This window comes from Lentzea sp. NPDC005914 (assembly GCF_040629405.1).
GTDB lineage: Bacteria > Actinomycetota > Actinomycetes > Mycobacteriales > Pseudonocardiaceae > Lentzea.
Map to the genome: position 1 here is coordinate 1 of NZ_JBEXVQ010000033.1, position 110742 is coordinate 110742.

Genomic DNA, 110742 nt, shown 5'->3' on the forward strand with positions numbered 1-110742 from the left:
CGAACGCACCAGGCGTGCCATCAACCCGCAAGCGGCGCTGGCTGGTCTTTGATCAGATTGGCGGGGTCCGGGGCAGAGCCCCGCGCCCTAAACAGGACACGCCCAACCCAAGGCGACCACCCACAAAGCCGCGGATCGCACGCAACGCGACACGCCCAAAGCAAGGCGACCACCCACCCAACCCGCGTCAGGAACCCGACCCGCCCACCCCCTGACAAACCGGACCCCCCACCCCCACTGACCAGCAACTTCACCCCAACCAGATAAATCTCAAGAAAATCCCAAGAACCAGCGCAACGAACCCCAACTTCGTACGTCTATGTGGGTGTCGCAAGCAGCACAGCCGCGGGCCGTTCGGGGCGATCCGCAGCAAGAGGACGCAGCCTGCAGACGAAGGGGAGCGAAGTGAAGGCGGGGGCCAGAACTTCGCGGCGAGTGCGGCCGGACCGAACGGGAGAGCGGTCCGGCCGTACGACTCCAGCCCAGCCCAGGGCACACATCCCCCGGCAACAGCCGGCGATCCAAAATTGTCAGACCCCAGGAGCATCATCAACCGCTGAGGACCCCAACCCCCGCGGGAGCGCTCCCAATGGATCACGTACTGGCCCAGCTGCTGCACGAACGAGTGTTCGCAATCCTCAACCAGCTGGAATCCCCGGCCACCGCCACACTCACAGCGTCCTGGCGCACCCTCCTGGGCCTCCACGAGTCAACGGACTCAGGCGCCTGCAAGGCATGCGGCCCACGATGGCGAAAACACATGTGCTCGGTCTGGCGAGTGGCAACGGCCTACTTCATCAGCCCGGAACACGACTCGAGCCCGGCGTGAGCCCCGCTCAACGTCCGGCAGAAGCGCGCATGAGTCCGGCAAGAGCCCGACAAAAGTGCCACGAGTCCGGAAAGAGCCCGGCAGAAGCCCCACGAGTCCGGCAAGGACCCGGTAGAAGCGGCCACGAGTCTGACATGAGCCCGACATGAATCCGGCTCAACTCCCACACGAGCCCGCGGAATACCCGCGACACAAGCGCTGTTAGTGGCTCATGAGGCCCACGAGGCGACCGAACCACCCATCCCCACACCTGCGGGTGGGTAAACACGAAAACCCGCGCGAGAAAGCCGCTCAGCCGTAGTTCAGCAATCCCCGAATCAGACGGTCACGCCGCGAGCGTTCAACCAGGTAAGAGGGTTGATCTTCTGCCCGCCGGGGTTCCACACCTCGAAGTGCAGGTGAGGCCCGGTGGAGAACCCGCGGTTACCCATGTGCGCGATCATCTGACCGGCCTTGACCGGCTGCCCCTCGCGGACGATGAAGTCGTTGACGTGGCCGTAGACCGTGATGGTGCCGTCCTCGTGCTGCACGCGGACCCAGAGACCGAAACCGGAAGCGGGCCCGGCCTCGAGGATCACACCGTCGGCGGCGGCCAGGATCGGCGTGCCGATCGGGCCGGCGATGTCGATGCCGAGGTGCATGGTGCCCCAGCGGCCGCCGTAGCCGGAGGTGAAGTCGCCGGCGGCGGGGCGGACGAACTTCGGGCGCTTCTTCTCGGCGTCGGCGGCCTCGCGCTCGGTGGTGAGCTGCTGGCTGCGCAGGAGCTTGGCTGCCTCGGCGGAGCCCTCGGACGTGGTCTTGGAGACCGCGAGGATCTGCGGGGCGGAGGCGGTGTCGCCACCCTGGCCGGTGAACGCCGCGGAACCGTCCGCGTGGTTCGCGAGAGCGACGTCCTTGCTGTCCTTGGCTGCGGCTTGCCCGATCTGGCCTGCGCCTGCTGCGGCGAAAGCGCCTACTGCGACGGCGGCGACGACGATGCGTCCGCGAAGCGCCGACGGTGGTGGGGGGAGCCGGTGGGAGCTGACGGTACGCGTGGAGGCACGGTCGACTGCCTCATCAAGCGCAGCACTGCGTTCATGGCCGCCGGGGGAGCGGTGGTGACTCAAAGCTTGCCCTTCCGCCTTCGGGGAGCCTGATCGGTGGACCTGCCGGGCGGGGGATTCCCGGTGAGTCAGAATTCGGGGTTCTGACTCGGTGTCCTTCTGTGATCAGACCGTGACAACGGACCGGGGGACAGTAACGGCGGGGAGCCTCGGAGGGCAAACCCCAGTTCGTTATGTCCTCTGAACGGGCGGCAATCAGCTGGTTTCAACTGTCAACTGTGACCGTCGGTCACTTCGGGCGGGCGACACGCCTCGCCGCCAGCGGCGATGGGGTGACCTAGAGAGTCGTCCGATCGGGTGATGGCGGTCACAACTACGTGAAGAGTCCTCGTGTCAACCGGCAAAGAAAGGTGACCTGAATCACGTATCTGGTGTTCCTCGACGAGCAACGACGTGTGCTCCAGTCGGGCGTTGCGCTGCGGCACGATGATCTGATCCATCTCCGACCAGACCACGACGAAGCGCGTGCGGCACGGCCGGCAGGGCTCGGCGAGCTCCGAGAGCAGCTCCGAACCTGGGCGCAGCTGCTTGGTAAGAGGAGTCGGCATCAAATAGGCGAGCAAAGTCCCGTTGTGCGGCGTTCCGAGTGTTACGAGAGTGCGAACGCGTGAGTCGCCGTGCAGCCGTTGTACGTAATACCTGGCGATGAGCCCGCCAAGTGAATGGCCGACCACATGCACCTGATCCGCGCCGGTTTGCTCGCAGATCCGCTCGATGTGCGCGCCGAGCAGGGCGGCCGAGCGGCGGACGTCCCCGGTCAACGCCGTCAGCACGCTGTAGTTGATGGCGTGCACCACCCCGAAGCCCCGCCTCCGCAGCGCCCCCGACAGCACCGCGAAGGCGGAGCGGTTGTCCCCGATGCCGTGCACCAGCACGATCGGGGTGCCCGCCGCGTCCATCGCCGAAACCATCAGCCCTCGCTGGCGGGGTGGCAGGCCGTCGGTGCGGTAGTGCCGGAACTGGCCGTCCGGGCGCAGCTGCTCGGTGATCGCTCCCCACGGGTAGAGCACCGCGTGGGCCGTCAGCCAGGCCGCTTCCATCGCGACCCCGCGCATTCCGCCGGGCGTGGCCATGGCGCGCAACGCGACCTTCACTTCTTCCGCCACATCGCGCGCTGTGTGTACACCCCAGCCGGCACGATCGAGAACGGCGTCAGTCAGACGCGTCATCCACGACCGGCCGGTGTCGCTCATATGAGCGACGGTAAGTGATGAAGTCACCGGCTAGGAGTACCCGGCGCATCTTTTCCACATGCGAACGAATTTCGTCTCAGTTGGGCGCAGCACGGTGACGCGGAACCCACCCGCTCTCTTGCTAGGTTCGCCCGCGATGACTCGAACCGAGCTCGAGAACCAGACCCCGGCCGCCGCTCGGCTGCGCACCTCGTGGGCGCTCGCCGCGGCAGGCGGTCTCCTCCTCTCCGTCGGCCCGCTGCTCGGCGTGGTCGATGGTGCGGAACCGGCCTACACCTCGTGGCCGCTGCTGGCCCTGCTGGCGCTGTTGCCCCCGGTCGTCGCGGGTGTGCTGCTGTTCCGCGGCAGGCCGTTCGTCGCGGCCGGACTGATCGCCGCGGTCGGCGTGTTCGCCTTCGGGCGCCTGCTGAGCGACCTGCAGATCGTGTTCGCCCCGATGGCGGTCGCGCGCCCGGAGCTGTTCCGGCCCGCCACGCTCGTCGCGGTCACCCCGTCGGCGGGGGTGTGGCTGCTGGTCGCCGGGCACGTACTGGTGATCGCGGGTGGTCTGCTGGCCGCCGGTCGCGCCGGCATGCCCGCGGACGAGTCGGAGCCGCCGGGCCTCGTGGCGGGGCACGTGATCATCGCTTTCTGGGCCACCGTCGGGTTGCTGGGCAAGCCGTTCTCCTCGGCGGACCCGTTCCAGCTCGACCGCGGGCCGTGGGACCTGCCGGTGCTCGGACTGATGGGCGGGCTGCTGCTGGCCCTCGCCGCACCGCTCGCCACCGCGCTCGCGGCCAGCTCTCCGGATCCCGACACCCGTCAGGGCGGAGTGCTCGGTGTGTCGTGCGCACTGGGTGGCGTCGTGCTGCCGTGGTTGGTGGCGGGCACCGTGACGACAGGTCTCGGCATCACCGCCGGTCCGGTGATCGTGTTGCTCGCCGCGCTGATGCTGCCCGTCCTTCCTCTGCTGGTCAGGGTGGTTCGGTTCCTGCGAGGCAAGGTGGTTCGGCTGCTGCGGGGCAGGCGCGCCGAGACCGAGGACGTGGCGCTGCTGTCGATGCGCCGCATGGACGTGGCGGCGGGTGTATTCACCGTTCTCGCCGCCGTCGCGATGCTCGCCGGCGCGGTGGCGCCGCAGATCGTGCTCTCGACGGGCGGGGAAGCACCCGGCCTGGCCTCCGCGAACCTCCTCTGGCCCGCCGGTCTCGCGTTCGGCGTGCTGGGCCTGGCGTTGTTCGCATCCGCCACCGCCGCGACGGTGCGCCCGGCGTTGCTTCTCGGCCTCTTCGCGATGCAGCTCGCGGCCGCGGGTGCGACCGGGCCGGTGCTGGCGGCGAGCAAGGCCGGCATCGCGCAGCCGGGCGCCGGCTTCTGGCTGATGATCGCCGAGATTCCGCTCGGCCTGCTGGCGCTGGCCTGCGCGGGCCTGGCCGGAGCCGTCGAGCGGGAGAACATCGAGATCGGCAAGCGGGCGGAGGTGCCGGTCGCCGAACTGGGCGCGGTGCTGCTGGCCGGGCTCTTCGCGGCGGGAGCCTTCGCGTTGCCGACCGTGCGCGGCGACAACTACACAGCGGCGACGCTGGTGCCGGGCACAGATCCGGTCGTCTCGGCTGCCCTGATCTCCTCTCTTGTGGTCCTGATCATCAGCCTGGTGGTCGCACTTCGGTCGAGGCCCGCTCGTGGAGCCGCGGTTCTCGCCGGTGGTGTCCTGTTGATGGGCGTGCGCGCTCTGGAGCTGCCGCTGACGGGCGCGAAGGTCGTGGGCGCGGCCGCGGGCCCCGGGACGTGGCTCGCGCTGGCGTCCGCGACGGCACTGCTGGTGGCGGCCGGTCTGATGGGTGCTCGCGCGACCCGCTGAAACGCGAGTTTCGCCGTTGCGCACGCGTGTGCGTGATCGACCTCACCGCTGTTGAGACCGACCTCACCGGTGGTGGCGTGCGAGCAGTACCTGCAGCTCGATAGTGTCTGGGCCCAGCCGCGTCAAGTGGGTTCGCTTGGCCCCTTGAGGACCACCCAGGCGCGGTGTTCCGACACCGACGTCGCAGGAGACCCGAGTGGACCTGTACGAGTACCAGGCGAAGGACCTCTTCGCCGCCCACGGCGTCCCGGTACTGCCGGGCGATGTGGCCACCAACCCCGCCGACGCCAAGGCCATCGCCGCGAAGTTCGGCCAGCCGGTCGTCGTCAAGGCCCAGGTCAAGACCGGCGGCCGCGGCAAGGCCGGTGGTGTGAAGCTCGCTTCCACCGCCGAGGAGACCGAGGAGAAGGCGACCGCCATCCTCGGCCTGGACATCAAGGGGCACATCGTTCACCGCGTGTTGGTGACGCCTGCCTCGGACATCGCGGAGGAGTACTACTTCTCCTTCCTCCTCGACCGTGCGAACCGCACCTTCCTCGCCATGGCGAGTGTTGAGGGCGGTATGGACATCGAAGAGGTCGCGGCCACCAAGCCCGAGGCCCTCGCGAAGATCCACATCGACGCCATCAAGGGTGTCGACGCGGCCAAGGCCGAGGAGATCGCCGACGCGGCGAACTTCCCGGCCGAGGTCAAGGACCAGGTCGTCGACACCATCGTGAAGCTCTGGGAGACCTTCGTCTCCGAGGACGCCACGCTGGTGGAGGTCAACCCGCTGGTCCGCGACCCGCAGGACAAGATCGTCGCGCTCGACGGCAAGGTCACGCTGGACGAGAACGCGGGCTTCCGCCACCCGGCCCACGCCGAGCTGGTCGACAAGCAGGCGGAGAACCCTCTCGAGGCCAAGGCCAAGGAGAAGGGCCTCAACTACGTCAAGCTCGACGGCGAGGTCGGCATCATCGGCAACGGCGCCGGTCTCGTGATGTCCACGCTGGACGTCGTGGCGTACGCCGGTGAGCAGTACGGCGTGAAGCCCGCGAACTTCCTCGACATCGGTGGCGGCGCGTCCGCCGAGGTCATGGCGAACGGCCTGGACGTCATCCTCGGCGACGAGGCAGTGCGTTCGGTGTTCGTCAACGTCTTCGGTGGCATCACCGCGTGCGACGCCGTCGCCAACGGCATCGTGAAGGCGCTGGAGATCCTCGGCGACTCGGCCACCAAGCCGCTCGTCGTCCGCCTCGACGGCAACAACGTGGAGGAGGGCCGCGCGATTCTCGCCGAGGCCAACCACCCGCTGGTGACCGTTGTCGACACGATGGACAACGCGGCCGCCAAGGCCGCCGAGCTCGCGGCTGCGGGGGTCTGAGTCAGATGGCTATCTTCCTCAACGAGAACAGCAAGGTCATCGTCCAGGGCATGACCGGTGCCGAGGGCACCAAGCACACCAAGCGCATGCTCGCGTCCGGCACGAACATCGTCGGTGGCGTGAACCCGCGCAAGGCGGGCGAGAAGGTCGACTTCGACGGCACCGTCCTCCCGGTCTTCGGCACCGTCAAGGAGGCCATCGAGGCCACCGGCGCGAACGTGACCGTGATCTTCGTCCCGCCGGCCTTCTCGAAGGCCGCCGTGGTCGAGGCGATCGACGCCGAGATCGAGCTGGCCGTCGTCATCACCGAGGGCATCCCGGTGCACGACACCGCCTACTTCTGGGCGCACGCCGTCGCGACGGGCAACAAGACCCGCATCATCGGCCCGAACTGCCCCGGCATCATCAGCCCCGGCAAGTCGAACGCCGGCATCATCCCCGCGAACATCGCGGGCAGCGGCAAGATCGGCCTCGTGTCGAAGTCGGGCACGCTGACCTACCAGATGATGCACGAGCTGCGGGACTTCGGTTTCTCCACCGCGATCGGCATCGGTGGCGACCCGATCATCGGCACCACGCACATCGACGCCCTCGAGGCGTTCGAGGCGGACCCCGAGACCACCGCGATCGTGATGATCGGTGAGATCGGTGGCGACGCCGAAGAGCGTGCGGCCGCGTACATCAAGGAGAACGTGACCAAGCCGGTCGTCGGCTACGTCGCGGGCTTCACGGCTCCCGAGGGCAAGACCATGGGCCACGCCGGCGCCATCGTCTCGGGCTCGGCGGGCACCGCGCAGGCGAAGAAGGAGGCCCTCGAGGCCGCGGGCGTCAAGGTCGGCAAGACGCCGTCCGAGACGGCCGACCTGATGCGCGAGATCATGAACGCGCTCTGACGAGAGCACGTAGATACGTAGAGCAGCACACGAGGGTCGGGCACCGGAGTACTTTCGGAGTCCGGCCCTCGCTCGTATGGCGGAACCGGCATGATCCGGTCATCGTCTGAGCAACACGTCGGCTAGCGTCACCGGACGCAAGCCTGGTTTGAGGAGGAGACCTCGACATGTCCGTGCCTTACGGCGCACCCCAACAGCAGCCGCCGGGTCCGGCACACCACCAGGCACCGCCTCAGGCCCACGGCGCACCTGGCGCGCCGGCCGCCAACAACATCAATCTGAGCCTGATCCTGCCGCTGGTCGGAGCGGGTCTCGGTCTCGTCGCGTACCTGATCGCCTTCGCGGACGACGTCAGCAGCGGCAACGTGGTCTACCTGCTCGCCGCGGGCGCGCTCGCGGGGCTCTCGGTGCTGCCGAGCATCCCCAAGGGCTTCGTCCCGGTCGGCGCGGTCCTGGCGGCCGTGCAGACGCTGCTGCAGCTGCAGGTCATCATCAAGTCGTCGTCGGTGCAGGGGCTCGACATCGTCCTGCTCATCGTCGCGCTGCTCGAGACCGCGGCGATCGTGCTCACCTTCCTGCTCGCCGAGGGCATCGTGAAGTTCGAGCCGAAGCCCGCGAACCCGTACGCGGGCCAGCAGCAGGGGCAGCCCGGCGGCTGGAACCCGCAGTCCGGGGCCTTCCCGCAGCAGGGACAGCACCCGCAGCACGGCGCGCCCCAGCAGCAGGCACCGCAGCAGCAGCCGTCGTTCGGCCAGCAGCAGTTCGGTCAGCAGCCGCAGCAGCCCGCGCAGCCGGGTCAGCCGCCGCAGCAGACCAGCTTCATGCCGCAGCCCGGCCAGTTCGGCTCGCCGGGCACGCCGCCCGGTGGCTTCGGCGGACCGCAGCAGTAAGGTCCGCAACACCGTTCGACCTCAGGGGTGGTGCCGGGTGTCTCCGGCACCACCCCTGTCGTATGCCCCGGCGTGCCTCACCCGAACGGCTCAGCCCGCCTGACACAGTGGAGAAGTGCCCGTGCTGCAACGCGATGTGACTCGCGAGGTGACCACCGTGCGCCCGCCGGAGTTCTCGCGCTCCGAACGCATGCGGGTGCTCGTCGCGGCCGCGGTCGGGTCGGTGGTCGTCGGGTACGCGGCGGTGGCCGCGCTGCTCGCGCTGATCTCCGCCACGGCCACGTACGCCGCCTTCTCCACCGCCGGCGTGCTCAGTGCCGCCGCACCCGCGTGGCTGGCCGCGCACCACGTGCCGTTGCGCTTCGACGCAGGTCAGCTCGGGGTTCTGCCGCTGCTGCCCACCGCGTTGCTGATGCTGCTCATCGCCCGCACCGCCGCGGGCACGGCCGACCGGCTCGGCCTCTACGAACCGCTCCAGGCGCGAGGCGTCGTGCTGAGCATCGCCGGCGCGCACGCGGTCGTCGGCGGCACGATCGCGCTGATCATGGGTGAGGGCGTCGTGCGCGCCACGCCCGCCGTCGCGTTCTTCGGCTGCGCCGCCGTGTCCGGTCTGGCCGCCACACTCGGCGTCGCCCGTCGCTGCGGCCTGGTCGAGATCGTCTTCGACAAGCTCGACCCCGTGGCGCTGCACGGCCTGCGCTCCGGGTTCATGGCACTGTTCGCGCTGGTGAGCGCGGGTGCGCTGGTGGTGGCGGCAGGGCTTGCGGCCTCGTGGCCCAGGACCAGCGAGCTCTTCGCGGGTGCCGGTCCGTCGGTCGGTGTCGGCCTCGGCGTGTTCCTGCTGTGCCTCGGCTACCTGCCGAACGCGATCATCGCGGGCCTCTCGTACGTCGCGGGTGCCGGGTTCTCGCTGGGCGGGGTCGAGATCTCGCCGATGCGCTTCGTCGGTGGTCCGGTGCCGTCGGTGCCGTTGCTCGCGGCGATGCCCGAGGAGCACCAGGTGTGGAACCCCGCCGTGCTGGTGCTCCCGGCGCTGATCGGCGTGTTCGTCGGCTGGACCTGCCGCAAGGTGTCCGACCGGCCGTCCTCGCGGTTCCGGGCGGTGCTGGTGGCCGCGATCACCGCGGCCGTGGGCTGTCTGGTGCTCGCCGCGACCGCCGGCGGACGGCTGGCGTCCGGCGCGTTCGACCCGGTGACGGTGCCCGCGGGCCTGCTCGCGCTGATGGTGGCGCTGTGGGTGCTGGTGCCGGGCGTGCTGGTGGCCTGGCTCGCCGGGTCGCGCGCGAAGGTGGCCGCGGCCGACGGTGACGCGGAGTTCGTCGAGCCGGACTTCGACGAGGACGAGATCGTCGACGAGGACGTCGTCTTCGAGGACGACGAGCTCACCGAACAGTTCGAGCAGCTCGAAGTGGTGGACGAGGACGAGTTCGAGGTCGAAGAGGACCTCGAGGACGACGACTACTACGACGAAGACGAGTACGACGACGAAGAGTTCGACGACGAAGACGTTGAGGACGAAGAGGAACAGGACGCCGAACCGCAGGCCGGGGAGGACCTCGAAGCAGAGGAAGACCTCGACGCGGAGTTCGACGAGATGCTCGGCATGGAGCCCGAGGAGGACCTGGACGGCAAGCCGGAACGGTGACGGCCTAAACTGCCCCTGAGCTGCTACAACACGCCACGCCCAGGAGTAGACGCTGAGCACCGAACTTCGGCTTCCCACACCGGCGCGCGTCGTCGTACTCGTGTCCGGTTCCGGAACCCTCATGCAGGCGTTGCTGGACGCCGACCTGCCCATCGAGGTGGTCGCCGTCGGTGCCGACCGCGAGAACATCGAGGGCCTCAAGCGCGCCGAACGCGCCGGGGTGCCGCACTTCGCCGTGAAGCTGCGCGATCACGCGGACCGAGCCGCCTGGGACGCCGCGCTGACCGAGTCGGTGGCCTCCTTCAAGCCCGACCTCGTGGTGTCCGCCGGTTTCATGAAGATCATCGGCGAGCAGTTCCTCGCGCGCTTCGGCGGCCGGATGATCAACACCCATCCCGCGCTGCTGCCCGCGTTCCCCGGCGCCCACGGCGTGCGGGACGCCCTGGACTACGGCGTGCACGTCACCGGGTCGACCGTGCACCTGGTCGACGCGGGCGTGGACACCGGGCCGATCCTCGCGCAGGAGGCCGTTGTCGTCGAACCCGACGACACCGAAGAGACCCTGCACGAACGCATCAAGGTCGTCGAACGCCGGCTGCTCGTCGAGACGGTCGGCAGGCTGGCCCGCGAGGGCTGCACCGTGAACGGACGAAAGGTGAGCATTCCGTGAGCACTCCTGCCGAGAGGCGACCGGTTCGCCGGGCCCTGATCGGGGTCTCCGACAAGGCCGGCCTGCTGGAACTGGCCACCGGCCTGCACGCGGCCGGAGTCGAGATCGTGTCCACCGGCGGCACCGCGAAGGTGCTGGCCGACGCGGGCGTCCCGGTGACGCCGGTCGAGCAGGTGACCGGGTTCCCCGAGTGCCTCGACGGCCGCGTGAAGACGCTGCACCCCCGCGTGCACGCCGGTCTTCTCGCCGACCTGCGCAAGGAGACGCACGTCCAGCAATTGCGCGAGATGGACATCGCGCCGTTCGACCTGCTGGTCGTGAACCTCTACCCGTTCACGCAGACCGTGGCGTCGGGTGCTTCCCAGGACGACTGCGTCGAGCAGATCGACATCGGCGGCCCCGCGATGGTCCGCGCGTCGGCGAAGAACCACGCGAACGTCGCCGTCGTCGTCGACCCGGCGCGCTACGACTGGGTGCTTTCGAACGTTCGTGACGGCGGCTTCACCCTGGCCGACCGGCAGCACCTGGCCGCGGACGCGTTCCGCCACACCGCTTCCTACGACGTCGCGGTGGCGTCGTGGATGGGCAACGTGCTCGCTCCGGACGACGAGGGCAGCGGCTTCCCGGGCTGGGTCGGCGCGACCTGGAACCGGTCGAACGTGCTGCGCTACGGCGAGAACCCGCACCAGCACGCCGCTCTGTACACGCAGGGCGACGGCCGGACGGGTCTGGCGTCGGCGAAGCAGCTGCACGGCAAGGAAATGTCGTACAACAACTTCCTCGACGGCGATGCCGCCTGGCGTGCCGCGTGGGACCACGAGCTGCCGTGCGTCGCGATCATCAAGCACGCCAACCCGTGCGGCATCGCGGTGTCCGACGTGAGCATCGCGGACGCGCACCGCAAGGCGCACGAGTGCGACCCGGTCAGCGCGTTCGGCGGCATCATCGCGGCGAACCGCGAGGTCACCGTGGAGATGGCCGAGTTCGTCTCGGAGATCTTCACCGAGGTCATCATCGCTCCGTCCTATGCGGACGGTGCGGTGGAGGTGTTGCAGCGCAAGAAGAACGTGCGCATCCTCATGGCCGAGGCGCCTGCCCGCGGTGGTGCGGAGATGCGTCCGGTGTCCGGCGGCCTGCTCCTGCAGCAGCGCGACGCAATCGACGCCGCGGGTGACTCGCCCGCGAACTGGACTCTGGCGTGCGGAAAGCCCGCGGACGAGAAGACGCTGGCGGACCTCGAGTTCGCGTGGCGTTCCATCCGCGCGGTGAAGTCGAACGCGATCCTGCTGGCGGACAACGGCGCCACCGTCGGCGTCGGCATGGGCCAGGTCAACCGGGTCGACTCGTCGCATCTCGCGGTGAAGCGCGCGGGGGAGCGGGCCAAGGGTGCCGTCGCGGCCTCCGACGCGTTCTTCCCGTTCCCGGACGGCCTCGAGGTGCTGCTGGAGGCCGGTGTGCGCGCGGTCGTGCAGCCCGGCGGCTCGGTGCGCGACCCCGAGGTGATCGCCAAGGCCGAGGAGCACGGCGTGACGCTGTACCTGACGGGTACGCGCCACTTCGCTCACTGATGTTGCCGGGGGCCGCCTCTTTCGTCGAGGCGGCCCCCGTTCTCAGATCTTCGCGACCATCTCTTCTGCCAGCCCCTTCGCCGCGGCCTCGAACTCCGCGACGTCCGGCTTCTTGTTGGTGAACAGACCCGCGTCCCAGCCGGTGTAGTCGACCTGGACAGTGGTGTCGCCCTTGCGCACGAGGATCCAGATGTCCGTGAGCGCGGAGTTGCCCTCCACCAGCACTGCCGCGGCCTGGTCACCGAGCCCGTCGAGCGGTTTCTGCTGAGGCACGCCCGCGGCCTTCATGTGCTGCGCCACCATGTCGTCGATGGTCATCTCACTCGCGGTCTGGACGTACACGTCGACGCCGCGGTAGCCGCTGCCGTCGACGCCCTTGGTCTGGTGCCACGAGCAGATCGTGCGCTTGCCCTTGTCCGACGGCATGTCCATCTCGTGCGAGCCGAGCCCGTTCGGGTTCGTCGTGCGCGCCTTGGCCAGCGCGGCCTCGGAGATGTTGCCGCACAACGCAGGCAGCTTGTCGGCGCGCTTCGGCTCGCCGCCGTCTTTGTTGACGTTGAGGTAGGTCACGAGCCCGGCGACCAGACCGCCGATGACGACCAGGCCGACGATGACCGCGGCAATCAGCGGTGCCTCGCTCTTCTTCGGTGACGGTGGAGGGCCGTAGCCCGGAGGAGGTTGCTGCCATCCGGGTGGCGGCTGCTGCCAGCCCTGTTGCTGTGGCGGCACCTGCTGACGCCAGCCGTGCGGAGGTGGTTGGTTCACGATTTCCCCAGTTCGCGGTGCTTTCCGGGCCACCGTAGAGGACCGTTCCGGCACGGGTGGCCGTGTCCCCCGAAAGAGTGACGCTCCGGCATTGACACAGGGGTGCGCAGGCGCGCTACGATCATCCCGTTCGTTCGAACAGGAGTTCGAATAAGCAAGTCGCCGAACTTCCCTCGGCGGCCGTGCACAGGGGTGCGCACGGTCCGAGCAGGGAGGTGGGTGGAGTGTCCAGGTCGGCAACGGCGTCGTTGGCTGCGTTCGGGGTGAATCCGGCCAGCGAGCTGACCAGCACCACCACCGACCACACCACGGGGCGGGTGCTGCCGGTTCTCGGGGAACTGGCAGGCCTGCTGCCGTGGGGCGGCTTGCGGCGAGGCAGCACGGTGTCGGTGGGCGGATCGACATCGTTGCTGCTCGCCCTGCTCGCGGGCGCGACCGCGGACGGCTGCTGGGCCGCCGTGGTCGGCCTGCCGCAGGTGGGCGTGCTGGCCGCGGCCGAGCTCGGGGTCTCGGTGCAACGGCTGGCACTCGTCCCCTGTCCCGGAGCTGATCCCGGCCCGGTCATCGCGGCCCTGCTGGACGGCATCGACCTGGTCGCCGTCGCCTGCCCACTGCCTCCCTCACTGGCCCGACGGCTCACGGCTCGCGCTAGGCAACGCCGTGCCGTCCTGATCGCTTTCGGTTCGTGGCTCTCGGCCGACGTGGAGCTGACCGCGGAGTCCGTGCGCTGGAACCCGCTCGACGACGGCGCGGAAACGTTGCGGCGCCAAGAGATCAGCGTGCGCAGCGGTGGTCGCGGCTCGGCGGGCAAGCCGAAGCAGGTGCTGCTCACGTTCGGCGAAGAAGAGATCGAGCTCCCGCTGGTGGCCGGTGAACCGGCCGAGTCCGACGAGCCGGCTGATGCCGGTCCGGACGAGGTCGACGAGCTGGCCGTCAAGCGGGCTACAACCCGGGGTCGTCCTGCGTGAAGGACACCCGTCTCCTCGCGGTCTGGTGCCCCGACTGGCCCGTCGTCGCCGCCTGCACCGCCACCGGCACCAGCCAGCACGTGCCGGTGGCGGTCCTCGACGGCAACGAGATCGTGTCGACCTCGGCCGTGGCGCGGGCCGAGGGCATCCGCAGAGCCATGCGCAAACGGATGGCCGAGTCGATGTGTCCCGAGCTGGTCACCTTCGAGCACGACCCGCAGCGCGACGCCAGGTTCTTCGAGCCGGTCGCGGGGGCCGTCGAGGAGCTCGCACCGGGCATCGAGGTCGTGCACCCCGGCCTGGTCGCGGTGCCGGCACAGGGCCCGGTCGGCTACTTCTCCTCCGCCGAGCAGGCAGCCGAACGCATTGTCGACCACATCGCGACGAGGACCGGGACAGAGGTCCAGGTGGGTGTGGCCGACAGCCTCTTCGCGGCCACGAAAGCCGCGCACCGCAACGTGATCGTCCCGCCGGGCCAGACTGCGGAGTTCCTGCGGCCGTTGGGCGTGCACGAGCTCGACGCCCCGGAACTGGTCGACCTGCTCAGAAGACTCGGCCTCAAAACCCTCGGCGCCTTCGCGGACGTGCCGGAGAACGCGGTGGCCTCACGGTTCGGCGGCCCGGCCACGAGACAGCACCGCCTGGCCCGCGGTCTACCCGAACGCCCGCTCGACAAGCGCAGGCCGGCGCCGGAACTGGCCGTCACGGAGACCTTCGACGACCCGGTCGAGCGCATCGACGCGGCCGCGTTCGCCGCGAAGATCCTCTCGGAACGCCTCCACGAGAACCTCAGCGCCAGAAGCCTCGCGTGCACCAGGCTCGGCATCCACGCCCGCACCGAGACCGACGAGGAGCTGCACCGGGTGTGGCGGGCCGCGGAACCGTTGACACCACGGGGGATCGCGGACCGCGTGCGCTGGCAGCTCGACGGCTGGCTCACCCGCGAGCGCCTCACGTCCGGCATCAGGACGCTCACCCTCGAACCGGTCGAGGTCGTCAACGGCACGGCGTTGCAGCTCGGGTTGTGGGGCCACGACGACGAACGCGCGGTGCGAGCCCTCCTGCACGTCCAGGGTCTGCTCGGCCCGGACGGCGTGCTCACCCCGGTGCTCGACGGCGGCCGGGGACCGAGGGAGCAGGTCAGGCTCGTGCCGTGGGGCGACGAACGGGTGCCGGCCCAGAACCCGGACCACCCGTGGCCCGGCCGGCTGACCAGGGCACCGGCGACGCTCGCGGACGACCCGGCCGACCTCAGGGACGCGGCGGGCGACGAGGTCGGCGTGACGGGTCGTCTCGAACTCACGGCGCAGCCGAAGAGCCTTGCGGTGAAAGGAAGAACACAGGAGGTGATCGCGTGGGCAGGTCCGTGGACGGTCGACGAGAGGTGGTGGGCGCCGGACCCGCACCGGGCGGCGCGCATCCAGGTGCAGACGCCGGACCAGGCGTTCCTGCTGATCCGCAAGAACCAGAGGTGGTTCCTGGAAGGGGTGTACGACTGATGCCCGACGACCAGGACTGGGATCTGCTGGAGAGCCTGATCCCGTTGCCGCGCAAGGCACCTGATGGGCTGGAATAACCCACCGGTCCGCTGGAAGGAGCTGGAACGCGCTCTTTCCGGCAAGCCCGTCGAGCAGAAACCCGACGGTGGTGACGGTCCCGGCTGGTCACGGCACCGCGACCGGTACACCGCGCCGCCGGGGTTCGAGCTGCGCGTGGACGATCTCGCGGTCACCCGCAAGCGCGTGCCGTACGCGGAGCTGCACTGCCACAGCAACTTCAGCTGGCTCGACGGCGCGAGCCACCCCGAGGAGCTGGTCGAGGAGGCGCAACGGCTCAAGCTCGACGCTATCGCGATCACCGACCACGACGGCATGTACGGCGTGGTCCGGTTCGCCGAGGCCGCGAAGGAGCTCGGGATGCACACGGTGTTCGGCGCCGAGCTGAGCATCGGGCTCTCGAAACCCGCCAACGGCGAACCGGATCCTGAAGGCGACCACCTGCTTCTCCTTGCACGCCAACAGGAGGGCTACCACCGGTTGTGCCGCACCCTCACCACCGGGCACCTCCAGGACGACGCGGAGAAGGGCAAACCCGTCTACGACATCGACAAGATCGTCGCGGACACCCGAGGTGAGGTCGTGGTGCTGACGGGCTGCCGCAAGGGAACCGTCCGCAGAGCCCTCGTCAGGGAGGGGCCGGCGGCGGCGTACCGGGAGATCGTCCGGCTCACCGACCTGTTCGGCACGGGACGTGTCCACGTCGAACTGACCGACCACGGCCTGCCGGAGGACAGCAAGCGCAACGACCTGCTCTTCAAGATGGCGCAGGAGCTCAAACTCCCCGTCGTGGCAACGAATGCCGTGCACTACGCCACCGCGAACCGAGGCCGGTTGGCCGCCGCGATGGCCGCCGTCAGAGCACGCAGCAGCCTCGACGACATGGCCGGCTGGCTGCCGCCGTCACCCGCGGCGTTCCTGCGCAGCGGCGAGGAGATGTTCCACCGGTTCCGCCGTTATCCCGGAGCCGTGCACAACGCCGCGTTGCTCGGCATGCAGCTGGCGTTCGACCTGAGGCTGGTCGCGCCGCAGCTGCCGCCGTTCGACGTGCCGCAGGACCACACCGAGAGCAGCTGGCTGCGCAAGCTCACCTACGAGGGCGCCCGGAGCAGGTACGGCGACGACGACGAGAAGGCGTTCCTGCAGATCGAGCACGAGCTGAAGATCATCGAACAGCTCGGCTTCCCCGGTTACTTCCTGGTCGTGCAGGACATCGTGAACTTCTGCAAGCGCAACGACATCCTCTGCCAGGGCCGGGGCTCCGCGGCGAACTCCGCGGTGTGCTTCGCGCTCGGCATCACCAACGTGGACGCGGTCCGCTTCGACCTGCTCTTCGAACGCTTCCTCGCCCCCGCCCGCGACGGCCCTCCCGACATCGACGTCGACATCGAGTCCGACCGGCGCGAGGAGGTCATCCAGTACGTCTACACCAAGTACGGCCGTCGCCACGCCGCCCAGGTCGCGAACGTCATCACCTACCGCGCCCGTTCCGCCGTGCGCGACATGGCCCGTGCGCTCGGCCACTCGCCCGGCCAGCAGGACGCGTGGAGCAAGCAGATAGACAGGTGGGGCCCGCTCACGACGACCACCGACGACTGCGACATCCCGCGTGACGTGCTGGAGCTGTCCGCGCAGCTGGAGAACTTCCCGCGGCACCTGGGCATCCACTCCGGCGGCATGGTGATCTGCAACCGGCCGGTCAGCGAGGTGTGCCCGGTGGAGAAGGCGCGCATGCCCGACCGCACGGTGCTGCAGTGGGACAAGGACGACTGCGCCTCGATCGGCCTGGTGAAGTTCGACCTGCTGGGCCTCGGCATGCTCTCGGCCCTGCACTACGCCATCGACCTCGTCCGCGACCACGAGGGCGTGGAGGTCGACATGGGAAAGGTGCCGCTGGACGATCACCGCGTCTACGAGATGCTGCAGAAAGCCGATTCTGTAGGGGTTTTCCAGGTGGAGAGCCGTGCGCAGATGGCGACGCTGCCGCGCCTGAAGCCGCGCAAGTTCTACGACCTGGTGGTGGAGGTGGCGTTGATCCGGCCGGGCCCGATCCAGGGCGGCTCGGTGCACCCGTACATCAGGCGGCGCAACGAGGTCGAGAAGTGGGACTACGACCACCCGTTGCTCGAGAACGCGCTGAAGAAGACCTACGGCGTCCCGTTGTTCCAGGAACAGCTCATGCAGATCGCCGTCGACGTGGCCGGGTTCACGGCCGCGGAGGCCGACGAGCTGCGGCGAGCCATGGGTGCCAAGCGGTCGACGGCCCGCATGGAACGGCTGCGCGAGCGGTTCTACGAGGGCTGCCACGCTCAGGGCATCGACGACGAGCTCGCCGGGCGCATCTACGCGAAGCTGCTGGCGTTCGCGAACTTCGGCTTCCCGGAGTCGCACGCGCTGTCGTTTGCGCACCTGGTGTTCGTGAGCGCCTGGTTCAAGCTCTACTACCCGGCGGCGTTCTGCGCGGCCCTGCTCCGCGCCCAGCCGATGGGCTTCTACTCGCCGCAGAGCCTGGTGGCGGACGCGCGCCGGCACGGCGTCACCGTGCACGGCCCGTGCGTGAACCTGTCGCTTCCCCACGCGGCTCTGGAACGGTTCGAGGGCGCCAACGCCGTCCGCATCGGGTTGGAGGCGGTACGGGGGATCGGCACCGCGGATGCCGAGCGGATCGTTGCGGCACAACCGTTCCGGGACATGGAGGACTTCGGCTCACGCGTGCAGCTGAGCACGGCTCAGGTGGAAGCCCTGGCCACGGCCGGTGCCTTCACCTGCTTCGGCCTGGAACGCCGTGAGGCGCTGTGGGCGGCGGGCGCGGTGGCCGCGATCCGGCCCGACCGCCTGCCCGGCACCACGGTCGGGGTGGACGCGCCGTCGTTGCCCGGCATGGACGACGTCGAGCTCGCGGTGGCGGACGTCTGGGCCACGGGCCTGTCGCCGGACAGCTTCCCGACCCAGTTCGTCCGGTCGAAGCTGGACGCCATGGGCGCGTTGCCCGCCGCCGCGCTTTCTTCGGTGGAGCGCGGAACTCGGGTGCTCATCGGTGGCGCGGTCACCCATCGCCAGCGCCCGGCGACGGCGGGCGGGGTCACGTTCCTCAACATCGAGGACGAGACCGGGATGGTCAACGTCGTGTGCTCGCAGGGGTTGTGGGCGCGCTATCGGCGGGTGGCGCGCAGCAGCGGGGCGATGCTCGTGCGGGGTGTGGTGGAGTCGGCCGAGGGCGTGGTCAGCCTGATGGCGGACCGGCTGCAGCACCTCGACCTGCGCATTCCGTCGAAGTCGCGCGACTTCCGCTGACCTGCAGGCGCCTTGCAGACGATCTGCGGACGAACTTGCAGGCGACCCCGGCAACCTCATTCCTGTCACGAAGGCAGAAGAGGGAGCTGGGGAAAATGCGAGTCCTCTCCACCATCAAGGCGATGCTGATCGTCTCGCCGGCTTCGAGACCGGCTGGGTCGAGTCGCACATGAACAACCTCGACTGCGGCGACCGCGACTCGCTCGGCGTCTTCCAGCAACGGCCCAGCATGGGCTGGGGCACGCCGGAGGAGATCCGGAACGTCGACTACGCCGCGACGAAGTTCTTCGAGAGGGCGATCCGCAGCGAGCAGAACCACCCCGGCTACGCGGCGGGGGAGATCGCCCAGTCAGTGCAGGTGTCCTGCTGTCCCGACCGCTACACCGCCGCGGAGGCCAAGGCCCGTTCGTTGGTGGCGGAAGTCGAGACCTCGCAACCGAACCCGGCTCCCGTGCGGGCTTCGGTGTCGGTGATCGGGTGGGGTGACGGGGTGCAGGTGTTCGGCAAGGGGTCGCCCAGTGGGCACGTGTTCCAGAAGCCGTACAACCCGAGCGCTGGTTGGCAGGACTGGTCCGATTTGGACGGTGTCGTGTCCGGGACGCCGGTCGAGGTGAAGTACCAGGACATGCTGCACGTGTTCGCGGTCGGCTCGCCGAGCAAGCACCTGTTCCAGAAGACGTACAGCGTGAGTTCGGGCTGGGGCAGCTGGATCGACCTGGGCGGGGAGATCGACGGCACGCCAACGGTTGTTCAGCACGGGACGGCGTTGCACGTGTTCGCTCGTGGTGCCGGCAACAACAAGTTGTTCCAGAAGTCGTTCATCCCCGGAAGCGGCTGGACCAACTGGATCGACCACGGCGGTCTGATCGAGGCAACGCCGTCGGTGATCGCGTACCAGGACGGTCTGCACGTGTTCGCGGTCGGTTCGCCGAGCAAGCACCTTTTCCAGAAGTCCTGGGGACCGAGCACGGGCTGGACCGACTGGGTCGACCACGGCGGTGAGATCACCGGTACGCCCGCGTTGTTCCAGTACGGCAACCAGCTGCACGTCTTCGCGGTCGGCACGCCGAGCTACGGGTTGTTCCAGAAGGCCTTCACGCCCGGCTCGGGCTGGACCGGCTGGATCGGCCACGACGGCGTCCTCGGATAGAACCAAGTACGCGAGCCCGGGCACCGAGAACTTCGGTGCCCGGGCTCGCGGCGTGCGGGTGTGGCGGAGGATGCAGGATTCGAACCTGCGCGGCGCTCGCGCGCCGACCACCGTTTTCGAAACGGATGCCTTTCCGGGCTCGGCCAATCCTCCTCAGGACGCGGAGGGCGCGCGGATCGAACGCGCGCCGGGCGTGATGCCCGGACCACGGCTTAGCAAACCGGTGCCTTTCCACTCGGCCAGCCCTCCCCGTCCTGCGTGGCTCCCCAGGGAGTCGAACCCTGTCCTCCGGATCTTCACCCCGGTGCTCTGCCAGTTGAGCTAAAAAGCCTTGCGCGCCTCGAAAGGCGCCTTTCAAAGTCGGATGCCCGCGAGTCGAACGCGGTATGTCCTCATCCCAAATGAGGCGGGTTAGCCGTCTCCCTCGCATCCGCGAGTACCCCTGCCAGGAGTCGAACCTGAATCTCGGCGTTCGTAGCGCCGCACTCTTTCCATTGAGCTACAAGGGCGAATAAAAGCGCGCTGAACAGAGAGAGCCGCCCTGCTCGGTTTCCCGAGGGGCGGCTCCCTGAACATGACGTACTACCAGGTCATGGTGGGGAGCCTGCGCCGCTCACCTGCGAGAACGGTCGCGGGGACGGTCGGACTGAACTGAACCGGCTGCTGAATCGGCTGCTCATGACCTTCCCCTTCCGTCTCGATGTTGGACCAAGTATTACGGGCGGTCGCGACGCCCGTCAATCATTTAAAGGAACATTCTCTAAGCGTTGCGAGCCAGATGCATCGGAAGCCGGTCGAAGACGCAGATGATGTGCGTGATCTTCCCGTTTTCGACGGTGAAGTGGTCGATGCCGCGGAAGTCCGGCACGAGCGGGGTGTCGGTGGTGTACACGGCCGCCGCGTGGGTGTCGTCGCCCAGCACGTCGATCACGGTGGCGCTGGTGATCATGGTGACGAACGGCTGGAGGAACCCCCGGTAGCCGTCCACTCCCTCGATCCGGCCGCCCGGCGCCTCGCACACCACGTCGTCGGCGAGGAGGCTCAGCGCCTTCTCGACGTCGCGGCCGGTCCACGCGTGGACGAACTCGTCGGCGATCTTCTGCGCACTGCCAGTGGTTGTGGTCATGGAGAGACGATCGCACCGGATATAAGACACCTTCCGTCATATATTTCTGAGATTCTCGACGCCATGAGATCCGACCGGCTGTTGTCGATCCTGCTGCTGCTCCAGACCCACGGGCAGCTGTCGGCCGCCGACCTCGCCGAGCGTCTGGAGGTGTCGACGCGCACGATCATGCGTGACGTGGAAGCACTCTCGGCGGCCGGTGTGCCGGTCTACACCGAACGCGGACGCACCGGCGGAATCGCGCTGCTTCCCGGCTACCGCACCGATGTCACCGGTCTCACCGCCGACGAGTCACGCGCCCTGTTCGTCCTCATGACCGGCCACGCCCACAGCGACCTCGGCCTCGGGCAGGCCCTCGGTTCCGCGTTGCGCAAGGTCATGGCCGCGCTTCCGGCCCTGCAGCGTCCCGACGCCGACCTGGCCAGCCGCCGCATCCTCATCGACCCCGCCCGCTGGCGCAGCGGCGGGCAGCCGCCTGTCGACCTCGGTGTGCTCCAGCGCGCGGTGTTCACGGACCGCCGGCTGCGGCTGCGGTACCGGCACGGCCGTGACGACCAGGTCCGCGGCTACACGGTCGACCCGTACGGCCTGGTCAACAAGACCGGCGTCTGGTACCTGGTGGCCGACCAGCGCCGGCAACCGCAGCTGTTCCGCGTCGACCGCATCCTCTCGGCCGCAGTCGCCGACGAACCCGTCCAGCGCCGCGACGGGCTCGAACTCGCCGATGTCTGGGAAGTTTTGCGCCGGCGCATCGATGACATCCCCGACCCGGTCCGCGTCACGGTCAGCGTCCGCCGGGAGGTCCTCGGCAAGTTCCTGCGCATGCACACCGCGGATCTCGCCGCCGGACCGCCCGCGGACACCGGTGCGGAGCGCGTCGAGCTGGAGCTGCACTTCCGCGCTCTCCGCGCTGCCGAGACACTTCTCGCCTTCGCCGGCGACGCCGAAGTGCTCGCACCGGCCGAACTCCGCGACGCCCTCGCCCGCAAAGCGACCGAAACCGCGGCTCTCTACGTCAGGGACGCTCGTAGGTCATGAACGAAACGCCGCTCTCGAACAGCTGCGCGTTGGTGCGCTGGAACTTCGTGATGTCGGCCTTCCCGTCGAACAACGGGATCCCGCACCCGAACACGACCGGGTGGATCTTCAGGAGCAACGTGTCGATCAACGGCAGCAGTTCGGCGGCCAGCTTGCCGCCGCCGCACAGCCAGACGTCGAGGCCGTCCTCCTCCTTCAGTTCACGCACGCGGCCGACGACGTCCTGACGGATCACCGCGACGTCGTGAGGCGTGTCGATCAACGATGACGACACCACGAACTGCCGCAGGTGCGCGTAGGGCGACGGCAATCCGCCGGGCACCTGGTAGGTGTTGCGGCCCATCAGCACGGTGTCGAAGTGCCGGTTCGGCGCGTCCTGCAGGCCGAGCGCCTCGCGGAACTGGGTGGGCAGCGTGTCCGGGTACTCGGCGTTGATGCCGGCCATGTGGTCGCCTTCGAAGACGAACCCGTCGAAGGTCCCGTCCTCGGCCGCGATGAACCCGTCCAGCGTCACGGCCACGTAGTAGACGAGCTTTCGCATGCAGATCATCCCCCTTGAGAGTTTCCAACCACGACAACTGTAGTACTATGGCTGTAGTGGTTGTCAAGGAGGAAACGTGGTCCGGAACGAAGCACGGCGAACGGCCCTGCTGGACGCGGCGATCGACGTCCTGGCCGAGGAGGGCGCGCGGGGACTGACCTACCGCGCGATCGACGCGAAGGCGGAGGTGCCTGCAGGGACGGCGTCGAACTACTTCGCGAACCGCGACGACCTCATGTCGGAGGTGGCGATCAGGGTCAACCAGCGGCTCATGCCGTCCGACGAGTCGATCGCGGAGTCGCTGGCCATGCCCCGCGACAAGGCGCTCACGCTCAAGTTCATGCACGACATCGTCAAGCGGGCGGATGCCGACAAGGCCTGCTACCTGGCGATGATGGAGCTGCGGTTGGAGGCCACGAGAAGGCCCGACCTGCGCACCGCGCTCACCAAAACGGTCGCCGACAACCTCGAGTTCAACATCTCGTTCAACGAGGACTCGAAGCTGCCCGGCGACCGGATGACCGTCCTCTCGCTGTACTTCGCGATGACGGGGTTGATCTACGAACGTCTGACGCTGCCCGACATCGTGGAGCCGATGGACCTCGACGCACTCATCGAGGTCCTCGTCGACCGCGCTATCGGCTGAGTGGACCGCCGGTGATCGTCAGCGACACGGCGATCACCACGATCCCCAAGGTGGAGTAGAGGAACGCGTCCATGCCACGCCCGCGGATCTTGATCAGACCGGCCTGCTCGTCGGTCACCAGGATCCGCAGCACGGCCGCCACCAGCAACGACACGCCGAGCAACACCGCGCCCTGCCGCCAGTGGTACTGGAAGATCCGCACCAGCCCGAGCACGCCGACCCCGAGCACCAGCGCGAACGGCAGGTGCTTCCCGGGGCCCGAGCGCCAGCGCTGTTCCGGCATGAGCGCCTCTGCGTCAGACCGTCGCATGGGCGCGCTCGGCGGCTTCGACGGTGTTGGTCAGCAGCATCGCGACGGTCATCGGGCCGGCGCCACCGGGGATCGGGGCGAGCCAGCCGGCCACCTCGCGGACCTCGGGGGCGACGTCGCCGACGAGACCGGCCTCGGTGCGGGTGATGCCGACGTCGACCACGGCCGCGCCGGGCTTGACCATGTCCGCGGTGATCAGGCCGGGGCTGCCGGCGCCGGCGATCACGATGTCCGCGCGGCGCACCTCGGCCGCGAGGTCCTTGGTGCCGGTGTGGCACAGCGTCACGGTGGCGTTCTCGGAACGGCGGGTCAGCAGCAGGCCGATCGGGCGGCCCACGGTGACGCCGCGGCCGACGACGGTGACGTTCGCGCCCGCGATCGGCACGTCGTAGCGGCGCAGCAGCTCCACGATGCCCCGCGGCGTCGCGGGCAGCGCGGCCTCTTCACCGAGCACGAGCTTGCCGAGGTTGACCGGGTGCAGGCCGTCGCCGTCCTTGGCGGGGTCGATGCGCTCGAGGATCGCGTTCGCGTTGAGGTGCTTGGGCAGCGGCAGCTGGACGATGTACGCGGTGACCTCGGGGTTCGCGTTCAGCTCGTCGATGACGGCCTCGAGCTCCTCCTGCGTGATCGACTCGGGCAGGTCGCGCCGGATCGACTTGATCCCGACCTTCTCGCACGCCCGGTGCTTGCCCTTGACGTACGAGTGCGAGCCCGGGTCGTCACCGACCAGCACGGTGGCCAGGCCCACCGGCACGGGCAGTGCGGCGACCCGCGCCTTGAGGTCCTCGAACAGCGCGTTCCGGGTTTCGTTGCCGTTGAGCAGCGTCGCAGTCACCTGACCATCCTCCCACTGGGCAGCGCGGCGACGCCCACCGACACCAGCGTCAGCACCACGCCGATGACCGTCGGCAACGCGAGGTGCCCGGCCACCGCGTCGAGCAGCACGGCCCCGATGAGCTGCCCGCACACCGCGCACAGCCCGACCATCAGCACGCCGATGAACCGTACCGACACGATCGCGCCGCCCACGCCGACGATGCCGAGCAGCCCGCCGACGTAGAGCCACCACTGCGCGGGGAACTCGGCCACTCCCCGAGCGGCCACCAGGTTGACGACGACCAGTGCGACCGTGCCGGTGGCGAAGTTCACCAAGATCGTGACCACCGAGTTCCCGGCCGCCTCGCGCACCAGCCCGTTCACGGCCTGCTGCCAGCCCATCAGCAGCCCTGCGACCAGGGGCAGCACCGCGAGCCACAACGCACCCGGTGAGGAGAGACGGTCCGACACGGCCACCACGACCGCGACGACACCGACGGCCGCACCGGCGATCCGGCTGAAGGTCAGCGGTTTCGGCTCGCCCGGACCGATTCCGCGTCGATCGACGACCAGGCTGCTCACGACCTGGCCGACCACCACCGACACCGTGAACACGGCCACGCCGATGGTCGCGATCGCGAGGCCCTGAGACGTGACGAGGAAGGCGCCGCAGGTGCCACCGATGCACTCCCACCAGCGAATTCGCCGATCTGCCACCGCATCGCGCAACCGCAGGACGCCTGCCCTGCCCGCCTTCGTGGGCAGCACCACACCGATGAGCACGAGCAGTCCGCCGCCAAATGAGACGAGGGCCGCGAGGAGACCGTTGTGCAGCTCTTGCGCCAACGAGCCGTTGACCCGCCCTTGCACCGCAACCGCCACGCCGCCCACTGCCGCGAGGAGACCGCCTGTCACCTGCGCGGATCGCGACACAGGGCCTCCGAGGTTCTTGATCAGCTTTAACGCGGACACGCGACCAGGTTATGGTCGGGCCTCCACCGTTCGGCGCAGTGGCGGGGGACGTGTGCGATCCGGCGATTTGCAGGGGAAGATGTTGGCGTGTCCGAGCCGAAGCCGTTGAACCCTACCGAGCAGGACGCTCTGGTTAAGCAGATCGGCCTGACTCTCATGCGGGCCGCTCCTGAGGACTGGAAGAGCGTGATCGCGCAGTACCGAGCCACCGGCCGGTACTTCGAGCTGGAATCCGAACTGCGGCTGCAGGACGGCACCTCGCACTCCTGGGCACCGCCCCAGGACGTCGCGTCGCTGTTCGCGCGCCTCCGGGCCGGCATGCACCGCGAGGGCAGGGGCAGCTGGACGAACGCCCGCTACCAGCTCGATCACCCGTCGAGCTACAACCTCGACTTCGACCGCGCGGAGCCGAGTTGGCAGACGCCTCCGCCGCAGCAGGCGTACTTCGACGAGATGCGCTTCTTCCCGCGCATCGAGGAGAACATTCCCGACTGGCTGCGCCGCAGGCTGAACCCGCCGACGCCGGTGTTCCGCACAGTCCGCGTGTTCGACGGGGCCGGTCCCGGTGGCCGCCCGTCGGTCAACCGGCCGCCGGTGCCGGAGGCCGAGGTCGCGCCGCTGCTGACGTACCTGTCGAACGCGCCGGTCGCCGTGGCCGGACGTGGCTTCGACGCGGACGTCCTGCACCCGGAGTCGCCGCAGGTCGTGCCGGCAGGGTTCCAGACCGACGGTGCGTGGATCTGGCCCGCGGGAGTGTCCTACTACCTGCGCAAGTACGGCGTGCCGCCCGAGCCCGAGCTGGTCGAACGCGCGCGTGCCGCCGGGTTCAGCCTGCCCGAGGTCTCCGAGGAGTCGAGGCTCGCCGCCGCGGCGAACCTCGGTGCGCCCGCCGCGCCTCCCGGAACCCAGCTGCTCGAGCCGGAACCCGAGCCCGCCCCCGCGCCGGAACCGCAGGCCGACGCGACGCAGTTCGTGCAGAAGCCCTCCTTCGACACCGAGGAACCGGTGGAGGAGTACGACTTCGAGCCGATGTATCCCGAGCCGCGGGCCGCCGAGGTCACGACCGAACAGCCGCAGGTCGAGGCCGAGCAGGAGCAGGACGACCTCGGTGCCACGGTCGCCGTGCCGGTGCCGTTGCCCACGATCGACGGCCCTCCCTACCGGGTGGTCTTCGACTCCGACGGCGTGCCCGACGTCGACGACAGGCGCCTGCGTGACACCTACGGCGCCGGCATGGACCTCTTCGCCCCGCACCCGAGCGAGGTCCAGGAACCGGAGCCCGTCGTCAAGGCCGTTCCCGACGTCGTGCCCGAACCGGAAGTCGTCGAGGAGTCGAACGAAACTGACCTCGGCGACGAAGAAGTAGTCGTGGACGTCGACGAACCCGAGATCCCCACCGCCGGCCCGGACGAGCCCGAGCTCCTCACGCACCACCGCGAGGCGGAGCGCACGGACCACCTCGTCCCGGAACCGGTGACCGAGGAACGCCCGCGCGACGCCATGCAGGACACGATGGCGTGGAGCCCGGTCCTCGACGAGCCGCTGGAGAGCCCGGCCGAGGTCACCGAGGAGCACCCGGTCGTCGCGGTCACCGACGACGAGCCGGACCTGGCCGAGGACGAGATCGAGTCCACCACCTCGTTCGAACCACAGGCCTTCGAGCAGGCTTTCGAGCCGCAGGCGTTCGAGCAGTCCTTCGAACCGGAGCCGGTCGCCGAGCCCTCGCCGGTGCCGCCGCCGATGGTTCCCGCGGTGGCCCCGGTCGTGGTTCCCGCGCCCGCTCGCGTCGAGGAGACCACCCAGTTCGACGCCGCGCTGTTCAACGAGCCGGAGCCCGAACCGGAACCGGAGCCCGAGCCGGTGAAGCCGCCGCGCACGGTCACGCCCGAGGAGGACCGCGAGCTGGCGGGCACCCGCCGCGCGCTGGACGACCTCAACGTGCCGCACGGCGTGTTCCGGATCGGCGAGCCCGCCGACCGCACCTGGACGCTGCGCCTGGACGGCGACAGCTGGGAGGTGTGCTGGTTCGACCACGGCCCGAAGAACCCGGTGCGGTTCGACAAGGTCGAGGACGCGTCGGCGTACCTGGTCGGCAGGCTGGTGATGGGCAACTTCCGCACGGTTCCGCGGGCGCCCCAGCCCCCGCCGCCACCACCGCAGCGGCCGATGAGCAACGGCTTCCGCGAGGAGCCGCGCCGGCCCGTTCCGCCGCAGCGCCCGCCGATGCCGCAACCACAGGCCCAGCAGGCGCCGCCGCCACCGCCCCCGGCGGCACCGTCGCTGCCTCAGGCCCCGGCACCGGCTCCGGCACCCTCACCGGTCGCCGCCGCCGTGGCCCAGGAGGAACCGTCGAAGCGGAAGTTCCCGATCTCGCCGCTCGCGGGCGAGCCGCCGCTGACGTTGTTCCGCCACAAGCAGATGTTCGAGCTGCCGGCGGGCACCGAGGTCGACCGCTACGGCGACCAGAACGGCAACCTCGTCTACGTGGCGGGCACCCCGTTCCCGGAACGCAGCCTCGTGCCGTCGTGGATCAACCGCCCGTACCGCGTGTACCGGTTGCGCCGTCCGCTCGAGGTGCTGAGCGGCGTCGCGGTGCCGTGGTTCGAGCAGCCCGGCGGCGGAACCGCCTACCTGCTGCCGAAGGCGATCGAGGAGATGGTCGCGGACGGCGTGCTGGTGGAGATCACGGGATCAGCTGACAACTAGGCCGTAGGCGGCCGCGAAAGCGATCGCCTGGTCGATGTCGATCAGGGCTCCGGCGAGCTTGGCCTGCCGGAGCCCGTTCGCGTCCAGGTGCGCGCCGCGCAGGTCCGCGCCGTCCAGCTTGGTGTCCAGCAGCCGCGCGCCCATCAGGTCGGCCTTGCTCAGGTCGGTGTTGCGGAGATCCGCCTCGCTGAGGTTCGTCTCGCGGAACCGCTGGCCCTGAAGTTTCAGGTCGTACAGCGGTGCCTTCACGAACGACGCCAGCGTGAAGTCCACCTCGGTGAAGGTGATCGGCCGCAGCACGCAGTCGACGAAGTTCGAGCCCATCAGGCTGCACGACGTGAACGACGACCGCGTCAGCACCGTGCGGTCGAAGGTGCACTGCCGGAACGCCGTCGCGTGGTGCTTCGACTCACCGAGGTCCGTCCGGGTGAAGTCGCATCGGGTGAACGTGCACCCCGTCGTGACGAGTTCGCGGAGATCGGCTTCGGTGAAGTCGCAGTCGGTGAAAGACCGCTTCTCCCAGCGCTGACCGGGAAGGTTGGCGTCGGCGTAGTCCTCGCCGATCTCTTCGTCTGGGTTGTCCACTCTCACACTCTCGCATTGGCCACGTGTTGGTAACGTGCGGGTCGCCGGGCGACCTGCCCGACGTCAACGAGGACCGTCATTCGGGAAGGCTCATGACCCGCACGCCCGTGAACGTCACTGTCACCGGTGCAGCCGGCCAGATCGGCTACGCACTGCTCTTCCGCATCGCTTCCGGCCACCTGCTGGGTCCGGACACCCCGGTCAACCTGCGGCTGCTGGAGATCACCCCCGCGCTCAAGGCCGCCGAGGGCACCGCGATGGAGCTCGACGACTGCGCCTTCCCGCTGCTCAAGGGCATCACGATCACCGACGACGCGAAGACCGCGTTCGACGGCGTGAACGTGGCCCTGCTCGTCGGCGCCCGCCCCCGCACCAAGGGCATGGAGCGCGGCGACCTGCTCGAGGCCAACGGTGGCATCTTCAAGCCGCAGGGCGAGGCGATCAACGCCGGTGCCGCTGACGACGTGAAGGTCCTCGTGGTCGGCAACCCGGCCAACACCAACGCCCTCATCGCCCAGCAGCACGCGCCGGACGTCCCGCGCGAGCGCTTCACCGCGATGACGCGCCTGGACCACAACCGCGCCCTGTCGCAGCTCGCCAAGAAGCTGGGCGTCGCGGTCACCGACATCCAGAACATGACGATCTGGGGCAACCACTCGGCCACCCAGTACCCGGACCTGTTCCACGCCCAGGTGGGCGGCAAGACCGCCGCCGAGGCCGTGAACGACCAGGCGTGGCTGGAGAACGACTTCATCCCGACCGTCGCCAAGCGCGGTGCGGCGATCATCGAGGCCCGTGGCGCGTCGTCGGCCGCATCGGCCGCGAACGCCGCCATCGACCACATCTACGACTGGGTCAACGGCACCGAGTGGACCTCGATGGCGATCCCGTCGGACGGTTCGTACGGCGTGCCCGAGGGCATCATCTCGTCGTTCCCGGTCAAGTGCTCCGGTGGTTCGTACGAGATCATCCAGGGCCTGGAGATCGACGAGTTCTCCCGCGGCCGCATCGACGCCTCCGTGGCCGAGCTGGTCGAGGAGCGCGACGCGGTCAAGGGCCTCGGCCTGATCTGAGTTTTCCGTGGCAGTGTGGGGCACGTGCGCATTCCATGGGACGTGCCCCAGCCACAGCTTTCCGATGACGTGCATCCTGCGCTCGCTGACGCCGCCCGTGCGGCGTCAGCGGCGTACGGACGCGCCCGATCACTGCACACGCGCCTCGAGCTCCGCGAAGAAGTAGCGGACGGCGCCGACGGAACACCGACGATGCGCGTCGATCGCATCGTCGAGGACGCGATCCTGGAGTCCATCCACCGCAGTCGCGTGAACCTCCTGTCCGAGGAAGCCGGGTTCGTCGACAACGGCTCCTCGATCACTCTCGTCATCGACCCGGTCGACGGGTCCGCGAACGCCGCGTTCGGCGTTCCTCTCTCGTGCTTCGCCGGCGCGCTCGTGGAAGACGGCACGGCCAAAGAGGCTCTTACGACGTGGTTCGACACGGGCCGTGCGTGGCATGCGCTCGCAGGGGTGCCGACGTCGTTCCGCACGACAGGCCGGACGACCTTGGACGGTGCGTCCGTGTGTTTGATGCGACCCAAGACCGGCACGCAGGACGCGTGGCTGCGCATCGCGAACCGCGCCGACCGCATCCGGGTGCTCTGCACGACCTGCCTGGAGACCATGCTGGTCGCCGAGGGCACGGTCGACGCCTTCATCGATCCGGGCACCGACACGCACCGGATCATGGACCTCGCGACGGCGCTGGTCACCGTGCCCGCCGCGGGTGGGGTGCTGGTCGACCTGAAGGGCCGGCCGTTCACGTTCGAACCCGACCTGACCCACCGGTGGTCAGGCGTGGCGGCAGCGACTCCTCAGCTCGCCGAGGAGTTGATCGCGACCGTGCTGCAGAGCTAGATCTCGCCGCGCGGCTCGACGATGCAGTCGGGGCCGGGGAAGACCAGGCCCTCGTGGCCGTCGTTGAAGCGGACCAGGTACGGCGGCTGGCCGTCGGTCCCGCGCACTTCGAGGATCTCGCCCAGGCGCTCCTCGAGGCCGACGGAGCGGCTGTGGACGTGGAGCCTGTCACCAACTGTTGCTTGCATGATGCTGCAACACCTCCGGTGTGCGGCGTGAGGCTTGGCGCGTTGGACGCGCTAAAGCCTAGGCCGACACCGGAGGCGCGCAACAGGGCTCAAGTGCTCATCCACCGCAGGCTGCGGAGACCTTCGCGACGAGGTCGGCCTTCTGCTGCACCCAGTCCGCGGCGGAGCCGACGTTCTGCATGCCGTTCGCCGCTTCGCCGAGCGCCTTCTTCACCTGCTCGTCCGGTGAGGAGCTGGCGAGCTTCTCCAGCTCCGCGGCCTTGGCCTTGGTGTCCTCCAGCGCCTTCTGCGGGTCGCTCATATCCGGCGAGAAGCCCACGAGCTGGATCGCGTCGGCGCACAGCTTCACCTTGTCCGCGGTGTCGCTGACGCCCTGGATCGTGTCGCACGCCGTCAAGCTGCCCAACGCGATGACGGCTGCTGCCAGCGGTCCAACTACGCGCATTCGCTCTCCTTCTGCCCGATGTGTCCGGTTGCGTTCACTGATGACTCTACCGACGCGCGTCCTGCGCGACCTGGCGTTGGTAGAGCTTCCGAATTACGTCGTCGATTTCGGGCTCCACGACGGCGAGGTCGTGGACCTCCACCTGCCGGACCACCTGGGTGATCAACTGGGCCGCCGTCGTCTCCGCTCGCCTGAACGTGAGGTGGTGCCGCAGACCGCCTGCCTCGCTGCGCACCGCCGTTACTCCTGGGACGTCCGGCGCCGGCCCGGGTTCCCTGAGGTCGATGACCAGCTCGCGTTCCGGCGTGACCTCGGCGCGCAGCTCGTCCAGCGGTCCGTCGGCGAGCACCTTGCCGTGGTCGATCACCATCAGCCGCGGGCAGAGGCGTTCGATGTCGTCCAGGTCGTGCGTGGTGAGCAGGAGCGTCGTGCCGCGGCGGGTGTTGATGTCCTTCAGGAACTCCCGCAGGCGTTCCTTGGACTCCAGGTCCAGGCCGATGGTCGGTTCGTCGAGCACCAGCAGCTCCGGGGCGTGCAGGAGCGCTGCCGTGATCTCGCCGCGCATCCGCTGGCCCAGCGAGAGCTGCCTCACCGGTGTGATCAGAAGCTCCTGCAGACCGAGGAGTTCGACGCACTCCTCGAGCCTGACCTTGTAATCCTCGGCGGAGACCCGGTAGATCGACTTCAGCAGGTCGAAGCTGTCCTTCAGCGGCAGGTCCCACCAGAGCTGGCTGCGCTGGCCGAACACGACGCCGATGCGCTTGGCGAGATCGCGTCGCTCCTTGGACGGGTCCACGCCGTTCACCCGGATGTGGCCGCTGGTCGGAACGAGGATCCCGGTCAGCATCTTGATCGTCGTGGACTTGCCGGCCCCGTTCGGCCCGACGTACCCGACGGCCTCACCGGCCTGGACGCCGAACGTGACGCCGTCGACCGCCGTGACGGTCTTGTAGTTGCGCCGCAGGCCTTTGGACGTGGCGACCTTGAACTCCCTGCGGAGCTCCCTGACCTCGATCATGATCCCGTTCCCCGGTAGTGCCTGACCGCGAACCGCCACACGAGCCCGGCGGCTCCTGCCGCCAGCGCCGCGACGAGCGGTGATGTCCAGCCGACCCAGCCTGGCAGGCCGAGCGGATCCTGCTTCCCGAGCAGCGCGAGGCTCGGGTAGTACGCGACGAACGCGCCCGGCACGACGTACGCCATCACCCAGCGCAGCGGCCGGGAGTAGACGTTGATCGGGTACGACGTGAAGGCGTTGCTGCCGTAGGTCACCGAGTTGGAGAACTCGCGGCCGTCGATGATCCAGAAGCACACCGAGCACGCCACGACCCAGACCGAGCTGAAGATGACCGCCGCGGCGATCGGCGCGGCGATGGTCAGCGCGACCTTCGCCGGACTCCACTCGACGGGCACGTGGGTGAGCGCGTAGACCATCACAGCGAGCGCTCCGACGATGCGCCCGACCCGGCGCAACCGGATGTCCGACACCATGATCTGCGGCAACGTGCCGAGCGGCCGCATCAGCAGCACGTCGAAGCTGCCGGTGCGGATGTAGGTCGGAAGGTTGTCGAGCTGCCCGGCGAACAGGTCCGCGACGCCGAACCCGGCACCCGCGATGGCGTACATCAGCAGCACTTCGTTCTTCGTGAACCCGCCGAGCGCACTGACCTGGCCGAACAGCACCAGGATGACGACCAGCTCGATCCACTGCGCCAGGATCTGGGTGACGAAGTCCAGCGCGAACGAGGCGCGGTAGGCCATCTGGCTGCGCAGGCGCGCGCCGATGAGCCTGGGATAGATGACGTCAGCCACCATGCACCACCACCTTGCGCACCGCGCGTTGCAACGCGAAGTGACCCAGCGCGAGGATCACCACAGCCCAGAACGCTTGGTAGAGCAGGAGTTTCCCGGCGTTCCCGTGCCCGAGGAACACGTCGACCGGTGCCTGCAGCAGCGCCGGGAACGGCGTCATCCACAGCACCTCCCGAGCCCACTGCGGGAAGAACGCGATGGGCACCGTCAGGCCGCACAACAGGCCGGAGGTGACGTTCCAGAACCCGAAGAGCCCGCGGTTGTCGAGCAGCCAGAACGCGCTGATCTCGATCAGGAACCGGCAGCCGAAGCAGATGACCAGCGCGATGACCGCGCTGACCAGGAAAAGCGGCCACTGGTAGGCGTGCTCGGGGAACTGGAACGGGAACAGCAGCATGCCGATCAGCATCGGCGGCGCGAGCCTGGCCAGGAACGCGTACCCGCCGCGGCCGAGATCCTCCGCGAGGAGCGCACCCTGCAGGTTCCACGGCCGGTACAGATCGACGACGACGTCACCGGATCGCACGCGCTCGGCGAGCTCGTTGTTCCCCCACAAGAGGATGAACCCGAGCAGCCCCTGCCCGATCCAGACGTACGTGTTGGTGGCAGCGACGTCGTACTCCGCGATCTCCCGGCCCGCCGCCTTGAGCGCGGCGACGATCACGGAGACCCTGAGCAGGCCGAACACCACGTTCGCGGTCATTCCGGCCAGCATCGCTTGTCGGTAGGTCGAGTATCTTCGGAATCCTGCAATGATCAAATCGGCGTGGACACGCACGTCGTTCTACGTTAGTGACCGTCGCAAGTGGATTTGTTCAACTGCCGAACGCGCTGGTGACGACTTCGCCCGCCTCGGGCTGCGCGGCGAGGCAGAGGAAGTAGTTGCGCGTGCCGTCCTTGAACCCGACCGCGGTGATCTCCCACCCGGTGGTGTCGACGGTCGGCCGGGTCGCCGCCTTCATCACCTCGGGCGTGCAGACGTTCTTCACCTCGGTCGAGGCCAGCAGCTCGTCGGAGTCGACCGCCGGAATCTCCCCGGACAGCCAGCCGCCGCCGAACGACTCCCAGTAGTGCTCGGTCGAGCAGCTGCCGACCTTGCGCGCCGTGGCCGCCATGCCGCCGATGCTGACAATCCCGCGGAAGCAGGTCGACTGGTCGATGCAGTAGCCCTTGCCGCACTTCTTGAGGAACGGCGGGATGTCCTCGGCACCACCCTGCTGCGTCGTCGCCGGTCCGGGGCCCTGGGCGCCGACCTTCTCGCCGTTGAACAGGTTCCACGTCAGCACACCGGCGACGACCACGACGACGAGCCCTGCCGCGGCGGCCACCAGCGGCCAGTGCTTGCGCTTGGGCATCGGAGGGACCGGCACGGTGGGCTGGCGCATCGGGTCGAGCAGCTCGTCGCGCAGCTGTGCGGCGCTCGGCGTGCGCAGGTTGGCGTCCGGGTGCAGCGCCCGCGCCAGAGCGTCGTGCAGTGCGGGCGGAACCCCGTCGACCGCGGCGATCGGCCTGCGCAGGATCTCGCCGAGCTGGTCGAAGCTGCTGATCGGCCACGGCACCGGACGTGGCGGCTTGCCGGCGAGCAACGTGTAGAGCGTCGCGGCGAGCGAGTAGACGTCGGCCTGCGGCGTGGGTTCGGCCATCGCGAACGCTTCCGGCGGCGCGTAGCTGGGGCTCAGGGCGTCCCTGGTGACCGTGCTGCCACCCTGCGCGTCCAGCAGCGCCGCGAGCCCGAAGTCGGCGAGCTTCGGCGTGCCGTAGCGGTCGACGAGGATGTTGCCGGGCTTGATGTCCCGGTGCAGCACGCCTTCCTGGTGCGCGGCCGCGAGCGCGTCGGCGAGCTTGACGCCGAGGTCGCGGACCTGCTCGTGCGGCAACGGCCCGCGCTGGTCCAGCTGGTCGGCGAGAGAACCGCCCGTGCACAGCTCCATGACCATGTACGGCGTGCCTTGCGCGGTGATGTTCGCGTCGTGCACACCGACAACGTGCGGGTGCCCGGACAGCTTGGCCGCGGCGTGCGCCTCCCTCAAGAACCTCCGCCGGTCGCGCTCGTCGGCCAGCACGCGGTTGTCGATCTTGACCGCCACATCGCGGCCCAACTGTGCCTGGTGGGCGCGGTAGACGGTGGCGAATCCGCCTGCGCCCAACGGTCTCAGGTCGGTCAGGCCGGGAATGTGGGGTGCGGTCACGCGCGGCACTCTAGCTCCGCACCCCGACAGTTCCTCGGTTAGACCGTGCAGTTCAGCGAACCGCTCCTGATGGCGTGGCTGCTCGTGTTGTCGTCGTCCGACCACAACACGACCTTCTTGCCGTTCACACAACTCGGCGAGATCGCGAACCCTTCCAGGTTCGCGTTCGGCAGCGTGGACGGCCGGTTGTAGGTGGCCTTCAACTTGAACTTGCCGCTGCTGATCCCGAACGTCGTCGCCCGGCCGCTGCAGTTGTTGTCGCAGGTCGCCCACAGCTGGCTGCCGTCGAACTCCAGCTCCATCACCTGGCTCTGCCCGCTCGCGAACTTCGCCAGCAGCTTTGCGGTCCCCTGCAGGGCGTACACGTACACCTGCCCGGTCGCCTCGAGTCCGACGAAGAACAACCCGCTGCCGTGACCGGGGTAGTCGGCGGGGTTGTACGTCCTGCCCGCGTCGTCCTTGAACCCGTTCTGCGTCAGGTACGAGTCCGGCACCCACGCGATGCCCTCGGGCCCGTCGTTGGGATCGACGTCCGGCATGCCCGGCAGCGCCCACTCACTGGTGGCCGCCGACCCGCTCCCGTACTTGAGAACCGTTGGCGCGCTTGTGCTGTCGTCGTTGTTGTCGCGCTCACTGACGACGAACAGCCCGTCCGGCGTGGAAACCACACCCTCGGCGTCGGGGTCGCCCTGCCCGTTCTTGAAGCTCAGGGACCTGGTCTGGTCGACCTTCCACTGCGCCCCGCTGGGCACGAGCCGGTAGAGCGTCGAGGGGCTGTTCTTCACGGCCCACACGACATTCGCGCTCTCGAAGGACAACCCGCTGAGGTTCTTGCCGAAGACGTTCGTCCCGTCAGCCGTCTTGGTGGCCGAATCCCCAGGCCACGCCGCTGCCTGCGCCGGGGTGGCGGTGAGGCCGAGTGTGAGGACCGTGAAAACGCCAATCGCCTTGATGCGCAACGCAACCGCCCCTTCTCGCACGAGGTGGACAAGATCGCACCTCGGTCGGGCTGGCGGCGTTCATCCAGTGGACCAGACGATGAACAGCAGGCGCTACTTCGCTTTCGCGGCAGCCTTGGCGGCCTTCTTGAAGTCGCGCACCTCGAGCAACGACTTCTGATCCGTCACATCCGCGACGCTGCGCCGACTTCCGTCCTCGCCGTAGTGTCCGGCGGCCTCGCGCCAGCCCTGGGGCCGGACGTCGAACTGTTTGCCCAAAAGTGCCAGGAAGATCTTGGCCTTCTGCTCGCCGAACCCGGGCAGTGCCTTGAGCCGCTTGAACACCGTTGCGCCATCGCCGTCACTCCAGATCTTGGTGACGTCGCCGTCGTAGTGCTCGACCACGAACTGGCTGAGCGCTTGCACCCGCTTGGCCATCGAGCCGGGGAACCGGTGCACGGCGGGCGGCGTGGCCATGATCGTGGCGAACGACTCGGGGTCGGCCTCGGCGATGCGGTGGACGTCCAGGCCGCTCATGCGGTCGGCGAGCACCTTAGGACCGGAGAACGCCTTCTCCATGGGAATCTGCTGGTCAAGCAGCATGCCGAGCAACAGCGCGAACCGGTCCTGTGCCAGCAGGGCGTCGGCGTCGGGGTTCTGCGCGAGGCACAACGTGCGGGTCATGGCGGAAATCCTGACATATGCGGAGGTAGCGCACGACATTTGCCGACCGGGTCCGCCGTGTGGTTTGCGAACTTATGATCGCGACATGCCGGAAAATGCCGCTGCCCTCCCGCCTCTGGCCGGCGTGCGGACCCGCGTGCCGATTGCGACGATCGTCGTTCTTGCTGCTTGGGCGGTGTGCACCACCCTGTACCACCTGGGTGTCGACGGGTTGTTCCTGGCAGTTCGGCGGGATCCGGAAGCGTTGATGGACGGTCAGGTGTGGCGGGTGATTTCGCCGGTCCTGGTTCAGCCGGATTCGTGGTTTTCCGTGATCGTGCTCGGTGTGATGGCCGCGGTGGTCGGGACTTTCTGCGAGCGCACGTTCGGCACCGGTCGGGTTGTGGTGTTCCTGGTGGCGGGGGCTCTTGCCGGGCACGTCATCGGGGAGTGGTGGCAGCCCTATTCCGGCGGCGTGTCGGTGGCGTTCTGCGGGCCGATCGGCGCGGTGGCCGCTTACGTGCTGGTCGCGCGCATCCGGCGGCACCGGACGGCCGCGGTGATCGGGCTCGTGGGTGCGGTCGCGTTGTGCGTGATCACCGACATTCACGGGCCCGCGATTCTGGCCGGCGCTGTCGCCGGGTTCTTGCTGTGCCGGAACGCTGTGCAACCGGACGTGGCCCGCACCCCGTCCCCCTAGCGCCCGCAAGGGGTTTGAGCAGGGGGAACCGTCATGGCAAGCATCTTGAGACTTGCGGCCGTCGTCGTGCTGATGGCCGGACTGACCGCGGGCACCGCACACGCCTGCGAGTGCGTGTCCTTCACCGAGGCGCAGATGGTGGCGCGCGCCGACCACGTGTTCCAGGCTCGGGTGTTGTCCAAGTCCGAAGAGCCGGACCAGATGATGCGGTACCGCGTGGTCGTGTCGAAGGAGCGCAAGGGGGACGTGCCGCGGTACCTCAGCGTCATCTCGCACCGCAGCAGCGCCACGTGCGGGGTGGAGTTCGTCGTCGGCAAGGACTACCTGATCTACGCGACCGGTGACGCGAAGGACAGGAGGGTCGAGACGCACCTCTGCGGTGGCACGCGGGTGGCGGGTCTGGCCAGGCCTGCCTGCGGGAACTAGGCGCCGGCGACGCGGACTTCGGAGACCACCTGGCGCACCAGCGCTCGCAGTGCCTCGCGGTCGACGGTGGCCGGGTCGTCGGCCAGCCAGTCGCCGATCTCGCTCACGAACTGCTCGGGGGTCATCGGCGGGACCTCGAAGTCGAGGTCGTCGTCGCAGGTGACCTCGCCGGCGCGGCTCGGGTAGACGATCAGGGCGCCGCGGATCTCCAGCCACGGCAGGAGCTCGGCGAAGCGTTCGACGCCGTCGAGCAGTTGGGAGCCGCCGCCGCGGAACGGGTGGCCGTTGCGCCAGAGTTCGCCGTCCTCGTCGCAGTAGTAGTGGCCGGGCAGCCACGACTTCGACTCGATCAGGACCAGGCGGCGGCCGCACAGCAGGGCGTGGTCGATGTCGGTGAAGACGGAACCGGGCCAGGCGAGGCCGTGGAAGATGCGCACGCCCGGTAGCTGTGTCATGTACTCGGTCAGCAGTCCGGCGGTCAGCCGTTCGCGTCTGTTTTCACCCGGACGGCCGAAGATGGTGTTCCCGTCGTACTCACCCGCGAACGCCCGTTCGGCCCTCGCCACCGCCAGATACCGGCGCACCAGTCGGAACGCGGCGTAACCGGCGCCCGCCACGAGAGGTAGCCAGACGGCGAGCAGCAATGGCGACAGCGGCAGCGCCAACGGGAGGAGCAGGACGAACCACCCGCCGATCGCGGCGGCCGCGGGGGCGTGACCGAGGCCGGTGGCGGGGACGTAGCGGACTCGGGCGCCGAGGTCGATGCGGTGCCACCAGTCCATCGCGCCGAGGTCGACGCGGGGGCGGGGCGCCATGTAGTTCGGGTCGTCGCCGAAGTCGCGCAGCTTGCCCGTGCGGCCCGTTCGACGAGGTCGCGGGCGTGCCTGCGGGCGCACGACCGGCGGCACCACGACCGCGGGGCGGTCGTAGTCGGCGCGCCGGACCGGGTCCTTCAGCGTCTCGTAGGCCTCCTGGAGCAGGCGGAAGCTGCCGGACGTCCCACCCGCGTCGGGGTGCATGACCTTGGCGAGAGATCGGTAGGCCGACTTGATCTCCGAGGCGCTGGCGCCCCGGCTGACACCGAGCAACTCGTAGTAGTCGATCCCTGGCACGACACCGTCCAGTCCGGGGTTGGTGCATGAACCTTATTGGGTCCAACACTTTCGCAGGGCATACGGCCTGAGTTTCACGGACTAGGGTGTTCGTACGCAGTGCGAAGGGGCCTGTAGCGCAGTGGTTGTCGCGCCCTCCCACTCGGGAGGGAACACGCCGGTTCGAATCCGGCCGGTCCCGCTCCCTGACGGGGAACTACCCCGGGCACAGCACCCTCCTCGGCTCCCGCCTTTCCTCCTCCCAGTACGGCTCCGCCGTGTTCCCGGTTCAACCATTGACGTCAGTGGTCTAGTCCACTTAGCTTGAGAGCAGCGCCGCCGCGCCGTCACCCATCGAGGAGACCGCTATGTTCAGGCGCAGAATCATCGCGGCCGCGACAGCTCTCTTAACGGCAGCCACCCTCGCGGCACCGCCCTCGCAAGCCGCACCGCAGACCGACATCGGTGCCCAGGCCATCGGCAACCGCGTCGTCGGCTACTTCGTGCAGTGGGGCGTCTACGCACGCAACTACCACGTCAAGAACATCCGCACGTCCGGCTCGGCCAGCAAGCTGACGCACATCAACTACGCGTTCGGCAACGTCTCCGGCGGCCGCTGCGTGCTCGGCGACACCTATGCCGACTACGACAAGTTCTACGACGCGGCGTCCTCTGTGGACGGTACGCCCGACACCTGGGACGCGGGTGCGTTGCGCGGCAACTTCAACCAGCTGCGCAAGCTCAAGAAGCTGAACCCGGGCCTCAAGGTCCTGTTCTCCTTCGGTGGCTGGACCTGGTCGAGCGGCTTCACCCAGGCCGCGGCGAACCCGGCCGCGTTTGCGGACTCCTGCTACAAGCTCGTCGAGGACCCGCGCTGGGCCGACGTGTTCGACGGCATCGACATCGACTGGGAGTACCCCAACGCGTGCGGCCTGAGCTGTGACACCAGCGGTCCCAACGCGTTCAAGAACCTGATGTCCGCCGTCCGCTCCCGGTTCGGCAGCGGAAACCTCGTGACCGCCGCGATCACCGCGGACGCGTCCACCGGCGGCAAGATCGACAAGGCGGACTACGCCGGCGCCGCGCAGTACGTGAACTGGTACAACCCGATGACGTACGACTTCTTCGGCGCCTGGGCAGCGCAGGGCCCGACCGCGCCGCACTCGCCGCTCACGTCCTACAACGGCATCCCGCAGCAGGGGTTCTGGACGGACGCGGCGATCCAGAAGCTCAAGAGCAAGGGCGTCCCGGCGAACAAGATGCTGCTGGGCCTCGGTTTCTACGGCCGCGGCTGGACCGGCGTCACCCAGGCGGCACCCGGCGGCACGGCGACCGGCGCGGCACCCGGCACCTACGAGGCAGGCATCGAGGACTACAAGGTGCTCAAGGGCCGTTGCCCGGCCAACGGCACAGTTGCCGGCACCGCGTATGCCAAGTGCGGCAGCCAGTGGTGGAGTTACGACACCCCGGCCACGATCCGCAGCAAGGTCTCGTGGGCGAGCGGGCAGAACATGGGTGGCGTGTTCTTCTGGGAGCTCTCCGGTGACACGTCCAACGGTGAGCTGGTCAGCGCAATTCGTTCCGGTATCGGCGGATAGCCGAAACAGGCGCAGGATGTTCGGGTGGACGCACTCGAACACCTGCGCCGCCTCTGCCTGGCGCTGCCCGAGGTGACTGAACGCCTGAGCCACGGCGAACCCACGTGGTTCGTCCGCGGCAAGAAGACATTCGTGATGTTCGCCGACCACCACCACGACGACCGCAGGGCCTTCTGGTGCGCGGCAGGCCCCGACGTGCAGCAGACGCTCGTCGCCCAGGCCCCGGACAGCTACTTCCGACCGCCCTACGTCGGCCACCGCGGCTGGCTCGGCATCTACCTCGACGTCGAACTCGACTGGGACGTCATCGCGGACCTCGTCGAGGACGCCTATCGGGTGATTGCCCCGAAGGCGCTGGTCGCGCAACTCGGCGACTCGAGTTGCCGACCAGGCTGACCTGGCCCACGCTTCCGCGCATGGCGACTTGTGACGTCTGTGGCAACGAGTACTGGATGGCCTTCGAGGTGCGCACCGTCGGCGGCGGCGTGCACACGTTCGACAGCTTCGAGTGCGCGATCCAACGCCTCGCTCCGCGCTGCGAGCACTGCGACTGCCGGGTGATCGGGCACGGCGTGGAGGTGGAGGGCCGCTTCTTCTGCTGCGCCCACTGCGCGCGCTCGGCGTCCAACGACCTGGGCGCGCAGATCCGCGACACCGTGGGCGCGCATCCGGGCTAGGAGAGCACCAGATCCAGGCTGAGAGGCACGGGCGGCGGCAGTTCGTCCGTGCCCACCCGGAACGCCTCCAGCAGGTAGGCGACCAGGCGTTGCGACGCGGCCACCGCCATCTCCACCGGCAAGCCCGCGAGCCCCGAGTTGGCCAGGAGCACCAACGTGAGGTCGTGCGGCGAGAAGTCCGCGCGCAGCCGCCCACCGGCCTTGGCACGCTCCACCAGTTCGCTGAAGCACTGCCACGTCCGTTCCCGCACCTCGGAGTGCATCTCGGGGAACGTCGCGACGAACGCGGCCGTGAACCCGCGGTCGGTCGCCTGCAGCAGGCACACCTTCTCGATCACCGTGCGGAAGCCGCGCCACGGGTCCGCATCCGCCAGCGCCTCCTCGATCACGGCCTGGCACACCGAGAACTGCTCGGCGAAGGCCTCCAGGACCAGCGACTCCTTGGTGGGGAAACGTCGGTACAACGTCGCGACACCAACGCCTGCCCGGCGCGCGATCGCCGCCATCGGCACCTCCAGGCCGCGCTCGGCGAACAACTCCTGGGCGACGGTCAGCACCCGCGCACGGTTTTCCCGGGCGTCGGCGCGCAACTGAGACTTCGCGGTGGTCATTTCTTCTCACTTCGGGCGAAGTGGACGGGGGTCTCCACTTACCAGGCTACGGTGGATCTCATGGATTTCAAGGGACCGTGGGTGCGCCGCATGAACAAGATGATGGTCGGCCTGCGTGACGCGCCGCTGGTCGGCAAGCTCGTGCGCAAGGGGATCACCGTCGTGTCGTACACGGGGCGGAAGTCGGGCCGCACGTTCTCCACACCCGTTGGCTACCAACGGAAAGGCGATGTCGTCAGCATCGAGGTGATGATGCCGGACGCCAAGACGTGGTGGCGCAACTTCAGCGGCGAGGGCGGACCGCTCACCCTCGATCTCGATGGCGGGCCACAGACCGGACACGCGACATCGCACCGTGACGACAAAGGCCGCGTCACGGTGCGAGTGAAGTTGTAGAAACCCTTACGTGGCAAGGCGGCGACGTTCCAGCATCGCCGCCACCAGGTAGGCGCCGCCGCCCAGCACCGCCAGCACGCCGAACAGTCCCGGCGCGGGCACGAAGAGCGAAGCCGCTGCGACCAACGCCAGGAACGTCCCCAGGTTGTAGTGCAACGCGTTGCGGCGCACGGCTCCTTCGGCGATGTAGATCAGGCCGACCACGATCGTCGACCCCGCCGGCCAGAGCACGGTCTGCAGCTCGGGCTTCTCGAACACGGTGCTCAGCCCGGTTATCGCCAGCCCCAGCGCCACGAACCCGGTCACCCAGGCGGTGCCGACGAGTTTCTCGGCACGGCGCCGATCTGGCGAAGCCGTGCGTTGGACGTGCAACGACACCCTCGTGGCCAGGATCGTGCCGACGACGAGCCCGCCACCGAGGAGTCCGATCGGCAGCCACGAAGGCATGACCAGGGCGCCGGACCTGGACAGCAGCGCGGCACCGTGGCCGAAGACGTAGGCGAACGCGAAGCCGAGGTAGGCGGCGATCATGGCGAGACCTCCAGAGATGTGAGCAGGCGCGAGGTGACTGCGGAGAGCTGAGCTGTGCGGCGGCTGGAAGCCCATTGGTGGGCGAGGCCGTGCAGGCCCAGCCAGAGCACGGTGTTGCCCTCGAACAACCGGACAGCAGGTTCTGCGAGGTCGGCCGCACCGAACATCACGCGGTAGCGGCGAGGGTGTCGCACAGCGAAGTCCCGGTAGGCGAGGCCTGCCGCATGGACGTCGGGAGCATCGAGGACAACGGCGGAGAGTTCGGCGAAAGCGTTGCGGCACACGGCCAGCAGGATCGCCGGTGCGTCGGGGAAGTGCTGGTAGATCGACGAGGTGGGGAGATCCGCCTCGCGGGACACGGCCCGTACCGTCACGGCGTGGTCCCGGTCGACCAGAGCGGTCGCCGCCGTGACGATGAGCTGCCTCACGACTCAGGGACGATGACGACCTTGCCCAGAACGGTCCGTGACTCGGCCAGCGCAAGAGCGGAAGCGGTCTCGGACAACGGGATCCGCGCGGCGATCTGCGGCGTCAGCGCACCGGCACCGACCAGCCGCAGCACCTGAGTGAGGTCCTCGGCCAGGCGGGCGCGGAACGCGGCGGGACGGAAACGCTTGCCGGCCCAGAAGTTGTAGAAGCCCGCGCGCTTGCCGTTGGGCAGGAAGTTCCACAGGAGCAGGCGCCCGAACAGCTTCAGCACCGGAAGCATCGCGTTGCCCTGCTCGTCCTTCGTCGCGGCCGAGCCGTAGTTGACCAGGCAGCCACCCCGGCGCAGCAGCTTCCACGACTCCTGCAGCCCCGCGCCGCCGACGTGGTCGAACACCGCGTCCACACCGTCGGGCGCGATCTCGCGAATCCGGGAGTACAGAGCAGGGTCGCGGTAGTCGACCGGAATCGCGCCGAGTTCGCGCACGGCGTCGTGGTGACGGGGCGAGGCCGTGCCGATCACCTTGATGCCCGCGTGACGAGCCAGCTGAACCAACGTCGAGCCCACGCCACCGTTGGCGCCCAGCACGACGATCGTGTCACCGCGCTTGACCTTCGCGGTCCGGTACATCATCTGCCACGCCGTGACTCCGTTGACCACAACGGTTTCCGCGGCGGCCGCGTCCACCCCGTCCGGCACGGGCACCAGGTCGGCTGCCTCGACGATCAGGTGGCTGGCCCACCCGCCGACCTTGGTGACCACGGCGAACCGGTGCAGCTCGAGTGCGGGATCCACGCCAGGCCCGACCGCCACGACCGTGCCGACCACGTCGTAACCGGGCACGAACGGGAACGGCGGCTGGTCGAAGTACTTTCCCAGGCGCATCTGCTGCTCCGCGAACGAGACGCCGGTGGCGTCCATGCGCAGGACGACCTGGCCATGAGCCGGCGCGGGCAGCTCCCTGACCTGCACCTGCAGGCCGTCGGGCTCGACGATGCCCGGCAGGACGATCTCGGTGGTGGTGGCGATGGTGGCGTTCATCTGATGGCTCCTCAGGTCTCGTGCTGACAGACGTAAGCTAACGCCCGTTAGTCTACGAACGCAAGACCTAACACCGATAAACTTTCAGGTGTATGGTTACAGCCGTGACGAGCACAGAACCGCGCAGGCGCAACCGTCGAGGTGAGGGCGGCAAGCTGCGGGAAGAGATCATCGCCGCGGCCGTGGCCCTGCTGGACGAGGGCGGCGACGAACGCGCGGTCACGCTCCGCTCGGTCGCACGCAAGGCGGGAATCGCCGCGCCGTCGATCTACGCGCACTTCGCGGACCAGCCGTCGATCATGCTGGCCGTCGTCCAGCAGGAGATGGACCGTCTGGCCGTGACCCTGCGCGAGGCCGACGAGAACGCGGGCACGGACGCGCGCGCACGGCTGTTCGCCGTCTGCCACGCGTACCTGGACCTCGCCCAGAAACATCCGCAGCGCTACCGGATCATGTTCGGTGGCCTGTGGACGCCGACCGTGGACGACACCTCGATCACCGACGACGACCTGGAGTCACTGGGCGCGAAGGCCCTGACGTTGATCGCCGAGGTGCTCGGCGAGTGTGTGGCACAGGGGATCGCGCACGGCAGCGACGACCTCTACGGCGACGCGGTCGCGTTGTGGCTGGGGCTGCACGGTCTTGCGCACCAACGAGCCGTGGTGCGCAAGATGCCAGGCCCGTCCGACGTGGCGGAACGGCTGATCACCGCGCTGGCGCACCTGAAGTCAGGGAGCCTCGAACAGCGTTGACACCGACTCGCCGACGTTGATCCGCCGCATGGCCTCGGCCATCGCCGGCGCGATCGACAGCACCTTCAACTTCGGCACGACCTTCTCGGCCGGAATCGGCACGGTGTTGGTGGCGACGATCTCCAACACGTCGTCGAAAGCTTGGAGCCGCTCCAAGGCGCCGGACGAGAACAGCCCGTGCGTGCAGGCGACCCGAATCGGCCCGGCCCCGCGCTCCCGCAGCTTGTCCAGCAGCTCGATCACGGTCGACCCCTTGGCGATCTCGTCGTCCAGCACGATCACATCGCGCCCGGCGACATCACCGATCACCGTCGAGATCTGCACCTTGTCGTCCGCGAACCGCTGCTTCGCCCCAGCCGCGACGGGAAGCCCCAGGATCCGCGCGAAGTGCGCCGCCTCTTTGGCGTTCCCCAGATCCGGTGACACCACAACCGTGTTCGACAGGTCGTAGGCAGAAAAGTGCGCGGCCAGCTCACGAAGAGCGTGCAGGTGATCAACGGGCACCGAGAAGAACCCGTGCACCTGCGGCGAGTGCAACGTCATCGCCAGCACCCGTGAGGCACCGGCCGCGACCATCAGATCGGCGACCAGCCGTCCGCCGATCGAGATCCGTGGCGCGTCCTTCTTGTCCGAGCGCGCATACGCGTAGTGCGGCAGCACAACGGTCGTGCGCGCAGCCGACGCGCCACGGGCAGCGTCCAGCATCAGCAGAAGTTCGACGAGGTGTTCCTGCACCGGCGGCACCAGTGGCTGGATCAGGAACACGTCCCGCTCCCGGCAGTTCGCCTGCAGCTGCACCTCGAGGCAGTCGTTGGCGAACCGCGTCAGGCGGCTGGGTGACAGTTCCACGCCGAGGTGACCACAGATCTCGGCGGCGAGTGAGGGATGGGCAGAACCACTGAAGACAGCGATGTCACGCACACCCCGAAACCTAGTCGACGACCAGGACCAGCTTGCCGTCCTGGAAGAACGGGGTGAGGTTCCCGCGCGTGTCGACCGTGTGGGTGCCGCGCGGTAAAACGGCCTCTATAGCCGTGAACGCGAGGATGTCCGACACGCCGTGACGCCCGCGCAACGACCGTTGGCCCTGGAACCGCAGAGCGCGCCCCTCGCGGCGGTACTGATGGGCCTCAGCAGCAACGGAGGCGCCTACTCGCAGCGCCTCCGGTCCTACCAAACGCCCTGATGACGCACCGCGCACCGCCACGCCGAAGCCCTGCTGGACCAGTGAGTTCACCACTGCGTCCGACGGAGGCACCGGAACCAGGAAGGACATCGCGTAGTGCGACTCGACCTCGTGCACCACGACGGTTCGCGCCGTGGTCAGCAAGGTGTCGTGCAGCTCCAGCGCGATCTTCTCCGCTTCCCAGCGGTTCTCGTATCCGGCGTCGACGCCGACGAAGGTGCTGGTCACCTGACCTCCACGAAGATCGGGTTGGTGTAGCACCACAGGTCCTCCCACGGGTTCGCGGCTCCCGGAGTGTCCGCCTGCGGTTCGAACGCGCCACGGTTGCCGTCGGTTCCGCGCAATCGGAGGTAAAAAGGCTCCCGGACGTTGCGGAACGTGTGCGTGAAGACCGCATAGTGCCAGCGCGGCTCGTAAGATCGCTCGACCTTCACCTGTGGCGTGGACAACGTTTCGGATGCCGCTCGACCGGTTACCGCACCCTTGATGACGTCCAGACGGCGCAACCGGGGGATGAACCCGGCACTGTTCGGACGAGTCGCCAAACGTGCCTTGACCAGCACTGTCATGTCGGATCCACGCCGCACCCGCAGCCGCTCGCCCAGCGTCGCGGATCCGCCGGATGCGTAAACGTGGAACTGCAGATCATCGACCAGTCCACCGTGCGAAACCCATGCCCGACCGGCCCGCAGACCCTCCATCACCGCGCCGCGGGTCCGGCGGGTCGCGCCCACCACCGTCTTCGAGAATTCACCCGGGAAGAAGTCGACGTACGGCGGCAGCACCTGCGGCGGGCCGGCGTCGAGCGGGTCGAGGTGCTTGCCGAAGAGGTCGAACTGGTTGCCCGGCTCCGGCACGCGGACGACCGTGTCGCGCGAGTTGAAGTGCGAGTCGGAGTTCGACGTGATCCACCAGCCGAGGCCCTCGGCGAGCAGCGAGTCCCAGACACCGCCGACCTTGGCCGTCATCCAGTCGAAGCCGCCGTAGGTCTTGTAGGCCTCGGGCGGGTACGGCGCGTAGGAGTTCGAGCCGGGGCTGTTCGCGTAGCCGCCGCGGTGGCCGCCGGGACCGCGCAACGGGTCGCCGTCGCCCTGCGCGCCGGGTGCGCCCTCCATGCCGACAACGATGTCCGGAGCCAGGTCGCGCATGTTCCGCAGCTCGTGAGGAGCCACGCGGCCGTTGCGCATCGGGTGGTTCACGAACACCAGTGCGGACTTCATCGTGCCGTTGCGGATCTTGGTCTGGAGCCAGCGGATCGCGTCCAGCGCCTTCTGCTCGTTGGCCGGGTTCGACGCCTCCTGGCCGTTGAGCCGCCAGTCGAACTGCCGCTCGAAGTCGCGCAGCACACCTGCCTCGTCACGGCAGTCCTCGAAGAAGAGCGTCGCGTGCTCGGCGCCGGGGACGTTCCACTCCATGCCGTGCCACAGCAGCAGTTGCGGGAACTTGCGCTGTGCCTTCCTGATGTCGGCCGCCGTCGCCTCGACGGAATGCGCCTCGTGCGACGCGTGCCCGTGGTCGGTGATCACGAGCCAGTCGGTGCCGTGCCGCAACGCGCCGCGGATCTGCTGCTCGATCGTGTACATGCCGTCGTACGAGTACTGCGTGTGCGCGTGGTGGTCGCCGGTGAGCCACTGAAGGCGGCTCGACGAACCGTGTGCGGACGCGGGTCGCACGCCCAACGCACCGGTGACGCCCAACACACCTGCACCCTGCAAGAACCGTCTGCGGGCAACTTCGGACACGGCTGAGCCTCCACGGCGACTGGTCGGGGTGCGAGGAGGCTAGACCGATCGGGTGAGACGCAGGTAGCCGCTGAATGGCTTCCGGAAGAACACCTTTCCGCCAGGAACGAGAAGGATTCAGATCGGGAGCAGGTCCACCCAGTCCAGGAACGGCAGCGCGCCGGTGGCCTGCAACGCCGCCAGCCCGAGCCACACCGACAAGATCGTGACGACGGGTCCGACGATCGCCAGCTCGACCACGCCGCCGGTCTTCATCCGCAGGATCTTAGGCGGCGCCACCGGGAACCACGTCTTGCCCATGATCGGGATCGGCCACAGCATCGGGCAGCCCTGCTCGGTGATCGCGTCACCGACGTAGTGCGCGAAACAGCCGACGCCGACCGCGATGCCGCACGCCGCGGCGGACGCGTTCGTCTGCGAGGTCCACGCGATCATCGCCCACGTGATCCCCGCGGAGACCAAGGTGATCATCAACGCGTCCTGCTTCGGGTTCCAGTCGTTCAGGATCCCGCGCACCGCGAGGCCGGCGAACACGAACATCAGCACCGGCAGCGCCCACTTCTGGCTGTTCTGCACGACAGCGGTGGTGAAGACGGCGGCGAGCAACGCGAAAACGAGCGTGTGCGTGAGACCGCGATGTCCGCCGTCTCGGTTGGAATCCTTCTTCAGGCGTGTCGTCCGGTAAACGAAGCTGCTCACCACGTTGATGCCCGCCGACAGCCCGCCGCTCAGTGCTCCGAACGTGCGCGAGATGGTCGATCCGGGGTGGTCGAGATCGGGCAGAAGTGCCGCTCCGGTGGCGAGAACCGCGCCAACGGCCCAGCTCTGCGGGGAAAGGTGGCCGATCGGGTGACTCGACGCGAGGGCGGTGACGGCGCTCCAGGCGAGCAGCCCGCTCATCGCATGTGTTGGCCCAGTTGACACTTACGCCCCTTCTGATGATCACCCGACGGTGAAAACAGTAGCTGCCGGTATCAGGTGTCCGAACCAGAACTCCATATCTCCGGACAACCAACTCCCTTGAAGGAGCACGGACATGGCGCAGGTTTGGCTCATCACCGGCAGTTCCCGTGGTATCGGCCGCAAGACCGCGGAAGCTGTTCTCGCCGCCGGACACCAGCTCGTCGCGACCGCACGCAACCCGCGCGATCTCGACGACCTCGTCTCTCAACACGGCGACCGGGTCAGATCTGTTGCACTGGATGTGCGTGATGCCGGACAAGCCAGGGAGGCCGTGGCCACCGCGGTCCGCGAGTTCGGCCGGCTCGACGTCGTCGTGAACAACGCGGGCGCCGGTCGCGTCACGTCGATCGAGGAGTGCTCGGAGGCCGACTTCCGCGACCAGCTGGAGATCAACCTCATGGGCGTCGTGAACGTCACCAAGGCCGCGCTGCCGGTCCTGCGCGCCCAGCGGTCCGGCCACTTCCTGCAGATCGGCTCCACCGCGGGCCACACCGCGTTCGGCGGCGGGCTCGCGCCCTACGTGATGGCGAAGTACGCGCTGCGCGGCTTCACGGAGTCGCTGGCCGCCGAGTGCGCGCAGTTCGGGGTCAGGGCGACGATCGTCGAGTGCGGCGGGTTCCAGACGGACTGGACCGGCCCCTCTCTGGTGGTGACCGAGCCGGGAGAGGACTACGTTCCGTCTGTCGGGGCACTGCTCGACATGATGCGTGGTGCGTACGGCAACATGCCTGGTGATCCGGCCAGGGCCGCACGGGTCATGCTCGACGTGGTAGCCATGGACGAGCCTCCGCTGAGTCTGCTGCTGGGCAGCGACGCGGTGGACATGGTGCGCATGGCGGACCAGGCACGAAACGCTGAAATCGACAAGTGGGAGCACGTGAGCCGCTCGACGGACTACGACTCTGAACCGGTGTAACCAGGGTCGCAGGCACACCTCGGCGGTTTACCAGTACGCTTGTCTTGCTTGCATCGTCGCGAGAGGAGCGCCCGGAGTTATGGGCAAGATCAAGGTTCAGGGCACCGTCGTCGAGCTCGACGGCGACGAGATGACCCGGATCATCTGGCAGTTCATCAAGGACAAGCTGATCCACCCGTACCTGGACGTCACCCTTGAGTACTACGACCTGGGCATCGAGCACCGGGACGCTACTGACGACCAGGTCACCATCGACGCCGCCAACGCCATCAAGAAGCACGGCGTCGGCGTCAAGTGCGCCACGATCACGCCGGACGAGGCGCGCGTCGAGGAGTTCGGCCTGAAGAAGATGTGGGTCTCGCCGAACGGCACGATCCGCAACATCCTCGGCGGTGTCGTCTTCCGCGAGCCGATCATCATCTCGAACGTCCCGCGCCTGGTCCCGGGCTGGACGAAGCCGATCATCATCGGCCGTCACGCGCACGGTGACCAGTACAAGGCCACCAACTTCAAGGTGCCCGGCGCCGGCAAGCTCACGATCACGTTCCAGCCGGAAGACGGCTCGGAGCCGATCGAGCACGTCGTCACCGAGTTCCCGGCGGAGGGCGGTGTGGCGATGGGCATGTACAACTACAACAAGTCCATCGAGGACTTCGCCCGCGCCTCGTTCTCCTACGGCCTGCAGCGGGGCTACCCCGTCTACATGTCGACGAAGAACACGATCCTGAAGGCCTACGACGGCGCCTTCAAGGACATCTTCCAGCGTGTGTTCGAGGAGGAGTTCAAGGCGGAGTTCGACGCCAAGGGCCTCACCTACGAGCACCGCCTCATCGACGACATGGTCGCCGCGGCCATGAAGTGGGAGGGCGGCTACGTCTGGGCGTGCAAGAACTACGACGGTGACGTCCAGTCCGACACGGTCGCGCAGGGCTTCGGCTCGCTCGGCCTCATGACGTCGGTCCTGATGACGCCGGACGGCAAGACGGTCGAGGCCGAGGCCGCGCACGGCACCGTGACGCGTCACTTCCGCCAGCACCAGGCCGGCAAGCCGACCTCCACGAACCCCATCGCGTCGATCTTCGCGTGGACCCGTGGCCTCATGCACCGCGGCAAGCTGGACAACACCCCCGAGGTGATCCGCTTCGCCGAGGCGCTCGAGGAGGTCGTGATCGAGACCGTCGAGGCCGGTCAGATGACCAAGGACCTGGCGCTGCTCGTCGGCCCGGACCAGGCGTGGCTGACCACCGAGGACTTCCTCGGCGCGCTCGACGAGAACCTCAAGAAGAAGATGGCGTCGTTCTGACGTTCGCCTGATTCGTGTACGTCCGAAGGCCACCCCGGTCACGCCGGGGTGGCCTTTCTCGTCGGGCGTCACCCGGTCGGTTCCTCTTGCGGGTGGTTGCCGCCGCCGAGCCGTCCACACCGGCCCTTCAGCCGATATATCTGCAGCTCCAGGGCAGTTGCGGTGTTCGGAGGCGGCGATGTTGGGTGTTCCGGTCAGGGGACTGATCGTGATTGGCGTGCTCGGGGTCGCCGGGGTGATGTACCTCGCGAGCGGCGGCAAGCCGATGGGCAGCGACAAGGGCTCGCAGATCTGCAAGATCACGGTGACCGCGGACATCCTCAACGTCCGGTCCGGGCCCGGTGACATGCAGCCGATCGTCTCGACGATGCAGCGCGACGCCGTCACGGACGCTCAGGGGCGCGTCGAGAACGGGTACCGGATGCTGAGCGACCGGCGCTGGGTGAGCTCGCAGTTCGTCGCGTTGACGAGCGACTCCAACTGCACGTGAGGGACGCTCCGAAATTCCAGGCGTTTCCCAGCGCGGAAAGCTCTTTCCACCTCGGGCGGCCCTCCATAGGATTGATCCGGCTGGACTAGGCAGAACGGCCCTCGAACGCGCCGCCACGTGTTCTAACTGCGTGTGGCGAAGGGACGTGTCCGGGTGGCGGTCGCGAGTTCCGTGGTGTCCGACCGCGGGCGTGAGCTGACGGCGGTCCGGCGGGCTCTCGACGAGGCGGCCCTGGGCGTGCCGTCGGTGGTGTGCGTCGAGGGCCGCGTGGGCATGGGGAAGACGTCGCTGCTGGCCGAGACCGTGCGGATGGCTCGCGATCTGGGCTTCGCGGTGTTCCGGGCGCAGTGTTCGGTGTCGGAGTCCGGGTTCCGGTTCGGGGTGGTCGCGCAGCTCTTCGAGAGCGAGGCCGACGAGATCCTCGACGGTGACGTGGACCAGGCCGCGATGCACCGGCTGCACCGGCTGGTCCGCGAGGTTTCGATCGGTTCACCGGTGCTGCTGGCCGTGGACGACGTCGAGCACGCCGACGTGCCGTCGTTGAACTTCCTGTCCTACCTGCGAAGACGGTTGGGCGAGCTGCCCGTGGCCGTGGTGGTGACGCGGGGCCTCGCTCTCGACGCGACGCCGTTGCTGCGCGAGGTGGTCGGGGATGCTCAGCGGGTCCGGCTCGCCGGTCTCGACCAGCCGGCGTGCGGCCGGTTCCTGCGGACGATCTTCACTTCCGGTGTCACGGACGAGGTCGTCGCCGACTGGCGCGTGGCCACCCGCGGCAACCCGTATCTCCTGGGTCTGCGCCGTCGCGATCTCGGGGAACGGTCCGGCGAACTGGTGGCCCGGTTCGCGCAGGCCGGTCCGCAGGTGGTGGCGCTGGCGCGGTCGTTCGCGGTGCTCGGTGACGCTGATCTGGCGTTGGCGGGTGCGGCGGCGGGTCTGGGGCCGCGAGAGGCAGTGGAGGCGTCACGGGCGTTGAGCGGCTTGGGTTTCGCGGGTGTGCCGATGGTGCTGACGACGTTGGCGCAGAGCACGACCGCGTTGGACCGGGCGGCGATCCACGCTCGTGCGGCGCGGTTCCGGCACGACGACCAGGCACCGGTCGACGACGTGGCGGCGCATCTGCTGGAGGCCGCGCCGATCGGTGAGGACTGGGTGCGGGACGTGCTGCGCATCGCGGCCCGGCGGTCCACTTCGGACGTCGCGATCGCCTGTCTGCGCAGGCTTCTGCGCGAACCGCTGCCGGACGACCTGCGCGGCGAGGTGCTGGTCGAGCTGAGCGAGGCGCAGTCGCTCGTCGATCCCGGGGCGGCGATCGCGTCGTTGAACAAGGCCGCGAGCGCGTCGATGGACGTGCTGGCCGAGGGGCGGATGGCGTTGCTGCTCGCCTACGACCTGGCCGGGCGGCGGATGTACCGGGACGCGGTGGCGAAGGTCGAGTCGGTGGTCGCACGGGTGTCGGGTGTCGACGCGGATCTGGCGCAGCGGCTGGATTTGTACGCGTTGTCGCTCGGGCTGGAGGAGTCGTTCTTCTCCGGTGAGGTGGAGACGCGGATCGCCCGGTTGAGCGGCTCGCGGATGACGTCGGCGCGCAACGAGCGGTTCCTGAACACGGTGCTGGCGTATCGCGGCGCGATGATCGGCGCGAACCTCGGGGAGACGCGGCGGCGGGTGCGGGCGTCGTTGCCGCTGCACATCGGGCGCGACCTGATCGACCAGTTCTCGTTCGCGCACCTGATCGTGGCGCTGATCGGCATCGACGAGTACGAGCAGGCGGACCGGCAGTGCGACGAGGCGTTGCGGGTGACGGCCGAACGCGATCTGGCCGTGTGTGCGGCGTTGGTGCAGGGGCTGCGGTGTCACGTGGCGCGGCGGCTCGGGGCGTTGCCTTCCGCGGAACAGCACGGCATGACGTCGCTGGAGAAGCTGGATGCGTTGGGGGCCAACCAGGACGGCAACGTGGTGGTTGCCGTCGCCGGGCTGGTCGGCGCGTGGGTGGACACCGGCGACACGGCGTCGGCGCTGCGGCTCGTGCGTGACCGCGAGCTCGACGGCGATCTGCCCGAATACACGCACTACCACGCACTTCTGCACCAGCGCGGCCGTCTGCGCATGGCTCTGGGCGACCCGGCCTCCGCTCTGCGTGACCACCTCGACTGCGGCCGCCGGATGGAACGCCGTGGGGCTCGTAATCCGTCGTTGCAGCCGTGGCGCTCGCACGCGGCGTTGGCGCACATGGCGTTGGGGGAGCGGGATCAGGCTCTCCGCCTGGCCGCGCAGGAGCTGGAACTGGCGCGCGACTGGGGACTCGCCGTGCCGATCGGTGTGGCGCTGCGGGTTTCCGGTGTCGTGACGGGGAGTGTGGCTCTGCTGGAGGAGGCCGTGACGATGTTGCGGACTTCCCCGGCGCGCCTCGAGCTCGCGCGGGCGTTGGTCGACTGGGGCGTCGCGCTGCGTGCGTACGGGCGCGGCCCGGAAGCCCTGGCGGCGTTGCGGCAGGGCCACGAGGTGGCGAAGAGATGCGGCGCGATCCCGTTGATGGGCGTGGCGGCACGGGAGCTGCGCGCGGCGGGAGGACGTCCGGCCCGCACGCCGTCGGGTTCGGTCCTGACCGCGCAGGAGGACCACATCGTGCGCCGGGCCGTGCTGGGCCTGACCAACCGGCAAATCGCGGCGGAACTGTTCGTCACGCCACGAGCCGTTGAACTTCATTTGACGCGTGCGTATCGAAAACTCGGAATTTCCGGTCGGCGCGATCTGGCCGCGGCATTGGAAAAGGCCGGCGTGTGAGACCGGCCTTTTCCGCTTGGGGTGTTACTTGATGACGATGATGCCCGACGCGACGATCTTGCCGTCGATCTTCTTGCCGTTGACGCTGACGGACCCGCCGATCTTCAGCTCGCCGGACACGACCGTTTTCTTGAGGTCGTAGTCCACGTCCACCGTCGTGGAGGCGTCGACGCGCACCTTGATGGACTTGCCCTTGACGACCGCGACGACCTCGCCGGTCACGTTCGCCGAAGCCTCGGCCGACTGGCTGCTGGCCGGCGCGGCGACGGCCTGGGCGGCACCACCGACGAGCACGGCGGTGGCGGCGAGACCGACGAGAACACCCTTGATCGCGTTCATTTCTTCTCCTTGATGCTTTTCACTGCTTTGGGGAGATTTCCTGGGCCCGTGGAAAATCTGGCCCATCGCGATCCGCACGCTCAAGAGGTGGCTCCGAAGAATTCGTGTTCACCGAAGTGCGGGTTTGCATTGGTCAACGACTTCGGTGGCGTGTGGCAAACTTGCGGGCATGCTGCGGAACATGTTTCGGTGGGGCCGGGGTAGGGCTGTCACGCAGTGCTCCTGCGTACCCGAGTGGCAGGGCCTCTACACCGAACTGGACGGCCAGCGCCAGCTCGCCCTGCCCCGCGACGAGATGGCCACGATCGTCGGCTATCTCGACCTGACGGCACACTGCGCGGGCTGCGGCGCGGAGTACCCGAAGCCCTGGGGACTGGCCTCTCGGTAGGCTCCTCCGTCGTGCTCACGGTCTCCACGATCAACGTCAACGGTCTGCGCGCTGCTGCCAAGAAGGGCTACCTCTCGTGGCTTGAGGCAACTTCTGCTGATGTGGTGTGCCTGCAGGAAGTCCGCGCCGAACCGTCCGAGCTCTCTCCCGAGGTCCACTCACCCGCCGGCTGGCACGGCGTCTACGCCCCGTCGTCGTTGAAGGGCCGCGCGGGCGTGGGTGTGCTCTCGCGCGTTGAACCGACGTCGGTGCGCATCGGCTTCGGCACCGCGGAGTTCGAGTCTTCCGGCCGCTACGTGGAGATCGAGCTGCCGGACGTCGTAGTGGCGTCCCTGTACCTGCCCTCCGGCGACGTCGGCACCGAGAAGCAGGACGAGAAGGACCGCTTCATGGCGGCCTTCCTGCCGTACCTGGTGTCACTGCGGGAGAAGGCGGCCGTGTCGGGCCGTGAGGTGCTCGTGTGTGGTGACTGGAACATCGCCCACCAGCAGTCGGACCTGAAGGCCTGGAAGACGAACCAGAAGTCGTCCGGCTTCCTGCCCTACGAGCGCGAGTGGATGTCGTCCGTCTTCTCCTCCGGCTACACGGACGTGATGCGCTCGCTGCACCCCGAGGCCGTCGGGCCGTACTCGTGGTGGTCGTACCGCGGCAAGGCCTTCGACAACGACTCGGGCTGGCGCATCGACTACCAGGTGGCCACCGACGGGTTGGCGGCTCGGGCTCAGTCCGCGGTCGTCGAACGTGCGGCCACCTATCAGGAACGATGGTCTGATCATGCTCCCGTGACGTGCACGTTCGACTACCCCAAGGCTTAGCCTGCCGACATGGGTTCTCTGTGGTCAGCCCTCATTGGTGCTCTAGCCGCTCTGATTGGCGTGTGGGTGACCCAGGCCCTCACCAACCAACGTGAATTCCAACGTGATCAACTCAAGTGGTCTCAAGAGCGTCAACAGCGCGAGTTGGACAGCCAGAGGGCAGCCTTCGCTGCGTGCCTGTTGGCGTTCGACAAGTGGCACACCGAAGCTTATGTACTTTCCATGCACCTTCTGAACAGTGCCTTCCGAAGGGGCGATGCGAGCAAATTTCCCGAGCTTGAAGAGGCGTCGAGAAGTGGTCTCGTCGCGGTGGAGCTTGTGTGCTCAGATGAGGCGATCGAAGCTACGCGTAAGGCGCTGTCGGCGGTATTTGGCATGAGTTTCGCTGTGAAGATGGTTGACAGCAGTGCCCGGCACGACGGGAAGGTTGACGACGGCTTGCGTCATCAAGCTAACGAGGCGGCTTCAAGAGCCACTGATGCGATGGCCGACCTACGAAAGGTCTACCGCACCGAACTGGCCAAGCTGACTGCTGAACCTGTTGTGCTGCCTCACAAACCTCGCAAGACGTTGAGCTTGCCGTGGCGCAAGTCTGCCTAGACCAAAGAATCATCCAGGCGTATGCGGTGTGCAAAATCAGACATCGGCTGGCGCATCGACTACCAGGTGGCCACCGACTCGTTGGCGGCTCGGGCTCAGTCCGCGGTCGTCGAACGTGCGGCCACGTACGCCGAGCGCTGGTCGGACCACGCTCCCGTCACCGTCGTCTACGCCGACTGACCCAGCCCGACCAGCCTTTATCGCTCTTGTCCCCCGCCTGACGGCTCGATTTCACCTGCCAGCTCCCCGAATCTGAACATGATTCACCATCGCTGAGATTCGGGGGCGGCTCATGACGGGGTTCAACCGGCGCACCTTCCTGACGGCCATGGGTGTGGGAGTGGCGGGCATCCCGTTGCTCGACCGCCAAGCGTTTGCGTCCACGGCGGGCACCACGCTCGACGTCACGGCCGCGCCGATCGGCACCAGCGGCTACCGCAGGCTCGCGGCCGGGCCGGGCTGGCCGACCGTCGTGCGCAGCGATCTCGTCCAGGCCAAGGCGGGTCGTGAGGCCAGGCGCAGCGCGCTGACCAGCTTCGTGCAGTTCAGCGACATGCACATCTGCGACGCCCAGAGCCCGCTGCGGTTCGAGTACCTGCACCCGGTCATGGGTTCCAGCGCGCACCGGCCGCAGGAGGCGCTCACCGCGCAGGGCTCCACGTCGCTGGTCCGCAGGGTCAACGCCGTCAGGAACGGCCCGCTGACCGGCAGGCCCTTCGACTTCCTCATGACGACCGGCGACAACACCGACAACCACGAGAACGTCGAGCTCGACTGGTTCCTCGCGATCCTCAACGGCGGCCGGATCACGCCCAACACGGGCGACGGCGGGTACGAGGGCGTGCAGAACGCGGGCATCAGGACGTACTGGCAGCCGGACATGGCCGGCGCGGACGACTACAAGGCCGCGGGCTTCCCACAGCTCAGCGGACTGCTCGACGCCGCCGTGCGGGAGTTCGCCAGCCCCGGCGTCAACGTTCCCTGGTTCTCCACGATCGGCAACCACGACGACAGCGTGGTCGGCGCGCTGCCGGACGGGCTGCTCGACAGCTGGTACACCGGCCGCAAGAAGATCGTCGGGTTCGGCGACCCCGTGCAGAACGCCAAGGTCGCGCAGGCCTTCAACGATCCGAAGGCGATCCCCGAGGCACTCGCCATCCTCACGAGCGGGAGCGGCGTCGTCCGGACCGTCACGCCGGACAGCCGCCGACGACTGTTCGACACCGGTGAGTTCGTGCGCAAGCATTTGCCGTCGGGCGGCCACGGCTACACCGACGCCAACGCGGACGGCGTCGACGTCTTCTACACGTTCCGCATGGCACCCGGCGTGACCGGCATCAGCATGGACACGACGAACCTCGCGGGCTTCTCGGAAGGCTCGATCGGGCTGCACCAGCTCAACTGGATCGAGAAGACCCTCAAGCGCAACAGTTCGCTCTACTACGACTGGCTCGGACGCCCCACACGGCAGAGCGTCACCGACGAGCTGTTCGTCCTGTTCAGCCACCACACGTCCAAGACCATGGGCAATGTGCTGCCGGACCGGCGCAGGCCGCTGGACCCGCGCATGAACGGCGACGCGCTCGTCGACCTGCTGCACCGGTTCCCGAACGTGCTGGCGTGGGTCAACGGGCACACGCACCGCAACGTGATCACGCCGCACCGGCACGACACGGCGTCCCGGAGCTTCTGGGAGATCAACACCGCCGCGCACGTCGACTACCCGCAGCACGCCCGCGTCATCGAGGTCGCGGACAACGGGGACGGCACGTTGTCGCTGTTCACGACGTTGCTCGAAGCCGACGCGCCGTATCAGGTGGACTACGACGACAGGTCTGACACGGCGCTCGCGAGCCTGTGCCGGGAGTTCACCTACAACGACATCCACTCGCGCACGAACCCGCTCGGCACGCCGCTGGACCGGAACACGGAACTGCTGGTCAGCGTGCGCTGACGAGATCCTTCCCACACCCTGATCGCGGTGATCAGGAATTTCGGCGGCCTAAGGTCGTTGACGTGGCAGTGGACATCTCGCTAATCCCACCGCAGCCCCGGCCGAGCGCGGCGGCCATGCGTCGTGCGCTGCGCCGGGCCGCAGACGGTGCCGTGCTCGACGCGACCGAGGCGGCCGTGTTGCTGCACGCGCGCGAGGACGACCTGGAGGCGCTGTTGATAGCGGCGGGCAAGGTGCGTGACGCGCACCTGCTCGCGGAGGGGCGTCCCGGTGTCGTCACGTACAGCCGGTCGGTGTTCATCCCGCTGACCAGGCTGTGCCGCGACCGGTGTCACTACTGCACCTTCGCGACCGTGCCGCACAAGCTGCCCGCCGCGTTCCTGGAACGCGACGAGGTGCTGGCGATCGCCCGCGCGGGTGCCGAGCAGGGGTGCAAGGAAGCGCTGTTCACGCTCGGCGATCGGCCGGAGGACCGCTGGCCGGCCGCGAAGGAGTGGCTGGAGGCGCGCGGTTACGAGTCCACTTTGGACTACGTGCGGGCCAGTGCCATCGCGGTGCTCGAGGAAACCGGTCTGCTGCCGCACCTCAACCCCGGCGTGCTGAGCTGGGAGGAGCTGCAGCGGCTGCGGCCCGTCGCGTCCAGCATGGGCATGATGCTGGAGACCACGGCCGAGCGGTTGTGGAGCGAGAAGGGCGGTCCGCACTACGGCAGCCCGGACAAGGAACCCGCTGTCCGCCTGCGGGTGCTGACCGACGCCGGCCGCGTGAACGTCCCGTTCACCACCGGGATCCTGATCGGGATCGGCGAGAACCTGACCGAGCGCGCCGAGTCGCTGCTCGCGATGCGTCAGATCGCCAAGCAGTACGGCCACATCCAGGAAGTGATCATCCAGAACTTCCGCGCCAAGCCGGATACGGCGATGCGCGGCATGCCCGACGCCGACCTGACCGAGCTCGCCGCGACGATCGCCGTTGCGCGCCTTGTCATGCCGTCGACCGTGAGCGTGCAGGCGCCGCCGAACCTGGTCGGCGACGAGTTCGGCCTGATGCTGCGCGCGGGCGTCGACGACTGGGGCGGCGTCTCACCGGTCACGCCCGACCACGTGAACCCCGAGAAGCCGTGGCCCCAGGTCGACGAGCTCGTGGACATCACGCGCGAGGCCGGCTTTTCGTTGCAGGAACGCCTGAACGTCTACCCGCGCTACGTCCGCGCGGCGGCGGGGCAGTGGATCGACACCCGGCTCACCACGCACGTTTCCGCGCTGGCGCTGGAAAGCGGCCTCGCGAACCCGGACGCCACCGTGATCGGCCGCGAGTGGCAGGAGCCGGACGGCGGGCTCGACACCTACGGCCGCGCGGATCTGAACACCTCGATCGACACCGAAGGCCGCACCAGCGACCGCCGCGGTGACTTCGACGAGGTCTACGGCGACTGGGCCGAGCTGAAGATCCCCGTTGCGCCGCAACGACTTTCCGAAGACGTCCAACGTGGACTGAAGATCGCCGCGAACGACCCGGCCGCGTTGCTCGACGACACCGACGCCTCGATGGCTCTCCTCACCGCCGATGGTCAGGCGTTGGAAGAGATGACGCGTCTTGCTGATGACCTTCGTCGAGAGGTGGTCGGCGACGACGTCACGTACGTGGTCAACCGGAACATCAACTTCTCGAACGTCTGCTACGTCGGCTGCCGCTTCTGCGCCTTCGCCCAGCGCGAACGGGACGCGGACGCGTTCCGGCTCTCGACCGAGGAGGTCGCCGACCGCGCGCAGGAGGCGTGGGACGACGGCGCCACCGAGGTCTGCATGCAGGGCGGCATCGACCCCAAGCTGCCGGTGACCTACTACGCCGACGTCGTGCGCGCGATCAAGAAGCGCATCCCCGGGATGCACGTGCACGCGTTCAGTCCGATGGAGATCGTTTCGGCCGCCGCGAAGGCCGGCGTGAGCGTGCGCGAGTGGCTGACGGAGCTGCGCGAGGCCGGCCTCGACACGATCCCCGGCACTGCGGCCGAGATCCTCGACGACGACGTCCGCTGGGTGCTGACCAAGGGCAAGCTGCCGACCGCGACCTGGCTCGAGGTCGTCGGCACCGCCCATGAGCTGGGCATTCGTTCGTCGTCGACGATGATGTACGGCCACGTGGACCACCCAGGTCACTGGCTGACCCACCTCCGCGTGCTGGCGCAGCTGCAGGACCGGACCGGTGGGCTCACGGAGTTCGTCGCACTGCCGTTCGTGCACCGCAACGCCCCGATCTACCTGGCGGGAGTCGCGCGCCCCGGCCCCACCCGTCGCGACAACCGCGCCGTGCACGCGTTCGCGCGGCTGGCGTTGCACGGGCGCGTCAACAACATCCAGTGCTCGTGGGTCAAGCTCGGCGACGAGGGCACCGCGGAGATCCTCAACGGCGGCGCGAACGACATCGGCGGCACGTTGATGGAGGAGACCATCAGCCGCATGGCCGGGTCCGAACACGGGTCGGCGCGCACTGTGAGTGAGCTCGAGACCCTGGCTTCACTAGCAGGGCGTAACGCGCGTCAGCGGACTACGACATATGGGCGAGTGCGAACCGATCACCAGTGACCGATAGTCTGACTTGGCGCATGGACGCTACCGGTGTTCGGTAGCTTGGCGGCCAATCAGTCAGCAAGGTTCACCCGTTCCGGGGTGGTCCTGTGCCTTGGGGAGGCTCGGCAAGTGCACGGCATGAGTCTGGTACTGAGCGCTGCGGTTGAGAGCAGCATGACCGGAACCGCTGCGGGTCCCGTGGGCCTGGTCGCGGTCACGGCGGGCGTCGGCGGTCTGGTGTACGGCCTGGTGAAGCGGCGCAAGCCCGCTCCGATCGTGGCGGCCAACCAGCGCATCGACCTGGTCCAGCAGGACACCGCGCAGAACTGATTCGCCTGGTCTGAGAAGATTTCGCTCGTGTCCACGGAGAACGCACCCACCAGCCGCCCCCGAGTGCTGTCCGGCATCCAGCCGACCGCAGGCTCGTTCCACCTCGGCAACTACCTGGGCGCGGTGCGGCAGTGGGTGGCGCTGCAGGAAGCTCACGACGCGTTCTACTGCGTCGTCGACCTGCACGCGATCACCGTGGAGCAGAACCCGAAGGAACTGCGCCAGAACACGCGCGTCTCGGCCGCTCAGCTCCTCGCGCTGGGCATCGACCCGGATCGGGCCACCCTGTTCGTGCAGTCGCACGTCCCGGAGCACGCCCAGCTCGCGTGGATCATGCAGTGCATGACGGGCTTCGGCGAGGCGTCGCGCATGACGCAGTTCAAGGACAAGTCGTCGCGCTCGGACGCCGCGGTCGGCGTGGGCCTGTTCACCTACCCGATCCTGCAGGCCGCGGACATCCTGCTGTACCAGGCGCACTACGTCCCGGTCGGCGAGGACCAGCGCCAGCACCTGGAGCTGACCCGCGACCTGGCGACGCGCTTCAACTCGCGCTACGGCAAGACCTTCCGCCTGCCGGAGGCGTACATCGTCAAGGACACGGCCAAGATCTTCGACCTGCAGGACCCGACGTCGAAGATGAGCAAGTCCGTCCCCGGCGGCGTCGTCGAGCTGCTGGAGGACCCGAAGCGTTCGGCCAAGAAGATCCGCTCGGCCGTGACCGACACGGGCCGCGAGATCATCTTCGACGTCGAGAACAAGCCCGGCGTCTCGAACCTGCTGACGATCTACTCGGCCCTGACCGGCCGTTCGGTCGAGTCGCTGGTCTCGGACTACGACGGCAAGGGCTACGGCGACCTGAAGAAGGACCTCGGCGAGGTCTTCACCGAGTGGGTCACGCCGGTGCAGGAACGCGTCCGCATGTACCTCGACGACGTGGCCTCACTGGACAAGATCCTGGCCGCCGGCGCCGAACGAGCCCGCGAGGTCGCCTCGGTGACGCTGCGCCGCTCGTACGAGAAGATCGGGTTTGTTCTGCCCGAGTAGTGCACTTGCACTAGCGTTCTCGTCGTGGACAAGTGGCGGCGGAAGTACGCGTGGCTGGACCACATCATGCTGGCCTACGAGCGCTACACAGAGCGCTACGGCACGCACTACGCGGCGGCGGTCACGTACTTCAGCGTGCTGTCCCTGGTGCCGATGCTGATGATCGGCTTCGCGGTGGCCGGCTTCGTGCTGCAGTCCCAGCCGGAGCTGCTGGCCCAACTCCGTGACGCCATCGCTCACGCGGTGCCGGACGAGGACCTGCGCGACCAGATCAACGAGGCCGTGAACACCGCCCTGGACTCCAAGGGCACGGTCGGCATCATCGGCCTGCTCGGCGCCGCCTACTCCGGCCTGGGCTGGATGAGCAACCTCCGCGACGCCCTGACCGCGCAGTGGGGCCACGCCAAGGAGAACCTGCCGTTCCTCGGCTCGTTGTGGCGTGACCTGGTGGCGCTGATCGGTCTCGGGCTCGCGATCGTGCTGTCGTTCGCCATCACGGCCGCCGGGTCCGGGTTCGCGGAGGACCTGCTCGACTGGATGGGGTTCGAGAACGCCGGGTGGGCGCACGCGCTGGTGCGGATCGCCTCGATCATCCTGTCGCTGCTGGCGAACTGGATGGTGTTCCTGTGGGTGCTGGCCCGGTTGCCGCGCAAGGCGGTCGGGTGGCGCAGTGCGTTGCGCGGTGCTTTCGCCGCGGCCATCGGGTTCGAGGTGTTGAAGCAGGCGGCGACGATCTTTTTGTCGTTCGTGACCCGGTCGCCCACATCGGCGGCTTTCGGGTCGGTGATCGGTGTTCTGGTGTTCGCGAACCTGGTGGCTCAGTTCTTGTTGTTCATCACGGCTTGGACGGCCACTGCTCGGGAGAACCGGGAGCCTGAGGTGGTTCCGGTGCCGGCGCCTGCGGTGATCTCGCCCGTGGTTTCGGTGCGGAGTGGGCCTTCGCCGTCGTTGATGTTGGGGGTTGGGGCGCTGGTCGGGGCGTTGCTCGGGCTTCGGTGGAGGAAGCGGTAGGGACCGTTTCGGGCGGGTCGGCTTTCGGGGGCTGGCGGGTGGTCGGCTTGCGTGGGCTGGTCGCGTTCCAGCGGAGGGGTCACCAGTGCGGGCCGGTCACCTTGCGTTGGTGGGCGCGCAGGTGCTGACGGGCCGGGTCGAGTCATCGCCGCTTCGCGACGATTGCGATTGGGGCTGGGCACGTCATCACCGCAGCTCAGAGTGGTAGAGGTTCGGACTGCTCGCCTCCGGCATCGCGGGCGATCAAAAGGCCCATTCCCCTTGGCATGCTGATTGTCGCGCTCGTTTTGCGCCCTTCCGTGCCCCGCCCGTAGTCAGTTCCGTTCCACGATCCGCACCGGCGGCCGAGGCCGAGCCGCTGCTGCCTTGTGGGCCTTCTTCAGCTCCCGCGCGACCGCCTCCGGGTTGTCGCGCAACCGCGTCGGCAGCGTCTGCACGACAAGGATTCCCGCTGCGGCGTACCGGCTGTTCCGCATGAGGGTTCGCTCGTAGTTGCGCGCCCCGTAGTGGAACGCCTTCGAGTCGATCTCCCAAGCCAGACCGACATCGTCGAACCACGCGTCCGGCCGAGCGATGATCTGGCCGTCGGCGTCGGCGATAGTGACGTTCCAGTGCGGGGTGGTCAGGCGGATTCGGCGGGAGAGGCGGCGGGCGTCTCGCTCGGCCACCGATTCCGCTCGGCCCAGTTCCTTCAGGACGGCTCGGACCAGCTTGGTGCCGTAGCGGTTCGTGCGGGCCTCCGCGGCGAGGCTCGCGGGCGTGCAGCGGCCCCGTTGGATCGCTGCGGCGACCAGGGCCGTGGCGGCGTCCGCGGACCGCAGCTGGCCGCACGCGTCGACCACGGCTCGGTCTGCGGACACGACGGGGAAGCCGCCCACGTCGTTGGAAGCGGGCATCGGGGAAGCACGTTCCACGATCAGCTGGCCCGAGCCGACGCGGCGGCCCGGCACCAGGACGTGGATCTCGGTGCCCGAGGCGGGCAGGCCGTGGCGGCGGCAGGCTTCGGCGCCGGTGAGGACGGCGCCTGGGCCTGCGCGCAGCAAGGCCGCGGTGACCTGTTGGTCGCGCGTCGGCGGGCCGTTGTGCAGCAGCACCACGCCTGGGTGCATGCGCTGCCACGGCCCGCCGGGCTCGCAGCGGCGCCAGGGGTTCGGGACCCCCAGCGCGCGAAGGGTCGAGGCGGTGATGACGCCCAGGTCGCTGCGTTCGCGCAGGTGTTCGATGAGCACGAAGTCCAGTGTGACGAACACCACCGACAGTCAGCGGCGAGCGGCGGGCCTCGTCCGGATGATCAGCAGCAGGAGCACGCCCGTGATGCCGAGCAGGACGCCCAGGAGCAGCAGCCAGCCGATGCTGAAGCCCGTGTTCGCGAGGCGGTTGTCCTCGTGGCGGGGCGGCGTCGTGACCGGTGGGGTCGTGACCGGCGGCTTCGTCGTGGTGGTGACCGGCGGAGTCGTCGTCACCGGAGTCGTGGTTGTCGTCGAAGTCGAGGTCGGCGGGGTTGTCGTCGTCGTGGACGAGGACGTTGTCGTGGACGTGGTCGTGTCAGTGGTGCTCGTGGTGGTGCTGGTCGTGGTGCACGGAGTCGTCGTGGTGGTGGACGTGGTCGTCGTGGTGTCGTCGCCTCTGGGAACGGGAGCGCCGCGTCCTGGGCGGTCTTTCGGGCACCACGCCTTCACGCACACGCGGTGGTCGCCGGAGGCTTCTGCCTCCGGCCCCGCACCTTGAAAAGCGACGACCGTCAGCGCCGCGGCCGCTACGAGCACACCGATGTAGGCGATACGGGACATGCACCGATGGTTCGCCCACGAATGGAGCACCGCACGCGCAGTGGGCAGACGTCACCCACGCGTGCACCCGATATCGCTCGATCAGGTCCAGAAGACCGCGACACCCACGTTCAGCACGACCAGCGACGCGGCGGTCGGCAGGAGCCAGGACGGGGCCTTGGGCTTGTTGACGTTGATCGCGACCAGGGCGGCGATGGCCACGAGGACCAGCAGCTTGACGCCGATCTTGATGTGGTCGTACTTCACCGAGTCGACCAGCGGGTCGATGCCGACCAGGGCCAGACCCGTCAGAAGCTGCAGAGCCGAGCCGTGCAGCCAGCCCTTGTTGACCGGCGCGTCCTTGCCGGCCCGGGCCTGCAACATGATCATCGCGACGAGCATGCCCATGCCCAGCAGGTGCAGGAACACCAGCAGCAGGCGTACGAACTCCACAGCGTTTCCTATCGACGTCGAGTGGCCAGGAAACCCCGCACGCCCAGCACCCCGATGATGGTGCCGAACACGAGCGAGGCGATCACGAGCACCAGGTGCACCGTGAAGAAAGCGGTAGGTCCGTTGCTGAACGAACGAGGGTCGTTCCAGATGTTCTTCAGGAACGTGGGCCAGATCACCCACGACCACACTCCGAAAGCCACCAGGAAGAGTGACATCGGGCGCGAGAGCTTCACGTTCACCAGTATCGGACGTGGTGCGTGCAAGACGCTAAACGGGGGTGGATAGCCTGGGGGGCGTGCCCTTCACCAAACGGCTCATCGTCGCCCTGGTCCTAGCAACGGCCACAGCCGCGTTCGCCGCACCGACCGGCACCGCACAGCAGGCCGTCGGCTCGGCGCAGTGCGCGAACCGCGAGACCCCGCCGCCGCCGGTGGACACGTCCGAGCAGCCGGCGCCCGGCCAGAAGGCCCCGCCCGCGCTCGAGGTGCCGGAGAAGCCGATCGGTGGCGACCGGCTGGGCGAGTGCGGTCTGATCCTGCCGCCGAACCAGGCGCAGCCGCCGAGTGGCATCACCGCCACGTCGTGGATGCTCGCCGACATGGACAGCGGCGCGGTCATCGCCGCGTACGACCCGCACGGCCGTCAGCGTCCGGCGAGCGTCATCAAGGTGCTGCTGGCGATGGTCGTCGCCAAGGAACTGCGCGGTGACCTCGTCGTCACCGCCTCCGCCGAGGACACGCAGCAGGAGTGCACCTGCGTGGGCCTCAAGGACGGCGGCCAGTACACGGTCCGCCAGCTGCTGCACGGTCTGCTGCTGACCTCCGGCAACGACGTGGCGCACACCCTGGCCCGTCAGCTCGGCGGCGTCCCGAACGCCCTGCGCAAGATGAACGCCATGGCGAAGGAGCTCGGCGCCCTCGACACTCGCGCCGTGACCCCGTCGGGCCTCGACGCTCCCGGCACCAGCACCTCGGCCTACGACGTCGCCCTGATCTTCCGCGGCGCCATGAAGTACGACGAGTTCGCCCAGGCCGTCAAGCTCCCGCAGGCGCAGTTCCCCGGCCGCAACGGCGGCACGATCATGCTGACGAACGACAACCGCCTGATGGCGAACTACGAGGGCGCGATCGGCGGCAAGACGGGCTTCACCGACGACGCCCAGCACACCTACGTGGGCGCCGCCGAACGCAACGGCCGCCGCCTGGTCGTCGTGCTGCTGCGCGGCCAGCAACAGCCCACGCACATCACCAACCAGGCCGCCAAGCTCCTCGACTACGGCTTCGGCATGGGCCCCGGCGGCGTCGGCAAGCTCGTGGACGGCGCTCCGCAGCCCAAGCCGAACGTCGTCACGACCCAGACCAACGACAACAGCTCCGACACGGCCGCCGCCGACTCGAGCACGAGCCGCCCGACGCCCACGGCGTTCGGCACGGTCGGCCTCCCGATCACGGCGATCGCCGGTGTCGGTCTGCTGGCCGGTCTCTTCCTCTTCATCCGCAACAAGCGCGCCAAGGCGGCAAGGGCACGTCGCCAGGCAGCGCAGGCGCCACAGGGCGTCTGAGAGCTCGACGACGACGGCCCCGGCGCACCTGTGCCGGGGCCGTTTCGCATCCGGGGGGCCGAGTGGAGGCGCGATGAGCCAGGTTCTGCCGAACTACCAGCACATCCGCCCTCTGGCGGTGGTGCGCTGCTCCACGCACGACGACGTAGCGAACGCCCTCGCCTGGTCACGGGAGTCGGGCATCCACATCACCCCGCGCGGCGGCGGGCACTGCTTCGCCGGGCGCAGTTCCACGACCGGGATCGTCCTCGACCTCAGCCCGATGAACGCCGTCTCGGTGCACGACGGCCTCGCCACGATCGGCGCGGGAGCGACGCTGGCCGAGGTGTACGCCGGGCTCGACCGGCACGGCCTGACCCTCCCGGCCGGCTGCGGACCGACGGTCGGCATCGCGGGCCTCACCCTCGGCGGCGGACTGGGACTGCTCGGCCGCCGCTACGGCCTGACGTCGGACCGGTTGCGCGCGGCAGAGGTCGTGCTGCCCGACGGCCGGACGACCGACTGCTCGGACGACCGGGAGCCCGACCTGTTCTGGGCGTTGCGAGGCGCGGGCGGCGGTCAGTTCGGCGTCGTCACGAAGCTCGTCTTCGAGCCGGTCCAGGCGGAGCCGACGACGAGGTTCGTGCTCACCTGGCCGAGGAGCAGAGCAGCCGAAATCCTGGAGAAGTGGCAGGAGATCGCGCCCGACGCCCCGGACGAGCTGAGCGCGAACCTGAAGATCTCCACCCGTGAGGTCACGCTGTTCGGAGCAGGATCGCCTGAGGAGTTCCTCGACCTCGCGCCGGCCACCGCCGACATCGCCACGATGCCGTACCTCGAGCTCAAGCAGTCCTTCGACGATCTCGGCGACCTGGAAGGACAGGTGACCAGCAGGTCCCACTTCTTCCGCCGCCCGATCCCCGCGGACGCTCTGCCCGACGAGCCCGGCCAGGAACTGAACTTCACGCCGATGGGCGGCGCCTACATCCGGATCCGCCCGGCCGCGACCGCGTTCGTCCACCGCGCCGAGCGGTTCCTGGTCGAGCACGCGAGCACCGACGCCGGCTGGGTGCACCGGACGTGGACCGGCCTGCACGAGCACTCGTCGGGTCGCGTGTACCCGAACTTCCCCGACCTGTTCCTGGACGACCCGCTGCCCGCCTACCACGGCGAGAACCTGCAACGCCTCCAGGAGATCAAGAGGCACTACGACCCGGCCGGACTGCTGCACTTCCCGCAGTCCCTCTGATCATCACGGCGGTCGACGCCAGCACCGCGACGATCAGCACCATCGACGCGAGCACCGCGGCGGAGACGCCGAACCGGAAGAACACCGCGCCCAGCAAGGCGACTCCGGCGGTCGCGCCGAGTTGCTGCACCGCGTTCAGCAGGCCGGACGCCCACCCGGTCTCGTCCGGAGCCGCCACCGACAGCGCGTTGCCGAAGAACGGCACTGTGAACATCCCGAGACCGATCCCGGTCACGAGCAGCGGCACCGCGGTGAACGACACCGCGAGCCCCGTCAGGCCGAGCAGCACCAGCAGCAGTCCCGCACGCATCACCCGCGGCCCGAACCGCGGCACGAGCACGGACCCCGTCACCCACGACCCGAGCGCGAGCCCGGAAGACCACGGCAGCAGCGTGAGCGCGGCACCCGCCGGCGTCCTGCCCTCCCGCAGCTGCAGGAACAGCACCAGCACGAACACCAGCCCGTTCATCACCGCGAAGAACAGCAGCGACCCGGCCAGTGACGCGGGAAACACCCGGCCCCGCAACAACCCGCCCAACCCCGGCCTGCCCGCAGCGCGGTCCTCGCGAATCAACGGAGTGGCCGCCAGCACGACCAGGCCGAGCGGCACGTTGAGCAGGAACACCGACTGCCAGCCGAACGCCTCGGTCAGCAACCCGCCCAGAACCGGCCCGCACAACGCGGACAACGCCATGACGGGCCCGATCGTCCCCAGCGCCTTGGGCACCTCGTCGCCGGAGAACATGGCACGGATCAGGCCGAACGTCTGCGGGATGATCAGTGCGGCCGAAGCGCCCTGCACCGCACGCGCCGTCAGCAGCACCGCCACGTGCGGCGCCCACGCGCACAACACCGAGCACAGCACGAAAACGAGCATCCCGATCACCAACACCCGCCGGCGTCCCAGCACATCTCCGAGCCGGCCACCGGCGATCAGCAGCAGCCCGAACGGCAGCGTGTAGCCGTTGGTGAGCCACTGCAACGCCGTGTCGCTCATCGACAACGAGACACGCACAGCGGGTGCCGCGATCGGCATCACCGTGCTGTCGAACAGGTTCATCGCCTCGGCGAGCAACAGGGCGGCAAGCGCCGGCCACCGCCAGCGGTAGGGCTGTGTCATGTACGCGAAACTAGGATTCCAAGACTCGATCAACCGCATACCAGGCCAGATCTGACGGATAATGCCAAGCATGAACCTCGACGATCTCGATCGAGCCGTCCTCCACGCGCTGCACGTCGACGGCCGCGTCCAGTTCAACCACGTCGCGGCGGTGCTCGGTACGTCACCGCAGACCGTCGCCAGGCGCTACCGCAAGCTCAGGGAGAACGGCGCGCTGCGAGTCGTCGGCATGATCGACGCGCGCAAGGTCGGACAGGTCGAATGGTTCCTGCGACTGGGCTGCACCCCGGACGCGGCGCTGAAGGTCGCGAAGGCGCTCGCCCAGCGCCCGGACACGTCGTGGGTGCAGCTCACCTCGGGCGGCACCGAGATCTCCTGCGTCATCCGGGCCGCCAACGCACCGGAAGCGCTGCTGCTGCACCAGCTTCCGAACACCCCGAAGGTCGTGTCGGTGTCCGCGCACTGCCTGCTGAGGTCGTTCGTCGGCGGTCCGGTCGGCTGGGCGGGCCGCGCGGACGTGCTCTCCCACGACCAGATCGCCCGTCTCACGCCGTCGTTCGACCAGACCGAGTCCGAAGTGGACGAAGGCCTGCTCGCCGCCCTGCGCCACGACGGCCGCACGACGTTCGCCGACCTCGCCACGGCCACGGGGTGGTCCGAACCGACCGTGCGCCGCCGGGTCAACCACCTGCGCGCCGCCGGAGTCCTCTACTTCGACGTCGACGTGGACCCCGTCGCACTCGGCTTCACGGCGATGGCGGTCCTGTGGATGTCGGTGCGGCCGAACCGGCTCGTGAGCGTCGCGGAAGCCCTTGCACGGCAACCGGAAGTCGCGCTGGCGGCGATCACCACCGGCCCGGCGAACGTGCTCGCGAAGGTCGTGTGCCGCGACATCGACGCGCTCTACGCGTACCTGACCGAACGGGTCGCCACGATCGAGGGCATCGACCGGATGGAGACCGCGCCGGTCATCCGCACCGTCAAACGAGCCGGGTGAACGCGAAAGCGCCGCGCCCCCAACGGGAACGCGGCGCTCTCCGACGCAGAACGACTCAGACGCGCTTGAACAGCAGCGCCCGCTTCACTTCCTGGATCGCCTTCGTGACCTGGATGCCACGCGGGCAGGCATCGGTGCAGTTGAACGTGGTCCGGCACCGCCACACGCCGTCGATGTCGTTGAGGATGTCGAGCCGCTCCTCAGCGCCCTCGTCACGCGAGTCGAAGATGAACCGGTGCGCGTTCACGATCGCGGCGGGCCCGAAGTACGAGCCCTCCGACCAGTACACCGGGCACGACGTGGTGCAACAGGCGCACAGGATGCACTTCGTGGTGTCGTCGAAGCGCTCGCGGTCGGCGGCCGACTGGATCCGCTCGCGCGTCGGCTCGTTGCCGTACGTCACGAGGTACGGCTTGACCGCGCGGAACGCCTCGAAGAAGGGCTCCATGTCGACGAGCAGGTCCTTGTTCACCGGCAGGCCCTTGATGGGCTCGATGGTGATCGTGGTGTGCTTGTCGCCCTTCTGCAGCAGGTCCTTCAGCAGGACCTTGCACGCCAGGCGGTTCACGCCGTTGATGCGCATGGCGTCCGAGCCGCAGATGCCGTGGGCGCAGGAACGCCGGAAGGTCAGCGTGCCGTCCACGTACCACTTGATGTGGTGCAGCAGGTTCAGCACGCGGTCCGACGGCAGCGCGGGGATGTCGAACGAGTCCCAGCGCGGCTCGTCGTCGAACTCCGGGTTGAACCGGCGGATCTTGACGGTCACCGTGACAGCGCCGTCCGGAACCGGCGGCTGCGAGCCGCGCGAGCCAGAAGTGGTTTCAGCGGTGGCGGTCATCAGTACTTGCGCTCCATCGGCTTGTACCGGGTAAAGGTGACGGGCTTGTAGTCCATGCGGATGTCCGCGGTCAGACCGTCGCCCTGCTTGTAGAACATGCTGTGGCGCATGAAGTTCGTGTCGTCGCGGTTCGGGTAGTCCTCGCGGGCGTGACCGCCGCGGGACTCCTTGCGCTCGAGTGCGCCGTGCACGAGGACCTCGGCCAGCTCCAGCAGGAAGCCGAGCTCCACGGCCTCCAGCAGGTCCGTGTTGAAGCGCTTGCCCTTGTCCTGCACCTGGATGTGCGCGTAGCGCTCCTTCAGGGCCTGGACGTCGTGCAGTGCCTTCTTCAACGTGTCCTCGGTGCGGTACACGGACGCGTTGGCGTCCATGGTGGCCTGCAGCTCGGTGCGGATGTCCGCGACGCGCTCCTGGCCGTGGTCCGAGAGAACGAGAGCGACCTGGGCCTCGACGGCAGCAGCCGGGTTCTCCGGCAGGTCGACGTGGGAGTCACGCGACAGCGCGTACTCGGCGGCGGCGATGCCCGCGCGGCGGCCGAACACGTTGATGTCCAGCAGCGAGTTCGTGCCGAGGCGGTTCGCGCCGTGCACGGAGACGCAGGCGCACTCACCGGCGGCGTAGAGACCGGGAACGACGTTGTCGTTGTCCCGCAGCACCTCGCCGTGGATGTTCGTCGGGATGCCACCCATCGCGTAGTGCGCGGTCGGGTACACCGGGACGGGCTCGACGACCGGGTCGACCGCCAGGTACGTGCGGGCGAACTCGGTGATGTCGGGCAGCTTGGTCTCGAGGACCTCGGCGCCCAGGTGCGTGCAGTCGAGCAGCACGTAGTCCTTGTTCGGGCCGGCGCCACGGCCTTCCAGCACCTCGAGAGCCATCGAACGGGCCACGATGTCGCGCGGCGCCAGGTCCTTGATGGTCGGGGCGTAGCGCTCCATGAACCGCTCACCCGAGGCGTTGCGCAGGATCGCGCCCTCACCGCGGGCACCCTCGGTCAGCAGGATGCCGAGACCCGCGAGGCCGGTCGGGTGGAACTGGTAGAACTCCATGTCCTCCAGGGGCAGGCCCTTGCGGAAGACGATGCCCATGCCGTCACCGGTCAGCGTGTGGGCGTTCGACGTGGTCTTGAAGACCTTGCCGAATCCACCGGTCGCGAACACGACGGACTTGGCCTGGAAGACGTGGATCTCGCCGGTCGCGAGCTCGTAGGCGACGGCGCCGGTGCAGACCGGGCCGTTCTCCGTCTCGGTCAGGCAGATGTCGAGCACGTAGAACTCGTTGAAGAACTCGATGCCGTGCTTGACGCAGTTCTGGTACAGCGTCTGGAGAATCATGTGACCGGTGCGGTCCGCGGCGTAGCAGGCGCGGCGCACGGCGGCTTCACCGTGGTTGCGCGTGTGCCCGCCGAACCGGCGCTGGTCGATCTTGCCCTCGGGCGTGCGGTTGAACGGCAGGCCCATCTTCTCGAGGTCGAGAACGGCGTCGATCGCCTCCTTCGCCATGATCTCGGCGGCGTCCTGGTCGACCAGGTAGTCGCCGCCCTTGATCGTGTCGAAGGTGTGCCACTCCCAGTTGTCCTCCTCGACGTTGGCGAGGGCGGCGCACATGCCGCCCTGGGCCGCGCCGGTGTGGGAACGAGTGGGGTAGAGCTTGGTGAGCACCGCGGTGCGGGCGCGCTGGCCGGACTCGATCGCCGCGCGCATTCCGGCACCACCAGCGCCGATGATGATCACGTCGTACTTGTGGAACTGCATTGTGGTGGGCTCCCCGCGCGGGTCAGTTCGAGATGTTCGGGTCGAAGGTGAAGATCACGAACGTGCCGAGCGAGACGATCAGCACCATCGAGACGTAGAGCAGCATCTTCAACCAGAACCGGGTGGAGTCCTTGCGGGCGTAGTCGTTGATGACCGTCCGCACGCCGTTGCCGCCGTGGATCTGCGCGAGCCAGAGCATCGCGAGGTCCCAGAACTGCCAGAACGGGGACGCCCAGCGGCCGGCGACGAAACCGAAGTTGATCTTGTGCACGCCGCCGTCGAGGATGTTCATGATGAACAGGTGGCCCAGGACCAGGACCACGAGCAGCAGGCCCGAAAGGCGCATGAACAGCCAGCTGTAGAGCTCGCCGTTGCTGCGACGGGCCGCGGGGCGGCGCGGCTGGCGGGGCTTGTCGAGTGCGAGAGACATGGTCAGTGACCCCCAACCAGGTCGGAGATCGTGCGCTCCATCATGAAGTAGAAGCCGGGGATCATCACGACGACCCAGACGGCCAGCACGGTCCAGAGCATGACCCGCTGGTACTTGGCGCCCTTCTCCCAGAAGTCGACCAGCATGACCCGGATGCCGTTCAGCGCGTGGTAGAGCACCGCGCCGACGAGGCCGACCTCGAAGAGGTTGACGATCGGGTTCTTGTAGGTCTCGATCACCGAGTCATACGCGTTCGGTGACACGCGCACGAGCGCCGTGTCGAGCACGTGGGTGAAGAGGAAGAAGAACGTGAGGACACCGGTGATCCGGTGGGCGACCCAGGACCACATGCCCAGATCTCCGCGGTAGAGCGTCCCACCCCCTCGGGTGGTGCCCGACCGCTCGGGTGCGCCTGCGCTGGTCATGCGCCGCGGCCTCCAACGTCAGTGGTGGTGGTCGGTGAACAGTCCGACCATGACCGGGAAATGCTAGTCCCGCACGTCGGAGGTGACCCAGCAGGCGCACCCGCTGTGTGACTGATGAGACACGCTGTCGATCGCCCAAGCGGTCTTGATCGATACCGAAATGCGGTCCACGCCACAAACGGGCGTTCGTACCGGGAATCGAACCCGGGAGAGGAAAGAGGACGGCGGCCTGGACCTCCGCCTTGGTCCGGGCCGCCGTCGTCGGCAAGGGCACTTGCCACCCTCTACACGACCGGCACCCGGCGAACGGTTCACCATTGCGGCGAAGAAGTTTCGTCGAATGCCGAAGCGCAGGTCAGCGGCGGTCGGCCGGATGAAATTTCCAAGTCAGCGTCGCGGCAGCGTCTCAGTTGATGCTGAAGCCATGGGGAGGGAGCTGCCGCCGGGCGGACCGGTCGCGGGGATGTCGTCCGCGCTGGAGCGCTGGGCACGACGCGCGGAACTGCGCCGTTTGGACGACGATCAGTGCGGGGAAGCGGCTGAAGAGGACGTTTCGCCACGCGCCGAACACGAGTGATCACCACTGGTACGGCCAAAGCGTCGAATGCGTAACCGATAGGGGTCTTTGTAGGTGCTGGCCGCAACGAGCTTGGTTACTAAGAGGTACGGTGCGCCGTCTAGAACCCAACAACGTCGTTGGGGAGGAACCTCAGGGAGGAGACGAGCCGTGCGTCGTCGTATGCGTGGTGTCGCGGTCGCCGCGATCGCGTTGACCAGCGTGATGACTATGGCCGCCTGCGCGAAGGACTCGGGTGGCGGGAGCAACAACTCGAACACCGGCAGTGGGGCCGCTTGCGAGTTCGCTTCGCCTCCCGCAGCGCCTACTACTTCGAACACCAGCGCCGCCAACGGTGACAAGGTGGACGGCAGTGCGCTGAAGGTCGGTCTGGCCTACGACATCGGTGGCCGAGGCGATGCGTCGTTCAACGACTCCGCCGCCGCCGGTCTCGACAAGGCGCTCACCGACATGGGCATCAAGAAGGAGAACACGCGCGAGCTCTCCGCCGCCCCGAACGAGGACGAGTCGGCCAAGCAGACCCGTCTGCGCCAGCTCGCGTCCGAGGGCTTCAACCCGATCGTCGGTGTCGGCTTCGCCTACGCCGAGTCGATGAAGCTCGTCGCCGCGGAGTTCCCGAACGTCAAGTTCGGCCTGGTCGACTCGGCCGTCGAGGGTGCGGCCAACGTGACGCCGCTGCTGTTCGCCGAGCAGGAGGGTTCCTTCCTCGCCGGTGTCATCGCCGCGTACCAGAGCAAGAAGTGCCACGTGGGCTTCGTCGGCGGCGTCGAGATCCCGCTGATCCAGAAGTTCGAGGCCGGCTACTTCCAGGGTGCCAAGGCCGCCGCGCCGAAGATCCAGATCGAGAAGAAGTACATCACCCCGGCCGGTGACTTCACCGGTTTCCAGGACGCCCCGAAGGGTCAGGAAGCCGCGAAGGGCCAGATCGACAAGGGTGCCGACGTCATCTACCAGGCCGCGGGCGCGTCCGGTAAGGGCATCTTCTCGGCAGCCAAGCAGGGTGGCGTGCTGGCGATCGGCGTCGACTCCGACCAGTACAACCAGGCGACCGTCGCCGACACCAAGGACGTCATCGTGTCGTCCATGCTCAAGCGTGTCGACGTCGCGGTCTACGACTACATCCGGGCCGTCGCCAAGAACGACCTCGCGTCGCTGCCGAAGGTCTTCGACCTGAAGGTCAACGGTGTTGGTTACGCCACCTCGGGTGGCAAGATCGACGCGAAGCTTCAGGGTGTCCTCGAGGGCTACAAGGCCCAGATCATCGAGGGCAAGATCAAGGTCGCGGACAAGCCGTAGTCCGTCAGTCCGCTAGTCGCTCGCACGTCCGGGCCCTGTGAGGATCTGCCCTCACAGGGCCTGGTGCGTGGTAGGAGGAGCACTCGACGATGAGCAGTTCCACGTCCGTACGGACGGACGATCCCCCCGCGGTGGTGCTCACCGGCATCACCAAGCGATTCCCCGGTGTGGTCGCCAACAGCGACGTCCACCTGACCGTCCGCCGTGGCGAGGTACATGCCCTGTGCGGTGAGAACGGTGCGGGCAAGTCCACCCTGATGAAGATCCTCTACGGCATGCAGGCGCCGGACGAGGGCACCATCGAGGTGGGCGGCGAGCAGGTGCGGTTCCGCACCCCCGCGGACGCCATCAAGGCCGGTATCGGCATGGTGCACCAGCACTTCATGCTCGCCGACAACCTGACCGTCCAGGAGAACGTCGTCCTGGGCGCGGAGGCGTTGCACGGCATCGGCCAGAAGGCCCGCAGGCGCATCATCGAGCTCTCCGGCAGGACCGGGCTCAACGTCGACCCCGGCGTGCTGGTCGAGCAGCTCGGTGTCGCGGACCGCCAGCGCGTCGAGATCCTCAAGGTGCTCTACCGCGGCGCCAAGGTGATCATCCTGGACGAGCCGACCGCCGTGCTCGTGCCGCAGGAGGTCAACGAGCTCTTCGACACCGTCCGCGGCATGCAGGAGCAGGGCTACACGTTCCTGTTCATCTCGCACAAGCTCGACGAGGTCCGCGCGATCGCGGACTCGGTCACGGTGATCCGCCGCGGCACGACCGTGGGCAGCGCGGACCCGAAGACCGTGTCGTCGCGTCAGCTCGCCGAGATGATGGTCGGCAGCGAGCTCCCCAGCCCGGAGACCCGCGAGTCCACCGTCACCGACACGGTCGTGCTGGACGTCAGGGGCCTGAAGCTGCTCACCCCCGACGGCTCGCGGTCGATCCTCGACGACGTCGACCTGGTGGTCCGTTCCGGCGAGGTCGTCGGCATCGCCGGTGTCGAGGGCAACGGCCAGACCGAGCTCGTCGAGACGATCATGGGCATGCGCAAGGCCGGCAGCGGCACGATCACGTTGCAGGACAAGGACCTCACGAAGCTGGGCACGCTCGGCCGGCGCGAGGCGGGCATCGGGTACATCCCGGAGGACCGTCACCGCCACGGCCTGCTGCTCACGCAACCTCTTTGGTACAACCGGATCCTCGGCTACCAGACCCGCAAGCCGACGGCGAAGGGCATCTGGCTCGACACCGACGGCGCCAAGCAGGACACCGAGCGGATCGTGTCGGAGTTCGACGTCCGCACGCCCGGCATCGACGTGCCGGCGGCCGCGCTTTCCGGTGGTAACCAGCAGAAGCTCGTCGTGGGCCGCGAACTGTCCGGCGACCCGGTGCTGCTCATCGCGTCGCACCCGACCCGCGGTGTCGACGTCGGCGCGCAGGCGTTGATCTGGGACGAGATCAAGCGCGCGCGTGCCGCCGGTCTCGCCGTGCTGCTGATCTCCGCCGACCTGGACGAGCTGATCGGCCTGTCGGACACGATCAAGGTCATGCTGCGCGGCCGCCTGGTGGCCGACGCCGACCCGAACACCGTCACGCCCGAGGACCTCGGCAGCGCGATGACGGGTGCGGGCAGTACGAGCGCAGCGGTCCAGGAGACCGCTGTCGTTGAGGAAGGCGAGAACTGATGGGGCACCTGCGCGGCAAACTCCTGCCGCCCGCGTTGGCGATCGTCTTCTCACTGCTGTTGTGCGGTGTCGCGCTCATCATCTCCGGCGCGAACCCGCTCAGCGCGTTCGGTGCGATGGTGACGCAGGTCGGCAAGGGCACGACGCTCGTCGACATCATCAACTCGACGGGCATCTACTACATCGCGGCTCTTGCGGTGGCGATCGGGTTCCAGATGAACCTGTTCAACATCGGTGTCGAGGGCCAGTACCGCGTCGCGGCCGTCGTCGCGGCGGTGGTCGGTGGCTCGATCGCGTTGCCGCCGGGCATCCACACGCTGGTGATCATCATCGTCGGCGCTTTGGCGGGTGCTGCCTGGGCCGCGATTCCCGCGATCCTCAAGGTGACCCGCGGTGTCAACGAGGTCATCTCGACGATCATGATGAACGGCCTGGCGATCGGCTTCTCCGCCTACCTGATCCGCCGCGACGTCTTCGGTGAGCTGCGGGGCAACAACATCCGCACGCCCGAGATCCCGTCGAGCGGCTGGATGCCCGGCATCTCGTTCGGTGGCGGCGGCACGATGTTCGGCTTCCTGTTCGTGGCCATCGCGCTGGGCGTCGGCTACTGGATCATGATGAACCGCACCAGGTTCGGCTTCGAGCTGCGGGCGTCCGGCGAGTCCTCGACCGCCGCGTCGGCCGGTGGCGTGAACGCCAAGAAGATGGTGCTGGTGTCGATGCTGCTCTCCGGTGCCATCGCGGGTCTGATCGGACTGCCGGAGATGCTCGGCCGCGACCACACGTTCAGCCTCAACTTCACCGCGGGCATCGGCTTCTCCGGCATCGCGATCGCGCTGCTCGGCCGCAACCACCCCGGTGGCATCGCGTTCGGCGCGCTGCTGTGGGCGTTCCTCGACAAGTCGGGTCTCGCGCTCGACAACGTCGGTGTGCCAAGGGAGATCGTCACCATCATGCAGGGCTCGATCGTCCTGTCGGTCGTCGTCGCGTACGAGGTGGTGCGCCGCGTCGAGCTCGCCTCCGAACAGCGTCGCGTCGGCCGTGAGCTCGGAACTGTCGGAGGTGCCGCGTGATCACGACGATGGAGGAGAAGCCGCACGTCCCGGCGGCGCCTCGCAAGCGCAAGATCCCCGGCTGGGCCGTCGGCATGCTCGGTGTCGCGGGCGCGATCGTGCTGTTGTCGGTCACCTCGTACCAGACCGGTTTCCTGCAGCTGACGTCTTCCGGCACGACCCAGACCGCGGTTCGCCTGGCGCTGCCGATCCTGCTCGCCGGCCTCGGTGGTCTGTGGTCGGAACGCGCCGGTGTGGTCAACATCGGCCTCGAAGGCATGATGATCATGGGCACCTGGGGCGCGGCGTGGGCCGGCTACCAGTGGGGTCCCTGGGCGGCCCTGGTCTCCGCGGTCGTGTTCGGCGCGTTGGGTGGTCTGCTGCACGCGATCGCCACCGTGTCGTTCGGCGTCAACCACATCGTCTCCGGTGTGGCGATCAACCTGCTCGGCGCCGGTCTGACGAAGTACCTGTCGACGCTGGTGTTCTTCCCGATCTCGCACAACCCGCGCCAGTCGCCGCCGATCCAGCCGTTCGACACGTACTCGGCGGCGGGCTTCGCGGACTGGCTCGGTGAGCTGGAGTCCGGTCAGCGCTTGATCATCTCGGACGTCGCGGGCATCCTGCGCGGCCTCGTCACCGGTGTCTCGCCGCTGACGATGCTGACGATCCTGCTCGTGCCGCTGTCGTACTACCTGTTGTGGCGCACCCGCTTCGGCCTGCGTCTGCGCTCGGTCGGCGAGAACCCGCACGCCGCGGACTCGCTGGGCGTGAAGGTGTACTTCCACAAGTACGTGGCCGTGATCGTCTCCGGTGGTCTCGCCGGTCTGGGCGGCGCGGCTCTGGTGCTGAACCCCGGCCAGCTGTCCTATCTGGAGGGTCAGACGGGCGGTCGCGGCTTCATCGGCCTCGCCGCCATGATCTTCGGCAACTGGCGTCCGGGCGGCCTTCTGGGTGGCGCGGCACTGTTCGGTTACGCCGACGGCCTGCAGCTGCGTTCGGGCGGCGAAACGGTGCTGGCGCTGGTCTACGGCGTGGTGCTGCTTCTCGGCGTGATCGTGGTGTGGCAGCTCATCCGCCAGAAGTGGTTCTCTGCGGCGGCCGCGATCGTGGTGGCCGTGCTGCTGTACCTGCTGTACATCAGCCTCGACGAGATCCCCGGCGAGTTCGTGTCCTACGCCCCGCACATGGTGACGCTGGCCGTGCTGGCCGTGGCGTCGCAGCGGTTGCGGATGCCGGCCGCCGACGGTGTGGTCTACCGCCGTGGCTGAGATCGACTGGGACCTGCTCCGGGCACGGGCGGTGGAAGCGGCGTCGTTCGCCCACTGCCCGTACTCGGGGCTTCAGGTCGGTGCGGCGGCGTTGTGCGACGACGGCCGCATCGTGACCGGGTGCAACGTCGAGAACGCCTCTTATGGTCTTGGGCTCTGCGCGGAGTGCACCATGGTCGGCCAACTGCGGCTGACAGGTGGTGGCCGCCTGGTCGCCGTCGCCTGCCGCAGCGGCTCCGGTGAGCTGCTGATGCCGTGCGGGCGGTGCCGCCAGGTGATCTACGAGTTCGGCGGGCGTGCGTGCCTGGTCGACACCGCGCGCGGCCCGTTGCCGATGACCGAGGTGCTGCTCGACGCGTTCGGACCGGAGGATCTGCCATGAGTTTCTCGGCTGTGGACGTCATTCGCGCCAAGCGCGATGGCGCTGTTCTCTCGGATGCGCAGATCGACTGGGTGATCGACGCCTACACGCACGGTGCCGTCGCGGACGAGCAGATGTCCGCGCTGGCGATGGCGATCTTCTTCAACGGCATGACCGCCGCGGAGACCGCGCGCTGGACGCAGGCGATGATCTCGTCGGGTGAGCGGTTGTCGTTGCACGTCTCACGCCCGACCGTGGACAAGCACTCGACCGGTGGCGTCGGCGACAAGATCACGCTGCCGCTGGCGCCCCTGGTCGCGGCCTGTGGTGCCGCTGTTCCGCAGTTGTCTGGACGCGGACTGGGCCACACCGGCGGAACCCTGGACAAGCTGGAGTCGATCCCGGGCTGGCGTGCGGCACTGTCCACTTCGGAGATTCTTTCGCAGCTGTCTTCCGTTGGTGCCGTCATTTGTGCTGCCACCGAAGGACTTGCTCCGGCTGACCGCAAGCTCTACGCGTTGCGCGACGTCACCGGTACCGTCGAGGCGATTCCGCTGATCGCGTCCTCGATCATGTCGAAGAAGATCGCGGAAGGCGCCGAGTCGCTCGTTCTGGACGTGAAGGTCGGCTCCGGGGCCTTCATGAAGGACCTGGCTTCCGCTCGTGCTCTGGCCGAGGCCCTGGTGGCGATCGGTGTCGAGCACGGGGTTCGGATTTCGGCGCTGCTGACGGACATGTCGGTGCCTCTGGGCCGCGCGGTCGGCAATGCGGTCGAGGTGGCCGAGTCCGTCGAGGTGTTGCGCGGTGGCGGACCTGCTGACGTCGTCGAGCTGACCGTGGCTCTGGCCGCGGAGATGCTGTCGCTGGCGGGGATCTCCGCTGATCCGGCCGCCGTTCTGGCTTCGGGTGAGGCTTACGAGACGTGGGCGCGGATGATCCGGGCCCAGGGCGGCGATCCCGAGGCTCCGTTGCCGGTCGCCTCACATCGCCACGTCGTCGAGGCACCCGCGTCGGGTGTGCTGTCCAGTTTGGACGCTTACGCGGTCGGTGTGGCCGCGTGGCGCCTCGGTGCGGGGCGGGCGCGCAAGGAGGACCCGGTGCAGGCCGGAGCCGGTGTGCTCTGCCTGGCCAAGCCCGGTGATGTCGTTGCGGAGGGCCAGCCGTTGCTGGAGCTCTACACCGACACTCCGGACGCCGTCCCCGCTGCTTTGTCCACGTTGGACGGTGCCTTCACCATCGGCGGCGAGGTGTCCACCGGTTCGCTGGTGATCGACACCATCCGCGGTTAACCGACGAGCGTTCCGGCCAGCGGTGCGCGGTCCTGCTTCCACACCACGCACAGCACCTCCTGACGGCCAGGGGTGGTGGGGTCGTTGTACGCCTTCCACTCCTGCTCCGTCGGGACGAGTCCGGTGAAGCCGAGGGCCTGGTTCGTCTGCGGCAAGGCCTTGAACTGCTCGGTGCAGTACTTGGTGGCGAAGTCGGCTAGCCACTTCGTGCCGGGGTAGGCGGTGTCCTTCGGCTTGTCCCACAAGGGCGTGGCGGCGGAGAACTGCTGAATTCCGTGCGGCTTGTCGCACGGCACGCTCGCGGGCACCGGCGATCCCTGCGTCAGGAAGTCCTTCGCGCACTCCGTGCCGGTGAGGTTCCAGCCCGGCACGTCCCCACTGCGCCCGAACGTGGCGATCCGCCGCGACGGCAACGGGGCCCCGACCGGCAGCTGCGATGCCTCGGTCCACTCGTCGGAGTTCTGCTCGGTGGTGGGTGCGCTGTTGCTGGTGGTCGTGTTCTTCGGCTTGAAGGCCTGGTACCCGGCGAACGCGGCACCTGCCAGGACGGCGACACCGAGCACTGCCGCGGCGATCTTGATGCCCGTGTTCTTATTGTGCTGCACCGGAACCGTTGCTCGTCCCTGCACGATCGCGGTGAGCGCGGCTTTCGCCTGGGGTGCGGTCATCCTGCGCGCCGGGTCGACCGTGAGCAGCCCGCGAATCACCTGTGCGAGTGCCGGCGAGGCCCGGTGCAGCACAGGCGGTTCGTTCATGATCGCGTGCAACGTGGACGCCGTGGAGGTCCGCTCGAACGGGCTGATGCCCTCCACCGCGTGGGCGATGGTGACCCCGAGCGCCCACAGGTCCGACGCGGGCGAGGCCTCCCAGCCGCTGAGCCGGTCCGGCGACATGTACGCGGGCGAGCCGACGATCCCGCCGTTTGTGGTGAGTCTGGGGTCGTCGACGGCTTGAGCGATGCCGAAGTCCGTGAGCTTCACCGCGCCGTCGGGCCGCACCATGATGTTGCTGGGCTTGACGTCCCGGTGCACGATGCCCGCAGCGTGCGCCGCCTCGAGAGCGTTGAGCGTCTGCAGCGCGATGCCGGCCATCCAGGTCGAGTCGCGTGGCCCGTGCCGTTGGACGATGGTCGCCAGGTCGGCCGCGTCCACCAGTTCCATCGCGAGGAAGGTGCGGTCGTTCTCCCGCACGACGTCGTACACCGTCACCACCGCCGGGTGGTTCAGCCTGCCCGCGGTGCGCGCCTCACGGAGCATGCGCTCCTCGAGGACGGTGCGTTCCTGCGGGGAGATGCCGTTCGGAGGGTGCAGCTCTTTGAGTGCCACGGCCCGGCCCAGCAGCTGGTCCTGGGCGCGCCACACGACACCCATCGCGCCGCGGCCCAGCTCGGCGAGTAGTGCGTAGCGGTTGGCGATGACTCGCTGGTGCACGAACTATCCCTTCTGGACGCCCCCAGATTTCCGCGAGCATAGCCACGGGTGTGTGAGCGCTCTCGCCATGGTCACGTGTGGCGGGCTGAGGTGGTTCGAGCGTGTGGGCTGGAGCACAGGGCAGACGTGGCCGCGGACGCGAAACGGCCCCGGAGCTCGGAAGCTCCGGGGCCGTTCACAGGTGGTGCGGGACGGTCAGGCGCCCTCGGCCGCCAGGTCGTCGTCGTCCATGTCCTTGCCGCCGTTGGCCGGCTTCGGGCCACCGTTCTTGCGGGTGCGGCGCTGCGGGCGGGGCAGCGCGGTGGGCGGCGGGGGCGGGGTCGGGGAGCCGCCGCCGAGGATGAGCTCGGCGAAGGTGGCCATGGCCTCGTCCAGCTGGCCGCCGATGCGCAGTTCGGACTCCTGGTTCGACTTGCGGACCAGGGACTGCAGCGAGTCGGCGTCCGGGCGGGCGCCGACGGTCTCGGCGACCTTGGACAGGCTCGTCTCGACCGAGCCGCCGAGCTCGGTGATGCGGGCCGCGAAGCCGTCCTCGACCTTGTCCAGGCGGTCGGTCATCGTGTCGAGCTTCGAGGTGACCTGCTCCAGGCGGCCGGCGAGGGCCTCCAGGCGGTCGGCCGCGTCGACCTGGTCGCGGGACTGCTCGATGGCCGCGTACAGGGCTGTGCGGGCCTCGTCCAGCTTGCCGTTGACGGTCTCGCGGGTGTCGGCGACCGCGGACGTCAGCTCGGCGCGGGTCTCGGCCAGCGAGGACGCCAGTGCGTCGCGGGTCTCGGCGACCGTGCCGGCCAGCTGACCGCGGGTCTCCGCCACGGCGCCGGACAGCTCGGTGCGGGTCTCGGCCAGTGCGCCGGACAGCTGGTCGTGGCGCTCGGTGGCGGCGGTGATCAGCTTCTCGCGGCTGTCCGTGATCGCGCCGGCCAGCTCCCCGCGGCTGTCGGAGATCGCGGAGATCAGCTCGGCGCGGGTGGCGGCCAGCGAGTCGCGGGACTCGTCGGCGCGGCCGTGCAGGCCAGAGAAGGAGTCGGCGAGGATCTTCTGCAGGGCCTCGCGCGTGCCGTCGAGGTGCTCGTGCACGCCCTCGTCGACCTCGTCGAGACGGCCGCGCAGGGCGGCTTCGAGAGCCTCGATGCGCTCGCGCAGCGGGTTGGTCACGGCGCCCGGGATCGCGTCGACCTTGCCGTCCTGCTTGTCCAGGTGACCGTCGAGGTCGTCGATGCGCTTGTGGATGCTCGAGAGCTTGTCCTCGAGACCGTCCATGCGGCCCGCGACACCTTCGAAGCGGCCGGCGACGCCGTCGAGGCGGCCGTCCAGCTGGGCGAAGGGCTTGGCGAGCTTGTCCACCAGGGCGTCGACCGCGCGACCGATGTCGGCGACGGCGTTGTCCTGGGCCTCCAGCTTGGCGAGGGCTTCGTCCAGCCGCTCCGCGAGAACGCTGACCTCGGTGCGGTCCGGCAGCTCCGACAGGCGCTTGCGGACCGAACCCAGCGACTCCAGAGGCGACATTCGGGCGTGGATCTCGTCCAGCGCGTCGAAGATCTGCTGCTGCTCGCTCTCACGGATCTCGGCGGCGCGCGTGAGCATGTTGCGCATGCGATCGAAGGACATCGTGGAGTTGTTGTTCTCTGTCACGGCTGAGTGCCTTCGTCCAGGGGAGGGGGAGACCACGGAAGCCTATCCGCGTCACGTGACGACTCTGTACCACCCCCGCCAGAAAACGGCCGGGTGCGGACGGGCGACTGGCCCGATCAGGCTACCGGATTACTCTGAACGCCAAGTTACTGGCCGGAAGCGGCCAGTTGCGACCGGTGATGTTCCTACCTTGGGGTGACTAAAGCCTCGGCGTGGTTGCAGAAAGTTGTGATCACGGATCGGCAACGTCCGTGAACCAGCAAGTGATCATAGCGGGAGCAAGATCAATTTGGCCAGCACTGAAGCGGCGTGTCGTCTGAAGTAACGTGTAGCAATGTCCACGCCGCTTTCCTTGGAGACCATCCGCAGCGCGCCGAAGGTGCTGCTGCACGACCACCTCGACGGTGGCCTCCGCCCGCAGACGGTGATCGAACTCGCCGATGCCTCCGGCTACCAGGGCCTGCCCACCACAGACGCGGGCGTCCTGGGCGGCTGGTTCCGCGACAACGCCAACTCCGGTTCGCTCGTGCGATACCTGGAAGGCTTTGCCCACACGTGCGGAGTCATGCAGGACGAGGCCTCCCTCGTCCGCGTCGCCGCCGAGGCGGTCGAAGATCTCGCGGCGGACGGCGTCGTCTACGCCGAGATCCGCTACGCGCCTGAGTTGTTCGTGGAGAAGGGCCTCTCGCTCGAGCAGATCGTCGAAGCCGTCCAGGAGGGCTTCCGCGTCGGTTCCGCCCGCGTGGCCGAGACCGGCCGCAAGATCCGCGTCGGCACCCTGCTCTGCGCCATGCGCCAGAACGAGGGCTGGCTGCGCATCGCCGAGCTCGCCGTCCGCTACCGCGACCTCGGCGTCGTCGGGTTCGACATCGCGGGCCCCGAGGCCGGCTTCCCTCCCACCAGGGGCCTCGACACGTTCGAGTACCTGCGCCAGCAGAACGCGCACTTCACCATCCACGCCGGTGAGGCGTTCGGCCTGCCGTCCATCTGGGAGGCGATCCAGCACTGCGGTGCCGAACGCCTCGGCCACGGCGTGCGGATCGTCGACGACATCAAGGTCTCCGGCGACGGCACCGTCCAGCTGGGCCGCCTGGCCGCGTACGTCCGCGACCGCCGCATCCCGCTGGAGATGTGCCCGACCTCGAACCTGCAGACCGGCGCCGCTCAGTCGATCGCCGACCACCCGATCGGCCTGCTCGCCAAGCTGCGGTTCCGCGTCACCGTCAACACCGACAACCGCCTGATGAGCGACTGCACCCTGTCGAGCGAGTTCGCCACGCTGGTCGACACGTTCGGCTACGGGTGGGCCGACCTGCAGTGGTTCACGATCAACGCCATGAAGTCGGCGTTCATCGGGTTCGACGAGCGGCTCGCGATCATCAACGAGCTGGTCAAGCCGGGCTACGCGGCGCTCACCGCGTAGCCGCTTGCGCTGAGGCTCTCGCCACGCGCGATTGGTCGCGTACCAGCGGATGGTGTCCGGGACGCCGGTTTCGGGGTTGGCGTCCGGGTGCCGCCGTGCTACCGCGTGGCCCAAGCGCTCTCGTCGATGGGGCTGAGCCGCTGCAACGGTTCCCGCCAAGCGCGGTTGGCCGCGTACCAGCGGATGGTGTCCCGGACACCGGTTTCGGAGTCGGCGTCCGGGTGCCGCCGTGCTACCGCGTGGCCCAAGCGCTCTCGTCGATGGGGCTGAGCCGCTGCAACGGTTCCCACCACGCCCGGTTGGCCGCGTACCAGCGGATGGTGTCCCGGACACCGGCCTCGAAGCCGATCTCCGGGCGCCATCCGAGTTCGCGGCCGCCTGCGTACCAGCAACATGGGCGTGCCCCGGCCGCTCCGGCGACACCTACTACGTCCTCGGCAGCCTGCACCAAGGCAACTTCCCGTTCGCCGCGGTGAGCTACCGGGTTCGTTGAGCGCCAACGAAAAAGGGCCACCCCGCGGGGTGGCCCTTTTTCGTGTGATCAGTTGGAGTTGAGCCGGTCCTCGAACGCGGCCTGCAGCTCGCGGAACTTGGCCACCTCGGCGTCGTACGGAGCGGACGGCGCGAGACGCGTCGGGTCGGGCGACACGACGAACGACACCAGCCAGCCCAGCGACTCGGACGAGGCCAGCGCGTCCTTCACGGACTCGTCGTCGGCCCAGTCGGCCGCGTCCTCGAACAGTTCGACGGCGAGGTCGAGCTGGTGCGGGTCGAGGGCGTCGGGGCCCTCCTCCATGTCCTCGGCGATGCCGGTCAGCACGTAGACGTTGTCGTCGTCCACGTCGACGTCGAGCTCACCCGCGGTGGCCTTGACCTTGACGTCGTTCCACGTCGCGACGTCGGCGAGGTCGTGGTCGTCGTTCTCGGCCACGAACCGGCTCAGGCCGCGCTGCGAGGTGAAGACCTCGATCTTGCCGCGACGGCCCAGGAACACCGGGTCCTCGTCGAGGTAGCAGCGCAGCGTGTAGAACTCGCCGGCCGAAGTGATGATCTTGACGGGGTCGATGCCGACCTCGGTCCAGAAGCCAGCGGGCTCGTCCTCGCCGGACTCCTCGTCGTCCGAACCGGCGGCGTCGACGGCGGCCGCGGCGGTCTCGGCCTCGAGGGCGGCGAGCTCCTCCTGGGCGACGGAGAGCTGCTTCTCCGGGACGTCCGGCGTGCTCACGACGCTGTCGATCGCGTCGAGCACCTCGTCCCACTTCTCGGAGACGACCTCGGACAGCTCGTCCCACAGCTTCGCGCCGTCACGGCCGCTGAACGGCAGCGTGCCCTGTGGCAGCAGGGAGAAGCCCTCGGCGCTGTCGAGCACCTCGTGGACCTTCTCCAGGTCGCAGACGTCCGCGAGCGCGCGAACGATCGCGATGACGTCGGCCAGCTCGCCGATCGTCCAGGTGTCCGGGTCCTCGGCGATCAGCTCAGGCACGCCGACGAGGTCGAACTGGTGGTTGTCGTCCGGCGAGAGGTCCGCGACGCCCAGCGACGGCACGACCGGCCACGCTGGGTGATCGGTGAGGTCGTGCTCCTCCGCGGTGCGGACGAAGGCGGCGAGATGCGCGGCGTCGGGGAAGACGAACAGGTCTTCCTCGTCGCCGAGGAACGCCTCCCACTCCTCGCCCTTCTCGCGCCAGCGGGGTGCCCACAGCGTGACGACGTCACCCTGCGTCAGCCCCAGCTCGATGGGGACGATGTCCTGCGCCATCCTGACCTCCCGGTCACGCCTGCCTGATGCCGTGGGCGAGCCTAACGGTGCTGATCACCGGCGCCCAAAGGGGTTCTCGAAGAACGCGTCCTCGTCGGGGTCGTCGACGAACGGCGTCCTGGGCCGCCGCTCCCCAGTTGCCTCGGGAGCTGCGGATTTCGGGGGCACGACGGGGTTCCACGTCGACCGGAAGGGGGAGTCTCCCACGATCGACTCGACGTCGATCGCCATTCCGTCGCCCAGCGCCAGTGCCATCTTGTTGAAGCTCGTCTGCACGGCCGCGTTGGTCGCGAGCCGCACGGTCTCCGTGACGACCTCGCCGACGGCTTTCGCGCCTTGCTGCAGCAACGCCGGGTGCAGGTGCAACGCCCTGATCTCGCCCTTCGCGGACGCGGTGACCATGCACAGCCCGTTCGGGTGCTCGACCGTCTCCGCGGTCCGCGCGAGGTCGCTCTGCAGCTGTTCGGTCGCCTGCATGCGCTCTTCGTTCACCGCCGCCACCCGAGCTCGTCCTCGTCCTGCTCGCGCGCGAAGCCCAGCTCCGTCAGCTCCCGCGGGTCCACGACCCGCTCCAGCGTCTGGTGCAGCCTGCTCGACGCGTCGCGCTGCGCCTTCTCGGCGATCCGCATGATCTCGGCGGCCAGCCCCTGAGGGCCCATCCGCAGCGCCGCCGCACTCACCGCGATCTGCTGCGGGGGACCACCGGGCGTGGCGACGACCGTCACGGCACCGTCCGGTGAGGACGCTCGTCCCGTGATGGGACCACTGCGCGCGACGTGCTGCGACACGGCCTGCTCGACATCGCGCACCTTGCTCGCGGCGCGCTCGACGTCGTCGTCCACCTGATCACCCCCTACTGCGACAGTGTGCCGCATGATCCTGCGTTCGGTCCTGCTGTTCGTGCTCGCCGCCCTCATGGAGATCGGCGGCGCCTGGCTCGTCTGGCAGGGCGTGCGCGAGCATCGCGGCTGGCTGTGGATCGGCGGCGGCGTGATCGCGCTGGGCATCTACGGCTTCGTCGCCACGTTGCAGCCCGACGCGAACTTCGGCCGGATCCTCGCGGCTTATGGTGGCGTCTTCGTGGCCGGCTCGCTCGCCTGGGGCATGGTCGTCGACGGCTTCCGCCCGGACCGCTACGACGTGATCGGCGCCCTGGTCTGCCTGGCCGGGGTGGCCGTGATCATGTACGCGCCGAGATGACGCTTTCGAGCAGCGCGGTCAGTTCGGCCGCCACGTCGTCGAGCGGCTGGATGCTGCGCTGGGCCCGGCACATGACGACGGCCCCCTCGGCGGCTCCGACGACCAGTGTGGCGAGCTGAGCGGCCCGTCGTGCTTCGACGCCGTGCTGCTCCAGCGACTCGGCCAACTGCCTCGACCACGCCCTGAACGCCTCGGCGGACGCCGCGAGCGCCTCCGGGTGCGCCGCCTCCTCGACCGCCACGGCGACGACGGGACAGCCCGCCTGGAAGTCGGTGCCCGCCACGACCTCGCGCCACAGCCCGAAGAAGGCCCTGACCCCCTCCGCCGGTCCCTGGCGCAGCTTCTTGTCGAGCACCCTCGTGACGATCTCCGCGGACAGCCGCACGGCCTCCGTGGCCAGCTGGTTCTTGCCGCCGGGGAAGTAGTGGTACGTCGAGCCGAGCGGTGTGCCCGCGTGCTTGGCGACCTCCCGGATGCTCGTCGCGTTGAGGCCGCGGCGCCGGATCATGTCGGCGGCTCCGGCGACGATCTGCTCTCGGGACATGGCACACCTCATTGGCTATAACGATCGTCATAGGATAGCGTGCGCCCTCGGGTTATTACAGTCGTCATAGACCGGGAGCACATCATGCCGATGATCGAACTGACCGCACCTGCCGGATCGCTGACCGACGCGGGCCGCAAGAGCGTGCAGCGCGACCTCGCCACGCTGCTGCTGAAGTGGGAGGGCGCCCCGGACAACGAGTTCTTCCGCTCGGTGGCGTGGACCTACCTGCACGAGCTGCCCGCCGGAGCCCAGACGACCGGCGAGGACGACGCACCGCGGTTCCGGGTGGACGTCCGGGTGCCGACCGGTGTGCTGTCGGATCGGCGCAAGGCCGGCCTCGTGCAGGAGGCGACCGCGCTGGTGCTCGAGGCCGCCGGGCTGAGCGAGCAGGACGCCATGCGGGTGTGGGTGCTCATCCACGAGCAGCCGGAGGGGACCTGGGGCGCCGGTGGGCAGATCGTCAAGTTCGACGAGCTGAAGGCCGCCGCCCAGGCCGCCAAGTCCTGAGAGATCAGCCCGTCGGGCGGTAGAAGCCGTAGAACGACATCCCGCTGTTCGTCGTGCGGATCTTGCCGACCTGCACGGGGTCACCGGCCTCGACCATCTGGCCGTTGCCGATCACCATCGCGACGTGGCCTTCCCACACGACCAGGTCGCCGGGCAGCACCTCGCCCGGCGGCACCGACGCGCCCATCGCCTGCGAGGAGGCCGGACGCGGGATGTCGAAGCCCGCGTTCTTGTAGGCCCACTGCGTGAGGCCGGAGCAGTCGGTGCCCTGCGGCGGGTTCGCGCCACCCCACACGTAGGGCGTGCCGAGTGCCGACAACGCGTTGCGGACGGCCTTGGCCGCGGTCTCGTTCGGCGCCTCGGCACTGCTGCCGTCGGGCAGGTTCACGCCGACGCCGGTGCCGGGCTGCGGCGGGATCGCGACCGGCAGGCGAGGACCGGAACCGCCGCCACCTCCACCGCCGCCCGAGCCTCCGCCGCCTCCACCACCCGAGCCGCCGCCCCCGCCGCCACCCGAGTGGGAACCGGAACCGGTGCTCGGCCCGGACTCCTGCTGCTTCTTGGTGTCGGTGGCTCCGGCGGTCGAGGTGGCCCCGTCGTCACCGCCGAGCGGCTCGCCCAACTTCTCGAGCGCGCCAGCGTCGGGCTTCTGCAGCCCGTTCAGCTGCCCCACCAGCTGCGTGAGCTGGTCGCGGACCTTCTGCAACTCGGCGGAGGTCTTGCCCTGGTAGCCGGAAGCCATCCCGGCGAGGTCGGCCAGCGCGGCCAGCACCACCCCGGGCCCGGCCACCAGCGACGCCGCCACGGCGGCCGCGAGCTTCGGCGTCGCCTTCGAGGTGAACTCGTCGATCAAGCCCTGGATCGCGCTGCGCCCACCGGTCACCGCGGAGACACCGGTGGAAGCCACGGTCTTGAACACGGAAGCGTTGGAGGACAACGTGGTCGCGGCCGAGGAGAACGTGGCCACCCGACCGGTGAAGGCATTGGCCTTCTGCCCGGACCACGTGTTCAGCACGGCCGTGGAAGCCGAGGAGTGCCGCGATCCCACGTCCGTCATGGCGGTCTGCGCCCGGCCGAACGCGTCACCGGCACGCGTGGCACCGCCCGTGTCACCGTCCAGCTTGGCCAGATCTTCCTTCATGGGCGCGATGAACGCGCTCAGGAGTCCCTCGACGCTCATGCACGCGCCGCCTTCTCCAGCGACGCCTTGGTCGCCTCCTCCTGGGCGATGTAGGCCTCACGGGCCTTCGACACGGCGGTCCCGAGGCCGGCCAGCCCGGTCGACGCGGCCTTCAGCGCGTCCATCTGCGCCTGCGCGGCCGTCTGGAACGCCGCGTTGAGCCCGATCTCGTTGCCGATCTTGCCGAAGCAGTCGCCGGGCAGCGCCGTGGTGCCGTTCAACGTGCTGGTGCCGACCGCGCCCACCTCGCTCGCCAGACCGCTCACCGCGGACGCGTACGCGGTCAAGGCGTCGAGGTCGACCTTGAGACCCTGTTCCGCCATCTGAAAGCTTCTTCCCCCAGTAGTGACCTGTTCGCCTTGATCCTGCCCCGATGAGCGGTACCTCGCCCGACGTTCCGCCAAGATCATGGAACGGTGGGTGTGATCGAGCACTGGAACCGGATCCTGGCATGGCTGGCGGAGCACGCTCCAGCCACCCGTGCCGTGCTGCGTCCGAGGTACGACGCGCTGCCGGAGCTTCGGGTTCCGATCGACCTCCAGATGTGGTGGAGCGTCTACGGCGGCACCGAGGAGGGCCTCTACGCCGAGATCCTGCCGCCCTTCTACACGCCGCTGGGCGCCGATCGCGCGTTCGTGCTCAGGGAGACCCACACGAGCAAGCCCGCGGACGCCTCCGAGGCCGGTTCGCCGACGACAGGTTTCCACCCCGAGTGGCTGCCGATCGCGTTCGACGGCACGGGCGACGTGCTCGCGGTCGATCTGAGGCCCGGCGTGCTGCGCGGCTGCGTGGTCGAGTGGGACCAGGAGCGCAACGAGATGGTCAAGCCGGAGTGGACGTCGATCATCGAGATGTTCGACCAGGTCGCGACGGCCCTGGAGAACCGCGGCGCGGTCGGCCACTGCTTCCCCGAGGTCAACACGGTCGGCGAGCTGGGCTGGCGGACCAGCTAGACGCGCTCGAGGATGCCGAGCGAGATCAGGCCCTCGACGATCTGGTCCACGCCCAGCGCCGCGAGCAGGACGCCGAGCACGCGCGAGAGCACCCAGGCGTAGGTCATCTTCATCCAGCGCATCGCGATGCCGAGCAACGCGATCGCGGCCAGGTCGAGCGCGATCACCGCGGCGAACCCGCCCGCCAGCACGAACGTCGTCCCGATCGACTTCGTGTCCGAGAGCAGGAACAAGTACGCCAGCGCCACCGGGTTCGCGTAGTAGGCGGTGGCCAGTTCGTGGGTGCCGCCTGTCTCGTCGTGCGTCGGCTCCTGCTTGCGGCCGAGCACGAGGTCCAGCGCGTGCACGAACAGGATCACGCCGCTGGCCAGGTACAACGAGCCTTCGCTGAGGTGGAAGATCGAGAGCAGCACCCGTCCGGCCACGACCACGAACAGGCCGACGCCCAGGGCGATCGCGGTCGAGGTGAACGCCACCCGCCACCGCGTCCGGGAGTCGGCGCCCTCGGTGTCCATCAGGAACGCCAGGAGGATCTTCGGCGGGCCGACCACGGCGACGAGGATGGAGAACACCTCCACGAACTTCATGGCCGCCATGATCGGGCGGAGGGCCCGGCGGCGCGCGTCACCTCACGCCGCCGGGTGAACGTGGGGTCAGGCGGGTCCCGACACGCCGAGGTACTTGCTCCCGGCCGAGCCGAAGGAGTTCGCGAGGTCGGTGGAAGGAACGGACTGGCTCCGGCCGAAGCACACCGACCACGAGTTCGCGGCGACGCCGGACGACGGGCACTCCCAGATGTCGATCTGCCCGCGGCCCTCGGTCCACAGGTCGACCGTCGCCGTCGTGGAGTAGAGGCCGGCCCGGTTGTTGCGCACGATCACCGCGCCCTGCGCCGAGCCTCCGCCGGACGACCTGATCGTGCAGACCTGCGCGACCACGTTGGTCGTGACCGCCTGGCTGCTCGCGCAGACCCAGTTGTGGGGACTGGAAGTGATCGGGTTCGTGTTGCCGTACGCCTTCCAGCTGCCCGCCGAGACGGCGGAGGCGGGGCTCACCATCACCGCGGTCAGGCCCAGAAGGGCGGCGGTGACGGCGATCGTTCTCTTGGCTCGCATGGCGCCGAGGATCCACACGCGTCTTGCAGGTTTTCTGGAATCCGCAGCTCAGCGTGCGCTGACGAGCTCGCGCTGCGGCACTGAGACGGCCTTCGCGCGGGCGTAGACCTTCACGGCGGCCAGTGCGCCGAGCCAGCCCAGCGCGGTGCCGGTCGTGTTCGTGATCAGGTCGTCGACGTCGAAGATCCGGTTGGCCCACATCAGCTGTGAGCCTTCGATCAGCAGCGAGACGCCGTACCCGATCAGCGCGGCCTGCCCGACCGTGCGCTTGCCCCAGAACATCAGCATCGCGCCGAGCGGCACGAACAGCAGCACGTTCAACGTCATCTGGTCGAACGCGATCTGCCCGTCGCGGAACGTGTCGGCGATCCACTGGAACGGCACCAGCTGCACGGCCTGGCGCGGCGGCACGGTCTGCACGGGCAGGAACGTCGCCGCGAACAGCATGCTCGCGTACGTCGTGATGGTCGCGCTGCGGAAAGTCAGCTGACGGAAGAACAGTTGCGGCAGCAGGAAGACGACCGACAGGAAAAGGCCCCACTGAATGCTCGCGAGCTGTGAATTCGTCATGAATCAAAGCTATGAAAATGGCCCTCGGCGCACATCGCGCTGAGGGCCAGTCTCATCCTCGTACTTCCGGCCGAGAACTACTCGGCCGCGTAATCCCGCGGGCTGATGCCGCGTAGTACCGGACCGCAGGCCAGGGCTGCTACCAGCGCAACCACCATGCCGACGCCCACAGGAGCGAGCACCCACGGCGTCAGGGGCATTTCGCCGTGGCCGACGAGTCCGCGCGCCAGAGTGAGCAATCCGAGACCCACGACAATGCCCGCACCGCACGCCGCGATTGTGACCGCGAACACCGGCAACATCACTTCGCGGCGCAATGCGTGACCCAGGACACGAACAGGAGTTCCTGCCGCGATCAACGCACCGAAAGTGCGCCTGCGGTCGATCACCGACCCGGCCGCCGCCACCGCCGCGCCGATGCCGCCGAGCACCGCCGCGATCGACAGACCGATGATCGTGGCTCGCTCCAGGTCCTCCATCAGCGTGTCGCCGTAGAGCTCCCGCTGCTCGCCGTCCACCAGCCGCACGCCCGGCAGGGTGCCGATCAACGCCGTGTGCACGGCCTCGCGGTTCTCCGCGGAAGTGAGCACGCCGACCATCGACGCCTTGCCCTCGACACCGGGCAGCAGCTCCGGGTCGATCACCCCGCTGATCCGGCCGTGGCCGTCGAACGGCCGCGTCTCGACCTGCGCGGGCAGCCGGGTGGTCACGACGTCGTGCGGGCCGGTCGAGGAGAACTCGCCGCCGTCCAGCTTCGAGTGCGAGTACACGGCAGGCCCGGACCCGCACTTCAGCCCGTTCAGCACCTTGGCGACGTCAGCGCATTTCCCGACGACGACGTACGGGTTGTAGGAGCCCTCCCCACCCGTGTCCACCCTGCCGTCCAGCATCGTGACGATCGGCGCCGAGGTCTGCAGGCGCAACGGAGTGAGGTCGTGTGCCACTTCCTCCGCGACGATCGCGTTCTCGTTCCACGTGTCGTCGCGGTAGGGCACCTGGCTCGCCAGTCCCGGCAACATGGTCAGCGCCATCGAGCCGGTGAACACCGCGATCACCACCCCGGCCGAGCCGCGGAACGCCGCCACCGGGTCACCCGACAACCGCCGTCCCGCCAGCAGGGTCGAGGGTTTGTGCCAGCGCGAGACGAAGAACCGGCCGACCCACGCCGTCACCACCGGACCGGCCAGCACGAGTGCGAACGCCACCGCGCCCAGTCCCAGCAGCACCACGGTGAACTGGTTGTCGCCGCTGACCTGCTGCGCGTACATGATCCCGAGGAAGAACACGCCCATCGCCCCGGCGATCATCAGCAGCCGCCACGACCGGACCTGGCGCTTCTCCTCGGCCGCCAGCGGTTTCTGGACCACGCGCCGCAGCCCCGTGATCGCCGCCGCGACGACGAGCACCGGAGCCAGCACGGCCACCGCGACCACGACCGCGGTCGAGGGGACGAAGTCGCCCGGATACCAGGTGCCGCCCTCCCACGGGATCTTCGCGGTGATGTGGCTGAACGGCTGCGCCAGCACCACGCCGAGCACGCTGCCGACCACCGCGCCGACGGCTGTCTCGGCGGCGGTCATGACCACGACCTGACGCGGGCTCGCGCCGGCGAGCCTGAGCGCCGCCAGCCGCCGTTCCCGTTTCGCCGCGGTCAATCGAGCGGCCGATGCGACCAGCACCAGGCACGGCACGACGAGCACCACGAGCCCGACGCGGGTGAGCAGGTAGAGCATTCCGTGGTAGTCGTCGCGGTACGAGCCGGTGCCGCCGGCCAGGCCCGCGACCTGGAACCCGTTCTCGATCCTGTCGTGCCCGATGATCGCGACGAGCTCACCGGGGTACTTCAGCGCCTCCGGCCCCAGTTCGCCGATCTGCTTGCCGGGGAAGCGGTTCCCGAGTTTTTCGGCCGGCGTGCCGCGCACCAGGTCGGACAGCGCGGGCGACAGCAGCACCTCGCCCGCCTCGGGGAACTTCGCGATTCCCTTGGCCACCGGCACGTCGCCCTGCTTGTTGCGCGCGACGTCGAACCGTTCGATCAGCTTGCCGTCGAACGAGTCCTTGTTCAGCGCAACGGAAATGGCGCCCTTCTCGGCCCCACCCATGACGTCGCGCCACGCCGTGCGGTCCGCCCGCGCCTGCAGGCCGTTCGGTGCGGCGACGAGCCACAGCACCAGCGACACCGCGATCATCACGCCGAGCGCGACCAGCACGGTCGCGACCTGGCTGCGCCGGTCCCTGCGCAGCACCGCGAGAGCGATCCTCACGCGGACACCCCCGCGGCGATGCGCCCGTCCTGGATCTCGACGACGCGCAGTGCCCGGTCCGCGATCGCCTTGTCGTGCGTGACGATCACGACGGCCGCGTTGGTCTCGTCCGCGGCTTGCAGGAGGGCGGTCATCATCTCCTGGCCGGTCCGCGTGTCGAGGGCACCAGTCGGTTCGTCCGCGAAGATCACCCGAGGCTGGTGCGCCAGTGCCCGCGCGATCGCCACTCGTTGCGCCTGGCCGCCGGACAGTTCTCCGGGCCGTCGTTTCTCCAGGCCCTGCAGGCCGAGGCGCCCGAGCCACAGCTGGGCCGCGCCGAGCGACTCCTCCCGCGAACGGCCGGCCAGCAGCATCGGCAGGGCGGCGTTCTCCTCCGCCGTGAGCTCGGCGACGAGCATGCCCGACTGGAACACGAACCCGAACGCCGTCCGCCGCAGCTCGCTGCGCCCTGTCTCGTTCAGCTCGCCGATCGCGCGCCCGTCGAGGAACACCTCGCCGCCGTCGGCGCGCAGGATGCCGGACAGCACGTGCAGCAGCGTCGTCTTGCCGGAGCCGGACGGACCGACGACCGCCAGCACGTCCCCGGCGGAGATGTCGATGTCCACCCCGGCGAGAGCGTGCACGTCGCCGTAGGTCTTGACCAGGCCACGAGCGGCCAGAACCGAATTCATGTGTTCACGGTGCCGCGTGCGCCGCGCCAAAACCTCAGCCTTGACGACACACCGGATCAGCCGGATGACCGAGGCCGGAGGGGTGTGATGGTCCTACCGTTGTCTGCCGTGGACAGTCATCGGGGCCAATGGCCGATCGCCGCCGTTCTCGCGCTGCTGATGCTCGGCGAGCTCGTGCTGATGAACACGCCACGCAGCGCGGAGGCGCTGGTGTGGCTGCTCAGCGTGCCGCCGTGCATCGCGGCCGTGCTCTCGTTCAAGTCACGCGCCTTCACGATCCCGGTGACCGTGGCGTCGATCTTCGTGGCGTCGTTCGTCGTCCGGCTGTTCAACGTGAACCTGCCGACGCTGCTGAGCCCGCTGACGGTCGCCGAGACCGCTGCCTGCCTCGTCCTCACCGCCGTCGTCGTGCGCGAGGAGCCGCGCCGCGCCGCCACGTGGTCGGTGGCCTCGCTGATGGCCGTGAGCTTCTTCGCCGCGATCGTCCGCGACAACTGGATCTCGTCCAGCAACTACAACGAGATGCTCGGCTCGCTGGTCCTGGGCTTCGGGGCCGTCGGCGTCGGTATGTACTTCCGCGCGCGGGACAGCGAGAGCGGCCGGTTGATCGCGGCCGCCGTCACCGACGCCCAGAAGGAAGAACGCATCGCGCTGGCCCGCGAGCTGCACGACGTGGTCGCCCACCACGTGACGGGCATGCTCGTGCAGGCCCAGGCCGCGCTGGAGGTCTCCGACGACGACCCGAAGGCAGCCCACCGCCTGCTGCCGGGCATCGTCCGATCGGGCACGGAAGCGCTGGGCGCGATGCGGCGCATGGTCGGCACCCTGCGGCAGGGCGAGAACGAGGTCGCCACGACCGACCTGGCCGCCGACGTGATCTCGGCCGTCGAACGCACCCGCGAGCTCGGCTTCGAGACCCGGCTGCGCGTGGACCTGCCCGACGAGGTGCCGCCGGAGCTCGGCCGCTCGGTGTTGCGCCTGGTCCAGGAGTCGCTCACCAACGTGCACAAACACGCCCAGTCCCCGACGATGATCGACGTGGAGATCTCCAGGACGGCTCGTGGGGCACTGCGCGTGATCGTCGCCGACGACGGCCGGCCTGGCGAGCTGAACCAGGGTGGATACGGTCTCGTAGGCATGCGTGAGCGGGTCGACCTGCTCGGCGGCCTGTTCTCGGCGGGCCCGCGTGAGAACGGCTGGCAGGTGCTCGCCGAGCTACCCCTGGAAGGGACGAAGTGATCTCGGTTCTCATCGCCGACGACCAGGAGATGGTCCGCGTCGGGTTTCGGATGATTCTGGAGAAGCAACCGGACATCACGGTGGTCGCGGACGTGCCGGACGGCATCGCGGCGGTGACCGCGGTCCGCGAGCACAAGCCGGACGTGGCGCTGCTCGACATCCGCATGCCGGGACTGGACGGTCTCGAGGTCACCAAGAAGATTTCGGGTTCGACCAAGGTCGTCGTGGTGACCACGTTCGACCTCGACGAGTACGTGCACACGGCGTTGGAGAACGGCGCTTCGGGGTTCCTGACCAAGGACGCCGGGCCGGCGTTGCTGGTCGAGGCCGTGCGGGCGGCGGCGCAGGGCAACGCGCTGATCTCGCCTCAGGTGACCGTGCGGATGCTGGAGCACTTCGCGCGCCCGGCCGAGCGGCCCGATCTCGGGTTGCTGACCGCACGTGAGCAGGACGTCGTGCGGGAGGTGGCGCGCGGGCTGAGCAACCAGGAGATCGCGTCGGAGCTCTTCCTGTCGCTGTCGACGGTGAAGACGCACCTCGCGTCGGTGCAGACGAAGCTCAACGTGCGCAACCGTGTGGGGATCGCGTCGTGGGCGTGGCGAGCGGGCCTGGTCAACTCGTGACGGAGTTCCCGCGCACCATCGGAAACGTCGCGACCCGCCAGCTGGCCGCCCACGGCTACACGACGTTCGACTCGCTGACGAAGGTGTCGGCGAAGGAGCTGCTGAAGATCCACGGGGTCGGCCCGAAGGCGATCAGGATCCTGGGGGAGGAGCTGGCGGCGCAGGGCAAGACCTACGCCGCCGACTAGGTTCTAGACACCCATGGGGTGCCAGACCGTCTTCGTCTCCAGGTAGGCGCGCAGACGCGACATGTCCGGCGTGACCGCGAAGTCCTCGCTGACCTTGTTGCGCAGCACGCGCTTCACCGTGCCGGCCGCCGAGCGCTCCAGGTCGGCCCTGAGCGACTCGGGCGCGCCGGTGAGGTCGAGCGCGTTCACGTCACCGTGCGACGCGAGCCACGGCGCGATCTCCGCGGTCCGGCCGGTGATGATGTTGACGACACCGCCGGGCAGGTCGCTGGTGGCGAGCACCTCCGACAGCGTGATCGCCGGCAGCGGGCGTTCCTGCGAGGTGATGACCACGCAGGTGTTGCCGGAGGCGATCACCGGCGCGACCACGGACACCAGGCCCAGCAACGACGACTGCTGCGGCGCGAGCACCGCGACCACACCCGTCGGCTCCGGCGTGGAGAACGAGAAGTACGGCCCGGCAACGGGGTTCGCGGACCCCAGCACGGCCGCGATCTTGTCCGTCCAGCCCGCGTACCAGACCCAGCGGTCGATCGCGGCGTCCACGAGGGACTGCGCCTTCTTCACCGGCACGCCCTCGGACGCGGCGACCTCGGTGATGAACTGCTCGCGGCGGCCCTCCAGCACCTCGGCCACCCGGTACAGGACCTGGCCGCGGTTGTAGGCCGTGGCACCGGACCAGCTGCCGAAAGCCTTGCGGGCGGCGGCGACCGCGTCACGGGCGTCCTTGCGGGAGCCCTGCGCGGCGTTGGCGAGGAAGCCGCCCTTGGAGTCGGTCACCGGGTAGCTGCGACCCGACTCGGAACGCGGGAACGCGCCGCCGATGTAGAGCTTGTAGGTCTTCGCGACCGAGACGCGATCAGACATCGAGGTAGGCCTCCAGACCGGTGCGGCCGCCCTCACGGCCGAAGCCCGACTCCTGGTAGCCGCCGAACGGGGCCGTCGGGTCGAAGCGGTTGAACGTGTTGGACCACACCACGCCGGCGCGCATCCGTTGCGCCATCCAGAGAATCCGGGAGCCCTTCTCCGTCCAGACGCCCGCGGACAGGCCGTACGGCGTGTTGTTCGCCTTGGCCACGGCCTCGTCGGGCGTGCGGAACGTCAGCACGGACAGCACCGGGCCGAAGATCTCCTCACGGGCGATCCGCATCGCCTGCGACACGTTGGAGAACACCGTCGGCGCGAAGTAGAAACCCTTGTCCGGCAACGGGCACGACGACGTCCACCGCTGGGCGCCCTCGGCCTCGCCCGACTCGGTCAGCTCCTTGATCTTGGCGAGCTGCTCGCGCGAGTTGATCGCGCCGACGTCGGTGTTCTTGTCCAGCGGGTCGCCGACGCGCAACGTGCTGACGCGCGCGTGCAGCTTCTCGAGCAGCTCGTCCGCGACGGACTCCTGCACCAGCAAACGACTTCCGGCGCAGCAGACGTGGCCCTGGTTGAAGAAGATGCCGTTGACGATGCCCTCGACGGCCTGGTCGAGCGGCGCGTCGTCGAACACGATGTTCGCGGCCTTGCCACCCAGTTCCAGCGTGAGCTTCTTGTTCGTACCGGCCAGCTGGCGCTGAATGATCTTGCCGACGTCCGTGGACCCGGTGAACGCCACCTTGTTGACGTCCGGGTGCTCGACGAGCGTCGCGCCGACGTCACCGGCGCCCGGGATGATGTTGACGACACCCGGCGGCAGGTCGCACTGCGCGATGATGTCGGCCAGCACCAGCGCGCTGAGCGGCGTGGTCTCGGCCGGCTTGAGCACGACCGTGTTGCCGCACGCCAGCGCCGGCGCGATCTTCCACGCGGCCATCAGCAGCGGGAAGTTCCACGGGATCACCTGTCCCGCAACGCCGAGAGGCTTCGGGTCGGGACCGTACCCCGCGTAGCCGAGCTTGTCGGCCCAGCCCGCGTGGTAGAAGAAGTGCGCCGCGGCCGTCGGCACGTCGACGTCGCGCGACTCCTTGATCGGCTTGCCGTTGTCGAGCGACTCCAGCACCGCGAGCTCACGCCCGCGTTCCTGGATCTGCCGCGCGATCCGGTAGATGTACTTGGCGCGCTCGGAGCCGGGCATCTTCGACCACACGCGGTCGTAAGCCCTGCGCGCGGCTTTCACCGCGGTGTCCACATCGGACGCGGACGCCGTCGAGACCTCCGCCAGCACCTCTTCGGTGCCGGGGTTGATGGTCTTGAGCGGCTCGCCGGAGCCCTCGACGAACTTGCCGTCGACGAACATCCGGTAGTTCGGCTTGAGGTTCGCGATGTCCCGCGACTCGGGCGCGGGGGCGTATTCCCACATGTCTTCTCAGTCCACCGTCACGTAGTCCGGGCCGCTGTAGTGGCCGTCCAACTGGGTCCGCCGCTGCATGAGCAGGTCGTTGAGCAACGTCGACGCGCCGAAGCGGAACAGGTGCGGGTCGAGCCACTCGGGCCCGGCCACCTCGTGCACCGCCACCAGGTACTTGATCGCGTCCTTGGTGCTGCGGATGCCGCCGGCGGGCTTCACGCCGCGCAGCTCTCCGGTCTGGTTTTTCCAGTCCCGCACCGCCTGCAGCATCACGTGCGTGACCGGCAACGTCGCGGCGGGCTGCACCTTGCCGGTCGACGTCTTGATGAAGTCACCACCCGCGAGCAGCGCCAGCCAGGACGCGCGGCGCACGTTGTCGTACGTCACGAGCTCACCGGTCTCGAGGATGACCTTGAGGTGCGCGTCCCCGCACGCCTCCTTGATCTTGACGATCTCCTCGAACACCTGCCCGTACCGGCCGCTCAGGAACGCACCCCGGTCGATCACCATGTCGACCTCGGTCGCACCCTGCTCGACGGCGAAGCGCGTGTCGGCGAGCTTGATGTCCATCGTGCTGCGCCCGCTGGGGAACGCCGTCGCGACGCTGGCGATGTTGATGCCCGTGCCCTGCAGCTCCGTCGCGGCCGTCTTGACCATGTCCGGGTAGACGCACACCGCCGCGACCTTCGGCACGTCGGGCCGCTCGGGGTCGGGCCTGCGCGCCTTGGCGGCCAGGCTGCGCACCTTGCCGTGCGTGTCGGCGCCTTCCAGCGTGGTCAGGTCGACCATGCTGATCGCCAGGTCGATGGCGTGCAGCTTGGAGGCCTTCTTGATGCTCCGCGTGCCGAGGCCCGCGGCTCGTTGCTCGACGCCGACCTGGTCGACGCCGGGGAGCCCGTGCAGGAAACGCCGCAGCGACGATTCGTCGCGCACGGCGTCAGCCAGGGCCGACGGCAGTGTCGTTGGAGCAGCCATGCCTGCGAGTCTAGGCGGAATGGGACGCCCGTCCTAAGTGAAGCCGTCTGCGCAGGTCAGGCCATTTGTCGACGCATCTGTGCGCGGTGCAGCGGCACAGTGATCTCGTCGATCTCCGGTGCGTTCTGAGCGTCACTGCCGGTGCCGCTCGGATCAACGAAACGGGTCTGTCAGAGGGAGTCCTTCACCACCCCAGCTCGGCGAGCCCTTCCAGGACGCACTCGTCGAGGTTCGTGAACCCCTCCTGCTTGACCCCGCCCGCGAACAGCACCCACTTCGAGTCGAGGCTGTACTGGACGATGAACAGCTGGCCGGCCTCACCGAGCGCGTCGAAGAGCTCCGCGTACCCGTCGGCGTCACTGATCGGCTCGTCGAGCCACGACCAGTCGCCGGGGAGGGTCGCCAGGTCTTTGCGCGCGCTCGCAAGGGCGCGGTCGAGGTCGGCGAAGTCGCCGCCGGACATCCAGTACTCGTCGGCGTACGGCGGTTTGCGCAGGCGCAGCGTCCACTTGTTGCGCGGCCGCGGTCCGTCTATCTTCATCATGAAGACGACGCCGGTCTGCCCCACCCGTTCGACGAACTCCGCCAGCAGCATCAGTCGAGGAGCTCGCGCAGGATCTGGCCCTTCTTGCGCTTGGGCCCCTTCACCTCGACGCCACCCATGATCGCGAGCCCGGTGATCCGCACCGTCGGTGCGCCGGGAATGTGCCGCCGCCCTGGCGCCCTGTCCTCGAACGCCCCCATGAACCCGAACCCGTCGACCTTCACGTTGATGTCGTCCGGCACGCGGATCTCGACGCCGCCCCAGAACGCGAACACGCTGATCGTGACCTCGGCCTCGGCGAAGCGCGCGTGGGTCAGGTCGAGCTCGATGCCGCCCATGACCGCCACGGCGTTGTGCAGGCGCGGGACCACCCACTGGCCCTTGCGGTTGACACCCGACCAGAAGGCGACCGACACCGCGCTGCCCGGCTCGCCGCCGATGCGGTCGCTCACCGCAGGCTGGTACTGCGGGATGACCGGCGGTTGGGGCAGGCCGCTCAGCACCAGGTCCGCGGTGATGGGAACGAGCTCGCCGTAGGTCTTCGCGGCGTAGACGGCCACGAGCCTTTCGTCCAGCTCGTGGATGTCGAGGCGGCCCTCGGCGGTCGCCTTGTGCAGCACCTGCGCGATCCGTTCCCGGTCGGCGTCGGAGGCGCGCATGTGACTCTGGTCAGCGGGTACCAGCTCGTCGCTCACCCGATCGAGTCTAGAACCCTCACCTGCGGTTCGGTGCGTACTTGACCGTGATCGCAAATGCCAGCACCAGCAGTGCTCCGAGCGCCGCAGCGAGCGTCGGGCTGTAGCCCCACGTCATGGGCAGCACACCGATCACCACCGCCAGTGACGCGGACACACCCAAGATGACCAGCGGGGACTCGCACAACTGCTGGCCGGGCTTCTGCTCGATCGTCACCGCTCGTACCTCCGCGTCTCAACTGGCTCAAGAGACACTTCGGAGTCGCTTTGTCGATTCTTTACTCCCGGATCGGGTTGTGCGGGCCCCGAATCGGGTGATCATCGGAACGGGTTCGTCACCGGAGGGTCGACGGCCGCACCGTCGACCCGCCCGAGGTCACGCCGTCGGCTGGCGCAGCGGCAGTCCGGCCGCCCGGTAGATCGAGTCGATCACCGTCATGTTCTTCACCGCGTCGTCCGCGGTTGTCGGGAACGGCTTGCCGTGCAGCACCGCGTCGGTGAACGCGTCGAGCTGGTAGGCGTAGGTCGCGCGCTTCCCGAACTTCTCCGAAGTGCTGCGGTTCTTGAGCTTCAGCGACAGCCGGTGGAACGCCTGCGGCCCGAGCGGGTTGAACACGCTCAGCGTGCCGTTCTCGCCGATGGCCTTCATCGACAGCTTGAACACCGTCGACGACCACAGCGACGCGTGCACGGAACCCGTGTGGCCAGAAGGGAAACGCAGCGACGCGCGCATCGCCCGGTCGATGGACGGCCCGCGCAGCAACGCTCGTGCGGAACGGACCTCGGGCTCTTCGCCGCCCAGCAGACGTGCCATGTGCACGGCGTAGCAGCCCGCGTCCATCATCGCGCCGCCCGCGAGCGAGTAGTCGTAGCGGATGTTGGAGAACACCGGCAGCGGGAAGCAGACGGACGCCTCGACGTGTCGCAACGGCCCCAGCACGCCGGAGCGCATGATCTCGTCCACGCGCACGGCCAGCGGGTGGTAGCGGTAGTGGAACGCCTCCATCACCACCAGGCCGGAGGCGTTGGCCGCCGAGGCCACGGCGGCGGCTTCCGAAGCGTTGGCGGTGAACGGCTTCTCGCACAGCACGTGCTTGCCGGCTTCCAGCGCGGCCAGCGTCCACTTGCCGTGCAGGCCGTTGGGCAGCGGGTTGTAGACGGCGTCGACCGCGGGATCCGCCAGCAGGTCCTCGTACGAGCCGTGCACGCGCGCAATGCCGTGCTTGTCGGCGAACGTCTGGGCCTTGTCGGCGGATCGCGCGGCCACCGCCACGACTTCGGCGACGGTCGAGGAGCGGGCCGGGCGGATGACAGCGGCCGGCGCGATCATGGCCGCGCCGAGGACTCCGATGCGCACGTGGTCTGTCACGCGGCCGACCCTACACCCACTTAGTTAACGGTGTTCACTCGACCAGATCCGTGGTGCGGGAAGGGAAGAACGGGATTCGATCGATAGGCGCCGGGTCGGACCAGTTCCACGACTCCATCTGGCGGCGCGAACGCCTGCCGAAGAACGCGCGCCACAGTTCGTAGCCGTCGACCTCCAGCGTGATCGGACCGTCTCCCAAAGCACCGAACTCGGTCTTCACCGTCACGTCGGTCAGCCTGCGCGGCGCCATCCACACCAGCGTCGGCTGCCACACCGCGTCCGGCAGTCGTTCGCGACCCAGGGCAGCGCGCAGATCGGCCTCGTGCGTGATCGCGTCCATCGCCAGCTGGAACGGGATGCGCTCCATCGCGTCGATGCGGGTGCCGGACTCGTTCCACTGCTCCAGCAGGTCGTCCGCCGGGACGTCCGCGCGTTCCGCGACGTGCCGCGCGGTCCACTCGTCCGACGGCGCGCCCTCCGTGCGGCCGCTCACCAGATCGGACGCCCCGCCGGCCAGGTGCGCGATCAGCTGATGGACGGTCCACTCAGGACAGGCGGGTACCACGCGACCGAGCTCCTCTGCGGTCAGGCCCATCGTCAGGCCGACGATGCGCTGACGTGCCTCGCGGTAGATCTCTTCGAACACCCCTAGCTCCTCCCAGCGGTTACGGTGTCGAGCATGGACGTCCTCGTCGTCGATCATCCACTCGCCAAGGCGAGACTCACAACCATGCGCGACGCGCGCACGGACAACGCCGCTTTCCGCGCCGCGCTGCAGGAACTCACCGTCATGCTGGTCTACGAGGCCATGCGCGAGGCGCCGCTGACCGAGGAGCGCACGCACACGCCGGTCGCGCGCACCACCGGCCACAAGCTCGCGAACCCGCCGCTGCTCGTGCCGGTGCTGCGGGCCGGGCTGGGCATGGCCGACCAGGCGCACAAGCTGATCCCGGACGCCCAGATGGGGTTCGTGGGGCTCGCGCGCGACGAGGAGACGTTGCAGCCGACGCCGTACATGGAGTCGCTGCCGGAGGACCTGGCCGGACGCCCGGTGTTCGTGCTCGACCCGATGCTCGCGACCGGTGGCTCGATGGCCTACACGATCCGGCTGCTGACCCAGCGCGGTGCGACCGACGTGACGGCCGTGTGCGTGCTCGCGGCGCCCGAGGGCATCAACCATCTCGAGGACTCGAAGCTGCCAGTTCGTCTCATCACGGCTTCCGTGGACGAGCGGTTGAACGACTCCGGCTTCATCGTGCCTGGTCTGGGCGACGCCGGTGACCGTCTGTACGGAGCGGTTTAGGACATACCTCCGATCGGACGTAGCAGTGGTCTAGACCTCAGAGCTAACGTGCTCTGGACCACAACGCCGCTGCCGCCATCGTTTGAGGAGACAAATGTCCAGACGGAGATGGGGTGCCGCCGCGCTCGCGGTCGGCGCCCTGTCCGCGTCGCTGGCCGTCGTGCCGGCGAACGCAGATGTCGAGACCAACGGGCACCACGGTTATTCGAAGACCCGCACCGTCGGGTACTTCATCCAGTGGGGCGTCTACGGCCGGAACTTCCGGGTCAAGAACCTCGTCGACAGCGGGGCCGCCGCACGGCTCACGCACCTCAACTACGCCTTCGGGTTCCTCGACGAGTCGGGCAAGTGCGTCAGCGCCGATCCGTGGGCCGACTGGCAGATGCCCTACACCGCTGAGCAGTCCGTCAACGGCAAGGCCGACGAACCGGGCCAGCTCGCGGGCAACCTGAATCAGCTCAAGCAGCTCAAGGCCCAATATCCCAAGCTGAGGATCAACATCTCGCTGGGCGGCTGGACGGGCTCGCGCTACTTCTCCAACGCCGCGCTGGACGACGCCTCGCGCGCCGCGCACGTCAAGTCGTGCACCGACATGTGGATCAAGGGCAACCTGCCCGGTCTGCCCGAGGGTGCCGCGAAGGGCATCTTCGACGGCGTCGACATCGACTGGGAATGGCCTGCCAGCAACGGCAACATGGAGCCGCCCAACGTCGTGCGTCCCGAGGACAAGCAGAACTTCACCAAGCTGCTCGCCGAGTACCGCAAGCAGATGGGCTGGAACCGCGACCTGACCGCGTTCCTCCCGGCCGACCCGGTGCAGGTCGACCGCGGCTTCGAAGCGTCGAAGGTGTTCTGCTACCTCACTTTCGGCACGCTTCAGGGCTACGACTACCACGGCGCGTGGGACGCCCCGGCGAACCAGCAGTCCGCGCTGCGGGTGCCCAAGGGCGACCCGTCGGAGTTCGAGTTCAGCTCCGAGGTGACGGTCAACGCGTGGCTGCGGCGCGGTGCTCCGCGGTCGAAGGCGGTGCTCGGCGTTCCGTTCTACGGACGCGGCTGGACCGGCGTGGCACCCGGCGCGCGCAACGGCCTGTTCGGCACGGGCACGCCCGCGCCGGCCACGTACGAGGCGGGCTACGAGGACTTCCACGCTCTCAAGCCGAAGCTGGCCGACCCGAAGTACAAGATCTACCGCGATGAGCGCGCCGGCTTCGCGTGGATCTACGACGGCACGACGTGGTGGACCTACGACGACGCGACCGAGATGAAGCGCAAGGCTCACTTCATCAACGACCGCCGTTTGGGCGGCGCGATGATCTGGTCGCTCGACGGTGACACCGCGGACGCCGAGTTGATCAAGGCTCTGGACGGTGCCCTGAAGTAGGGCACTGCCCAGTAGACGGACTGTCCGGACCGGACAGTTCAGCGGGTCCGGGGAGGTTTCGCGGCGGCCGCCTCCCCGGATTCCGTCAGTTTCGCTGGATGAGCCAGCCTCTGCCGTGCGCGCGCAACGCCAGCTCGTAGGTGGCGGCGGCGTCGATGCCCGGCGGCAGGTTTCCGCCCAGCTCCAGGCTCACCAGGCCGTGCGCGATGCCCCACATCGACATCGCGATCTGCTCGGGGTCCTCGTTCAGGAAGACCTTCCGCTCGATCGCCCGCCGCACCGTGTTGATCACCGGTGCGAACGTCCTGCCCGCCGCGCGGCTCATCGCCTTGGTCGGCTCGACGACCTTCGAGTAGAGCACCGAGTAGAACTGCGGGTCCGCGAGCGCGCTGCGCCGGTACGCCAGCCCGATCTGGACCAGGTCCTCGGCGGGGTCCTCGGTGACCGGCACCGCCGTGAGATGCGCGCCGAACCGGGCGAACGCCTCGTCGTAGAGCGCCTCGAGCAACGCCGGTTTTCCGCCGAAGAGGGAATAGACCGCGGTCGTCGAGGTGTTGACGTCGGTGGCGATCTTGCGCAGGCTCACCGCGTCGGGTCCCTCGCTGCTGAGCAGCTCGCCGGCCCGCTCGAGCAGACGCCGTCGCAGAGCGTCGTCGTGGGTCTTGGGCCGGGGCATCACGCAATCCTAACGGCCGCTGGTCTGAGTGGTATCAGATTGGTACCGTCCCTGCATGGCGATGACCTTGCGGTTGACCGACGAGGAGAACCACCGGCTCGCTGAACTGGCGCAGGCCGAGGGCCGCTCCAAGCAGGAGGTCGTGCGTCTCGCGATCGCGGACCGCTACCAGCGCATGCAGCAGGAAGAAAAGCTCGGCGAGGTCCTAGGGCGAGTCCTGCCGAAGTACCGAGGTCTTTTGGATAGGCTCGGATCTTCCTGAAACTGTCAGACCTCTGTGATCAACTGGGTGCCGTGATCTCCTACCTCGACGCCGGGGACCTCTTAGTGCTGGCCACGGCCGTGACCGGCGGCGATCTCGTCGTCCGGGACATCGGCCTGCTGGACACGGCGGCCTACCGTCCCCGCGCCACCGTGCTCGGCGTGGAGGCTTACGACACGCTGTGGTTGAAGTCCTCCGCCTTGCTCGACTCGATCGTGCGAACCCGCCCCCTGGTCGAGGGAAACTGGCGGCTCGGCTGGGTCTCGGCCGTCACGATGTGCGACATCAACGGCTACTGGATCGACGCGGACGAGGACGACGCGCTCGACCTCGTGCGAGCCCTGGGCCGCGACAAGATCGACGTCCCGGAGATGGCCGGCCATCTCGAAGCGTGGGGACTCCCGAAGGATTCCGCTTGACCTAGAGTGCACTCCAGGTCTTAGCGTCGAACTCGTGAGTTACTCGATAGCCCAAGCCGCGCAGCGCAGTGGGTTGTCCATCGACACCTTGCGCTACTACGAACGAATCGGGCTCGTCGACCCGCCCGCGCGAGATTCGGGTGGGCGTCGCAGCTACTCCGAGGAAGACCTGGGTTGGCTGGCCTTCGTGACGCGCCTGCGCACGACCGGCATGCCGATCCGCATGATGCGCGAGTTCGCGCAGCTCAGGCACCGCGGCGACCTGACGGCAGGTCGCCGCAAGCAGATCCTCGTCGAGCACCGCAGCGATGTCCGCGCTCGCATCGCGGAGCTGCAGACCTGTCTGGAAGTGCTCGACTACAAGATCGACCACTACGCGGTGGTCGAGCGGGACTTGGAGGCGACGGCGTGAGCCGTTTGTTGGGATCGTTGGAGGTCGGGCCGCAGGGCCTCGGCTGCATGGGAATGTCGGAGTTCTACGGCGTCGGCGACGAGTCGGAGTCGATCTCGGTGATCCACCGGGCTCTCGAGCTCGGCGTCACGCTGCTCGACACGGCCGACATGTACGGGCCGTACGTGAACGAGGAACTGGTGGGCCGCGCGATCGCGGGCCGTCGCTCGTCCGTCGTGCTGGCCACGAAGTTCGGCATCGTGCGCGAGGAGGGCGGTTCCCGCTCGATTCGCGGCGATCGCGACTACGTGCGGTCGTCGGTCGAGGGCTCGCTCAAGCGGCTCGGGACCGATGTGATCGACCTGTACTACCTGCACCGGGTGCCGGCTGACACGCCGATCGAGGAGACCGTCGGCGCGATGGCCGAGCTGGTCACCGAGGGCAAGGTGCGGTTCCTCGGCCTGTCCGAGGCCGGTGCCGCCACGCTGCGCCGGGCTCACGCGGTGCACCCGATCACGGCTCTGCAGAGCGAGTGGTCGCTGTGGTCGCGGGACATCGAGGCCGAGATCGTTCCGACGGCGCGCGAGCTGGGGATCGGGCTCGTGCCCTACTCGCCGCTCGGCCGTGGCGTGCTCACGGGCCGGTTCACGTCCGCCGCCGACTTCGGTGCGGGCGACTTCCGGGGCGTGGCTCAGCCGCGATTCTCGGGGTCGAACCTCGACACGAACCTGAAGATGGTCGAGGAGCTGCGCGCGCTGGCTGCTGATCGCGGCGTGACCGCTGGTCAGCTGGCCTTGGCGTGGGTGCAGCACCGCGGCGACGACGTCGTGCCGATTCCGGGTACCAAGCGGATCAAGTACCTGGAGGAGAACGTGGCGGCGGCTTCGCTGGAGCTGTCCGCTCACGATCTGGCCGCGATCGAGGCCGCCGTGCCCGCCTCGGCCGTCGCCGGAGATCGCTACCCGGACATGAGCTCCGTGGGTCGATAGAACATACGTTCGAAGATATCCCCAGGGTTGTCCACAGGTTGGGGACAAGAAGCTGTGGACAACCCTGGTTTCATGTGGACAACTGGGCCGCGACGGTGGCGCCGAGCTCCCAGCACGCCTCCAGGTCGGCCTTCTTCGGCTCACCCGTGACGACCACGTGCTGCGCCACCTTCTCCCAGGCCAAGCCGGTCGTGGCCGTCTCCACGCTGCGCACCGCACCCGTCGTGTCGTTGTTGCCGTGCACGTACAGCCCGAACGGCCGGCCCTGTGTGGAGTCCAGGCACGGGTAGTAGACGGTGTCGAAGAAGTGCTTCAACGCGCCGCTCATGTAGCCGAGGTTGGCGGGCGTGCCCAACAGGTAGCCGTCGGCCTCCAGGACATCCACAGCGGTTGTGGACAACGCGGCTCGGCGCACCACCTCGACGCCCTCGATCTCGGGTGTCGTCGCACCGGCGACGACGGCCTCGAACATGGCCTGCAGCGCGGGCGACGGCGTGTGGTGGACGATCAACAACCGCGCCATCAGTAGTCCATCTCGTAGTCGCCGGTCTTCGGCGGTGTGACCTTCACGCCGAGCGCGACCAGATGTGCGGTGGTGACCGACTCGACGGTGGAGTCCACCATGCCGAGCACCTCCTCGACGATGTCGAGGTGCGCCTTGCGCGACATCTCGTTCAACGCGGAGATCTCGTCCACCTTGGCGAGCACGCCGCTGCCCTCCAGCTTGCGGATGATCAAGCCGGCCTCGCCGAAGTTGCTCATCGG

General features: G+C 68.5%; 118 protein-coding genes, 4 tRNA genes and 2 pseudogenes (1 of these 124 only partly in view). 60 read left to right on the plus strand and 64 right to left on the minus strand.

Annotated features, from left to right (window positions below; all coding sequences use genetic code 11):
• Positions 1 to 1146 precede the first annotated feature (1146 nt).
• Positions 1147 to 1935 (minus strand): M23 family metallopeptidase, encoded by a 789-nt coding sequence (locus ABZ345_RS35420; protein ID WP_359858723.1) that lies wholly within the window; start codon positions 1933 to 1935, stop codon positions 1147 to 1149.
• A 209-nt stretch (positions 1936 to 2144) separates the two neighbouring features.
• Positions 2145 to 3125, minus strand: coding sequence for an alpha/beta fold hydrolase (locus ABZ345_RS35425; RefSeq protein WP_359858725.1), 981 nt, complete (start codon positions 3123 to 3125; stop codon positions 2145 to 2147).
• 136 nt (positions 3126 to 3261) lie between these two features.
• Here ABZ345_RS35425 and ABZ345_RS35430 point away from each other — a divergent pair, with 136 nt between their 5' ends.
• The 7 genes from ABZ345_RS35430 (at position 3262) to purH (ending at position 11994) form a co-directional block, all read left to right on the plus strand.
• The gene (locus tag ABZ345_RS35430) at positions 3262 to 4965 is read left to right on the plus strand and encodes a hypothetical protein (protein WP_359858727.1); all 1704 of its coding nucleotides are present in this window, start codon (positions 3262 to 3264) and stop codon (positions 4963 to 4965) included.
• Between the two features lie 196 nt (positions 4966 to 5161).
• Entirely contained in the window at positions 5162 to 6328 is a 1167-nt protein-coding gene (sucC, locus tag ABZ345_RS35435) for an ADP-forming succinate--CoA ligase subunit beta (protein WP_359858729.1), read from the plus strand.
• A gap of 5 nt (positions 6329 to 6333) precedes the next feature.
• On the plus strand, positions 6334 to 7221 hold the full coding sequence (sucD, locus tag ABZ345_RS35440; protein WP_355566708.1) for a succinate--CoA ligase subunit alpha: 888 nt from the start codon (positions 6334 to 6336) through the stop codon (positions 7219 to 7221).
• Positions 7222 to 7388: 167 nt separating this feature from the next.
• The gene (locus tag ABZ345_RS35445; protein ID WP_359858731.1) at positions 7389 to 8111 is read left to right on the plus strand and encodes a DUF5336 domain-containing protein; all 723 of its coding nucleotides are present in this window, start codon (positions 7389 to 7391) and stop codon (positions 8109 to 8111) included.
• Positions 8112 to 8232: 121 nt separating this feature from the next.
• Entirely contained in the window at positions 8233 to 9756 is a 1524-nt protein-coding gene (locus tag ABZ345_RS35450; RefSeq protein WP_359858733.1) for a DUF6350 family protein, read from the plus strand.
• A 52-nt stretch (positions 9757 to 9808) separates the two neighbouring features.
• On the plus strand, positions 9809 to 10426 hold the full coding sequence (gene purN, locus ABZ345_RS35455) for a phosphoribosylglycinamide formyltransferase (protein ID WP_359858940.1): 618 nt from the start codon (positions 9809 to 9811) through the stop codon (positions 10424 to 10426).
• Positions 10423 to 11994 (plus strand): bifunctional phosphoribosylaminoimidazolecarboxamide formyltransferase/IMP cyclohydrolase, encoded by a 1572-nt coding sequence (purH, locus tag ABZ345_RS35460; RefSeq protein ID WP_359858735.1) that lies wholly within the window; start codon positions 10423 to 10425, stop codon positions 11992 to 11994. The genes purN and purH overlap by 4 nt, the downstream gene beginning before the upstream one ends.
• A gap of 42 nt (positions 11995 to 12036) precedes the next feature.
• Here purH and ABZ345_RS35465 read toward each other — a convergent pair whose 3' ends face one another.
• The gene (locus tag ABZ345_RS35465; RefSeq protein ID WP_359858737.1) at positions 12037 to 12759 is read right to left on the minus strand and encodes a hypothetical protein; all 723 of its coding nucleotides are present in this window, start codon (positions 12757 to 12759) and stop codon (positions 12037 to 12039) included.
• A gap of 224 nt (positions 12760 to 12983) precedes the next feature.
• On the opposite strand from ABZ345_RS35465, the gene ABZ345_RS35470 reads away from it, so the two are divergent.
• The 4 genes from ABZ345_RS35470 (at position 12984) to ABZ345_RS35485 (ending at position 19727) form a co-directional block, all read left to right on the plus strand.
• Positions 12984 to 13727: a hypothetical protein gene (locus ABZ345_RS35470; RefSeq protein WP_359858738.1), complete on the plus strand. Its 744-nt coding sequence runs from the start codon at positions 12984 to 12986 to the stop codon at positions 13725 to 13727.
• The gene (locus ABZ345_RS35475; RefSeq protein ID WP_359858740.1) at positions 13724 to 15226 is read left to right on the plus strand and encodes a DNA polymerase Y family protein; all 1503 of its coding nucleotides are present in this window, start codon (positions 13724 to 13726) and stop codon (positions 15224 to 15226) included. Before ABZ345_RS35470 ends, ABZ345_RS35475 begins: the two co-directional genes overlap by 4 nt.
• A 63-nt stretch (positions 15227 to 15289) precedes the next feature.
• Entirely contained in the window at positions 15290 to 18577 is a 3288-nt protein-coding gene (locus ABZ345_RS35480) for an error-prone DNA polymerase (protein WP_359858742.1), read from the plus strand.
• A 169-nt stretch (positions 18578 to 18746) separates the two neighbouring features.
• The gene (locus ABZ345_RS35485; RefSeq protein ID WP_359858743.1) at positions 18747 to 19727 is read left to right on the plus strand and encodes a hypothetical protein; all 981 of its coding nucleotides are present in this window, start codon (positions 18747 to 18749) and stop codon (positions 19725 to 19727) included.
• 61 nt (positions 19728 to 19788) lie between these two features.
• Here the strand turns inward: ABZ345_RS35485 and ABZ345_RS35490 are convergent.
• The 5 genes from ABZ345_RS35490 to ABZ345_RS35510 form a co-directional block, all read right to left on the minus strand.
• Positions 19789 to 19880 (minus strand) — tRNA-Ser (locus tag ABZ345_RS35490).
• 8 nt (positions 19881 to 19888) lie between these two features.
• A tRNA-Ser gene (locus ABZ345_RS35495) sits at positions 19889 to 19976 on the minus strand.
• A gap of 10 nt (positions 19977 to 19986) precedes the next feature.
• Positions 19987 to 20058, minus strand: a tRNA-Phe gene (locus ABZ345_RS35500).
• 106 nt (positions 20059 to 20164) lie between these two features.
• A tRNA-Arg gene (locus ABZ345_RS35505) sits at positions 20165 to 20236 on the minus strand.
• A 251-nt stretch (positions 20237 to 20487) separates the two neighbouring features.
• Positions 20488 to 20853 carry a nuclear transport factor 2 family protein gene (locus ABZ345_RS35510; RefSeq protein ID WP_359858745.1) on the minus strand — a complete coding sequence of 122 codons (366 nt, stop codon included), beginning with the start codon at positions 20851 to 20853 and terminating at the stop codon, positions 20488 to 20490.
• Positions 20854 to 20916: 63 nt separating this feature from the next.
• Between ABZ345_RS35510 and ABZ345_RS35515 the strand changes: the two genes are divergently transcribed.
• Positions 20917 to 21891: a YafY family protein gene (locus ABZ345_RS35515; RefSeq protein ID WP_359858747.1), complete on the plus strand. Its 975-nt coding sequence runs from the start codon at positions 20917 to 20919 to the stop codon at positions 21889 to 21891.
• Here the strand turns inward: ABZ345_RS35515 and ABZ345_RS35520 are convergent.
• Positions 21869 to 22432, minus strand: coding sequence for a dihydrofolate reductase family protein (locus ABZ345_RS35520; protein ID WP_359858749.1), 564 nt, complete (start codon positions 22430 to 22432; stop codon positions 21869 to 21871). The genes ABZ345_RS35515 and ABZ345_RS35520 overlap by 23 nt on opposite strands.
• A gap of 76 nt (positions 22433 to 22508) precedes the next feature.
• Here ABZ345_RS35520 and ABZ345_RS35525 point away from each other — a divergent pair, with 76 nt between their 5' ends.
• A complete protein-coding gene (locus ABZ345_RS35525; RefSeq protein ID WP_359858750.1) occupies positions 22509 to 23078 on the plus strand; it encodes a TetR family transcriptional regulator in 570 nt (189 codons plus the stop codon).
• On the opposite strand, the gene ABZ345_RS35530 is transcribed toward ABZ345_RS35525, so the two are convergent.
• Genes ABZ345_RS35530 through ABZ345_RS35540 form a run of 3 tightly spaced genes read right to left on the minus strand, consistent with a single transcriptional unit; the run spans position 23068 to position 25176 of the window.
• A complete protein-coding gene (locus ABZ345_RS35530; RefSeq protein ID WP_355559355.1) occupies positions 23068 to 23361 on the minus strand; it encodes a DUF3017 domain-containing protein in 294 nt (97 codons plus the stop codon). The two genes, ABZ345_RS35525 and ABZ345_RS35530, sit on opposite strands and share 11 nt — an antisense overlap.
• Before the next feature lie 13 nt (positions 23362 to 23374).
• Positions 23375 to 24223 (minus strand): bifunctional methylenetetrahydrofolate dehydrogenase/methenyltetrahydrofolate cyclohydrolase, encoded by an 849-nt coding sequence (locus ABZ345_RS35535; RefSeq protein ID WP_359858752.1) that lies wholly within the window; start codon positions 24221 to 24223, stop codon positions 23375 to 23377.
• Positions 24220 to 25176, minus strand: coding sequence for a DMT family transporter (locus ABZ345_RS35540; protein WP_359858754.1), 957 nt, complete (start codon positions 25174 to 25176; stop codon positions 24220 to 24222). The genes ABZ345_RS35535 and ABZ345_RS35540 overlap by 4 nt, the downstream gene beginning before the upstream one ends.
• Before the next feature lie 87 nt (positions 25177 to 25263).
• On the opposite strand from ABZ345_RS35540, the gene ABZ345_RS35545 reads away from it, so the two are divergent.
• Complete coding sequence (locus ABZ345_RS35545; protein ID WP_359858756.1) at positions 25264 to 27882, plus strand: TNT domain-containing protein; 2619 nt, start codon at positions 25264 to 25266, stop codon at positions 27880 to 27882.
• Here the strand turns inward: ABZ345_RS35545 and ABZ345_RS35550 are convergent.
• The gene (locus tag ABZ345_RS35550; RefSeq protein ID WP_359858758.1) at positions 27868 to 28467 is read right to left on the minus strand and encodes a pentapeptide repeat-containing protein; all 600 of its coding nucleotides are present in this window, start codon (positions 28465 to 28467) and stop codon (positions 27868 to 27870) included. The two genes, ABZ345_RS35545 and ABZ345_RS35550, sit on opposite strands and share 15 nt — an antisense overlap.
• A gap of 92 nt (positions 28468 to 28559) precedes the next feature.
• Between ABZ345_RS35550 and ABZ345_RS35555 the strand changes: the two genes are divergently transcribed.
• Together ABZ345_RS35555 and ABZ345_RS35560 are read left to right on the plus strand one after the other, a co-directional pair.
• Positions 28560 to 29540, plus strand: coding sequence for a malate dehydrogenase (locus ABZ345_RS35555; RefSeq protein ID WP_359858760.1), 981 nt, complete (start codon positions 28560 to 28562; stop codon positions 29538 to 29540).
• A gap of 24 nt (positions 29541 to 29564) precedes the next feature.
• Positions 29565 to 30380 (plus strand): inositol monophosphatase family protein, encoded by an 816-nt coding sequence (locus ABZ345_RS35560; protein WP_359858762.1) that lies wholly within the window; start codon positions 29565 to 29567, stop codon positions 30378 to 30380.
• Here ABZ345_RS35560 and ABZ345_RS35565 read toward each other — a convergent pair.
• From ABZ345_RS35565 to ABZ345_RS35600, 8 genes are all read right to left on the minus strand, one after another.
• Positions 30377 to 30568, minus strand: a complete 192-nt coding sequence (locus ABZ345_RS35565; RefSeq protein WP_030470815.1) for a DUF1918 domain-containing protein — start codon at positions 30566 to 30568, stop codon at positions 30377 to 30379. The two genes, ABZ345_RS35560 and ABZ345_RS35565, sit on opposite strands and share 4 nt — an antisense overlap.
• A 97-nt stretch (positions 30569 to 30665) precedes the next feature.
• Positions 30666 to 31013 carry a hypothetical protein gene (locus tag ABZ345_RS35570; protein ID WP_359858764.1) on the minus strand — a complete coding sequence of 116 codons (348 nt, stop codon included), beginning with the start codon at positions 31011 to 31013 and terminating at the stop codon, positions 30666 to 30668.
• A gap of 46 nt (positions 31014 to 31059) precedes the next feature.
• Positions 31060 to 32031 (minus strand): ATP-binding cassette domain-containing protein, encoded by a 972-nt coding sequence (locus tag ABZ345_RS35575; RefSeq protein ID WP_359858766.1) that lies wholly within the window; start codon positions 32029 to 32031, stop codon positions 31060 to 31062.
• Positions 32028 to 32828, minus strand: coding sequence for an ABC-2 family transporter protein (locus ABZ345_RS35580; RefSeq protein ID WP_359858768.1), 801 nt, complete (start codon positions 32826 to 32828; stop codon positions 32028 to 32030). The genes ABZ345_RS35575 and ABZ345_RS35580 overlap by 4 nt, the downstream gene beginning before the upstream one ends.
• Positions 32818 to 33528: an ABC-2 family transporter protein gene (locus ABZ345_RS35585; RefSeq protein ID WP_359858770.1), complete on the minus strand. Its 711-nt coding sequence runs from the start codon at positions 33526 to 33528 to the stop codon at positions 32818 to 32820. The genes ABZ345_RS35580 and ABZ345_RS35585 overlap by 11 nt, the downstream gene beginning before the upstream one ends.
• A 112-nt stretch (positions 33529 to 33640) precedes the next feature.
• A complete protein-coding gene (locus ABZ345_RS35590) occupies positions 33641 to 35014 on the minus strand; it encodes a serine/threonine-protein kinase (RefSeq protein ID WP_359858772.1) in 1374 nt (457 codons plus the stop codon).
• A gap of 38 nt (positions 35015 to 35052) precedes the next feature.
• Positions 35053 to 35994, minus strand: coding sequence for an esterase-like activity of phytase family protein (locus ABZ345_RS35595; RefSeq protein WP_359858774.1), 942 nt, complete (start codon positions 35992 to 35994; stop codon positions 35053 to 35055).
• Between the two features lie 72 nt (positions 35995 to 36066).
• A complete protein-coding gene (locus tag ABZ345_RS35600) occupies positions 36067 to 36636 on the minus strand; it encodes an HhH-GPD-type base excision DNA repair protein (RefSeq protein WP_359858776.1) in 570 nt (189 codons plus the stop codon).
• Between the two features lie 85 nt (positions 36637 to 36721).
• Here ABZ345_RS35600 and ABZ345_RS35605 point away from each other — a divergent pair, with 85 nt between their 5' ends.
• On the plus strand, positions 36722 to 37315 hold the full coding sequence (locus ABZ345_RS35605; protein WP_359858778.1) for a rhomboid family intramembrane serine protease: 594 nt from the start codon (positions 36722 to 36724) through the stop codon (positions 37313 to 37315).
• Positions 37316 to 37348: 33 nt separating this feature from the next.
• On the plus strand, positions 37349 to 37741 hold the full coding sequence (locus ABZ345_RS35610) for a hypothetical protein (protein WP_359858780.1): 393 nt from the start codon (positions 37349 to 37351) through the stop codon (positions 37739 to 37741).
• On the opposite strand, the gene ABZ345_RS35615 is transcribed toward ABZ345_RS35610, so the two are convergent.
• On the minus strand, positions 37738 to 38853 hold the full coding sequence (locus tag ABZ345_RS35615; protein ID WP_359858782.1) for a DnaJ domain-containing protein: 1116 nt from the start codon (positions 38851 to 38853) through the stop codon (positions 37738 to 37740). The two genes, ABZ345_RS35610 and ABZ345_RS35615, sit on opposite strands and share 4 nt — an antisense overlap.
• A gap of 347 nt (positions 38854 to 39200) precedes the next feature.
• Between ABZ345_RS35615 and ABZ345_RS35620 the strand changes: the two genes are divergently transcribed.
• The 3 genes from ABZ345_RS35620 to ABZ345_RS35630 are packed head-to-tail and all read left to right on the plus strand — an operon-like array spanning position 39201 to position 41107.
• Positions 39201 to 40430, plus strand: a complete 1230-nt coding sequence (locus ABZ345_RS35620) for a glycoside hydrolase family 18 protein (RefSeq protein WP_359858784.1) — start codon at positions 39201 to 39203, stop codon at positions 40428 to 40430.
• 24 nt (positions 40431 to 40454) lie between these two features.
• Positions 40455 to 40826, plus strand: coding sequence for an MmcQ/YjbR family DNA-binding protein (locus ABZ345_RS35625; protein WP_359858786.1), 372 nt, complete (start codon positions 40455 to 40457; stop codon positions 40824 to 40826).
• A gap of 20 nt (positions 40827 to 40846) precedes the next feature.
• Positions 40847 to 41107, plus strand: coding sequence for a hypothetical protein (locus ABZ345_RS35630; RefSeq protein WP_045313216.1), 261 nt, complete (start codon positions 40847 to 40849; stop codon positions 41105 to 41107).
• Here the strand turns inward: ABZ345_RS35630 and ABZ345_RS35635 are convergent.
• Positions 41104 to 41718, minus strand: coding sequence for a helix-turn-helix domain-containing protein (locus tag ABZ345_RS35635; protein ID WP_359858788.1), 615 nt, complete (start codon positions 41716 to 41718; stop codon positions 41104 to 41106). The genes ABZ345_RS35630 and ABZ345_RS35635 overlap by 4 nt on opposite strands.
• A gap of 60 nt (positions 41719 to 41778) precedes the next feature.
• Here ABZ345_RS35635 and ABZ345_RS35640 point away from each other — a divergent pair, with 60 nt between their 5' ends.
• Entirely contained in the window at positions 41779 to 42114 is a 336-nt protein-coding gene (locus ABZ345_RS35640) for a nitroreductase/quinone reductase family protein (RefSeq protein WP_359858790.1), read from the plus strand.
• 6 nt (positions 42115 to 42120) lie between these two features.
• Here the strand turns inward: ABZ345_RS35640 and ABZ345_RS35645 are convergent, their stop codons facing one another.
• Genes ABZ345_RS35645 through ABZ345_RS35655 form a run of 3 tightly spaced genes read right to left on the minus strand, consistent with a single transcriptional unit; the run spans position 42121 to position 44113 of the window.
• Positions 42121 to 42645 carry an ABC transporter permease gene (locus tag ABZ345_RS35645; protein ID WP_359858792.1) on the minus strand — a complete coding sequence of 175 codons (525 nt, stop codon included), beginning with the start codon at positions 42643 to 42645 and terminating at the stop codon, positions 42121 to 42123.
• Positions 42642 to 43073, minus strand: coding sequence for a TetR/AcrR family transcriptional regulator (locus tag ABZ345_RS35650; protein ID WP_359858794.1), 432 nt, complete (start codon positions 43071 to 43073; stop codon positions 42642 to 42644). Before ABZ345_RS35650 ends, ABZ345_RS35645 begins: the two co-directional genes overlap by 4 nt.
• Positions 43070 to 44113: a medium chain dehydrogenase/reductase family protein gene (locus ABZ345_RS35655; RefSeq protein ID WP_359858796.1), complete on the minus strand. Its 1044-nt coding sequence runs from the start codon at positions 44111 to 44113 to the stop codon at positions 43070 to 43072. Before ABZ345_RS35655 ends, ABZ345_RS35650 begins: the two co-directional genes overlap by 4 nt.
• A 104-nt stretch (positions 44114 to 44217) precedes the next feature.
• Here ABZ345_RS35655 and ABZ345_RS35660 point away from each other — a divergent pair, with 104 nt between their 5' ends.
• Entirely contained in the window at positions 44218 to 44865 is a 648-nt protein-coding gene (locus ABZ345_RS35660; RefSeq protein ID WP_359858798.1) for a TetR/AcrR family transcriptional regulator, read from the plus strand.
• On the opposite strand, the gene ABZ345_RS35665 is transcribed toward ABZ345_RS35660, so the two are convergent.
• The 4 genes from ABZ345_RS35665 to ABZ345_RS35680 all read right to left on the minus strand — a co-directional run bounded on the left by ABZ345_RS35665 (position 44842) and on the right by ABZ345_RS35680 (position 48717).
• Entirely contained in the window at positions 44842 to 45786 is a 945-nt protein-coding gene (locus ABZ345_RS35665) for a ribose-phosphate pyrophosphokinase (protein WP_359858800.1), read from the minus strand. The genes ABZ345_RS35660 and ABZ345_RS35665 overlap by 24 nt on opposite strands.
• Positions 45787 to 45796: 10 nt before the next feature.
• Positions 45797 to 46279: a hypothetical protein gene (locus ABZ345_RS35670; protein WP_359858802.1), complete on the minus strand. Its 483-nt coding sequence runs from the start codon at positions 46277 to 46279 to the stop codon at positions 45797 to 45799.
• The gene (locus ABZ345_RS35675) at positions 46276 to 47751 is read right to left on the minus strand and encodes a PHP domain-containing protein (protein ID WP_359858804.1); all 1476 of its coding nucleotides are present in this window, start codon (positions 47749 to 47751) and stop codon (positions 46276 to 46278) included. The genes ABZ345_RS35670 and ABZ345_RS35675 overlap by 4 nt, the downstream gene beginning before the upstream one ends.
• A gap of 159 nt (positions 47752 to 47910) precedes the next feature.
• A complete protein-coding gene (locus ABZ345_RS35680; protein ID WP_359858805.1) occupies positions 47911 to 48717 on the minus strand; it encodes a metal-dependent hydrolase in 807 nt (268 codons plus the stop codon).
• A gap of 112 nt (positions 48718 to 48829) precedes the next feature.
• Here ABZ345_RS35680 and ABZ345_RS35685 point away from each other — a divergent pair, with 112 nt between their 5' ends.
• From ABZ345_RS35685 to ABZ345_RS35700, 4 genes are all read left to right on the plus strand, one after another.
• A complete protein-coding gene (locus ABZ345_RS35685) occupies positions 48830 to 49672 on the plus strand; it encodes an SDR family NAD(P)-dependent oxidoreductase (protein WP_359858807.1) in 843 nt (280 codons plus the stop codon).
• A 79-nt stretch (positions 49673 to 49751) separates the two neighbouring features.
• Positions 49752 to 50975, plus strand: a complete 1224-nt coding sequence (locus tag ABZ345_RS35690; RefSeq protein ID WP_359858809.1) for an NADP-dependent isocitrate dehydrogenase — start codon at positions 49752 to 49754, stop codon at positions 50973 to 50975.
• Positions 50976 to 51183: 208 nt separating this feature from the next.
• Complete coding sequence (locus ABZ345_RS35695; RefSeq protein ID WP_359858811.1) at positions 51184 to 51465, plus strand: SH3 domain-containing protein; 282 nt, start codon at positions 51184 to 51186, stop codon at positions 51463 to 51465.
• Between the two features lie 153 nt (positions 51466 to 51618).
• Positions 51619 to 54249, plus strand: coding sequence for a LuxR family transcriptional regulator (locus ABZ345_RS35700; protein WP_359858813.1), 2631 nt, complete (start codon positions 51619 to 51621; stop codon positions 54247 to 54249).
• Between the two features lie 24 nt (positions 54250 to 54273).
• Here ABZ345_RS35700 and ABZ345_RS35705 read toward each other — a convergent pair whose 3' ends face one another.
• Positions 54274 to 54588, minus strand: a complete 315-nt coding sequence (locus ABZ345_RS35705) for a hypothetical protein (protein ID WP_359858815.1) — start codon at positions 54586 to 54588, stop codon at positions 54274 to 54276.
• A gap of 169 nt (positions 54589 to 54757) precedes the next feature.
• Between ABZ345_RS35705 and ABZ345_RS35710 the strand changes: the two genes are divergently transcribed.
• The 9 genes and pseudogenes from ABZ345_RS35710 (at position 54758) to yhjD (ending at position 63300) form a co-directional block, all read left to right on the plus strand.
• Positions 54758 to 54976, plus strand: coding sequence for a hypothetical protein (locus tag ABZ345_RS35710; protein ID WP_359858817.1), 219 nt, complete (start codon positions 54758 to 54760; stop codon positions 54974 to 54976).
• Between the two features lie 11 nt (positions 54977 to 54987).
• Positions 54988 to 55791, plus strand: a complete 804-nt coding sequence (locus ABZ345_RS35715; RefSeq protein ID WP_359858819.1) for an exodeoxyribonuclease III — start codon at positions 54988 to 54990, stop codon at positions 55789 to 55791.
• Positions 55792 to 55800: 9 nt separating this feature from the next.
• Positions 55801 to 56391, plus strand: a complete 591-nt coding sequence (locus ABZ345_RS35720) for a hypothetical protein (protein ID WP_359858821.1) — start codon at positions 55801 to 55803, stop codon at positions 56389 to 56391.
• A gap of 36 nt (positions 56392 to 56427) precedes the next feature.
• Positions 56428 to 56571, plus strand: a pseudogene (locus ABZ345_RS35725) (exodeoxyribonuclease III); the annotation flags it as partial.
• A 112-nt stretch (positions 56572 to 56683) separates the two neighbouring features.
• Positions 56684 to 58345, plus strand: a complete 1662-nt coding sequence (locus ABZ345_RS35730; protein WP_359858823.1) for a TIGR03767 family metallophosphoesterase — start codon at positions 56684 to 56686, stop codon at positions 58343 to 58345.
• Positions 58346 to 58407: 62 nt separating this feature from the next.
• A complete protein-coding gene (locus tag ABZ345_RS35735; RefSeq protein WP_359858824.1) occupies positions 58408 to 60930 on the plus strand; it encodes a bifunctional FO biosynthesis protein CofGH in 2523 nt (840 codons plus the stop codon).
• 159 nt (positions 60931 to 61089) lie between these two features.
• Positions 61090 to 61245, plus strand: coding sequence for a hypothetical protein (locus tag ABZ345_RS35740; protein ID WP_359858826.1), 156 nt, complete (start codon positions 61090 to 61092; stop codon positions 61243 to 61245).
• A 27-nt stretch (positions 61246 to 61272) separates the two neighbouring features.
• Positions 61273 to 62289, plus strand: a complete 1017-nt coding sequence (gene trpS / locus ABZ345_RS35745) for a tryptophan--tRNA ligase (protein WP_359858828.1) — start codon at positions 61273 to 61275, stop codon at positions 62287 to 62289.
• A gap of 24 nt (positions 62290 to 62313) precedes the next feature.
• Positions 62314 to 63300: an inner membrane protein YhjD gene (yhjD, locus tag ABZ345_RS35750; RefSeq protein WP_359858830.1), complete on the plus strand. Its 987-nt coding sequence runs from the start codon at positions 62314 to 62316 to the stop codon at positions 63298 to 63300.
• 314 nt (positions 63301 to 63614) lie between these two features.
• Here yhjD and ABZ345_RS35755 read toward each other — a convergent pair whose 3' ends face one another.
• Positions 63615 to 64529 carry a hypothetical protein gene (locus tag ABZ345_RS35755; RefSeq protein WP_359858832.1) on the minus strand — a complete coding sequence of 305 codons (915 nt, stop codon included), beginning with the start codon at positions 64527 to 64529 and terminating at the stop codon, positions 63615 to 63617.
• Between ABZ345_RS35755 and ABZ345_RS35760 the strand changes: the two genes are divergently transcribed.
• On the plus strand, positions 64522 to 65028 hold the full coding sequence (locus ABZ345_RS35760) for a hypothetical protein (protein WP_359858834.1): 507 nt from the start codon (positions 64522 to 64524) through the stop codon (positions 65026 to 65028). The genes ABZ345_RS35755 and ABZ345_RS35760 overlap by 8 nt on opposite strands.
• A gap of 143 nt (positions 65029 to 65171) precedes the next feature.
• Here ABZ345_RS35760 and ABZ345_RS35765 read toward each other — a convergent pair whose 3' ends face one another.
• A complete protein-coding gene (locus ABZ345_RS35765; protein ID WP_359858835.1) occupies positions 65172 to 65522 on the minus strand; it encodes a hypothetical protein in 351 nt (116 codons plus the stop codon).
• A gap of 8 nt (positions 65523 to 65530) precedes the next feature.
• Complete coding sequence (locus ABZ345_RS35770; RefSeq protein ID WP_359858837.1) at positions 65531 to 65758, minus strand: hypothetical protein; 228 nt, start codon at positions 65756 to 65758, stop codon at positions 65531 to 65533.
• Between the two features lie 62 nt (positions 65759 to 65820).
• Here ABZ345_RS35770 and ABZ345_RS35775 point away from each other — a divergent pair, with 62 nt between their 5' ends.
• A complete protein-coding gene (locus ABZ345_RS35775) occupies positions 65821 to 67086 on the plus strand; it encodes a D-alanyl-D-alanine carboxypeptidase family protein (RefSeq protein WP_359858839.1) in 1266 nt (421 codons plus the stop codon).
• 73 nt (positions 67087 to 67159) lie between these two features.
• A complete protein-coding gene (locus ABZ345_RS35780) occupies positions 67160 to 68314 on the plus strand; it encodes an FAD-binding oxidoreductase (RefSeq protein WP_359858841.1) in 1155 nt (384 codons plus the stop codon).
• Here ABZ345_RS35780 and ABZ345_RS35785 read toward each other — a convergent pair.
• Positions 68262 to 69434, minus strand: a complete 1173-nt coding sequence (locus ABZ345_RS35785; protein ID WP_359858843.1) for an MFS transporter — start codon at positions 69432 to 69434, stop codon at positions 68262 to 68264. The genes ABZ345_RS35780 and ABZ345_RS35785 overlap by 53 nt on opposite strands.
• Positions 69435 to 69504: 70 nt before the next feature.
• On the opposite strand from ABZ345_RS35785, the gene ABZ345_RS35790 reads away from it, so the two are divergent.
• Positions 69505 to 70431 carry an Lrp/AsnC family transcriptional regulator gene (locus ABZ345_RS35790; RefSeq protein WP_359858845.1) on the plus strand — a complete coding sequence of 309 codons (927 nt, stop codon included), beginning with the start codon at positions 69505 to 69507 and terminating at the stop codon, positions 70429 to 70431.
• Positions 70432 to 70486: 55 nt separating this feature from the next.
• Here ABZ345_RS35790 and ABZ345_RS35795 read toward each other — a convergent pair whose 3' ends face one another.
• Genes ABZ345_RS35795 through sdhC form a run of 4 tightly spaced genes read right to left on the minus strand, consistent with a single transcriptional unit; the run spans position 70487 to position 73878 of the window.
• Positions 70487 to 71269 carry a succinate dehydrogenase iron-sulfur subunit gene (locus ABZ345_RS35795; protein ID WP_359858846.1) on the minus strand — a complete coding sequence of 261 codons (783 nt, stop codon included), beginning with the start codon at positions 71267 to 71269 and terminating at the stop codon, positions 70487 to 70489.
• Positions 71269 to 73023 (minus strand): succinate dehydrogenase flavoprotein subunit, encoded by a 1755-nt coding sequence (sdhA, locus tag ABZ345_RS35800; RefSeq protein WP_359858848.1) that lies wholly within the window; start codon positions 73021 to 73023, stop codon positions 71269 to 71271. The genes ABZ345_RS35795 and sdhA overlap by 1 nt, the downstream gene beginning before the upstream one ends.
• A 22-nt stretch (positions 73024 to 73045) precedes the next feature.
• Complete coding sequence (locus ABZ345_RS35805; RefSeq protein WP_156213255.1) at positions 73046 to 73459, minus strand: succinate dehydrogenase hydrophobic membrane anchor subunit; 414 nt, start codon at positions 73457 to 73459, stop codon at positions 73046 to 73048.
• On the minus strand, positions 73456 to 73878 hold the full coding sequence (gene sdhC / locus ABZ345_RS35810; protein ID WP_359858850.1) for a succinate dehydrogenase, cytochrome b556 subunit: 423 nt from the start codon (positions 73876 to 73878) through the stop codon (positions 73456 to 73458). The genes ABZ345_RS35805 and sdhC overlap by 4 nt, the downstream gene beginning before the upstream one ends.
• A gap of 424 nt (positions 73879 to 74302) precedes the next feature.
• On the opposite strand from sdhC, the gene ABZ345_RS35815 reads away from it, so the two are divergent.
• The 7 genes from ABZ345_RS35815 (at position 74303) to ABZ345_RS35845 (ending at position 81394) form a co-directional block, all read left to right on the plus strand.
• The gene (locus ABZ345_RS35815) at positions 74303 to 74455 is read left to right on the plus strand and encodes a hypothetical protein (RefSeq protein WP_359858852.1); all 153 of its coding nucleotides are present in this window, start codon (positions 74303 to 74305) and stop codon (positions 74453 to 74455) included.
• Between the two features lie 162 nt (positions 74456 to 74617).
• On the plus strand, positions 74618 to 75751 hold the full coding sequence (locus tag ABZ345_RS35820; RefSeq protein WP_359858941.1) for a BMP family ABC transporter substrate-binding protein: 1134 nt from the start codon (positions 74618 to 74620) through the stop codon (positions 75749 to 75751).
• Positions 75752 to 75840: 89 nt separating this feature from the next.
• Positions 75841 to 77421: an ABC transporter ATP-binding protein gene (locus tag ABZ345_RS35825; protein ID WP_359858854.1), complete on the plus strand. Its 1581-nt coding sequence runs from the start codon at positions 75841 to 75843 to the stop codon at positions 77419 to 77421.
• On the plus strand, positions 77421 to 78494 hold the full coding sequence (locus ABZ345_RS35830; protein WP_359858856.1) for an ABC transporter permease: 1074 nt from the start codon (positions 77421 to 77423) through the stop codon (positions 78492 to 78494). Before ABZ345_RS35825 ends, ABZ345_RS35830 begins: the two co-directional genes overlap by 1 nt.
• 8 nt (positions 78495 to 78502) lie before the next feature.
• A complete protein-coding gene (locus tag ABZ345_RS35835; protein ID WP_359858942.1) occupies positions 78503 to 79744 on the plus strand; it encodes an ABC transporter permease in 1242 nt (413 codons plus the stop codon).
• Positions 79737 to 80126, plus strand: a complete 390-nt coding sequence (locus ABZ345_RS35840; protein ID WP_359858858.1) for a cytidine deaminase — start codon at positions 79737 to 79739, stop codon at positions 80124 to 80126. The genes ABZ345_RS35835 and ABZ345_RS35840 overlap by 8 nt, the downstream gene beginning before the upstream one ends.
• The gene (locus ABZ345_RS35845) at positions 80123 to 81394 is read left to right on the plus strand and encodes a thymidine phosphorylase (protein WP_359858860.1); all 1272 of its coding nucleotides are present in this window, start codon (positions 80123 to 80125) and stop codon (positions 81392 to 81394) included. The genes ABZ345_RS35840 and ABZ345_RS35845 overlap by 4 nt, the downstream gene beginning before the upstream one ends.
• Here the strand turns inward: ABZ345_RS35845 and ABZ345_RS35850 are convergent.
• Positions 81391 to 82824 (minus strand): serine/threonine-protein kinase, encoded by a 1434-nt coding sequence (locus ABZ345_RS35850; protein WP_359858862.1) that lies wholly within the window; start codon positions 82822 to 82824, stop codon positions 81391 to 81393. The two genes, ABZ345_RS35845 and ABZ345_RS35850, sit on opposite strands and share 4 nt — an antisense overlap.
• Before the next feature lie 195 nt (positions 82825 to 83019).
• The gene (locus tag ABZ345_RS35855) at positions 83020 to 84432 is read right to left on the minus strand and encodes a hypothetical protein (protein ID WP_359858864.1); all 1413 of its coding nucleotides are present in this window, start codon (positions 84430 to 84432) and stop codon (positions 83020 to 83022) included.
• Positions 84433 to 84790: 358 nt separating this feature from the next.
• Between ABZ345_RS35855 and ABZ345_RS35860 the strand changes: the two genes are divergently transcribed.
• A complete protein-coding gene (locus ABZ345_RS35860) occupies positions 84791 to 85879 on the plus strand; it encodes an adenosine deaminase (RefSeq protein WP_359858866.1) in 1089 nt (362 codons plus the stop codon).
• Positions 85880 to 86111: 232 nt separating this feature from the next.
• Here ABZ345_RS35860 and ABZ345_RS35865 read toward each other — a convergent pair.
• The 4 genes and pseudogenes from ABZ345_RS35865 to ABZ345_RS35880 form a co-directional block, all read right to left on the minus strand.
• A pseudogene (locus ABZ345_RS35865) lies at positions 86112 to 86249 on the minus strand (dTDP-glucose 4,6-dehydratase); the annotation flags it as partial.
• 171 nt (positions 86250 to 86420) lie between these two features.
• Positions 86421 to 87638 (minus strand): primosomal protein, encoded by a 1218-nt coding sequence (locus ABZ345_RS35870; RefSeq protein WP_359858868.1) that lies wholly within the window; start codon positions 87636 to 87638, stop codon positions 86421 to 86423.
• Positions 87639 to 87692: 54 nt separating this feature from the next.
• Positions 87693 to 88130, minus strand: a complete 438-nt coding sequence (locus ABZ345_RS35875; protein WP_359858870.1) for a YbaB/EbfC family nucleoid-associated protein — start codon at positions 88128 to 88130, stop codon at positions 87693 to 87695.
• Positions 88127 to 88480 (minus strand): hypothetical protein, encoded by a 354-nt coding sequence (locus tag ABZ345_RS35880; RefSeq protein WP_359858872.1) that lies wholly within the window; start codon positions 88478 to 88480, stop codon positions 88127 to 88129. Before ABZ345_RS35880 ends, ABZ345_RS35875 begins: the two co-directional genes overlap by 4 nt.
• A gap of 31 nt (positions 88481 to 88511) precedes the next feature.
• On the opposite strand from ABZ345_RS35880, the gene ABZ345_RS35885 reads away from it, so the two are divergent.
• On the plus strand, positions 88512 to 88838 hold the full coding sequence (locus ABZ345_RS35885) for a YnfA family protein (protein ID WP_359858874.1): 327 nt from the start codon (positions 88512 to 88514) through the stop codon (positions 88836 to 88838).
• Here ABZ345_RS35885 and ABZ345_RS35890 read toward each other — a convergent pair.
• Positions 88819 to 89382: a TetR/AcrR family transcriptional regulator gene (locus tag ABZ345_RS35890; RefSeq protein WP_359858876.1), complete on the minus strand. Its 564-nt coding sequence runs from the start codon at positions 89380 to 89382 to the stop codon at positions 88819 to 88821. The two genes, ABZ345_RS35885 and ABZ345_RS35890, sit on opposite strands and share 20 nt — an antisense overlap.
• Before the next feature lie 84 nt (positions 89383 to 89466).
• Here ABZ345_RS35890 and ABZ345_RS35895 point away from each other — a divergent pair, with 84 nt between their 5' ends.
• Positions 89467 to 89892, plus strand: a complete 426-nt coding sequence (locus ABZ345_RS35895; RefSeq protein ID WP_359858878.1) for a tautomerase family protein — start codon at positions 89467 to 89469, stop codon at positions 89890 to 89892.
• 4 nt (positions 89893 to 89896) lie between these two features.
• Here the strand turns inward: ABZ345_RS35895 and ABZ345_RS35900 are convergent, their stop codons facing one another.
• Entirely contained in the window at positions 89897 to 91072 is a 1176-nt protein-coding gene (locus tag ABZ345_RS35900) for a C40 family peptidase (protein WP_359858880.1), read from the minus strand.
• Complete coding sequence (locus ABZ345_RS35905) at positions 91069 to 91395, minus strand: hypothetical protein (protein WP_359858882.1); 327 nt, start codon at positions 91393 to 91395, stop codon at positions 91069 to 91071. The genes ABZ345_RS35900 and ABZ345_RS35905 overlap by 4 nt, the downstream gene beginning before the upstream one ends.
• Before the next feature lie 93 nt (positions 91396 to 91488).
• Here ABZ345_RS35905 and ABZ345_RS35910 point away from each other — a divergent pair, with 93 nt between their 5' ends.
• Complete coding sequence (locus ABZ345_RS35910; RefSeq protein WP_359858884.1) at positions 91489 to 92025, plus strand: SMI1/KNR4 family protein; 537 nt, start codon at positions 91489 to 91491, stop codon at positions 92023 to 92025.
• Here the strand turns inward: ABZ345_RS35910 and ABZ345_RS35915 are convergent.
• From ABZ345_RS35915 to ABZ345_RS35935, 5 genes are all read right to left on the minus strand, one after another.
• Complete coding sequence (locus ABZ345_RS35915) at positions 92022 to 92612, minus strand: MarC family protein (RefSeq protein ID WP_359858886.1); 591 nt, start codon at positions 92610 to 92612, stop codon at positions 92022 to 92024. The two genes, ABZ345_RS35910 and ABZ345_RS35915, sit on opposite strands and share 4 nt — an antisense overlap.
• Positions 92613 to 92678: 66 nt before the next feature.
• On the minus strand, positions 92679 to 93140 hold the full coding sequence (locus ABZ345_RS35920; RefSeq protein WP_359858888.1) for a hypothetical protein: 462 nt from the start codon (positions 93138 to 93140) through the stop codon (positions 92679 to 92681).
• 48 nt (positions 93141 to 93188) lie between these two features.
• Positions 93189 to 93710: a VanZ family protein gene (locus ABZ345_RS35925; RefSeq protein ID WP_359858889.1), complete on the minus strand. Its 522-nt coding sequence runs from the start codon at positions 93708 to 93710 to the stop codon at positions 93189 to 93191.
• Between the two features lie 77 nt (positions 93711 to 93787).
• A complete protein-coding gene (locus ABZ345_RS35930; RefSeq protein ID WP_359858891.1) occupies positions 93788 to 95974 on the minus strand; it encodes an FtsX-like permease family protein in 2187 nt (728 codons plus the stop codon).
• The gene (locus ABZ345_RS35935; RefSeq protein ID WP_359858893.1) at positions 95971 to 96645 is read right to left on the minus strand and encodes an ABC transporter ATP-binding protein; all 675 of its coding nucleotides are present in this window, start codon (positions 96643 to 96645) and stop codon (positions 95971 to 95973) included. The genes ABZ345_RS35930 and ABZ345_RS35935 overlap by 4 nt, the downstream gene beginning before the upstream one ends.
• Before the next feature lie 108 nt (positions 96646 to 96753).
• On the opposite strand from ABZ345_RS35935, the gene ABZ345_RS35940 reads away from it, so the two are divergent.
• Genes ABZ345_RS35940 through ABZ345_RS35950 form a run of 3 tightly spaced genes read left to right on the plus strand, consistent with a single transcriptional unit; the run spans position 96754 to position 98695 of the window.
• Entirely contained in the window at positions 96754 to 97884 is a 1131-nt protein-coding gene (locus ABZ345_RS35940; protein ID WP_359858895.1) for a histidine kinase, read from the plus strand.
• Positions 97881 to 98507, plus strand: coding sequence for a response regulator transcription factor (locus ABZ345_RS35945; RefSeq protein WP_359858897.1), 627 nt, complete (start codon positions 97881 to 97883; stop codon positions 98505 to 98507). Before ABZ345_RS35940 ends, ABZ345_RS35945 begins: the two co-directional genes overlap by 4 nt.
• Positions 98504 to 98695: a hypothetical protein gene (locus ABZ345_RS35950; RefSeq protein ID WP_359858899.1), complete on the plus strand. Its 192-nt coding sequence runs from the start codon at positions 98504 to 98506 to the stop codon at positions 98693 to 98695. The genes ABZ345_RS35945 and ABZ345_RS35950 overlap by 4 nt, the downstream gene beginning before the upstream one ends.
• A gap of 3 nt (positions 98696 to 98698) precedes the next feature.
• On the opposite strand, the gene ABZ345_RS35955 is transcribed toward ABZ345_RS35950, so the two are convergent.
• The 8 genes from ABZ345_RS35955 to ABZ345_RS35990 form a co-directional block, all read right to left on the minus strand.
• On the minus strand, positions 98699 to 99562 hold the full coding sequence (locus tag ABZ345_RS35955) for an aldehyde dehydrogenase family protein (RefSeq protein ID WP_359858900.1): 864 nt from the start codon (positions 99560 to 99562) through the stop codon (positions 98699 to 98701).
• Complete coding sequence (locus tag ABZ345_RS35960) at positions 99555 to 100982, minus strand: aldehyde dehydrogenase family protein (RefSeq protein WP_359858902.1); 1428 nt, start codon at positions 100980 to 100982, stop codon at positions 99555 to 99557. The genes ABZ345_RS35955 and ABZ345_RS35960 overlap by 8 nt, the downstream gene beginning before the upstream one ends.
• A 6-nt stretch (positions 100983 to 100988) precedes the next feature.
• Entirely contained in the window at positions 100989 to 101945 is a 957-nt protein-coding gene (gene deoC, locus ABZ345_RS35965) for a deoxyribose-phosphate aldolase (protein ID WP_359858904.1), read from the minus strand.
• Positions 101946 to 102129: 184 nt separating this feature from the next.
• Complete coding sequence (locus tag ABZ345_RS35970) at positions 102130 to 102540, minus strand: hypothetical protein (RefSeq protein ID WP_359858906.1); 411 nt, start codon at positions 102538 to 102540, stop codon at positions 102130 to 102132.
• Complete coding sequence (locus ABZ345_RS35975; protein WP_359858944.1) at positions 102540 to 103148, minus strand: DUF1707 domain-containing protein; 609 nt, start codon at positions 103146 to 103148, stop codon at positions 102540 to 102542. Before ABZ345_RS35975 ends, ABZ345_RS35970 begins: the two co-directional genes overlap by 1 nt.
• A 55-nt stretch (positions 103149 to 103203) precedes the next feature.
• Complete coding sequence (locus ABZ345_RS35980) at positions 103204 to 103401, minus strand: hypothetical protein (protein WP_359858908.1); 198 nt, start codon at positions 103399 to 103401, stop codon at positions 103204 to 103206.
• 159 nt (positions 103402 to 103560) lie between these two features.
• Positions 103561 to 104553, minus strand: a complete 993-nt coding sequence (locus ABZ345_RS35985) for a Gfo/Idh/MocA family oxidoreductase (RefSeq protein ID WP_359858910.1) — start codon at positions 104551 to 104553, stop codon at positions 103561 to 103563.
• Between the two features lie 34 nt (positions 104554 to 104587).
• Entirely contained in the window at positions 104588 to 105199 is a 612-nt protein-coding gene (locus ABZ345_RS35990; protein ID WP_359858912.1) for a maleylpyruvate isomerase family mycothiol-dependent enzyme, read from the minus strand.
• Positions 105200 to 105232: 33 nt separating this feature from the next.
• Here ABZ345_RS35990 and upp point away from each other — a divergent pair, with 33 nt between their 5' ends.
• Together upp and ABZ345_RS36000 are read left to right on the plus strand one after the other, a co-directional pair.
• Positions 105233 to 105856 (plus strand): uracil phosphoribosyltransferase, encoded by a 624-nt coding sequence (upp, locus tag ABZ345_RS35995; RefSeq protein WP_359858914.1) that lies wholly within the window; start codon positions 105233 to 105235, stop codon positions 105854 to 105856.
• A 94-nt stretch (positions 105857 to 105950) separates the two neighbouring features.
• Positions 105951 to 107240, plus strand: coding sequence for a glycoside hydrolase family 18 protein (locus ABZ345_RS36000; protein WP_359858916.1), 1290 nt, complete (start codon positions 105951 to 105953; stop codon positions 107238 to 107240).
• A gap of 85 nt (positions 107241 to 107325) precedes the next feature.
• On the opposite strand, the gene ABZ345_RS36005 is transcribed toward ABZ345_RS36000, so the two are convergent.
• A complete protein-coding gene (locus ABZ345_RS36005) occupies positions 107326 to 107916 on the minus strand; it encodes a TetR/AcrR family transcriptional regulator (protein WP_359858918.1) in 591 nt (196 codons plus the stop codon).
• A gap of 55 nt (positions 107917 to 107971) precedes the next feature.
• Here ABZ345_RS36005 and ABZ345_RS36010 point away from each other — a divergent pair, with 55 nt between their 5' ends.
• Genes ABZ345_RS36010 through ABZ345_RS36025 form a run of 4 tightly spaced genes read left to right on the plus strand, consistent with a single transcriptional unit; the run spans position 107972 to position 109977 of the window.
• Positions 107972 to 108178, plus strand: coding sequence for a type II toxin-antitoxin system VapB family antitoxin (locus ABZ345_RS36010; RefSeq protein ID WP_045315411.1), 207 nt, complete (start codon positions 107972 to 107974; stop codon positions 108176 to 108178).
• 32 nt (positions 108179 to 108210) lie between these two features.
• On the plus strand, positions 108211 to 108597 hold the full coding sequence (locus ABZ345_RS36015; RefSeq protein ID WP_045315410.1) for a Fic family protein: 387 nt from the start codon (positions 108211 to 108213) through the stop codon (positions 108595 to 108597).
• A gap of 34 nt (positions 108598 to 108631) precedes the next feature.
• Complete coding sequence (locus tag ABZ345_RS36020) at positions 108632 to 109009, plus strand: MerR family transcriptional regulator (protein ID WP_359858921.1); 378 nt, start codon at positions 108632 to 108634, stop codon at positions 109007 to 109009.
• Positions 109010 to 109056: 47 nt separating this feature from the next.
• Positions 109057 to 109977 (plus strand): aldo/keto reductase, encoded by a 921-nt coding sequence (locus ABZ345_RS36025; RefSeq protein WP_359858946.1) that lies wholly within the window; start codon positions 109057 to 109059, stop codon positions 109975 to 109977.
• Positions 109978 to 110047: 70 nt separating this feature from the next.
• Here ABZ345_RS36025 and ABZ345_RS36030 read toward each other — a convergent pair whose 3' ends face one another.
• Positions 110048 to 110500: a flavodoxin family protein gene (locus tag ABZ345_RS36030; RefSeq protein WP_359858923.1), complete on the minus strand. Its 453-nt coding sequence runs from the start codon at positions 110498 to 110500 to the stop codon at positions 110048 to 110050.
• Positions 110500 to 110742, minus strand: partial view of a hypothetical protein gene (locus tag ABZ345_RS36035; protein ID WP_359858925.1) — the 3' portion only. The gene runs 225 nt beyond the window's last position; the window shows 243 of its 468 coding nt (coding positions 226-468); its start codon lies off the right edge, out of view — the gene reads right to left on this strand; its stop codon occupies positions 110500 to 110502. The genes ABZ345_RS36030 and ABZ345_RS36035 overlap by 1 nt, the downstream gene beginning before the upstream one ends.

Excerpts from the sequence above, each read along its gene's own strand:
- ABZ345_RS35830 (WP_359858856.1), top strand. The coding sequence starts at position 77,421 with ATGGGGCACCTGCGCGGCAAACTCCTGCCGCCCGCGTTGGCGATCGTC.
- ABZ345_RS35720 (WP_359858821.1), top strand. The coding sequence starts at position 55,801 with ATGGGTTCTCTGTGGTCAGCCCTCATTGGTGCTCTAGCCGCTCTGATT.
- ABZ345_RS35510 (WP_359858745.1), bottom strand. The coding sequence starts at position 20,853 with ATGACCACAACCACTGGCAGTGCGCAGAAGATCGCCGACGAGTTCGTC.
- ABZ345_RS35565 (WP_030470815.1), bottom strand. The coding sequence starts at position 30,568 with ATGCAAGCAACAGTTGGTGACAGGCTCCACGTCCACAGCCGCTCCGTC.
- ABZ345_RS36010 (WP_045315411.1), top strand. The coding sequence starts at position 107,972 with ATGGCGATGACCTTGCGGTTGACCGACGAGGAGAACCACCGGCTCGCT.
- ABZ345_RS35655 (WP_359858796.1), bottom strand. The coding sequence starts at position 44,113 with ATGAACGCCACCATCGCCACCACCACCGAGATCGTCCTGCCGGGCATC.
- ABZ345_RS35600 (WP_359858776.1), bottom strand. The coding sequence starts at position 36,636 with ATGACCCGCACGTTGTGCCTCGCGCAGAACCCCGACGCCGACGCCCTG.
- ABZ345_RS36030 (WP_359858923.1), bottom strand. The coding sequence starts at position 110,500 with ATGGCGCGGTTGTTGATCGTCCACCACACGCCGTCGCCCGCGCTGCAG.
- ABZ345_RS35570 (WP_359858764.1), bottom strand. The coding sequence starts at position 31,013 with ATGCGCGTAGTTGGACCGCTGGCAGCAGCCGTCATCGCGTTGGGCAGC.
- ABZ345_RS35635 (WP_359858788.1), bottom strand. The coding sequence starts at position 41,718 with ATGACCACCGCGAAGTCTCAGTTGCGCGCCGACGCCCGGGAAAACCGT.
- sdhC (WP_359858850.1), bottom strand. The coding sequence starts at position 73,878 with ATGACCAGCGCAGGCGCACCCGAGCGGTCGGGCACCACCCGAGGGGGT.
- ABZ345_RS35740 (WP_359858826.1), top strand. The coding sequence starts at position 61,090 with ATGACCGGAACCGCTGCGGGTCCCGTGGGCCTGGTCGCGGTCACGGCG.
- ABZ345_RS35790 (WP_359858845.1), top strand. The coding sequence starts at position 69,505 with ATGAACCTCGACGATCTCGATCGAGCCGTCCTCCACGCGCTGCACGTC.
- deoC (WP_359858904.1), bottom strand. The coding sequence starts at position 101,945 with ATGGCTGCTCCAACGACACTGCCGTCGGCCCTGGCTGACGCCGTGCGC.
- ABZ345_RS35645 (WP_359858792.1), bottom strand. The coding sequence starts at position 42,645 with ATGATCGCCGCCTACCTCGGCTTCGCGTTCGCCTACGTCTTCGGCCAC.
- ABZ345_RS35575 (WP_359858766.1), bottom strand. The coding sequence starts at position 32,031 with ATGATCGAGGTCAGGGAGCTCCGCAGGGAGTTCAAGGTCGCCACGTCC.
- ABZ345_RS35920 (WP_359858888.1), bottom strand. The coding sequence starts at position 93,140 with ATGCGAGCCAAGAGAACGATCGCCGTCACCGCCGCCCTTCTGGGCCTG.
- ABZ345_RS35960 (WP_359858902.1), bottom strand. The coding sequence starts at position 100,982 with ATGTGGGAATACGCCCCCGCGCCCGAGTCGCGGGACATCGCGAACCTC.
- ABZ345_RS35585 (WP_359858770.1), bottom strand. The coding sequence starts at position 33,528 with ATGACCGCGAACGTGGTGTTCGGCCTGCTCAGGGTCTCCGTGATCGTC.
- ABZ345_RS35710 (WP_359858817.1), top strand. The coding sequence starts at position 54,758 with ATGCTGCGGAACATGTTTCGGTGGGGCCGGGGTAGGGCTGTCACGCAG.
- ABZ345_RS35970 (WP_359858906.1), bottom strand. The coding sequence starts at position 102,540 with ATGCTGCTGGCGGAGTTCGTCGAACGGGTGGGGCAGACCGGCGTCGTC.
- ABZ345_RS35870 (WP_359858868.1), bottom strand. The coding sequence starts at position 87,638 with ATGGCGCAGGACATCGTCCCCATCGAGCTGGGGCTGACGCAGGGTGAC.
- ABZ345_RS35855 (WP_359858864.1), bottom strand. The coding sequence starts at position 84,432 with ATGTCCTTCGATCGCATGCGCAACATGCTCACGCGCGCCGCCGAGATC.
- ABZ345_RS35685 (WP_359858807.1), top strand. The coding sequence starts at position 48,830 with ATGGCGCAGGTTTGGCTCATCACCGGCAGTTCCCGTGGTATCGGCCGC.
- sucD (WP_355566708.1), top strand. The coding sequence starts at position 6,334 with ATGGCTATCTTCCTCAACGAGAACAGCAAGGTCATCGTCCAGGGCATG.
- ABZ345_RS35905 (WP_359858882.1), bottom strand. The coding sequence starts at position 91,395 with ATGGCGGAACAGGGTCTCAAGGTCGACCTCGACGCCTTGACCGCGTAC.
- ABZ345_RS35815 (WP_359858852.1), top strand. The coding sequence starts at position 74,303 with ATGGGGAGGGAGCTGCCGCCGGGCGGACCGGTCGCGGGGATGTCGTCC.
- ABZ345_RS36005 (WP_359858918.1), bottom strand. The coding sequence starts at position 107,916 with ATGCCCCGGCCCAAGACCCACGACGACGCTCTGCGACGGCGTCTGCTC.
- sdhA (WP_359858848.1), bottom strand. The coding sequence starts at position 73,023 with ATGCAGTTCCACAAGTACGACGTGATCATCATCGGCGCTGGTGGTGCC.
- ABZ345_RS35845 (WP_359858860.1), top strand. The coding sequence starts at position 80,123 with ATGAGTTTCTCGGCTGTGGACGTCATTCGCGCCAAGCGCGATGGCGCT.
- ABZ345_RS36025 (WP_359858946.1), top strand. The coding sequence starts at position 109,057 with ATGGGAATGTCGGAGTTCTACGGCGTCGGCGACGAGTCGGAGTCGATC.
- ABZ345_RS35860 (WP_359858866.1), top strand. The coding sequence starts at position 84,791 with ATGTCCACGCCGCTTTCCTTGGAGACCATCCGCAGCGCGCCGAAGGTG.
- ABZ345_RS35935 (WP_359858893.1), bottom strand. The coding sequence starts at position 96,645 with ATGAATTCGGTTCTGGCCGCTCGTGGCCTGGTCAAGACCTACGGCGAC.
- ABZ345_RS35780 (WP_359858841.1), top strand. The coding sequence starts at position 67,160 with ATGAGCCAGGTTCTGCCGAACTACCAGCACATCCGCCCTCTGGCGGTG.
- ABZ345_RS36000 (WP_359858916.1), top strand. The coding sequence starts at position 105,951 with ATGTCCAGACGGAGATGGGGTGCCGCCGCGCTCGCGGTCGGCGCCCTG.
- ABZ345_RS35825 (WP_359858854.1), top strand. The coding sequence starts at position 75,841 with ATGAGCAGTTCCACGTCCGTACGGACGGACGATCCCCCCGCGGTGGTG.
- ABZ345_RS35760 (WP_359858834.1), top strand. The coding sequence starts at position 64,522 with ATGAGCACGAAGTCCAGTGTGACGAACACCACCGACAGTCAGCGGCGA.
- ABZ345_RS35890 (WP_359858876.1), bottom strand. The coding sequence starts at position 89,382 with ATGTCCCGAGAGCAGATCGTCGCCGGAGCCGCCGACATGATCCGGCGC.
- ABZ345_RS35555 (WP_359858760.1), top strand. The coding sequence starts at position 28,560 with ATGACCCGCACGCCCGTGAACGTCACTGTCACCGGTGCAGCCGGCCAG.
- ABZ345_RS35630 (WP_045313216.1), top strand. The coding sequence starts at position 40,847 with ATGGCGACTTGTGACGTCTGTGGCAACGAGTACTGGATGGCCTTCGAG.
- ABZ345_RS35485 (WP_359858743.1), top strand. The coding sequence starts at position 18,747 with ATGAACAACCTCGACTGCGGCGACCGCGACTCGCTCGGCGTCTTCCAG.
- ABZ345_RS35690 (WP_359858809.1), top strand. The coding sequence starts at position 49,752 with ATGGGCAAGATCAAGGTTCAGGGCACCGTCGTCGAGCTCGACGGCGAC.
- ABZ345_RS35530 (WP_355559355.1), bottom strand. The coding sequence starts at position 23,361 with ATGCCGGAACAGCGCTGGCGCTCGGGCCCCGGGAAGCACCTGCCGTTC.
- ABZ345_RS35480 (WP_359858742.1), top strand. The coding sequence starts at position 15,290 with ATGGGCTGGAATAACCCACCGGTCCGCTGGAAGGAGCTGGAACGCGCT.
- ABZ345_RS35515 (WP_359858747.1), top strand. The coding sequence starts at position 20,917 with ATGAGATCCGACCGGCTGTTGTCGATCCTGCTGCTGCTCCAGACCCAC.
- ABZ345_RS35885 (WP_359858874.1), top strand. The coding sequence starts at position 88,512 with ATGATCCTGCGTTCGGTCCTGCTGTTCGTGCTCGCCGCCCTCATGGAG.
- ABZ345_RS35580 (WP_359858768.1), bottom strand. The coding sequence starts at position 32,828 with ATGGTGGCTGACGTCATCTATCCCAGGCTCATCGGCGCGCGCCTGCGC.
- upp (WP_359858914.1), top strand. The coding sequence starts at position 105,233 with ATGGACGTCCTCGTCGTCGATCATCCACTCGCCAAGGCGAGACTCACA.
- ABZ345_RS35925 (WP_359858889.1), bottom strand. The coding sequence starts at position 93,710 with ATGACGAATTCACAGCTCGCGAGCATTCAGTGGGGCCTTTTCCTGTCG.
- ABZ345_RS35425 (WP_359858725.1), bottom strand. The coding sequence starts at position 3,125 with ATGAGCGACACCGGCCGGTCGTGGATGACGCGTCTGACTGACGCCGTT.
- ABZ345_RS35640 (WP_359858790.1), top strand. The coding sequence starts at position 41,779 with ATGGATTTCAAGGGACCGTGGGTGCGCCGCATGAACAAGATGATGGTC.
- ABZ345_RS35835 (WP_359858942.1), top strand. The coding sequence starts at position 78,503 with ATGGAGGAGAAGCCGCACGTCCCGGCGGCGCCTCGCAAGCGCAAGATC.
- ABZ345_RS35705 (WP_359858815.1), bottom strand. The coding sequence starts at position 54,588 with ATGAACGCGATCAAGGGTGTTCTCGTCGGTCTCGCCGCCACCGCCGTG.
- ABZ345_RS35785 (WP_359858843.1), bottom strand. The coding sequence starts at position 69,434 with ATGACACAGCCCTACCGCTGGCGGTGGCCGGCGCTTGCCGCCCTGTTG.
- ABZ345_RS35445 (WP_359858731.1), top strand. The coding sequence starts at position 7,389 with ATGTCCGTGCCTTACGGCGCACCCCAACAGCAGCCGCCGGGTCCGGCA.
- ABZ345_RS35915 (WP_359858886.1), bottom strand. The coding sequence starts at position 92,612 with ATGAAGTTCGTGGAGGTGTTCTCCATCCTCGTCGCCGTGGTCGGCCCG.
- ABZ345_RS35605 (WP_359858778.1), top strand. The coding sequence starts at position 36,722 with ATGCCGGAAAATGCCGCTGCCCTCCCGCCTCTGGCCGGCGTGCGGACC.
- ABZ345_RS35975 (WP_359858944.1), bottom strand. The coding sequence starts at position 103,148 with ATGCGCGCCTCCGACGCCGACCGGGAACGGATCGCGCAGGTGCTGCAC.
- ABZ345_RS35795 (WP_359858846.1), bottom strand. The coding sequence starts at position 71,269 with ATGACCGCCACCGCTGAAACCACTTCTGGCTCGCGCGGCTCGCAGCCG.
- ABZ345_RS35520 (WP_359858749.1), bottom strand. The coding sequence starts at position 22,432 with ATGCGAAAGCTCGTCTACTACGTGGCCGTGACGCTGGACGGGTTCATC.
- ABZ345_RS35895 (WP_359858878.1), top strand. The coding sequence starts at position 89,467 with ATGCCGATGATCGAACTGACCGCACCTGCCGGATCGCTGACCGACGCG.
- ABZ345_RS35430 (WP_359858727.1), top strand. The coding sequence starts at position 3,262 with ATGACTCGAACCGAGCTCGAGAACCAGACCCCGGCCGCCGCTCGGCTG.
- ABZ345_RS35620 (WP_359858784.1), top strand. The coding sequence starts at position 39,201 with ATGTTCAGGCGCAGAATCATCGCGGCCGCGACAGCTCTCTTAACGGCA.
- ABZ345_RS35820 (WP_359858941.1), top strand. The coding sequence starts at position 74,618 with ATGCGTGGTGTCGCGGTCGCCGCGATCGCGTTGACCAGCGTGATGACT.
- ABZ345_RS35955 (WP_359858900.1), bottom strand. The coding sequence starts at position 99,562 with ATGTCTGATCGCGTCTCGGTCGCGAAGACCTACAAGCTCTACATCGGC.
- ABZ345_RS35730 (WP_359858823.1), top strand. The coding sequence starts at position 56,684 with ATGACGGGGTTCAACCGGCGCACCTTCCTGACGGCCATGGGTGTGGGA.
- ABZ345_RS35610 (WP_359858780.1), top strand. The coding sequence starts at position 37,349 with ATGGCAAGCATCTTGAGACTTGCGGCCGTCGTCGTGCTGATGGCCGGA.
- ABZ345_RS35900 (WP_359858880.1), bottom strand. The coding sequence starts at position 91,072 with ATGAGCGTCGAGGGACTCCTGAGCGCGTTCATCGCGCCCATGAAGGAA.